Annotated in this window: 114 protein-coding genes and 2 pseudogenes (2 of these 116 only partly in view); 59 read left to right on the top strand and 57 right to left on the bottom strand. The window is 65.9% G+C overall.

Features of this window, described 5'->3' with window-relative positions; all coding sequences use genetic code 11:
* Positions 1–142, top strand: a pseudogene (locus QTI05_RS27910) (FAD-dependent oxidoreductase); its annotated part reaches 5 nt to the left of the window's first position; the annotation flags it as partial.
* 53 nt (positions 143–195) lie between these two features.
* Here the strand turns inward: QTI05_RS27910 and QTI05_RS02915 are convergent.
* From QTI05_RS02915 to QTI05_RS02880, 8 genes are all read right to left on the bottom strand, one after another.
* The gene (locus tag QTI05_RS02915) at positions 196–1,374 is read right to left on the bottom strand and encodes a M20 aminoacylase family protein (protein ID WP_286622845.1); all 1,179 of its coding nucleotides are present in this window, start codon (positions 1,372–1,374) and stop codon (positions 196–198) included.
* Entirely contained in the window at positions 1,371–2,069 is a 699-nt protein-coding gene (locus QTI05_RS02910; protein ID WP_286622844.1) for an HAD-IA family hydrolase, read from the bottom strand. Before QTI05_RS02910 ends, QTI05_RS02915 begins: the two co-directional genes overlap by 4 nt.
* A gap of 158 nt (positions 2,070–2,227) precedes the next feature.
* The gene (locus QTI05_RS02905) at positions 2,228–3,682 is read right to left on the bottom strand and encodes an aldehyde dehydrogenase (RefSeq protein ID WP_286622843.1); all 1,455 of its coding nucleotides are present in this window, start codon (positions 3,680–3,682) and stop codon (positions 2,228–2,230) included.
* A gap of 33 nt (positions 3,683–3,715) precedes the next feature.
* Entirely contained in the window at positions 3,716–4,426 is a 711-nt protein-coding gene (locus QTI05_RS02900; RefSeq protein WP_286622842.1) for an ABC transporter ATP-binding protein, read from the bottom strand.
* The gene (locus QTI05_RS02895) at positions 4,423–5,178 is read right to left on the bottom strand and encodes an ABC transporter ATP-binding protein (RefSeq protein ID WP_286622841.1); all 756 of its coding nucleotides are present in this window, start codon (positions 5,176–5,178) and stop codon (positions 4,423–4,425) included. Before QTI05_RS02895 ends, QTI05_RS02900 begins: the two co-directional genes overlap by 4 nt.
* A complete protein-coding gene (locus QTI05_RS02890) occupies positions 5,171–6,106 on the bottom strand; it encodes a branched-chain amino acid ABC transporter permease (RefSeq protein ID WP_286622840.1) in 936 nt (311 codons plus the stop codon). Before QTI05_RS02890 ends, QTI05_RS02895 begins: the two co-directional genes overlap by 8 nt.
* A complete protein-coding gene (locus QTI05_RS02885; protein ID WP_286622839.1) occupies positions 6,103–6,978 on the bottom strand; it encodes a branched-chain amino acid ABC transporter permease in 876 nt (291 codons plus the stop codon). The genes QTI05_RS02890 and QTI05_RS02885 overlap by 4 nt, the downstream gene beginning before the upstream one ends.
* A gap of 4 nt (positions 6,979–6,982) precedes the next feature.
* Positions 6,983–8,173: an amino acid ABC transporter substrate-binding protein gene (locus QTI05_RS02880; RefSeq protein WP_286622838.1), complete on the bottom strand. Its 1,191-nt coding sequence runs from the start codon at positions 8,171–8,173 to the stop codon at positions 6,983–6,985.
* A gap of 183 nt (positions 8,174–8,356) precedes the next feature.
* Here QTI05_RS02880 and QTI05_RS02875 point away from each other — a divergent pair, with 183 nt between their 5' ends.
* From QTI05_RS02875 to QTI05_RS02865, 3 genes are all read left to right on the top strand, one after another.
* On the top strand, positions 8,357–9,313 hold the full coding sequence (locus QTI05_RS02875; RefSeq protein WP_286622837.1) for a helix-turn-helix domain-containing protein: 957 nt from the start codon (positions 8,357–8,359) through the stop codon (positions 9,311–9,313).
* Positions 9,314–9,420: 107 nt separating this feature from the next.
* Entirely contained in the window at positions 9,421–10,878 is a 1,458-nt protein-coding gene (locus QTI05_RS02870; RefSeq protein ID WP_286622836.1) for a sensor domain-containing diguanylate cyclase, read from the top strand.
* 16 nt (positions 10,879–10,894) lie between these two features.
* Positions 10,895–12,274: a GGDEF domain-containing protein gene (locus tag QTI05_RS02865; protein ID WP_286622835.1), complete on the top strand. Its 1,380-nt coding sequence runs from the start codon at positions 10,895–10,897 to the stop codon at positions 12,272–12,274.
* Positions 12,275–12,287: 13 nt separating this feature from the next.
* Here the strand turns inward: QTI05_RS02865 and QTI05_RS02860 are convergent, their stop codons facing one another.
* From QTI05_RS02860 to QTI05_RS02840, 5 genes are all read right to left on the bottom strand, one after another.
* Entirely contained in the window at positions 12,288–12,770 is a 483-nt protein-coding gene (locus tag QTI05_RS02860; protein ID WP_286542119.1) for a nucleoside deaminase, read from the bottom strand.
* Between the two features lie 115 nt (positions 12,771–12,885).
* The gene (locus tag QTI05_RS02855) at positions 12,886–13,656 is read right to left on the bottom strand and encodes an ABC transporter permease (RefSeq protein WP_286622834.1); all 771 of its coding nucleotides are present in this window, start codon (positions 13,654–13,656) and stop codon (positions 12,886–12,888) included.
* Positions 13,657–13,729: 73 nt separating this feature from the next.
* Positions 13,730–14,578: an ABC transporter ATP-binding protein gene (locus tag QTI05_RS02850; protein ID WP_286542121.1), complete on the bottom strand. Its 849-nt coding sequence runs from the start codon at positions 14,576–14,578 to the stop codon at positions 13,730–13,732.
* Complete coding sequence (locus tag QTI05_RS02845) at positions 14,578–15,603, bottom strand: ABC transporter substrate-binding protein (protein WP_286542122.1); 1,026 nt, start codon at positions 15,601–15,603, stop codon at positions 14,578–14,580. Before QTI05_RS02845 ends, QTI05_RS02850 begins: the two co-directional genes overlap by 1 nt.
* Before the next feature lie 100 nt (positions 15,604–15,703).
* A complete protein-coding gene (locus QTI05_RS02840; RefSeq protein ID WP_286622833.1) occupies positions 15,704–18,004 on the bottom strand; it encodes an NADP-dependent malic enzyme in 2,301 nt (766 codons plus the stop codon).
* A 168-nt stretch (positions 18,005–18,172) separates the two neighbouring features.
* Between QTI05_RS02840 and QTI05_RS02835 the strand changes: the two genes are divergently transcribed.
* A complete protein-coding gene (locus tag QTI05_RS02835) occupies positions 18,173–19,540 on the top strand; it encodes an NAD(P)/FAD-dependent oxidoreductase (RefSeq protein WP_286622832.1) in 1,368 nt (455 codons plus the stop codon).
* A 117-nt stretch (positions 19,541–19,657) separates the two neighbouring features.
* Here QTI05_RS02835 and QTI05_RS02830 read toward each other — a convergent pair whose 3' ends face one another.
* From QTI05_RS02830 to gcl, 3 genes are read right to left on the bottom strand one after another with little or no spacing between them, the layout of a single operon-like run.
* The gene (locus QTI05_RS02830) at positions 19,658–20,554 is read right to left on the bottom strand and encodes a 2-hydroxy-3-oxopropionate reductase (protein WP_286622831.1); all 897 of its coding nucleotides are present in this window, start codon (positions 20,552–20,554) and stop codon (positions 19,658–19,660) included.
* 22 nt (positions 20,555–20,576) lie between these two features.
* Complete coding sequence (hyi, locus tag QTI05_RS02825) at positions 20,577–21,356, bottom strand: hydroxypyruvate isomerase (RefSeq protein ID WP_286622830.1); 780 nt, start codon at positions 21,354–21,356, stop codon at positions 20,577–20,579.
* A gap of 9 nt (positions 21,357–21,365) precedes the next feature.
* On the bottom strand, positions 21,366–23,162 hold the full coding sequence (gcl, locus tag QTI05_RS02820; RefSeq protein ID WP_286622829.1) for a glyoxylate carboligase: 1,797 nt from the start codon (positions 23,160–23,162) through the stop codon (positions 21,366–21,368).
* A gap of 119 nt (positions 23,163–23,281) precedes the next feature.
* Here gcl and QTI05_RS02815 point away from each other — a divergent pair, with 119 nt between their 5' ends.
* Positions 23,282–24,196 (top strand): LysR family transcriptional regulator, encoded by a 915-nt coding sequence (locus QTI05_RS02815; RefSeq protein ID WP_286542128.1) that lies wholly within the window; start codon positions 23,282–23,284, stop codon positions 24,194–24,196.
* A 45-nt stretch (positions 24,197–24,241) separates the two neighbouring features.
* The gene (locus QTI05_RS02810; protein WP_286622828.1) at positions 24,242–24,793 is read left to right on the top strand and encodes a 2'-5' RNA ligase family protein; all 552 of its coding nucleotides are present in this window, start codon (positions 24,242–24,244) and stop codon (positions 24,791–24,793) included.
* 54 nt (positions 24,794–24,847) lie between these two features.
* Here QTI05_RS02810 and QTI05_RS02805 read toward each other — a convergent pair whose 3' ends face one another.
* Positions 24,848–25,258 carry a hypothetical protein gene (locus QTI05_RS02805; protein WP_286622827.1) on the bottom strand — a complete coding sequence of 137 codons (411 nt, stop codon included), beginning with the start codon at positions 25,256–25,258 and terminating at the stop codon, positions 24,848–24,850.
* A gap of 128 nt (positions 25,259–25,386) precedes the next feature.
* On the opposite strand from QTI05_RS02805, the gene QTI05_RS02800 reads away from it, so the two are divergent.
* Positions 25,387–25,887: a DMP19 family protein gene (locus QTI05_RS02800; protein WP_286622826.1), complete on the top strand. Its 501-nt coding sequence runs from the start codon at positions 25,387–25,389 to the stop codon at positions 25,885–25,887.
* A gap of 47 nt (positions 25,888–25,934) precedes the next feature.
* Here QTI05_RS02800 and QTI05_RS02795 read toward each other — a convergent pair whose 3' ends face one another.
* Together QTI05_RS02795 and QTI05_RS02790 are read right to left on the bottom strand one after the other, a co-directional pair.
* Entirely contained in the window at positions 25,935–26,675 is a 741-nt protein-coding gene (locus QTI05_RS02795; RefSeq protein WP_286622825.1) for an SDR family NAD(P)-dependent oxidoreductase, read from the bottom strand.
* Between the two features lie 35 nt (positions 26,676–26,710).
* Positions 26,711–27,100, bottom strand: coding sequence for a DoxX family protein (locus QTI05_RS02790; protein WP_286622824.1), 390 nt, complete (start codon positions 27,098–27,100; stop codon positions 26,711–26,713).
* Between the two features lie 156 nt (positions 27,101–27,256).
* Between QTI05_RS02790 and QTI05_RS02785 the strand changes: the two genes are divergently transcribed.
* Positions 27,257–27,640 carry a winged helix-turn-helix transcriptional regulator gene (locus QTI05_RS02785; protein ID WP_286622823.1) on the top strand — a complete coding sequence of 128 codons (384 nt, stop codon included), beginning with the start codon at positions 27,257–27,259 and terminating at the stop codon, positions 27,638–27,640.
* Positions 27,641–27,682: 42 nt separating this feature from the next.
* Here the strand turns inward: QTI05_RS02785 and QTI05_RS02780 are convergent, their stop codons facing one another.
* Positions 27,683–28,096, bottom strand: coding sequence for a nuclear transport factor 2 family protein (locus QTI05_RS02780; RefSeq protein ID WP_286657783.1), 414 nt, complete (start codon positions 28,094–28,096; stop codon positions 27,683–27,685).
* A 124-nt stretch (positions 28,097–28,220) separates the two neighbouring features.
* Here QTI05_RS02780 and QTI05_RS02775 point away from each other — a divergent pair, with 124 nt between their 5' ends.
* Positions 28,221–28,511 (top strand): DUF1330 domain-containing protein, encoded by a 291-nt coding sequence (locus QTI05_RS02775; RefSeq protein WP_286542134.1) that lies wholly within the window; start codon positions 28,221–28,223, stop codon positions 28,509–28,511.
* Between the two features lie 59 nt (positions 28,512–28,570).
* Here QTI05_RS02775 and QTI05_RS02770 read toward each other — a convergent pair whose 3' ends face one another.
* Complete coding sequence (locus QTI05_RS02770; RefSeq protein ID WP_286622821.1) at positions 28,571–29,383, bottom strand: class I SAM-dependent methyltransferase; 813 nt, start codon at positions 29,381–29,383, stop codon at positions 28,571–28,573.
* A gap of 314 nt (positions 29,384–29,697) precedes the next feature.
* Between QTI05_RS02770 and QTI05_RS02765 the strand changes: the two genes are divergently transcribed.
* From QTI05_RS02765 to QTI05_RS02740, 6 genes are all read left to right on the top strand, one after another.
* Entirely contained in the window at positions 29,698–30,051 is a 354-nt protein-coding gene (locus QTI05_RS02765) for a cupin domain-containing protein (RefSeq protein WP_286542136.1), read from the top strand.
* 58 nt (positions 30,052–30,109) lie between these two features.
* Complete coding sequence (locus QTI05_RS02760; protein ID WP_286622820.1) at positions 30,110–31,549, top strand: aldehyde dehydrogenase family protein; 1,440 nt, start codon at positions 30,110–30,112, stop codon at positions 31,547–31,549.
* A 77-nt stretch (positions 31,550–31,626) separates the two neighbouring features.
* Positions 31,627–32,952, top strand: a complete 1,326-nt coding sequence (locus tag QTI05_RS02755) for an NAD(P)/FAD-dependent oxidoreductase (RefSeq protein WP_286622819.1) — start codon at positions 31,627–31,629, stop codon at positions 32,950–32,952.
* 109 nt (positions 32,953–33,061) lie between these two features.
* Complete coding sequence (locus QTI05_RS02750; RefSeq protein WP_286622818.1) at positions 33,062–33,796, top strand: ubiquitin family protein; 735 nt, start codon at positions 33,062–33,064, stop codon at positions 33,794–33,796.
* 20 nt (positions 33,797–33,816) lie between these two features.
* Positions 33,817–34,689, top strand: coding sequence for a fatty acid desaturase family protein (locus QTI05_RS02745; protein WP_286622817.1), 873 nt, complete (start codon positions 33,817–33,819; stop codon positions 34,687–34,689).
* Positions 34,686–35,420, top strand: coding sequence for a metal-dependent hydrolase (locus QTI05_RS02740; protein ID WP_286622816.1), 735 nt, complete (start codon positions 34,686–34,688; stop codon positions 35,418–35,420). The genes QTI05_RS02745 and QTI05_RS02740 overlap by 4 nt, the downstream gene beginning before the upstream one ends.
* On the opposite strand, the gene QTI05_RS02735 is transcribed toward QTI05_RS02740, so the two are convergent.
* Both QTI05_RS02735 and QTI05_RS02730 read right to left on the bottom strand, forming a co-directional pair.
* Positions 35,394–36,458: a DnaJ C-terminal domain-containing protein gene (locus QTI05_RS02735; RefSeq protein WP_286622815.1), complete on the bottom strand. Its 1,065-nt coding sequence runs from the start codon at positions 36,456–36,458 to the stop codon at positions 35,394–35,396. The genes QTI05_RS02740 and QTI05_RS02735 overlap by 27 nt on opposite strands.
* Before the next feature lie 139 nt (positions 36,459–36,597).
* Positions 36,598–36,993 carry a RidA family protein gene (locus tag QTI05_RS02730; RefSeq protein ID WP_286622814.1) on the bottom strand — a complete coding sequence of 132 codons (396 nt, stop codon included), beginning with the start codon at positions 36,991–36,993 and terminating at the stop codon, positions 36,598–36,600.
* A 160-nt stretch (positions 36,994–37,153) separates the two neighbouring features.
* Between QTI05_RS02730 and QTI05_RS02725 the strand changes: the two genes are divergently transcribed.
* Positions 37,154–38,068: a LysR substrate-binding domain-containing protein gene (locus tag QTI05_RS02725; protein WP_286623341.1), complete on the top strand. Its 915-nt coding sequence runs from the start codon at positions 37,154–37,156 to the stop codon at positions 38,066–38,068.
* Between the two features lie 85 nt (positions 38,069–38,153).
* On the opposite strand, the gene QTI05_RS02720 is transcribed toward QTI05_RS02725, so the two are convergent.
* Positions 38,154–38,903: an SDR family NAD(P)-dependent oxidoreductase gene (locus QTI05_RS02720; protein WP_286622813.1), complete on the bottom strand. Its 750-nt coding sequence runs from the start codon at positions 38,901–38,903 to the stop codon at positions 38,154–38,156.
* 84 nt (positions 38,904–38,987) lie between these two features.
* Positions 38,988–39,455: an Ohr family peroxiredoxin gene (locus tag QTI05_RS02715; protein ID WP_286623339.1), complete on the bottom strand. Its 468-nt coding sequence runs from the start codon at positions 39,453–39,455 to the stop codon at positions 38,988–38,990.
* Between the two features lie 206 nt (positions 39,456–39,661).
* Between QTI05_RS02715 and QTI05_RS02710 the strand changes: the two genes are divergently transcribed.
* Positions 39,662–40,576 (top strand): LysR family transcriptional regulator, encoded by a 915-nt coding sequence (locus QTI05_RS02710; RefSeq protein WP_286622812.1) that lies wholly within the window; start codon positions 39,662–39,664, stop codon positions 40,574–40,576.
* A 43-nt stretch (positions 40,577–40,619) separates the two neighbouring features.
* Here the strand turns inward: QTI05_RS02710 and pdxR are convergent, their stop codons facing one another.
* The gene (gene pdxR / locus QTI05_RS02705) at positions 40,620–42,101 is read right to left on the bottom strand and encodes a MocR-like pyridoxine biosynthesis transcription factor PdxR (protein WP_286657782.1); all 1,482 of its coding nucleotides are present in this window, start codon (positions 42,099–42,101) and stop codon (positions 40,620–40,622) included.
* Positions 42,102–42,167: 66 nt separating this feature from the next.
* On the opposite strand from pdxR, the gene QTI05_RS02700 reads away from it, so the two are divergent.
* On the top strand, positions 42,168–42,626 hold the full coding sequence (locus QTI05_RS02700) for a cupin domain-containing protein (protein ID WP_286622810.1): 459 nt from the start codon (positions 42,168–42,170) through the stop codon (positions 42,624–42,626).
* Positions 42,627–42,682: 56 nt separating this feature from the next.
* Here the strand turns inward: QTI05_RS02700 and QTI05_RS02695 are convergent, their stop codons facing one another.
* Together QTI05_RS02695 and QTI05_RS02690 are read right to left on the bottom strand one after the other, a co-directional pair.
* Positions 42,683–43,129 (bottom strand): SRPBCC family protein, encoded by a 447-nt coding sequence (locus tag QTI05_RS02695; RefSeq protein WP_286622809.1) that lies wholly within the window; start codon positions 43,127–43,129, stop codon positions 42,683–42,685.
* Positions 43,130–43,139: 10 nt separating this feature from the next.
* Positions 43,140–43,253, bottom strand: a pseudogene (locus QTI05_RS02690) (LysR family transcriptional regulator); the annotation flags it as partial.
* Positions 43,254–43,300: 47 nt separating this feature from the next.
* Between QTI05_RS02690 and QTI05_RS02685 the strand changes: the two are divergent.
* From QTI05_RS02685 to QTI05_RS02670, 4 genes are all read left to right on the top strand, one after another.
* Complete coding sequence (locus QTI05_RS02685; RefSeq protein ID WP_286623338.1) at positions 43,301–44,212, top strand: LysR family transcriptional regulator; 912 nt, start codon at positions 43,301–43,303, stop codon at positions 44,210–44,212.
* A gap of 128 nt (positions 44,213–44,340) precedes the next feature.
* Positions 44,341–45,351, top strand: coding sequence for a Bug family tripartite tricarboxylate transporter substrate binding protein (locus QTI05_RS02680; protein WP_444812857.1), 1,011 nt, complete (start codon positions 44,341–44,343; stop codon positions 45,349–45,351).
* Between the two features lie 38 nt (positions 45,352–45,389).
* Positions 45,390–46,079, top strand: a complete 690-nt coding sequence (locus tag QTI05_RS02675; RefSeq protein ID WP_286542148.1) for an RraA family protein — start codon at positions 45,390–45,392, stop codon at positions 46,077–46,079.
* A complete protein-coding gene (locus QTI05_RS02670; RefSeq protein ID WP_286622808.1) occupies positions 46,076–47,002 on the top strand; it encodes an NAD(P)-dependent oxidoreductase in 927 nt (308 codons plus the stop codon). The genes QTI05_RS02675 and QTI05_RS02670 overlap by 4 nt, the downstream gene beginning before the upstream one ends.
* Positions 47,003–47,084: 82 nt before the next feature.
* Here QTI05_RS02670 and QTI05_RS02665 read toward each other — a convergent pair whose 3' ends face one another.
* Complete coding sequence (locus QTI05_RS02665) at positions 47,085–47,621, bottom strand: RBBP9/YdeN family alpha/beta hydrolase (protein WP_286622807.1); 537 nt, start codon at positions 47,619–47,621, stop codon at positions 47,085–47,087.
* Positions 47,622–47,756: 135 nt separating this feature from the next.
* Here QTI05_RS02665 and QTI05_RS02660 point away from each other — a divergent pair, with 135 nt between their 5' ends.
* Positions 47,757–48,206: an Lrp/AsnC family transcriptional regulator gene (locus QTI05_RS02660; RefSeq protein ID WP_286542151.1), complete on the top strand. Its 450-nt coding sequence runs from the start codon at positions 47,757–47,759 to the stop codon at positions 48,204–48,206.
* 46 nt (positions 48,207–48,252) lie between these two features.
* On the opposite strand, the gene QTI05_RS02655 is transcribed toward QTI05_RS02660, so the two are convergent.
* The 7 genes from QTI05_RS02655 to QTI05_RS02625 all read right to left on the bottom strand — a co-directional run bounded on the left by QTI05_RS02655 (position 48,253) and on the right by QTI05_RS02625 (position 55,162).
* Positions 48,253–49,146 (bottom strand): DUF72 domain-containing protein, encoded by an 894-nt coding sequence (locus tag QTI05_RS02655; protein WP_286622806.1) that lies wholly within the window; start codon positions 49,144–49,146, stop codon positions 48,253–48,255.
* Positions 49,147–49,177: 31 nt separating this feature from the next.
* Positions 49,178–49,408: a hypothetical protein gene (locus tag QTI05_RS02650; protein ID WP_286622805.1), complete on the bottom strand. Its 231-nt coding sequence runs from the start codon at positions 49,406–49,408 to the stop codon at positions 49,178–49,180.
* Positions 49,409–49,559: 151 nt separating this feature from the next.
* Entirely contained in the window at positions 49,560–51,734 is a 2,175-nt protein-coding gene (gene katG / locus QTI05_RS02645; RefSeq protein ID WP_286623335.1) for a catalase/peroxidase HPI, read from the bottom strand.
* A 256-nt stretch (positions 51,735–51,990) separates the two neighbouring features.
* The gene (locus tag QTI05_RS02640; protein WP_286622804.1) at positions 51,991–52,602 is read right to left on the bottom strand and encodes a DUF4337 domain-containing protein; all 612 of its coding nucleotides are present in this window, start codon (positions 52,600–52,602) and stop codon (positions 51,991–51,993) included.
* Positions 52,603–52,848: 246 nt separating this feature from the next.
* Positions 52,849–53,574 carry an SDR family NAD(P)-dependent oxidoreductase gene (locus QTI05_RS02635; protein WP_286622803.1) on the bottom strand — a complete coding sequence of 242 codons (726 nt, stop codon included), beginning with the start codon at positions 53,572–53,574 and terminating at the stop codon, positions 52,849–52,851.
* Complete coding sequence (locus QTI05_RS02630; RefSeq protein ID WP_286622802.1) at positions 53,571–54,629, bottom strand: 2,3-butanediol dehydrogenase; 1,059 nt, start codon at positions 54,627–54,629, stop codon at positions 53,571–53,573. Before QTI05_RS02630 ends, QTI05_RS02635 begins: the two co-directional genes overlap by 4 nt.
* A 5-nt stretch (positions 54,630–54,634) precedes the next feature.
* Positions 54,635–55,162: a 2,4'-dihydroxyacetophenone dioxygenase family protein gene (locus QTI05_RS02625; protein ID WP_286622801.1), complete on the bottom strand. Its 528-nt coding sequence runs from the start codon at positions 55,160–55,162 to the stop codon at positions 54,635–54,637.
* A 220-nt stretch (positions 55,163–55,382) separates the two neighbouring features.
* On the opposite strand from QTI05_RS02625, the gene QTI05_RS02620 reads away from it, so the two are divergent.
* Positions 55,383–56,393, top strand: a complete 1,011-nt coding sequence (locus tag QTI05_RS02620; RefSeq protein WP_286622800.1) for a helix-turn-helix domain-containing protein — start codon at positions 55,383–55,385, stop codon at positions 56,391–56,393.
* A 140-nt stretch (positions 56,394–56,533) separates the two neighbouring features.
* Here QTI05_RS02620 and acuI read toward each other — a convergent pair whose 3' ends face one another.
* Positions 56,534–57,520 (bottom strand): acrylyl-CoA reductase (NADPH), encoded by a 987-nt coding sequence (acuI, locus tag QTI05_RS02615; protein ID WP_286622799.1) that lies wholly within the window; start codon positions 57,518–57,520, stop codon positions 56,534–56,536.
* 262 nt (positions 57,521–57,782) lie between these two features.
* Between acuI and QTI05_RS02610 the strand changes: the two genes are divergently transcribed.
* From QTI05_RS02610 to QTI05_RS02600, 3 genes are read left to right on the top strand one after another with little or no spacing between them, the layout of a single operon-like run.
* Positions 57,783–58,364, top strand: coding sequence for a TetR/AcrR family transcriptional regulator (locus QTI05_RS02610; RefSeq protein ID WP_286622798.1), 582 nt, complete (start codon positions 57,783–57,785; stop codon positions 58,362–58,364).
* Between the two features lie 40 nt (positions 58,365–58,404).
* A complete protein-coding gene (locus QTI05_RS02605) occupies positions 58,405–59,217 on the top strand; it encodes an alpha/beta fold hydrolase (RefSeq protein WP_286657781.1) in 813 nt (270 codons plus the stop codon).
* 53 nt (positions 59,218–59,270) lie between these two features.
* Positions 59,271–59,621: a hypothetical protein gene (locus tag QTI05_RS02600; protein ID WP_286622796.1), complete on the top strand. Its 351-nt coding sequence runs from the start codon at positions 59,271–59,273 to the stop codon at positions 59,619–59,621.
* 52 nt (positions 59,622–59,673) lie between these two features.
* Here QTI05_RS02600 and QTI05_RS02595 read toward each other — a convergent pair whose 3' ends face one another.
* Together QTI05_RS02595 and QTI05_RS02590 are read right to left on the bottom strand one after the other, a co-directional pair.
* Entirely contained in the window at positions 59,674–61,281 is a 1,608-nt protein-coding gene (locus QTI05_RS02595; protein WP_286622795.1) for a phospholipase D-like domain-containing protein, read from the bottom strand.
* Between the two features lie 60 nt (positions 61,282–61,341).
* Positions 61,342–62,196, bottom strand: coding sequence for an SDR family NAD(P)-dependent oxidoreductase (locus tag QTI05_RS02590; protein WP_286542163.1), 855 nt, complete (start codon positions 62,194–62,196; stop codon positions 61,342–61,344).
* 277 nt (positions 62,197–62,473) lie between these two features.
* Between QTI05_RS02590 and QTI05_RS02585 the strand changes: the two genes are divergently transcribed.
* Entirely contained in the window at positions 62,474–63,025 is a 552-nt protein-coding gene (locus QTI05_RS02585) for a TetR/AcrR family transcriptional regulator (protein ID WP_286542164.1), read from the top strand.
* Positions 63,026–63,077: 52 nt separating this feature from the next.
* Here the strand turns inward: QTI05_RS02585 and QTI05_RS02580 are convergent, their stop codons facing one another.
* The 3 genes from QTI05_RS02580 to QTI05_RS02570 form a co-directional block, all read right to left on the bottom strand.
* Positions 63,078–63,359: a hypothetical protein gene (locus tag QTI05_RS02580; protein ID WP_286542165.1), complete on the bottom strand. Its 282-nt coding sequence runs from the start codon at positions 63,357–63,359 to the stop codon at positions 63,078–63,080.
* A 37-nt stretch (positions 63,360–63,396) separates the two neighbouring features.
* Positions 63,397–64,119, bottom strand: coding sequence for a sugar transferase (locus QTI05_RS02575; RefSeq protein WP_286542166.1), 723 nt, complete (start codon positions 64,117–64,119; stop codon positions 63,397–63,399).
* A gap of 226 nt (positions 64,120–64,345) precedes the next feature.
* A complete protein-coding gene (locus QTI05_RS02570) occupies positions 64,346–65,323 on the bottom strand; it encodes a ferritin-like domain-containing protein (RefSeq protein ID WP_286622794.1) in 978 nt (325 codons plus the stop codon).
* 235 nt (positions 65,324–65,558) lie between these two features.
* On the opposite strand from QTI05_RS02570, the gene QTI05_RS02565 reads away from it, so the two are divergent.
* From QTI05_RS02565 to QTI05_RS02545, 5 genes are all read left to right on the top strand, one after another.
* The gene (locus QTI05_RS02565; RefSeq protein WP_286542168.1) at positions 65,559–66,527 is read left to right on the top strand and encodes a LysR family transcriptional regulator; all 969 of its coding nucleotides are present in this window, start codon (positions 65,559–65,561) and stop codon (positions 66,525–66,527) included.
* Between the two features lie 119 nt (positions 66,528–66,646).
* Positions 66,647–67,525 (top strand): alpha/beta fold hydrolase, encoded by an 879-nt coding sequence (locus QTI05_RS02560; RefSeq protein WP_286622793.1) that lies wholly within the window; start codon positions 66,647–66,649, stop codon positions 67,523–67,525.
* 28 nt (positions 67,526–67,553) lie between these two features.
* Entirely contained in the window at positions 67,554–68,129 is a 576-nt protein-coding gene (locus QTI05_RS02555) for a carboxymuconolactone decarboxylase family protein (protein WP_286622792.1), read from the top strand.
* A complete protein-coding gene (locus QTI05_RS02550; protein WP_286622791.1) occupies positions 68,126–68,950 on the top strand; it encodes an amidohydrolase family protein in 825 nt (274 codons plus the stop codon). The genes QTI05_RS02555 and QTI05_RS02550 overlap by 4 nt, the downstream gene beginning before the upstream one ends.
* A complete protein-coding gene (locus QTI05_RS02545) occupies positions 68,947–70,668 on the top strand; it encodes a tannase/feruloyl esterase family alpha/beta hydrolase (RefSeq protein WP_286622790.1) in 1,722 nt (573 codons plus the stop codon). The genes QTI05_RS02550 and QTI05_RS02545 overlap by 4 nt, the downstream gene beginning before the upstream one ends.
* Before the next feature lie 181 nt (positions 70,669–70,849).
* Here the strand turns inward: QTI05_RS02545 and QTI05_RS02540 are convergent, their stop codons facing one another.
* Positions 70,850–71,752 (bottom strand): LysR substrate-binding domain-containing protein, encoded by a 903-nt coding sequence (locus QTI05_RS02540; RefSeq protein ID WP_286542173.1) that lies wholly within the window; start codon positions 71,750–71,752, stop codon positions 70,850–70,852.
* Between the two features lie 162 nt (positions 71,753–71,914).
* Between QTI05_RS02540 and QTI05_RS02535 the strand changes: the two genes are divergently transcribed.
* The 3 genes from QTI05_RS02535 to QTI05_RS02525 all read left to right on the top strand — a co-directional run bounded on the left by QTI05_RS02535 (position 71,915) and on the right by QTI05_RS02525 (position 75,282).
* Complete coding sequence (locus QTI05_RS02535) at positions 71,915–72,751, top strand: N-formylglutamate amidohydrolase (protein WP_286622789.1); 837 nt, start codon at positions 71,915–71,917, stop codon at positions 72,749–72,751.
* 21 nt (positions 72,752–72,772) lie between these two features.
* The gene (locus QTI05_RS02530) at positions 72,773–73,747 is read left to right on the top strand and encodes a Bug family tripartite tricarboxylate transporter substrate binding protein (RefSeq protein ID WP_286622788.1); all 975 of its coding nucleotides are present in this window, start codon (positions 72,773–72,775) and stop codon (positions 73,745–73,747) included.
* A gap of 110 nt (positions 73,748–73,857) precedes the next feature.
* Positions 73,858–75,282: an MmgE/PrpD family protein gene (locus QTI05_RS02525; protein ID WP_286622787.1), complete on the top strand. Its 1,425-nt coding sequence runs from the start codon at positions 73,858–73,860 to the stop codon at positions 75,280–75,282.
* A gap of 135 nt (positions 75,283–75,417) precedes the next feature.
* Here QTI05_RS02525 and QTI05_RS02520 read toward each other — a convergent pair whose 3' ends face one another.
* The 3 genes from QTI05_RS02520 to QTI05_RS02510 are packed head-to-tail and all read right to left on the bottom strand — an operon-like array spanning position 75,418 to position 78,241.
* On the bottom strand, positions 75,418–76,380 hold the full coding sequence (locus QTI05_RS02520) for a Bug family tripartite tricarboxylate transporter substrate binding protein (protein WP_286622786.1): 963 nt from the start codon (positions 76,378–76,380) through the stop codon (positions 75,418–75,420).
* Positions 76,381–76,394: 14 nt separating this feature from the next.
* Entirely contained in the window at positions 76,395–77,012 is a 618-nt protein-coding gene (locus QTI05_RS02515) for a glutathione S-transferase family protein (protein WP_286622785.1), read from the bottom strand.
* Positions 77,012–78,241, bottom strand: coding sequence for a CaiB/BaiF CoA transferase family protein (locus QTI05_RS02510; protein ID WP_286542179.1), 1,230 nt, complete (start codon positions 78,239–78,241; stop codon positions 77,012–77,014). Before QTI05_RS02510 ends, QTI05_RS02515 begins: the two co-directional genes overlap by 1 nt.
* 203 nt (positions 78,242–78,444) lie before the next feature.
* On the opposite strand from QTI05_RS02510, the gene QTI05_RS02505 reads away from it, so the two are divergent.
* Positions 78,445–79,416 carry a Bug family tripartite tricarboxylate transporter substrate binding protein gene (locus tag QTI05_RS02505; RefSeq protein ID WP_286622784.1) on the top strand — a complete coding sequence of 324 codons (972 nt, stop codon included), beginning with the start codon at positions 78,445–78,447 and terminating at the stop codon, positions 79,414–79,416.
* A gap of 34 nt (positions 79,417–79,450) precedes the next feature.
* On the opposite strand, the gene QTI05_RS02500 is transcribed toward QTI05_RS02505, so the two are convergent.
* Together QTI05_RS02500 and QTI05_RS02495 are read right to left on the bottom strand one after the other, a co-directional pair.
* A complete protein-coding gene (locus QTI05_RS02500; protein ID WP_286622783.1) occupies positions 79,451–80,683 on the bottom strand; it encodes an acyl-CoA dehydrogenase family protein in 1,233 nt (410 codons plus the stop codon).
* A gap of 193 nt (positions 80,684–80,876) precedes the next feature.
* Complete coding sequence (locus QTI05_RS02495; protein WP_286622782.1) at positions 80,877–81,653, bottom strand: enoyl-CoA hydratase/isomerase family protein; 777 nt, start codon at positions 81,651–81,653, stop codon at positions 80,877–80,879.
* A gap of 152 nt (positions 81,654–81,805) precedes the next feature.
* Between QTI05_RS02495 and QTI05_RS02490 the strand changes: the two genes are divergently transcribed.
* Positions 81,806–82,192: a hypothetical protein gene (locus tag QTI05_RS02490; protein WP_286622781.1), complete on the top strand. Its 387-nt coding sequence runs from the start codon at positions 81,806–81,808 to the stop codon at positions 82,190–82,192.
* 6 nt (positions 82,193–82,198) lie between these two features.
* On the opposite strand, the gene QTI05_RS02485 is transcribed toward QTI05_RS02490, so the two are convergent.
* The 5 genes from QTI05_RS02485 to QTI05_RS02465 form a co-directional block, all read right to left on the bottom strand.
* Complete coding sequence (locus QTI05_RS02485; RefSeq protein WP_286622780.1) at positions 82,199–83,272, bottom strand: AI-2E family transporter; 1,074 nt, start codon at positions 83,270–83,272, stop codon at positions 82,199–82,201.
* A 105-nt stretch (positions 83,273–83,377) separates the two neighbouring features.
* Positions 83,378–85,156 (bottom strand): hypothetical protein, encoded by a 1,779-nt coding sequence (locus tag QTI05_RS02480; RefSeq protein WP_286622779.1) that lies wholly within the window; start codon positions 85,154–85,156, stop codon positions 83,378–83,380.
* Positions 85,157–85,312: 156 nt separating this feature from the next.
* Positions 85,313–86,014 carry a GntR family transcriptional regulator gene (locus tag QTI05_RS02475; protein ID WP_286542191.1) on the bottom strand — a complete coding sequence of 234 codons (702 nt, stop codon included), beginning with the start codon at positions 86,012–86,014 and terminating at the stop codon, positions 85,313–85,315.
* A gap of 6 nt (positions 86,015–86,020) precedes the next feature.
* Positions 86,021–87,349, bottom strand: coding sequence for a C4-dicarboxylate transporter DctA (locus QTI05_RS02470; RefSeq protein ID WP_286542192.1), 1,329 nt, complete (start codon positions 87,347–87,349; stop codon positions 86,021–86,023).
* Positions 87,350–87,359: 10 nt separating this feature from the next.
* Positions 87,360–87,521 carry a hypothetical protein gene (locus tag QTI05_RS02465; RefSeq protein WP_286622778.1) on the bottom strand — a complete coding sequence of 54 codons (162 nt, stop codon included), beginning with the start codon at positions 87,519–87,521 and terminating at the stop codon, positions 87,360–87,362.
* A 72-nt stretch (positions 87,522–87,593) separates the two neighbouring features.
* On the opposite strand from QTI05_RS02465, the gene QTI05_RS02460 reads away from it, so the two are divergent.
* A complete protein-coding gene (locus QTI05_RS02460; protein ID WP_286622777.1) occupies positions 87,594–88,646 on the top strand; it encodes an alpha/beta hydrolase family protein in 1,053 nt (350 codons plus the stop codon).
* A gap of 81 nt (positions 88,647–88,727) precedes the next feature.
* Here QTI05_RS02460 and QTI05_RS02455 read toward each other — a convergent pair whose 3' ends face one another.
* Positions 88,728–89,522 (bottom strand): fumarylacetoacetate hydrolase family protein, encoded by a 795-nt coding sequence (locus tag QTI05_RS02455; RefSeq protein WP_286622776.1) that lies wholly within the window; start codon positions 89,520–89,522, stop codon positions 88,728–88,730.
* 231 nt (positions 89,523–89,753) lie between these two features.
* Between QTI05_RS02455 and QTI05_RS02450 the strand changes: the two genes are divergently transcribed.
* The 11 genes from QTI05_RS02450 (at position 89,754) to QTI05_RS02400 (ending at position 100,628) form a co-directional block, all read left to right on the top strand.
* The gene (locus QTI05_RS02450; RefSeq protein ID WP_286542195.1) at positions 89,754–90,602 is read left to right on the top strand and encodes a branched-chain amino acid ABC transporter permease; all 849 of its coding nucleotides are present in this window, start codon (positions 89,754–89,756) and stop codon (positions 90,600–90,602) included.
* Positions 90,593–92,359, top strand: a complete 1,767-nt coding sequence (locus tag QTI05_RS02445; protein WP_286542196.1) for a branched-chain amino acid ABC transporter ATP-binding protein/permease — start codon at positions 90,593–90,595, stop codon at positions 92,357–92,359. Before QTI05_RS02450 ends, QTI05_RS02445 begins: the two co-directional genes overlap by 10 nt.
* A complete protein-coding gene (locus QTI05_RS02440; protein ID WP_286542197.1) occupies positions 92,349–93,056 on the top strand; it encodes an ABC transporter ATP-binding protein in 708 nt (235 codons plus the stop codon). Before QTI05_RS02445 ends, QTI05_RS02440 begins: the two co-directional genes overlap by 11 nt.
* Positions 93,046–93,657: a cupin domain-containing protein gene (locus QTI05_RS02435; RefSeq protein ID WP_286542198.1), complete on the top strand. Its 612-nt coding sequence runs from the start codon at positions 93,046–93,048 to the stop codon at positions 93,655–93,657. Before QTI05_RS02440 ends, QTI05_RS02435 begins: the two co-directional genes overlap by 11 nt.
* Entirely contained in the window at positions 93,650–95,002 is a 1,353-nt protein-coding gene (gene eno, locus QTI05_RS02430; RefSeq protein WP_286622775.1) for a phosphopyruvate hydratase, read from the top strand. The genes QTI05_RS02435 and eno overlap by 8 nt, the downstream gene beginning before the upstream one ends.
* Positions 94,999–95,592: an NADPH-dependent FMN reductase gene (locus QTI05_RS02425; protein ID WP_286622774.1), complete on the top strand. Its 594-nt coding sequence runs from the start codon at positions 94,999–95,001 to the stop codon at positions 95,590–95,592. Before eno ends, QTI05_RS02425 begins: the two co-directional genes overlap by 4 nt.
* 39 nt (positions 95,593–95,631) lie before the next feature.
* Positions 95,632–96,636 (top strand): VOC family protein, encoded by a 1,005-nt coding sequence (locus tag QTI05_RS02420; RefSeq protein ID WP_286622773.1) that lies wholly within the window; start codon positions 95,632–95,634, stop codon positions 96,634–96,636.
* Between the two features lie 24 nt (positions 96,637–96,660).
* Positions 96,661–97,191, top strand: a complete 531-nt coding sequence (locus QTI05_RS02415; protein WP_286622772.1) for a carboxymuconolactone decarboxylase family protein — start codon at positions 96,661–96,663, stop codon at positions 97,189–97,191.
* A gap of 63 nt (positions 97,192–97,254) precedes the next feature.
* A complete protein-coding gene (locus QTI05_RS02410) occupies positions 97,255–98,478 on the top strand; it encodes an amino acid ABC transporter substrate-binding protein (RefSeq protein WP_286622771.1) in 1,224 nt (407 codons plus the stop codon).
* Positions 98,479–98,499: 21 nt separating this feature from the next.
* Positions 98,500–99,627, top strand: coding sequence for an alcohol dehydrogenase catalytic domain-containing protein (locus QTI05_RS02405; RefSeq protein ID WP_286622770.1), 1,128 nt, complete (start codon positions 98,500–98,502; stop codon positions 99,625–99,627).
* Positions 99,624–100,628, top strand: coding sequence for a phosphotransferase family protein (locus QTI05_RS02400; RefSeq protein ID WP_286622769.1), 1,005 nt, complete (start codon positions 99,624–99,626; stop codon positions 100,626–100,628). The genes QTI05_RS02405 and QTI05_RS02400 overlap by 4 nt, the downstream gene beginning before the upstream one ends.
* A gap of 25 nt (positions 100,629–100,653) precedes the next feature.
* Here the strand turns inward: QTI05_RS02400 and QTI05_RS02395 are convergent, their stop codons facing one another.
* On the bottom strand, positions 100,654–101,619 hold the full coding sequence (locus tag QTI05_RS02395; protein ID WP_286622768.1) for a C-terminal binding protein: 966 nt from the start codon (positions 101,617–101,619) through the stop codon (positions 100,654–100,656).
* Positions 101,616–102,668, bottom strand: coding sequence for a LacI family DNA-binding transcriptional regulator (locus QTI05_RS02390; RefSeq protein ID WP_286542208.1), 1,053 nt, complete (start codon positions 102,666–102,668; stop codon positions 101,616–101,618). Before QTI05_RS02390 ends, QTI05_RS02395 begins: the two co-directional genes overlap by 4 nt.
* A 242-nt stretch (positions 102,669–102,910) precedes the next feature.
* Between QTI05_RS02390 and QTI05_RS02385 the strand changes: the two genes are divergently transcribed.
* Positions 102,911–104,167 (top strand): porin, encoded by a 1,257-nt coding sequence (locus QTI05_RS02385; protein WP_286622767.1) that lies wholly within the window; start codon positions 102,911–102,913, stop codon positions 104,165–104,167.
* Here the strand turns inward: QTI05_RS02385 and QTI05_RS02380 are convergent.
* Positions 104,164–105,057 carry a LysR family transcriptional regulator gene (locus tag QTI05_RS02380; RefSeq protein ID WP_286542210.1) on the bottom strand — a complete coding sequence of 298 codons (894 nt, stop codon included), beginning with the start codon at positions 105,055–105,057 and terminating at the stop codon, positions 104,164–104,166. The two genes, QTI05_RS02385 and QTI05_RS02380, sit on opposite strands and share 4 nt — an antisense overlap.
* Positions 105,058–105,144: 87 nt before the next feature.
* Between QTI05_RS02380 and QTI05_RS02375 the strand changes: the two genes are divergently transcribed.
* The 7 genes from QTI05_RS02375 to dmpG form a co-directional block, all read left to right on the top strand.
* On the top strand, positions 105,145–106,122 hold the full coding sequence (locus QTI05_RS02375) for a tripartite tricarboxylate transporter substrate binding protein (RefSeq protein ID WP_286622766.1): 978 nt from the start codon (positions 105,145–105,147) through the stop codon (positions 106,120–106,122).
* 31 nt (positions 106,123–106,153) lie between these two features.
* On the top strand, positions 106,154–106,678 hold the full coding sequence (locus QTI05_RS02370; protein ID WP_286622765.1) for a GlcG/HbpS family heme-binding protein: 525 nt from the start codon (positions 106,154–106,156) through the stop codon (positions 106,676–106,678).
* An 84-nt stretch (positions 106,679–106,762) separates the two neighbouring features.
* On the top strand, positions 106,763–107,581 hold the full coding sequence (gene mhpD / locus QTI05_RS02365) for a 2-keto-4-pentenoate hydratase (RefSeq protein ID WP_286622764.1): 819 nt from the start codon (positions 106,763–106,765) through the stop codon (positions 107,579–107,581).
* Positions 107,578–108,345 carry a 2-keto-4-pentenoate hydratase gene (locus QTI05_RS02360; protein ID WP_286622763.1) on the top strand — a complete coding sequence of 256 codons (768 nt, stop codon included), beginning with the start codon at positions 107,578–107,580 and terminating at the stop codon, positions 108,343–108,345. Before mhpD ends, QTI05_RS02360 begins: the two co-directional genes overlap by 4 nt.
* A gap of 15 nt (positions 108,346–108,360) precedes the next feature.
* Complete coding sequence (locus QTI05_RS02355) at positions 108,361–108,603, top strand: 4-oxalocrotonate tautomerase family protein (protein ID WP_286622762.1); 243 nt, start codon at positions 108,361–108,363, stop codon at positions 108,601–108,603.
* A 10-nt stretch (positions 108,604–108,613) separates the two neighbouring features.
* Complete coding sequence (locus QTI05_RS02350; RefSeq protein WP_286622761.1) at positions 108,614–109,573, top strand: acetaldehyde dehydrogenase (acetylating); 960 nt, start codon at positions 108,614–108,616, stop codon at positions 109,571–109,573.
* Positions 109,570–110,414: the 5' portion of a 4-hydroxy-2-oxovalerate aldolase gene (gene dmpG / locus QTI05_RS02345; protein WP_286622760.1), read on the top strand. The gene runs 223 nt beyond the window's last position; only the first 845 of its 1,068 coding nucleotides appear in the window; its start codon is at positions 109,570–109,572; its stop codon lies beyond the right edge, outside the window. The genes QTI05_RS02350 and dmpG overlap by 4 nt, the downstream gene beginning before the upstream one ends.

Raw genomic sequence — 110,414 nt, 5'->3', positions numbered from 1 at the left:
TTCGAGCGATGTGATCGTGATTGGCGGCGGCCTGGTGGGCACCGCAGTGGCCTACGGGCTTGGCCAGCTCGGCAAGCGCATCTCGGTCCTGGATGAAGGCGACGATGCGTTTCGCGCTTCCCGAGGAAACTTCGGCTTTATCAGAGCTGGCCGCTCTTTGATTCCATTGAGCAACCGAAGGGCTTCCATGATCCGTTACCGCAATGCGGTTTCGGCCACTTCGCAAAACCAGCGCACGCCCAGCGGCAACGCGTCGTCGTTGAAGTCGTAGCAGGGGTGGTGCAGCGCGTGCTCGCCGTCCGGCCCCGGATCGGCACGCCCCTGGCCCAGCCACAGGTAGGCGCCGGGTCGGCGCTGCAGCATGAAGGCGAAGTCTTCCGAGGTGAAGGCCGCACGCGGCGCCATGTCGGCCTGCAGGCCGATGGACAGGGCCGCATCGAGCGCGAGCGCGGCCTCGGCCGGCGTGTTGACGGTGGCAGGGTAGTAGCGCACGTAGCGCACTTCGGCCTGGGTACCGCTGGCCAGTGCCACGCCGTCGACGGTGGCACGTAGCGCGGCCTCGATGCGATCCTGCGACGCGGCATCGAAGCTGCGCACCGTGCCGGTGATCGACACTTCCGCCGGCAACACGTTGTGGCTGTGGCCGCCCTCGATACGTGTGACGGACAGCACCGCCGATTCGCCCGGGTCGATGCGGCGCGAGACGATGGTGTGCAGCTGCGCGACCAGCTGGCTCGCCGCAAGAATGGCGTCAGGCGTGTGGTGCGGTTGCGCGGCATGGCCGCCGCGCCCGCGCAGCACGATGTCGAAGCGGTCGGCCGCCGCCATGATGGGCCCCGCGCGGGTCTGCGCCCGGCCCAGCGGCAGATCCGGCCAGTTGTGCAATGCATAGACGCTGTCGCAGGGAAAGCGCTCGAACAGGCCGTCCTCGATCATGGCGCGCGCGCCGCCTTTGCCTTCTTCGGCCGGCTGGAAGATGAAGTGCACCGTGCCGTTGAAGCGGCGCGTGCGCGCCAGCTGGCGTGCCGCGCCGATCAGCATGCTGGTATGGCCGTCGTGTCCGCAGCCGTGGTGCACGCCGGGGGTGCGGCTCGCGTGCGCCGCGCGTCCGAGTTCGACCATCGGCAATGCGTCCATGTCGGCGCGCAGGCCGACACTGCGCTCGCCGTCGCCGCAGCGCAGCGTGCCGACCACGCCGGTGCCGCCCAGCCCTTCATGCACCTCCAGGCCGAGCAGGCGCAGCGCCTGTGCCACCACGCCGGCCGTGCGGCGCTCTTCGAACGCGAGTTCAGGATGTGCGTGCAGGTCGTGGCGCAGCGCGACCAGCTCCGGCAGCAGGTCGGCGACCGGCGCGGCAATCGCGCCGGGGCTCAACGCCCGGCCTCGACCGCGTCGGCCAGTTCGGCCAGCGTGTGGAAGTGGTAGTCGGGTTCGGTGCGTTCCGACTCGATCGTGCCGCCCGAGTCCTTCAGGCCATGGCGGCGCTCGATCCAGCAGGTGGTGATGCCCAGGCGCCTGGACACGCCGATGTCGTGGTACTGGCTCTGCGCGACGTGCAGGTTGTCGGCCTGCTTGTAGCCCCAGGCGCCCTCGAAGCGGCCGCGGGCATAGGCGAAGTAGCGCGGATCGGGCTTCTCGCACATCGCGTCGTCACAGCTCAGCAGCATGTCGAAGGGCTGCTCCAGCGTCTTCGCGAAATGGGCCAGCGCCCAGGTCTGGGCGTTGGTCATGGTGACCAGCTTGAAACGCTTGCGCAGACGCTTGAGCGCCTCCACCGAGTCCGGGAACGCCGGCCAGTTCGCGACCGAATCGCGCAGGCCCTGCGCAAGCGCATCGGTGTCGGGCAGGCCCAGGCCGGGCGCGATGACATGCCAGCAGCGCTCCAGATCGTCCGGGTACCAACCGGTGTTGCCGTCGGCGCGCGCCTTCCGGTAGGCCGCGAGAAATGCGTCGTCGGTCACCTGGGCGCCGGGCACGGCGGCACGCAGGTAGGCGAGCATGCCGCCCTCGAAATCGATCAGCGTGCCGACGACGTCGAACGTGAGAACCTTGAAATCCTGCAAAGACATGTGAGCGCTCCGGGGGTGGACAAAATGCAATCGCAGCGAAAGCTTATGTCCTGCCCACCGTGCGCGGAAACCGAACTGGTGCCGGGCCACGGCACAGGATTTCGTTGTCGGGGCCGCGTCGGCATCTTGTTCGGTTGCCTGCGCAACCACGCCCCGGCTCAGAAGGGGTAGTGGCGCGGCGTCGTCTGCACCGTGATCCATCGCAGCTCGGTGAATGCCTCCACGCCCGCCTTGCCGCCGAAGCGGCCGTAACCCGACGCCTTGACGCCGCCGAACGGCATCTGGGCCTCGTCGTGCACGGTCGGGCCGTTGACGTGGCAGATGCCCGATTCGATCCGGCGCGCCACGTTCCAGGCGCGCGCCACGTCGCGGCCGAAGACGGCCGAAGAGAGCCCGAACTCGTTGTCGTTGGCGGTGGCGACGGCCTGTTCCACGCCATCGACCCGCACGATCGCCTTCAACGGGCCGAACGATTCCTCGCGGTAGATGCGCATCGCGGGCGTGACGTGGTCGAGCACCGTGGCCGGCATCAGCGTGCTGTCGGCGCGGCCCCCGCACACCACCGTTGCGCCCTGGGCGACGGCGTCGTCCAGCAGTTCGTTGCAGCGCGTGACCGTGCCCATGTCCACCACCGAGCCCAGCACCACCGGGCCCTCGCGCGGATCGCCGAGCGGCAGGCTGCGGGCCTTGGCGGCGAAACTGGCGACGAACGCGTCGGCCACGGCGGCGTCGACCACGATGCGCTCGGTCGACATGCAGATCTGCCCCGAGTTGGCGAAGGCGCCGAAAGCGGCCGCATTCACGGCGGCATCGATGTCGGCATCGTCCAGGATCACCAGCGGCGCCTTGCCGCCCAGTTCGAGCACGACCGGCTTGAGATGGCGCGCGCAGGTCTGCGCAATGAGGCGCCCGACCCGGGTCGACCCGGTGAAGTTGACGCGGCGCACTGCCGGATGCGCCACCATGGCCTCGACCACCGCGCCGGCATCGTCCGGCGCGTTGGTCACGAAGTTCAGCACGCCCGGCGGCAGCCCGGCCTCGTTGAGCGCATCGACGATCAGCGCATGGGTCTGCGGGCACAGCTCCGAGCCTTTCAGCACCACGGTGTTGCCGCAGGCCAGCGGGGTGGCAATGGCGCGCACGCCGAGGATCACGGGCGCATTCCACGGGGCGATGCCGAGCACCACGCCGGCCGGCTGCCGCATCCCCATCGCCAGGCTGCCCGGCACGTCGGACGGAATGATCTCGCCGGTGACCTGCGTCGTCAGCGCGGCGGCCTCGGTCAGGATGCCTGCTGCAAGGTGCACGTTGAAGCCGGCCCACATGGCCGAGGCGCCGGTCTCGCGCGCCATGGCCTGCACGAAGGCGTCGGTGCGCGCTTCGAGCGCCTGCGCGGCCTTCAGCAGCAGTGCACGGCGCTCGCCGGGGCCGGCCTGCGACCAGGCGACGAAGGCGGCGGCTGCCGCGTCGACGGCGGCCACCGCATCCTGCGGCGTGGCCGCGGGCGCGCGGGTGGCGACACTGCCGTCCAGCGGGTTGCGGCGCTCGAACGTGGCGCCGGCCCCGGCCGTGCGCTGCTCGCCGTTGATGGACATGGAGATCGTGGTGGTCATGCGGAATTTCCTGCGGTTGGAAGTGGGGCGCGTTCAGGCCACGCCGAGGTAGGCCTGGCGGATCACGTCGGAGTGAAGCAGCGTGCGGGCATCTCCCGCCGCGACGATGCGCCCGCGTTCGAGCACATAGCCGCGGTCTGCCGTCTGCAGCGCCTTGCGCACGTTCTGCTCGACCATCAGCACCGTGACGCCCTGGCCCGCGATGCGGCGCACGATGGCCAGCAGTTCGTCGACCATCCGCGGTGCCAGGCCCAGCGAGGGTTCGTCGAGCATGAGAAAGCGCGGTCCGCTCATCATGGCGCGGGCCACCGCGACCATCTGCTGCTCGCCGCCGCTCATGGTGCCGGCCAGTTGCCCGGCGCGCTCCTTCAGGCGCGGAAAGTCGTCGAAGGCCCGCGCCAGCCGTTCGCCGCGCAGCCGCGCCGGCGCCAGCCAGGCGCCGAGTTCGAGGTTCTCGGTCACGCTCATCTGCGGGAACAGCTGGCGTCCCTCGGCGACGAGCGCGAGCCCGCTGCGCACGCAGGTGGTGGCTTGTCCGGACGGCAATGCCACGCCGTCGAGCGACGCCTCTCCCGCACGCGGCAGCAGCCCGGCGAGCGACTTGAGCAGCGTGGTCTTGCCGGCGCCGTTGGGCCCCAGCACGACCGTGATGCCCGGCAACACATCGAGGTCGAGGCCCTTGATCACCTCGAAGCCTTGGTAGCCGGCGGCCAGGCCGCGCACGCGCATCTGGCTGCCGCTCATGCCGTTGCCTCCATTTCGTCGCCGAGATAGGCCTCGACCACTTCCGGATTGCGCACGACGTCGGCCGGCGGCCCGTCGGCGATCTTGCGGCCCTGGTGCAGCACCAGCACGCGCTCCACATACCTGAGCAGCGTGGTCACGGCATGTTCGATCCAAACCACCGTGAGGCCGTGCTCGTCGCGCAGGCGGCGGATGCGCCGCGCCATCGCATCGACCTCGATCTCGGTCAAGCCGGCGGCCACCTCATCGAGCAGCAGCAGCCGCGGGCGGGTGCCGAGCGCCATGCCGATCTCCAGCAGGCGCTGTTGCGACGGCGTGACGTCGGCGGCGAGCTGGCCGGCCAGTGCGCCAAGCCCCAGCATGTCGAGGATCGCGCCTTCCGATTCGAGCCCGGCGATCGGTGTGCGACGGCGCCCCGCGAACTGCATGCCGAAGCGCACGTTGTCGGCGAGCGTCATCCCGGCCATGACGCGCGGCGTCTGAAAGGTGCGCGCGATGCCGTGCAGCGCGTAGTGGTGCGGGCCGCGCCCGGTCAGGTCGGTCGTGCCCTCCACCAGCAGCCGGCCAGCGGTCGGCGCGACCACGCCCGAGATCGCGTTGAAGAACGTGGTCTTGCCCGCGCCGTTGGGGCCGATGATGCCGACCAGCTCGCCCGCATGCAGGCGCATGCTTACCGCGTCGACCGCGGTGAGCCCGCCGAAGCGCACCGTGAGCTCGCGCGCCTCGAGCAGCGGCGTGGCGGCCTCATTCACGGCCGTGCTCCCGCGCCACGGCCGAGCGGCGCTGCCAGAGCGAGGCCAGCCCGTCCGGCAGGTACATCACGCACAGGATCAGCAGCAGCCCGAGCACCATCATGTAGCCATAGGGCAGCTGCAGCCGCAGCGTCTCGGCCAGCAGGCTGAACACGATCGCCGCCGCGATCGGCCCGCCGATGCTCGCCGCGCCGCCGATCAGCGCGATCAGCACCGTCTGGAAACCGATGAAGGGGCTGAACACCGCCGGCGGGTCGATGTAGGTCCAGCGCACTGCCATCGCCGCGCCGACCGCACCGGCAAAGGCGGCCGTGATCGCGAAGCCGGCGATCTTGACGCGGCGCGTGTCGACGCCCAGCGTTTGTGCGCGCTGCTCGTCCGCGCCGATGCCCGACAGGGCCAGCCCGAAGCGGCTGCGGCGCACGGCGATGGCGGCGGCGATCGAAACGCCGGCGATCGCCAGCACCGTGAGGTACACCGTTTCGTTCGACGGCACGACCGTGAGCACGCGGCCCACCGTGCCCGACACCTGCTTCTCGACGAAGGTCACCGCGTGGCGGATCAGTTCCGTCATGCCGAAGGTGAGTACCGCGAAATAGGTGCCACGCAGATGCAGCACTGCGGCGCCCATGACCACCGCGACAACGCTGGCCAGCGCGGCGCCGCACAGGATGACGAGCGGCCAGGGCAACACGCCGAGCAGCGTGGCGCAGGTGTAGGCACCCAGGCCGAAAAAGGCGGAGGTCGCGAGCGACAGGTAGCGCGTGGCACCGCAGAACAGCGACCAGCTGGTGGCGAGCGCCACGTACATGAGGCAGCTCAGCGCGACCGAGCTCGCGAATTCCGACGCCACCCAGGGCACGGCGGCCGCGAGCAGCAGGCCGAGGCCCAGCCAGAGCCAGGGGCGGCGCATGAAGGAGGCGCTCATCGCGAGAACAATCCGTTGGGGCGCCAGATCAGCACGCCGATGAAGACCGAATAGGACAGCAGCATCTTGAGCGAGGGGCTCGTGAAGTGCGTGCCCAGCGCCTCGACCACGCCCAGCAGCAGGCCGCCGACCAGGCTGCCCGCGAGGCTGCCGAAGCCGCCGAGCGTGATGACGATCAGCGCCGTCACGGTATAGGGCTCGCCCATCGAGGGCGAGATCTCGTAGGTCATCGACAGCAGCGCACCCGCCACGCCCGACAGCCCGAGGCCGATGCCGAACATCAGGGGATGCAGTCGCCGGGTGTTGATGCCAACCAGTTGCGCGCCGACCGGCGATTGCATCAGCGCACGCACCGCCTTGCCCAGCAGCGTGAGCCTGAGCAGCGCGATCAGCGCCAGGCTCAGCGCCAGCGTGATACCGAACAGCACCAGCTTGTTGACCGTGAAGCGCATGTCCGCGAACTGCACCGGCTCGGCCAGGTAGTCGTAGCCGCGCAGGTCGCCGCCCCAGGCCAGCAGCGCGGTGTTCTGCACGAAGAACATGAGGCCGAAGCCGACCATGAGGCTGCGCGCCTCGAACACCTCGACATTGGGTGCGCGGGCCGCGACCTGCCGGAAGCAGAGCCAGTGCACCGCCATGCCGACCAGCATCAGCAGCACGAAGGCGGCCGGCAGGAACAGCAGCGGCGAGATGCCCCAGGCCGTGTGCGCCCACCAGGTCAGGAAGGCGCCGAGCATCAGGAACTCGCCGTGCGAGATGTTCATGATGCGCATCAGGCCGTACTGGAGGTTCAGCCCGATCGCCACCAGCGCATAGATGCTGCCCGTGATCAGGCCGCCGGCCAAAAGCTCGGCCCATCCGCTTGGCGACATGCCGCTACTTCCAGGCCGGTTTCGGTATCAGCGCGGCGGTGGCGCGGCCGCGCGGCCAGACCACCTCGAATTCGCCGGCCTGCCACTGGGCCACCGTACCGGGGATGGAGGCGTTTTCGCTGCCCTCGAAACGGATCGGCCCGAGGATGGTCTTGAACTCGTTCTTCGCGATCTGCTCGCGCAGCGCCTTGCGGTCGAGGCCGACCCGGGCCACGGCCTGCTGGAGGATCTCCAGGCCGGCCCAGGCATGGCCGCTGGCCCAGCGATCGGGTTCCTTGCCGAACTTCTTGGTGTGCGCCTCGAAGTAGGCCCGGGCTTCGGCGCTGGTCTTGACGTTCCAGGAGCCCATGCCGATCACGCCTTCGGCGTTGGCGGCCATCACGTTCCTGTACAGCTGGAACGCAGTGCCGACCGAAGCGTAGAAGAATTTCGGGTTGAAGCCCACCTCGCGCGCCTGCCGGCTGGCGAGGATGGTGTCCGGCGGGTAGGTGATGCCGATGAAGGCATCCGGGTTCTGGTCCTTCATGGCGCGCAGCACCGGCGCCAGGTCTTTCACGCCGAGCGGATAGCTCTTGCGCTCGAGCACCTGGATGCTGGTCTTCTTGAGCGCGGTGTTGAGCGCGGCGAAGTTCTCGAGGCCGAACAGGTCGTCCATGTAGACGATGGCGATCGTCTTGACGTTGTTGGCCACCAGCATGTCGACCAGCGCGCCCATCATCTTGTCGGGTTGCTGCAGCAGCGAGAAGAAGTAGGGCAGCTGCATGTCGATCAGCTTGCGCGAGAGCGCCGTCGGCGCGAGCAGCGGGTAGCCGAAGCGGTTGGCAAGCGGCGCCACCGCGAAGTTGGCGCCCGAGCCCCAGGGCGGCAGCACGAGGTCGACCTTGTCGCTGCCCATCAGCTTCTCGAATGTGCGAACGCAGGTCTCGGTTTCGCTGCGGTCGTCGTAGCCGATCAGCTCGATCGGGCGCTTGACGCCCTTCACCGACAGCCCACCCCCGGCGTTGACCTGCTCGGCCCACAGGAGATAGTTGGGCTCCTGGCTCACCTGGGCCCCGGCCGCCCATGGGCCGGTGCGGGCGATGGCGTAGCCGATCTTCACGGGTGCGCTTTGTGCGAACAGGCGCGGCGCGACGGCCGCTGCGCCCACGACGGTGCCGGCTTGCTGGATCCAGCGGCGGCGGTTGGCTTGAAGCATGAGGGTCTCCTTGCGGGCGTGTGGCTGTGCCCGATGCCGTCATGCTAGTCATGGGATGCGTCCGCCGCTGTGCCGGCTGCGCACAAACGGCTTGACGCTGCGCGCACGCCGCTAATGGTTAACCCCCAAGCTTGCGGCGGGAAAACGAGCCGGAAAATGGAGCCCTCCCAACGTGCCCGATCTATGACAGCGTCCATGGTTCTGTCGACCGACCAAGTTCCCTCGCGCGAGCGCGCGCCGATCTGGCGCGAGTGGGTGTGGCGCCACTTCGGGGGCCTGGAATCCGACCTGTACGGCGACACCGAATTCGACGGCCACCTCGCCGCGTCGCATGCGGGCGAAGTGATCCTGACCCGGCTGGAAGCCAATCGCCACCGCGTGCTGCGCACGCCGCAGATGGCGCGCAGCAGCGAAATCCCCTACCTGAAGATCGTGGCGCCATGGCAGGGCTCGGCGGAGGTCGCCCAGCGCGGGCGCGAAGCGTCGGTGCGCGCGGGAGGCTGGACGCTCTACGACACGACGGCCGACTACACGGTGGCCAACCCGGAGCGCAGCGACCACCTGATCGTGATGCTGCCCAAGGAGCAACTGGCCTCGCCGGGGCTTCCCCTCGGCGACCTGGTGGCGCGCCGCGTGGGCGGCAGCAGCGGCATCTCGCGCGTGGCGCTCGAGACGATGCGCAACACGTACCTGGAGTTGCCCTACATGAGCGAGGCCGCTGCGCGCGGCGCCGGCGACCTCATCATCCAGCTGGTGCGGCTGTCGCTCATGGAAATGGCCGGACAGGAGACCCCGCGTACCCAGCGCGAGGCGCTGAAGGACCGGATCTGCCAGCACGTGGCCCAGCATCTGCGCGACAGCGCGCTGTCGATCGACGGCATTGCACATGCATTGCGATGCAGCAAACGCCACTTGCACAATGCGTTCGCCGGTGACGACGAGTCGCTCGCCAGCTACATCCTCCACCAGCGCCTGGCATGCGCCATCCGCGACCTGGTCGACCCCGCCAATGCGGCCCGCCCGATCACCGACATCGCGCTCGCGGCTGGTTTTGGAAATCTTTCGCATTTCAGCCGCGTCTTCCGGGATCACACCGGCGGCAGCCCGAGCGAGTTCAGGCGCAAGGCGAGCGCGCGTTGACGCCCGGGTTGTGGCGGTCGCGTCCGTTTGGCCCTGCCAAACCTACCAAACGGTAGACAATGGGTTCACCGAACGTCGCTCTTGAACCCCTTCCCTCCCGATTCTTGATGAACGTCACAGCCGCTCCGCCCTCCACAGACCTCGAGTCCATGTTCGACCTGGCGCCGGTATCGCTCTGGCTGGAGGACTACAGCGAGCTGAAGCAGCTGTTCGACCAGTGGCGCGAAGAGGGGGTCACTGACCTGGCAGCGTATCTCGATGGCGACATGGAGCGGGTTCGCCAGTGCATGGCCCGCCTCAAGGTTCTGCAGGTCAACCAGCACACGCTCGCGCTTTTCGCCGCCGAAAGCCAGGCCGTCCTGCTGGCCGGGCTGGGCACCGTCTTTCGCGACGACATGGGGGTGTCGGTCAAGTACGAGCTGTCGCAGTTGTGGCAGGGGCAGCTCAGCTTTTCCAACGAGACGGTCAATTACACCCTCGACGGGCGACGGCTCGACGTGCAGGTGCGGGTGCGCGTCCTGCCAGGGCACGAATCGACGTGGGATCGCGTGCTGGTGTCGCTGCAAGACGTCAGCGAACGGAAGGCCGCGGACCGCGAGCGGGCGGAGAGCGAGCGCTATGCACGCGGCCTGTTCGACAACTCGCCCGTCTCGCTGTGGGTCGAAGACTTCAGCGCTGTCAAACGCCTGCTGGACGAGGTTCGGCGTCGCGGCATCACCGATTTCGCGACCTTCATCAAGGTGCATTCGGAGTTCGTCACGCGGTGCATGCAGGAAATCCGCGTGATCGATGTCAACCAGGAAACGCTCAAGATGTTCGGCGCGGCCAGCAAGCCCGAACTGCTGCGCAACATCCAGAAGGTGTTTCGCGACGAGATGCACGACTCGTTTGCCGAGCAGCTGCAGGATCTGTGGAACGGGAAGACCTTCCAGCAGCGGGAGGTGGTCAACTACACGCTGGGCGGTGAGCTGGTCAACATCCACATGCAGTTCACGGTGCTCGAAGAGCACCTGGCCACCTGGGATCTGGTGCTGGTCTCGCTGGTCGACATCACGGCGCGCAAGAAGGCCGAGGCCTACCTGGAGTATCTCGGCAAGCACGACGTGCTCACCCAGCTGTGCAACCGCACCTTCTATACCGAGGAGCTCAACCGTCTTGCGCGCAAGGGGCCATGGCCGGTTTCCGTCCTCTCGATCGACGTGAACGGTCTCAAGCGTGTCAATGACGACGATGGCCATGCCGCCGGCGACGCCTTGCTGCGGCGAGCGGGCGAAGTGCTGTCCAAGGCGGTCGACGCGCCCGGGTGGCCCGCGCGCGTGGGAGGCGACGAGTTCGCGGTCCTGCTGCCGACCACGGACGAGCGCGGCGCCGAAGCGATGCGCGACCGGATCCTCTCGCTGCTCGAACTCAACAACCAGTTCTATGCCGGCCCGAGCGGGCACAACCTCAGCCTCTCGATCGGGCTGGCAACCTGCGGCGCGGGCGGATCGCTGGACGAGGCCCTGCTGCACGCGGACCGGTCGATGTACGACGACAAGGCGCGGCATTACGCCACGCTCCGCTGAAGGTTCAAGAAAAAAGATGCGCCAAATCCGCCTGTGCTGGAACGAACATGTGCAGCATGCCGATCATGAGATCCATGCCCACCACGACTGGACAACCGCCTCGCCCGAGGTGCGGCACGACCTGGCCATCATCGCCAAGACCGCCAACGAGCTCTACGGGCCACGCTCGCACTGGGTCGAGGAGCGGGAGGTTCGCCAGCCGAGCGCCGATCCGCGCCTGCGGTTCGACCAGCGCGTGCTGCAGGACGACGCTGCCGCCGGCCCTTATGCCCGGCACCTGGCGACCGGTGTCGGATCGCTCCGGTTCCAGCCCGATCTGGAGCAGGAGTACATGGAGCACCTGCGGGATGTCCAGCGGCGACCCGCTTCGACCTGCGTAACGGTGGCCCTGTTCGGTTGGATCGTTTTCGGCCAGGCGGGGCTGATCGCGCTCTCGACCGGATCGCTGTCGGCGGACGGCATTGCTTCGTTGGTTCAGTGGGCCATGGTGCTGGTGCTCTGTGCGGGCCTGTTGCTGTTGATGGCGCGTGGCCGGGCCGCCCGCACCGATGTCGTGTCGGCAACCGTTCTGGTGTTGGCGGCCGCCACCCTCGGCCTGCTGGCGGTTCGCGCCGGCACGGACGCGAGGCCGCAAGTTCTACTGGCAGCGCTCGGGTTGATGGTGGTGGTATTTTTTCCGCTCGGGCTGGTGTTCCGCCACGCCCTCGTACTGGGGCTTGCGATGGCCGTCGGCGGCACCGTGCTGGTGTTCGGCCTGTCTCCGCCGGCCCTGCGCACCGATGGCTATCTCGCGTTGACGGCTCTTTGGGGCGCGTTCGGCTTGTCTGCTGTCGGCGGCTACTTGGTCGAACGCCTGTACCGCGAGCAGTTCCTGCTGCATGGCCTGCTCTCGCGGCAGGCTTTCGTCGATCCGCTGACCGGCCTCTACACCCGCCGTGGCACGCACAAGCTGACCCAGATCGCACGCCTGCAGGCGGTGAGGGATGGCGTGAACCTGTGCTTCGTGCTGGCCGATGTCGACCGTTTCCGCGCCTACAACGAACGCTACGGTCGGGAGGCGGGCGACCGGGCCCTGATCGACATCACCCAGGTCGTCGCTACCTTTGCGCGCCGCCCCCTCGATCTGGCGAGCCGCGAAGGCGGCAAGCGCTTCGGCCTGCTGCTTTACGACTGCAATCTCGAGCAGGCCCGGCTGCATGCCGAGCACTTGCGCGAGCGGCTGCGTGATGTCGGCATGGCGCACGCAAAGTCGAACGACCCGGCGGCCCAGCTGACCGTGAGCATTGGTGCAATACAGGTGCTGCCGGAAGAAACGGCGGAGGTCTTCATGCAGCGCGTCGAAGCCATGCTGCAGCGTTCGAAGGATGCAGGGCGCGACCGGGTAACGACTCCCTAGATGTGCCGGGCGCTCAGCCGCCGCGTTGTTCCCAGAACCCGCGGTGAGTCGCGATCATCTCTTCGGCCAGCGCCGGCACGGGTCCGATCACTTCGACCGCCTTCTGTCCGCGTGCGAAGACTTCGCGGCAGGGCAGGCTCAGCGTCGGGTTCTCCGGGTGGTCGCCGGTCAGCGCGAGCAGCGCCGACTCTTCGGCGCCATAGACCACGCGCCCGATGTTCGCCCAGTAGCTGGTGCCGGCGCACATCGCGCAGGGCTCGAAGGTCGTGACCAGCGTGCACTGCCACAAATAGTCGGCCGGCCAGTTGCCGGCCGCGTGCCGCGCCAGCGTGGCCTCGGCGTGGTTCACCGTGTCGATGTTGCCCTGCTCGGCCAGCACCGTATCGCCATCGGGCGCGATGAGCACCGCGCCGAACGGGTGCCGGCCCATCGCCATGGCGCGGCGGGCCACCTCGTTCGCACGACGGAGGGCCTTGATCGCTTGCACCGGCGTCATGCTCCGCGGCCCCTTCGGGAAACACCGCGGAACCGGCTTTGCCGGGCCGCAGGTGTTGCCCCCGGCGAGGGGGTTGGCGAAGCGACATGAAGTGCGCGAAGACTGGGGGCGAGCCTCATGCCTGGGATCCGCGGTGGGCCCAGCCAGTGGTGTGCTTCTCGATCACGCTGAAGAGTTCGTACATCGCCATCGCCATCGCACCCACCACCATCAGCCCGGCAAAGGCCAGGCCCATCTGCATGGCCGAGCCGGCGGAGATCAGCAGGTAGCCGATGCCCTCGTTGGCGGCAGTCATCTCGCTCACCGTGGTTCCGACGAAGGCCAGCGTGATCGCGACCTTGAGCGAGGCGTAGAAATACGGCATCGAGCGCGGCAAGCCGATCTTGATCAGCACGTCCCAGCGCTTGGCACCGAGCACGCGCAGCACGTCTTCCAGCTCGGGCTCCAGCGTGGCCAGGCCGGTCGCGATGTTGACCATGATGGGGAAGAAGCTGATCAGGAAGGCCGTGAGAATCGCCGGCCCCACGCCGATGCCGAACCACACCACGAGGATCGGCACGAAGGCCGCCTTGGGCAGCGCGTTGAAGGCCGTCATGAGCGGGTACATCGCCGCGTAGGCGAGGCGCGAACTACCGATCACGAAGCCGAGCAGCACCCCCACGACGATCGCCAGGCCAAAGCCGGCCATCGTGACCCAGAAGGTGCGCCACGCATGGCCCGCGATGATTTCCTTGAACTCCCAGAACTGCGTCCAGATGCGTGAAGGGCTGGGGAAGATGAAGTCCGAAACGCCGAAGCCGCGGCAGACGATCTCCCACAGCAGCAGCACCGCGACCAGCAGGATCCACGGCGACCAGGTTTCGATCTGCCTCGAGTTCTTCGTCATTTGTACACCCTTGGCGCTGCGCGCCTTCCCGCCGAGCGGGAGCGAGCTTGCTTGGGGCGGCCCGGCGCGGCGCTCATGACGCCACCGCCGCTGCGGTTGCCGCGGCGCTGATGCCGGTGTTTCGGATCGCGCCGATGTGGCCGCGCAGTTCCAGCACGATGTCGGTGAACTCCTTGGTGTAGGTGAGTTCGAGTTCGCGCGGGCGCGGCAGCGCGATCTCGCGCTTGACCACGAAGCGGCCCGGGCTCTTGCTCATCACGTACACCGTGTCGGCCAGGAACACCGATTCGCGCAGGTCGTGGGTGACCAGGATCACATTGAATTTCTGTTCGGTCCAGAGGTCGCGCAGGATGCACCAGAGCTCCTCGCGCGTGAACGCATCGAGCGCGCCGAAGGGCTCGTCGAGCAGCAGCATCTTGGGTTCGTGGATCAGCGCACGGCAGATGCTGGCGCGCTGCTGCATGCCGCCCGAGAGTTGCCACGGGAACTTGTCTTCGTAGCCGGCCAGGCCGACCTTCTGCAGCAACTTGCGCGCACGCTCGACGTATTCCTTCCTCCTGGCCTTGAAGCTGGAGCGGTAGGGCTCGACGATCTCGAGCGGCAGCAGCACGTTGTCGACGGTGGTGCGCCAGGGCAACAGCGAGGGCGCCTGGAAGGCCATGCCCGAGATCTTGAGCGGGCCGGTCACGGGCTGCCCGTCGATGCGGATCTTGCCCATCGAAGGCATCTTGAGCCCGGTCGTGAGCTTCATGAAGGTCGACTTGCCACAGCCCGACGGCCCGACGATGGCGATGAACTCGCCGCGCTGGACCTGCAGATCGATCGCCTCGACGGCGAAGTGGTTCTGCGCGAGCAGCTCTTCGTTGTACGCGAGCCAGACGTCCTGGAAATCGACGAAGGGCGCCGCGCCGGTGGCCGCCATCACTTGCGCAGGATCGCGAGTTCGGCCGCGGGCGGCAGCAGCGTGCCGTTCCACACCGCGTCGGGGCTCACCCGGGTCTTGGTGTTGAAGGCGTCGGAAACCTGCGAGGCCATCAGCGCGAGCCGGCCGGCGTTCACGGTGCCGAAGCCTTCGGCGCGCGCGTCGGGGCTGTTGATCACGGTGTCGATGGCCAGTTGCAGGCGACGGGTTTCGAGCTTGCTGTCGATGATGCCGTCGCGCGCCTTGACCGATTCGATCGCCACCGGCGGGTTAGCGATGACTTCCTTGGCACCCTTGGCGAAGGCCGAGAGGAATTTCTTCACCGCTTCCGGGTTCTCCTTGATGAGCTTGGGCGACGCGATGATCACGTTGCCGTAGAGCTTCACGCCGTAGTCGGGGTAGGGCAGCACCACGATGTCGGCGGCCTTGGCGCCGCGCGCCTCCAGGTTCAGCAGCGATGTGAAGGTGAAGCCGGTGATGGCGTCGATGTCACCGCGGATCAGCATGGTTTCGCGCAGCGTCGGGTCCATGGCGGTCCAGTTGACTGCGCCGATGTTGTTGGCCTTGGCGAAGATCGGGAACGCGCGGCGGCCGGCGTCGAAGACCGGCGCGCCGAGCTTCTTGCCGGCGAGGTCGGCGGGCTTGGCGATGCCGCTTTTCTTGAGTGCCATCACCGAGGCCGGCGTGTTGTTGTAGACCATCATTACCGCAACCGGCTTGTTCGGGCTGTCGGGGTTGTTGGCGTGGAATTCCATCAGCGCGGCCAGGTCGGCAAAGCCCATTTCGTAGGCGCCCGACGCCACGCGGGTGACAGTGCCGCCCGAGCCGTTGCCGGCGTCAATGGTCACGTCCAGGCCCGCGTTCTTGAAATAGCCCTTGGCGGCCGGGTGCAGGAACAGCGCGGCCGGGCCTTCGAAGCGCCAGTCGAGCTGGAACTTGATTGGCGTGGTCTGGGCCTGCGCGACCAGTCCGAAGCTGAGTGCCGATGCGGCGAGGAAGGACTGGAGCAACTGGCGCTTGTTCATTCTTGATTCCGGTGTGAGTGCAATGCACGGGATTCAAGCAAAAAAGGTGCCCGCACGCGATTGGTGCGAACCCTTCGGTGCCGGCGAAGCCGCAGACGCACTATTTGTGGATGCCGGCGTTGGCGACGGCCAGCGCTGTCATGTTGACCACGCGCCGCACCGTGGCCGAAGCGGTCAGGATGTGGGCCGAGCCCGCGGCGCCGAGCAGGATCGGGCCGACCGTGACGCCGTTGCCGCCGGTCATCTTCAGCACGTTGAACAGGATGTTCGCGGCATCGAGGTTCGGGCAGATCAGCAGGTTGGCTTCGCCGGTGAGCGTGCTGTCGGGCAGCGCCTTGCGCCGCACTTCTTCCGACAGGGCCGCGTCGCCGTGCATCTCGCCATCGCATTCGACGTCGGGCGCCATGCGCGAGAACAGGTCGCGCGCGAGCCGCATCTTGCGGGCCGACGGGCGATCCGACGAGCCGAAGTTGGAGTGCGAAAGAAACGCCACCCTGGGCGGGAGGCCGAAGCGGCGCACTTCCTCTGCCGCCATCACCGCGATGCTGGCCAGCGTTTCGGCGCTCGGGTCTTCATGCACGTTGGTGTCGGCCACGAACAGCGTGTACTTCTCGAGCGTCAGCGCGTTCAGCGTGGCGAAGCCCGGCGCACCGCGCTTCACGCCCAGCACTTCGCGCAGGATCTTCAGGTGGCTGTCGAAGCGGCCGACCAGCCCGCACAGCATCGCGTCGGCATCGCCCAGGTGCACCATCAGCGAAGCGATGGTGGTGTTGGAGCGCCGCACCATCGCCTTCGAGGCTTCCGGTGTGATGCCGCGGCGGCCCATGAGCTTGTGATACGCGTCCCAGTAGGTGCGAAAGCGCGGGTCGTTCTCGGGGTCGACGACTTCGACGTCGGTGCCCAGGCGCAGGTGCAGGCCGGCCTTCTTCACGCGGGCCTCGATCACGGCCGGGCGGCCGATCAGGATCGGCTTGGCCAGGCCTTCGTCGACCGCGAGCTGGGCCGCACGCAGCACGCGGTCGTCCTCGCCCTCGGCGTAGGCCACGCGCTTGGCGGTGGCAATCTTGGCCGCGTTGAACACCGGGCGCATGAACATGCCGGTCTGGTAGACGAAACGGGTCAGGTGCTGGCGATAGGCCTCGAGGTCTTCGATCGGCCGTGCCGCCACGCCCGAGGCCGCCGCGGCACGGGCCACGGCCGGCGCGATGCGCAGGATCAGGCGCGAGTCGAACGGCTTCGGAATGATGTAGTCGGGGCCGAAGGCGAGCTCCTGGCCTTCGTAGGCAGTCGCCACTTCTTCGCTGATGTCGGCCTTGGTGAGGTCGGCAATCTCGCGCACGCAGGCCAGCTTCATTTCTTCCGTGATCTTGCTGGCGCCGCAATCGAGCGCGCCGCGGAAGATGTAGGGGAAGCACAGCACGTTGTTGACCTGGTTCGGGTAGTCCGAGCGGCCGGTGGCAATGATGCAGTCGGGCCGCACGGCCTTGGCCAGCTCCGGCCGGATCTCGGGCTCGGGGTTGGCCAGCGCCAGGATGATCGGCTGCGAGCCCATGGTCTTGACCATGTCGGCCGTCAGCACGCCGGGCGCCGAGCAGCCGAGGAACACGTCGGCACCGTCCACCACGTCGGCCAGCGTGCGGGCGCCCGTGTCCTTTTGCGAGAAGCGCGCCTTCGATTCGTCGAAGCCGCCGGCGCGGCCTTCGTAGATCAGGCCCTTGGAATCGACCGCGTAGATGTTCTTCGGCTGGGCGCCCAGGCCCACCATCACGTCGAGGCAGGCCAGCGCCGCGGCACCGGCGCCCGACACGGCGATCTTGACGTCTTCGATCTTCTTGCCGACCAGCTCGAGGCCGTTGAGGAGCGCCGCGGCCGAGATGATGGCCGTGCCGTGCTGGTCGTCGTGGAACACCGGGATGTTCATGCGCTCGCGCAGCTTCTTCTCGATGTAGAAGCACTCGGGCGCCTTGATGTCCTCGAGGTTGATGCCGCCCAGCGTGGGCTCGAGCGCCGCGATGATGTCGACCAGCTTGTCGGGGTCGTTCTCGGCCAGTTCGATGTCGAACACATCGATGCCGGCGAACTTCTTGAACAGGCAGCCCTTGCCCTCCATCACCGGCTTGCTGGCGAGCGGGCCGATGTTGCCAAGGCCCAGCACCGCCGTGCCATTGGTGACCACGCCGACCAGGTTGCCGCGCGAGGTGTACTCGGCCGCGAGCGAAGGGTCGCGCTCGATGTCGAGGCAGGGGTAGGCGACGCCGGGCGAGTAGGCCAGCGACAGGTCGCGCTGGTTCATCAGCGGTTTGGTCGGCGTGATGGAAATCTTGCCGCGAACGGGGCTGCGGTGGTATTCGCGTGCGGCTTCGCGCAGCGCTTCTTCTGCCGGTGACAGGGGGGCGGCCATGAAAATCTCCTTTTTCTAACGACCAAAGAGGCTACTCCAAAAGCGCAAGCCGCCCCCGTAGTGACAACCACGATGGCGCAACCCGGGAGGCCTCGCGCCGGGTCGCTAAACTCTGCCCCGCGGCAGTTTCAGCCGGATACAAGACAACCCCGGAGGGCCTGCGGGTCAATGGCACTTCAAGAATTCACAGGATCGAGCCCGGACGTCGTGGTCATCGGTGGCGGACCCGCCGGCTCCACGGTTGCCGCGCTGCTCGCGGACAAGGGCCACGACGTGGTGCTGATCGAGAAGGCGCAGCACCCGCGCTTTCACATCGGCGAATCGCTGCTGCCGATGAACATGCCGCTGTTCGACCGGCTGGGCATCCGCACCGAGGTCGAGGCCATCGGCATCGCCAAGTACGGCGCCGAGTTCGTCTCGCCCTGGCACGACCACACCAGCCATTTCTTCTTCGGCGAGGCGATGGACAAGTCGTTTCCCTATGCCGTGCACGTGCGCCGCGCCGAGCTCGACGAGCTGCTGTTCCGCCTGGCCGCCAAGCGCGGTGCGCGCACCTTCGAAGGCCACAAGGTGACCGAGGTCGACACCGAGGCTGGCAAGGGCGGCGACGAGCGCGCGCTGGTCAAGGTCAAGGCCGGCGATGGCACGGAAACCAGCTGGCGCCCGCGTTTCGTGATCGACGCCAGCGGCCGTGACACGCTGCTGTCGAACCAGTTCGATGCCAAGCAGCGCAGCCGCAAGCATGCCAGCGCGGCGCTGTACGGCCACTTCGCCGGCGCGCAGCGCAATCCGGGGCGCTACGAGGGCAACATCACGCTGTTCTGGTTCGACCACGGCTGGTTCTGGTTCATTCCGCTGCGCGACGGCACCACCAGCGTCGGCGCCGTGGCGTCGCCGGCCTACTTCAAGCAGCGCAAGGGCAGCCTGACCGAGTTCCTGATGGAAACCATCGCGCTCGCGCCCAAGCTGGCCGAGCGGCTCAAGGACGCGACGCTGCTCGAGGGCGCCACCTCGACCGGCAACTACGCCTACGACTCGAAGTTCTGCCGCGGCGACCGCTTCATGATGATCGGCGACGCCTACGCCTTCGTCGATCCGATGTTCTCGTCGGGTGTGTTCCTGGCGATGAACAGCGCCTTCGAAAGCGCGACCGCGGTGAACCACTGGCTGAAGGGCGAAGAGAAGGAGGCCGAGAAGGCTTTCCGCCGTTTCGAGAAGGTCATGAAGCACGGGCCGAAGATGTTCTCGTGGTTCATCTACCGCATCACGTCGCCGGCGATCCGCAGGATCTTCATGCAGCCGCAGAACGTGTGGCGCATGCAGGAGGCGCTGCTGTCGATCCTGGCGGGCGACCTGTTCCGCGATACGCCGGTGGGGCCGCGCTTCCTGGGCTTCAAGCTGGTCTACTACGTGTCGTGCATCACTATCATGCCGCAGGCGTTCAAGACCTGGGCCTGGCGTCGCAAGAACCTCAAGGAGTCGCTGGAAGCCTCCGGGCCATTGCCGGTTCGCGAAAGTGTGAGCGTCAAGGGCTGACGTTTCGGGGTGGGCCGCTGGCGGCGGGTGGCCCCTTCCGCGAATGTGCCCCGCCGCCCTGATCCCACCCCGGAACCGCAGCGCTCAGATCAACGCAGGACTCCGTGCAAGGCCGCATCAGTCCGGCTGCACCGGATGCTGCGCCAACGCTTCGAGCGCCCTGACCAGCGCAGAGTGATCGGCCTGCCCGTGGCCCAGCGCGGCGCAGGCGTTCATGAGCTGCGCTGCGCCGGCCGTCTGCGGCAGCGCGACGCCGAGTGCGCGCGCGCTCTGCAGTGCCAGGTTCAAGTCCTTCTGGTGCAAGGCAATGCGAAAACCCGGCGCAAAGGTGCGCTTGATCATCCGCTCGCCATGCACTTCCAGGATGCGCGACGACGCGAAGCCGCCCATCAGCGCCTGCCGCACCCGGGCCGGGTCGGCGCCGGCCTTCGATGCGAACACCAGCGCTTCGGAAACCGCTGCGATGTTCAGCGCCACGATGATCTGGTTGGCAACCTTGGTGATCTGCCCCGCGCCGACATCGCCCACAAGCGTGAGGTTCTTGCCCATCTTCTCGAGCAGCGGCTTCACGCGGTCGAAGTCGGCCTCTGCGCCGCCACACATGATCGTGAGGCTCGCGGCCTTCGCGCCCACCTCGCCGCCGGAAACGGGTGCATCGACATAGCCGCAGCCGAGACCGGCGATGCGTTGCGCAAATGCCTGGGTGGCAATCGGGTCGATCGAGCTGCAATCGACCACCAGCTTGCCCTTGCCGAGACCGGCCGCAACGCCGCCTTCGCCGAACAGCACCTTCTCCACGTCGGGCGTGTCCGGCACCATGAGGAAGACGATGTCGGCCTTCTGTGCCACCTCGGTGGCAGAGGCGCACACCGTGGCGCGCGAGGCGAAGGGCTCGGGTGCGGTGCTGCGCGTGTGGACGAAGAGCGCGTGGCCGGCGTCAAGCAGATGCCCCGCCATGGGTGCGCCCATGATGCCGAGGCCGATGAAGCCGATCTTCTGCGATGCGTTGGACATGTCGTTGCGGTTCCTTACTTGCTTAGTGTGTGAGCGCGGTGCGCCAGCCGAGGCCTGTGGCGGTGTCGGTGCGCGGCCGGTACTCGCAGCCGATCCAGCCCGTGTAGCCGATCGCGTCGATGTGCCTGAACAGCCACGGGTAGTTGATCTCGCCGGTGCCGGGTTCGCCGCGGCCCGGGTTGTCGGCGAGCTGGATGTGGCCAATGCGCGCGAGGTGGTTGCCCAGCGTGGCGCCGAGCTCGCCTTCCATGCGCTGCGCGTGGTAGATGTCGTATTGCAGCTTCAGATTGGGTGACCCCACCTCGTCCATCAGGGCGAGCGCCTGGTCGGTGCGCGTGAGCATGAAGCCCGGAATGTCGAAGCTGTTGATCGGCTCGATCAGCAGGCGGATGCCGGCGGCCTGCAGCTCGCGCGCTGCAAAGCGCAGGTTCTCCACCAGCGTGGGCTGCACCTGGTGCAGGGCCGCGCCCACGGGCATCTTTCCGGCCAGACAGTTGACCTGCGGGCAGCCCAGCGCGGTGGCGTAGTCGATGGCGCGCGCCACGCCTTCGCGGAATTCGGCAACGCGATCCGGATGGCAGGCGATGCCGCGCTCGCCGGCTTCCCAGTTGCCGGCCGGCAGGTTGTGCAGCACCTGTTCCAGTGCGTTGTCGCGCAGCGCGGCGACCAGTTCCTTCTTCGGCACCGCATAGGGAAACAGGTATTCGACCGCATCGAAGCCGGCCCTGGCGGCAGCCTCGAAGCGCTGCATGAATGGCAGCTCGGTGAAGAGCATCGTGAGGTTGGCGGCAAAGCGCGGCATCGTGCGTCCTCAGTCGAGCATTGCCATGGCGGCGATGGAAGTGGGCGCGTCCTCGCTGCGCTCGGCCAGGGGCTCGAACTCGTTGATGGCGTCGATCTCGGTGCCCATCGCGATGTTGGTAACACGCTCCAGCATCACCTCGATCACCACCGGCACGCCGAACTCGGCCATCAGCGCCTCTGCGCGCTGGATCGCGGGTGTCATCTCCTCCTGCTTGCGCACGCGGATGCCCTTGCAGCCGAGCCCTTCGACCACCTTCATGTGATCGACGCCGTAGCCGGCCTCGATGCCGGCGTCCGGCGCTGCGTTGATGTTGTCGAACGCGAGCTGCACGCAGTAGTCCATCTCGAAGCCGCGCTGGCTCTGGCGGATCAGGCCCAGGTAGCTGTTGTTCACCACGATGTGGATGTAGGGCAGCTTGAACTGCGCGCCCACGGCGAGTTCCTCGATCATGAATTGGAAGTCGTAGTCGCCCGAGAGCGCGACGATCTTGCGGCTCGGGTCGGCTGCGCGCACACCGAGCGCGGCCGGGATCGTCCAGCCCAGCGGGCCGGCCTGGCCGCAGTTGATCCAGTGGCGCGGGTTGTAGACGTGCAGGAACTGCGCGGCTGCGATCTGCGACAGGCCGATGGTGCTCACGTAGCAGGTGTCGTGGCTGAAGTTGTTGTTCATGCACTGGTACACGCGCTGCGGCTTCATCGGCACATCTGCAAAGTTGGTCTTGCGCAGCAGGGTCTTCTTGCGGTCGCGGCATTCGCCGGCCCACTTCGCGCGGTCGGGCAGGCGGCCCTCGGCCTTCATCTGCTCGGCCACCGCAACGAACTGCTCGAGTGCGAGCTTCGCGTCCGACACGATGCCGAAGTCGGGCGTGAACACACGGCCGATCTGGGTCGGCTCGATGTCGACGTGCACGAAGGTGCGGCCCTTGGTGTAGACCTCGACCGAACCGGTGTGGCGATTGGCCCATCGGTTGCCGATGCCCAGCACGAAGTCGCTCGCCAGCATCGTGGCGTTGCCGTAGCGGTGGCTGGTTTGCAGGCCGCACATGCCGGCCATCAACGGATGGTCGTCGGGGATCGCGCCCCAGGCCATCAGGGTCGGGATCACCGGCACGCCGGTCGCCTCGGCAAAGCGCACGAGCAGGTCGGCCGCATCGGCGTTGATGATGCCGCCGCCCGCCACGATCAACGGCCGCTCGGCCGCGTTGAGCATCGCGAGGGCCTTCTCGATCTGGGCGCGCGTGGCTGCGGGCTTGTACGGCACCAGCGGCTGGTAGGTGTCGATGTCGAACTCGATCTGCGCCATCTGCACGTCGAAGGGCAGGTCGATCAGCACCGGGCCCGGGCGCCCCGAGCGCATCAGATGAAAAGCCTGCTGGAACACCTGCGGCACCTGCCCGGGCTCGCGCACCGTGACCGACCACTTGGTGACCGGCTTGGAGATCGACTCGATGTCGACCGCCTGGAAGTCTTCCTTGTAGAGCCGCGCACGCGGCGCCTGGCCGGTGATGCAGAGGATCGGAATCGAGTCGGCCCAGGCCGAGTAGAGGCCGGTGATCATGTCGGTGCCGGCCGGCCCCGAGGTGCCGATGCACACGCCGATGTTGCCGGCCACGGCCCGTGTGTAGCCCTCGGCCATGTGCGAGGCGCCCTCGACGTGGCGCGCGAGGATGTGCGCGATGCTGCCCTGCTTGCGCAGCGCCGCGTAGAGCGGGTTGATGGCGGCGCCGGGCACGCCGAAGGCTTGTGTCACGCCTTCCTTTTCCATCACGAGCACGGCAGCCTGCGCTGCGGTCATCTTGGCCATGGGGTGGTCTCCTTGATCTGCTGAACTGATCCGACTGTAGGAAGCCGGGCCGTTCGGAAGAAGAGGGCGCCGAACCATAAAACCTATTCCGGAATGGAATAACTGGCTACCATCCGGGCATGGACCGACTGTTGGCAATGGAGATGTTCGTGCGTGTGGTCGAGACCGGCAGCTTCTCGAAAGCCGCGCGCGAGTTCAACACCACACAGCCCACCGTGACCAAGCAGATCGCGGCCGCCGAGGCGCGGCTCAAGGTGCGCCTGCTCAACCGCAACACCCGCGGCGTGAGCCTCACGGAGTCGGGCGCGCTCTACTACGAGAAGTGCAAGACCATCGTGCGCGATGCCGGTGAAGCCGACAGCATCGTGCAGCTGAAACAGGGCCAGGCGCAGGGGCTGCTGCGCATCGGCACCTCGGTGGCCTTCGGGCGCCGCGTGGTCGTGCCGCTGGCGCTGGAGTACATGCGCCGCCATCCGCAGGTGCAGCTCGACCTGAGCTTCGAAGACCGGTACGTCGACCTGATCGCGCAGGGCATCGATGTCGCCATCCGCATGGGCAAGCTGGCCGATTCGTCGCTCGGCGCGCGCTTCCTGGGCATGAACCCATGGGTCATGGTGGCGTCGCCGGCCTACCTCAAGAAGCACGGCGTGCCCAAGCGCGCGCAGGACTTGAGCGCGCACGTTGCGCTCATCTACAGCAGCGTGGTGGGCGACGAGGTCTGGCGCATGCGCACGCCGAAGGGCGAGGCGGTCAACGTGGCGGTGTCGGGGCGCTTTCGCTCGAACAATGTGTCTGCGGTGCTGGCAGCGGCGCGCGACGGGCTCGGCATTGCGATGATGCCGCGCTATGTCGCCAGCGATTCGCTGCTGCTCGGCAAGGTGCTCGAAGTGCTGGCCGATCACACGCTGGCCGAGCAGGAGATCCACGCGGTGTTTCCGTCGCCGAAGCTGGTGCCGGGCAAGGTGTCGGCATTCGTCGCTTTCCTGCAGGGGCGCTTTGCCGAAGGCTGGTGGCAGGCGCCTTCCGGCAAGTGAGCCTGGCATCTTCAAGTCGGCCGCTGATGAATATCATCCTGGCCCATGCCGATATCCGCCTTTGCCGTCCGGGTGCCCTCCGCCGAGCTGCTTGTGGGCGACCTGCGCCAGCGTTTCGATGCGACCGCAAAGCAGGGCGTCCCGGCGCACATCACCCTGCTGGTCCCTTTCATGGATCCGCAGCAGATCACGCCTGCAGTCCTCGACCGGGCGCAGCGCGCACTTGCGCGAGTCACTGCGTTCCGTTTCTCGCTGGAAGAAGTGGCCCGCTTCCCCGAGACGACCTATCTCGCGCCTGAACCTCCAGCGCCGTTCGTCGCAATGACCATGGCCCTTGTAGACGCTTTTCCGGATTTCCAGCCGTACGAGGGGGCGCACCAAGGGATCGTTCCACACCTTACCGTTGCACACGGCGACGCATCCGAAGCCGATGAAGCCGCGGCTGAGTTGCAAATCAGGCTCGAAGCATCCGGCGCCATCGGTGCGGAGTGCAACTCGGTCGTGTTGCTTGAGAATTCAACAGGCCGGTGGAAGGAGTTGCACCTCTTCCACCTGCCAACTGCCAACGCGCAAGCTGTTGCCCGGCCCTTGCCATAGGACAGACCGCGGCCAGGGGCGGACGGCTCCTCAAGGAGCGTGACCTCGTCGCCTTCAAGTCGAAAGGAACAGCGCATGTTGCCGGTGCATGTGCGCCCGGTCGAGCAGCCATCGTCTCAGCGCGAACTTTCCCAGTCTGTCTGCGGCCAGCGCACATTGCGCAAATGCCTGGGCCAGGAGCTCGTAGTTGGCGCCCGGGGAACCTTCACAAGGTGACCCCCAGGCGGGAAGCGCCCCTCCTTGAATGGGGCACACACCCATGTCCTGCAACTCCAGGATCAGCCTTCGCCGCTCAAGCAGCAGGCGTTGGTGCGCGTTGGCCCGCCGGTGCGGCCCCAGGGCGCGGAAGATCCGCTGAGCTTCCGCGCCGCTGACCGACATCAGGGTGACATCGATACGGGCAAACAGGTGCAGCCACGGCTCAATGTCTTTTTCTTCAATCAGCGTCGGCTCGTTCGCTTTCATGAATTGTCTCCACGGCCGGGCATGATCTGCCGCGACTCGTTTATTCTTCTCAGGATATCAGGGCATCACGCGTGCCGGTGCACTTGGCTAGCCCCACCAAACTCGCATACCGATCAAGAAAGGCACACATGACCCGCATCATTCCAGCGCTGGTTCTGCGGATGGTCGACGAGGCCTCCAGTTCAGCTGGCTCAGATGTTTCTCCCTTCTGGCAGTCAGATGGCGAGGGAATCCCGGAGGAAGGGATGTACCGGTTGGCGTCGGAATTGGACGTCCGCGACCCCGACCATCTTCTTGATCAACTCCCACCCGGCTACAGGATCGTGTACTCGATCTTCGAGTGGGAGCAGAGCCGGGCGGGCGAGGGATTCACGACGGGCCTGCACAACTCGGGCCAAACGCTGGTCCATGTCGCGGCCGCGAGTTATGCCGAAGTCGGGATGTCAGAGGAAGCCATGGCGCTTCGGCACATGCTCGAGCAGCACGCCAAGACGCCGCTCGACTACGATCGAACCGAGGCGGCGTACAACGCCGTGGACAATCCCTACAAGGACGACTGGGATCGAATTCCTCACCTGGTCAGGCATCTCTGCGAGAACGCAGACCGCTATTTCTATGTTGAAGCCTAGACCTTTCTTCGCCGCTTGATTGAGCGCCTCGCGCCGCGCGCCACGCGTCAGCGCGCGCTATCGATGATCATCCCGCCATCGGGAGTGATGCTGTAGCCCGTCAGGAACTGCGCATCTTTGCTCGCGAGGAACAGGACAACGGGCGCGATGTCCTCTTCAGGCGATCCATGCCGCGCGAGCGGGTTGGTCGGCGCGGGAACATCGTCCGTGCCCCAGGTGTTCGCGATGGGAAGAACGTTGTTCACGGTGATCTTGTCGCGGCCCCACTCGCGCGCCGCGACCCTGGTCAATGCCCTTACCGCTTCTTTTGCCATGGCATATGGGCCATAACTCTCCATGCCCAGAACACCAGCGCAAGAAGCGAAGTTGATCACCCGCCCGTCCCCACTCGTCTGCAAGTACGGGTGGCATGCCTGCATCATCTGCAAGTAGGCGATGGGTCCCGTATCGAAATTGCGTTGCAGTTGTTCAACGGAGAGATCGATGATCGAGGAGGCAACCGAGGACGGATCGAAGGCGTTGTTCACGAGGATGTCGATCCGCCCGAAGGCCGCGACCACTTGATCCACCGATGCCTTGATCTGAGCCGGATCGGTGACATCGCAGACGAGGCCAAGCGCGCTCCCGCCAGCCGCCTCGATGTCGGCCACAACGCGGTCGACATTGCCAGGAGTGCGCGAGAGAACCGCCACTCTGGCGCCTTCCGCTGCAAACAGCCTGGCCACTGCCCGCCCGATGCCGCGGCCGGCGCCCGTGACAACAGCTACTTTTCCAATGAGTCGATTCATCTTTTTTCCGTATGGAGTTGGGTGAGGTTTTCATATCAGCCCACCGCTATCGGCGGATAAGGCGATTGCTTTGCGCGAGCGCTGTTCTGGGTAAGGAAAGAGGCGATCAACAGGCCCAATCCGATCACCGCAGGTACGGAGCCAGCGCCATCACCCACATTGATATGCGCAGAGAAGGAGAGCAGCAGGTGATAGAACATGCCTGCATAGGCGAGATTGCTGAGTGCCACGTTGACGCGCGACAGAATCGCCACCACGCCGAGAACCTTTGCGACCATCAGGACCGGCACGAGATAGCCGGGGTAACCGAGCGAAGCAAGTGCCTGGCGGATCGTGTCTGCCTGCGTTGCGTACAAAGTGGCTGAAGCCAGATAGAGCAGCGACAGGAATGCAGTGCTGATCCAGTAGGTGTACTTGCGGGGCATGAGGAAATCCTGGTCAATATCTTTGGTGCAAGGGTTGCTGAATCAACTTTTCAGGGTCGGATTGCAGCTCGCCTTCGTTCGCGCCGTTCAAGGTATGCACGAATGATGTGGCCTAACATCGATACCAACAAGTAGGATGAAAAAGTGGCGCTAAGTATGAAAAACCAGACCAATGACCTCGATAAGGTCAACATGCACGAGGAAATGCGCCGGGCATTTGCGCTGCTTTCGGGCAAATGGAAACTGGAAATTCTTTGGTTGCTCAATCAGCGGATACACCGCTTCGGTGAGCTACGGCGCGCGATTCCGGGAATCACTCAACACATGTTGACGGCGCAACTTCGTGAGCTGGAAGCGGACGGCCTGGTGTCGCGCACGGTCTTCGCCGAAGTCCCACCCCGAGTCGACTACGAAATCACGCTGAAGGCCCGAGGTCTTGGTCCGACGATGGAAGCACTGACCCAATGGTGGCAAGAATACGGAGCTACCGTGCCGCCCAAGAAGTCGATCTCGCAGGGGCGAAAAGCCAAAGCTGGCTAGCAGGTTTCAGTGCTGGCGACCTTCTGATGGCGGCGGTGCTGCTCAGGTCGAATGCCGAGTTGACTCCGCCGGGGCCGAACGGTTTTTTCGGTAGGAGTTCTTCAGGAGAATCTTGCCGGCTCGAAAAGTAAACAGATCACAACCTTGAACCTCGACGCGAGTTCCGTCCGTGCGTGTTCCCGTGAACGTCCATTCCGATACTCCCCGGTCTCCGTGGACAAAATGGCGCGCGTTCCCCCAATGGGCATCAGGAAAGACTGCCCAGACCTCCGCGAAACCAGCTCGCACGGCCTTGCCGCCGACGCATCGGGTGCCGCAGACGTCCGCGCCGGCAGACGCTTCGAAGACGCAATCGTCTGCCATGAACGACATGAGTGCATCGATATCGTGGCGATTCCACGCGTCGGCAAATGCTTGCAACACGTCAGTGGTCATTTCAGGAATTGCCGTTTGCATGATCGGGCACCTCTCTAGAGCCTTCGTGCCGGTGTTCAGTGTACTGACTTCAGCTTGGTCGCAGGGCGTCAGACATGCGTCCTGGCAAGCTATATTGTTCACTCAGCAACAGAGAGAAATCATCATGGCAAAAGCCTATTGGGTCAGTGCGTACCGTGCCGTCAAAGACGCCGACAAACTTGCGGCCTACGCGAAGCTGGCCGGCCCGGCGATCACTGCCGGCGGCGGGCGCTTTCTCGCGCGCGGCCTGCCCGTCAAGGTCTACGAATACGGTTTGGCCCAACGCACCGTGTTGATCGAGTTCGACAGCGTCGAGCAGGCTAAAGCCGTGCATGACAGCCCCGACTACCAGGCCGCGCTCGCCGCGCTGGGCGACGGGGCCGAACGGGATCTGCGGATCGTCGAAGGGGTCTGAGCAACCCTGGGTCAGGCTTGTGCGAAAGCGGCCGACGCCTGAACCAGGCCGGGACTCCGCTATCCCGCCGCCACGATCACATGCGCCTGAATCTTGCCGGCCACGGGGCCTGCGCCATGGCGGCTGGCGATCGCTTCCGTCGCGCGGTCCGTAGCGAGTTGGAGCAGGCTGGCGTCGCGCGCCTCGATTTCGTTGCGCAGCGGCGTTCCCTGGCAATAGGCGGTGGCGACGTCGTGTGCAGATGACGCGCGACTCACCTTCTCGCGCGTATCGATCTCGATGTCGGCGAACCCTGCGCGGCTCAATTCCGCTCGGATCAGTGCGACATCGTGATAGCCGTGCGGCGTGCGGGCGAGGAATCGCGGGGGGTCGTGCGAAAACACCGCGGCGACGGCGTTGGTGACGTCGTCGGCAAAGGCGTTCTCTTCGATGCGGTCCCAAACATTGAAGACAAAGCGCCCGCCTGGCCTCAACACGCGACGCGCCTCGGCGAAGCCCGCGACCCGGTCCGGGAAAAACATCGCGCCGAACTGGCAGCAAACGACGTCGAACGAGGCATCTTCGAACGGCAGGGCCAGCGCGTCCGCCTGCCGCCATTCGATACGGCCGTCGGACGCCTGCCGCGTGACGGCATAGTCGAGCATGGCCTGGTTGAGGTCGGTCACCACGTAGCGCGCGTCGGCGCGGAGCTTCGGCGCAAGCGCCCGCGTGACCACGCCGCTGCCGGCTGCCGTTTCAAGCACCGAGCCGGGCGATGAGGCAGCGACAAGCGCCGCCAGGTCGGCGGCATAGGCCTGGAAGATCAGGGGAACCATCAGCGTGTCGTAGAACTTCGGGATCGAGCCCGCGAACACCTTGTCGCTCTCAGCCATGAGATCTCCTTGAAAGCTCTGGACGGCGCCGTGGACCCCCTTCCAGAGCGGTCCAGGCCTCTCCAGGGAGGCTGCCCGGTCGGGCATGGGCGATGTGCACCATGGTGGCCGCGCATGCCGCCCTCGTCAACGTCGTCCTGCTGGCACCTGCGCGGGGCGGTGCCCCGTGACCTTGGCGGTCGCTGCGGCACGATCCACCAATGGAAGGTGGCAATCACACATTTCTCACTTTTCCGGGGACCTCGTTCGGCATCGGCGCAGCCGTGCTCTCTTTAGCATTGGCCCACCATCCAGCAATGCGAACAGGTCTCCACATGTCCAAGCTTCTTGTCCCCTTCAACTTCGACCAACTTGGCGAGCCGCGTGAATACCGGCCACCAGCGGAACGCGTCATCGAGGGGGATGTGGTGTGCCGCAGCTGGGACATCGACAGTGCGAAGGACGGCAAAGTCAATGCGGGGGTGTTCGAGTCGACGGTGGGCGTCAACCACTCCATCAAAGGAGACACGTGGGAGTTTTGCCTGATCCTTTCTGGCGTGGTGGAAATCACGGAGCAAGGCCAGCCTCCGTCGACCTACAAGGCTGGCGACTGCTTCATCATGAAGCCGGGCTACATCGGGACGTGGCGAACCATCGAAACCGTGCGCAAGGTTTGGGTTACCGCCTGACCTCAGCATTGCTTGTCGACAGCTGAATCACCCGAAGACTGAAAGCGAAAGCCTGATCATGGCAGTTAACAACCGCAGCGGGGACGACTCCCGGTTCTACATCGATGGGTGCTGGCACGACCGCGCCCATGCAGCAAGCATTGCGGTCGTCAATCCATATTCCGAAGAGATCATCGGGCATGTCGCAGCCGGTTCATCGATCGATGTCGACCTTGCCGTTGCTGCGGCCCGACGCGCTTTTGAAACATTCTCACGAAGCACACTCGACGAGCGGCTTGCGCTGCTGGGCCGGATCCTGGCGTTGCTGGAGGAACGTGCGGAGCTTTTCGCGCAAGCCATCGCGGCGGAGATGGGCGCTCCCATCGGATTCGCCAGAGCCGCCCACGTGCCTTTTGCGCTCGCGCATGTTCGCGCCCAGATGGAAGTGCTGCAACGCTACCGATTTCTTTCCGTCGAGGACGGCATCGCCATTGCGAAAGAGCCGATCGGCGTATGCGCGCTGATCACGCCGTGGAATTGGCCGCTGTATCAGATCACCGCCAAGGTCGCACCGGCGATCGCTGCCGGCTGCACGATCGTCCTGAAGCCCAGCGAACTGTCACCCTACAGCGCGCAGCTCTTCGCGCAAGTGATGCACGATGCCGGCGCGCCAGCCGGCGTGTTCAACCTGGTCGGTGGCACGGGTGAGGTCGTCGGCGCCGCGTTGGCGGCGCACCCCGATGTCGACATGATCTCCATCACCGGATCGACGCGAGCCGGCGTACTCGTGGCGCAGGCGGCCGCAGTGACGGTCAAGCGCGTCGTGCAGGAACTGGGCGGCAAGTCGCCGAACCTGTTTCTCGACGACGCTGATTTCGAGCAGGGTGTAGCGAAGGGCCTGTTGGCAGGGATGCGCAACGCAGGCCAGTCGTGCAGCGCACCGACGCGGATGCTGGTGCCCGCATCGCGCCTGGCCGAGGTGGAGGCATTGGCAGCGACAGCAGCGGCCGGTATCACTGTGGGTGATCCGCGCGACGAGAAGACGTCGATGGGTCCGATTGCAAACGCCGCGCAATACGCAAGGGTGCAGGCGATGATCGCCAGCGGAATGGAAGAGGGCGCCAGGCTGGTCTGCGGCGGTCCGGGCAGGCCTGCGGGTTTGGCGCAAGGCTACTTCGTGCGCCCGACTGTGTTCTCCGATGTGACGCCGGACATGAGGGTGGCGCGGGAAGAAATATTCGGGCCCGTGCTGGTCATCATGCCCTACCGGGATGAGGCCGAGGCCATCGCGATGGCGAACGATACGGTCTATGGCCTCAGTGCAAGCGTGCAGTCTGGCGACCCGGAGCGGGCACGGCGCGTGGCGGCGCAACTGCGCGCCGGCCAGGTGCACATCAACTACCCGGCATGGACCAGCCATGCGCCGTTCGGCGGCTACAAGCGGTCCGGCAACGGCCGCGAATACGGCGTCCACGGACTCGAGGAATATCTCGAGACCAAGGCAGTTCTTGGCTACTGATCTCATCTCCAAGATCTGCCGACAAGAAAGCACACATGCTTTCGCGTTTTCTCTGACCCTTGACGGACATCCCGAGCATGCCTGCACCCCTGTTTCCCGTTGAGTCCAGCCCGGATCTGCCGACGCACGCCGACGTCGTCGTGATTGGTGGCGGCATCATCGGAGTGTTTGCTGCGTACTACATGGCAAAGCGCGGGATGAAGGTCGCGATTGTGGAAAAGGGGCGCGTCGGCGCCGAACAATCGAGCCGGAACTGGGGTTGGTGCCGGCAGCAGAACCGGGATGCACGCGAATTGCCGATGGCCACGAAGAGCCTGGCGCTGTGGGAGCAATTCACGCCGGAGACCGGTGAGGAGACGGGCTTCCAGAGATGCGGTCTGCTCTACCTCAGCAACAGCGAGAAGGAGTTGGCCGGCTGGGCTCGCTGGGGGGAGTTCGCGCGCACCGTTGACGTGAAGACCCAGATGCTGACCGCGGAACAAGCGGCGCAACGCGGGCGGGCCACCGGCAAGCCCTGGAAGGGCGGTGTCTTCGCGCCTACCGACGGCACTGCGGACCCGTCGCGTGCTGCGCCGGCCGTGGCGCGCGCCTTTCTGAAACTTGGCGGCACAGTGCACCAGGGCTGCGCGGCGCGGGGCGTGGAGACCGAGGGCGGGCGGCTCTCGGCAGTAGTCACCGAGAACGGCACGATCCGCACCAAGGTCGCGGTGCTTGCCGGAGGCGCCTGGGCCTCCTCGTTCTGCCGCCAATATGGCATTCGGTTTCCCCAGGCCTCCATCCGGCAGACGGTGCTGTCGGTTGCCACGGACGGCAAGGAGATACCGGCTGCGCTCCACACGACCGGCGTCTCCATGACGCGGCGTGTGGACGGCGGATATACCCTGGCCATCAGCGGTCGGGGACGCGTGGACCCTACGCCGCAGCTTCTGCGTTTTGCACCGCAGTTCCTGCCCATGTTCCAACGCAGATGGCGCAATCTCGCGCCCGGCGGACTCGAAGGCGTGCGCTCCGGCCACGAAGGCTGGTCGCGCTGGCGGCTTGACAAGCCGACGCCGATGGAGCGAATGCGCATTCTCGATCCGAAGGTCGACGCATCGGTTGTTGACCTCACGTACAAGCGTGCGGTAGCGCTGGTGCCGACGCTGAAGGAGAGCTCGGTCACGGCAGCCTGGGCGGGCTATGTGGACAGCACGCCCGACGGCGTCCCTGGAATCGGCGAGATGTCGAACCTGCGCGGGCTCGTGCTGGCGGCCGGGTTCAGTGGCCATGGCTTCGGCATCGGCCCCGGGGCCGGGCATTTGATTGCCGACATCGTCAGTGGCGCCGAACCCCTCGTCGATCCCCGCCCGTATCACCCGGACAGATTCCTGTCGTCGGCGTGGGGCAAGGTCGCGGACTTCTAGAGACGGCCGCCTCTATCCGCCCTGGATCCCCGGACCCGCAGTCACTGCGACGTCATGTGCCACAAGCGTAATCGGCATCCCGATCCGGGACCCGCACTCTCACGCCACTGTGTCACGCTCCTCTTTCGTTTTTCCTTCGGACTCGCCGTCGCACACACGGACCGCCCCTCTCACTCATGCCCGGTTCCTGACCCGCCGCGACCTGCCGGCCCTGCTCACGCTCGAGGGCGAAAAGTGGGACGCCATCCAGGCCGCATCGTCGGACGATCTCCTGCAGCGCCTCGAGGACTATCCGAGCCTTTCGACAGGCGCGTTCTGCAAGAGCACGGGTACGCTGCTCGCATCGCTGTTCATGCGTCCTGTCCACGCGGATTTCTGGTGTCATGCCGCGTCGTGGGTCGACTGCGTCGACTCGCCCCGGCCGGCGCGCAGCCATTCGCTGTTCGGCATCAGCCTCAGCAGCAGCCACCCAAGCGGCGTCGAAGCACTGCTTGAGTTCTTCTGGCCACACGCGCTCAAGAGCGGCTGGCGCCACATCTACCTCGGCTCGCCGATCCCCGGCTTCGAAGGCTGGCTGCGGTCCCATCGCGATCGGTCGGTGCAAGACTACATCGCACTGCAACGCGCCGGCGTACCGGTCGATCCGCAACTGCGCTACTACCATGGCCGCGGCTTCAAGGACATCGTCTGCGTGAAACCCGACTACTTTCCTCACGCACGCTCGCTGGACAACGGCGTGATCCTGCGCGGCACCGTGCCGCTGTCGCTGCTCAAGCCCATCTGGAAGATGATGCCGCTGACATCTACGCAGCGCGTCACCCGCCACCTGGTGACGATGCTGTGAGCTCGGGTCGCACGACAGCGATGGCCCCGGCGACGGGCCAGCGACTCGCCTGCGACCTGGCTGGCGGGCTGTTCCTGCTCGCCGTCGTCGTCAACACCACCCTGCTGGCGACGATCCGCTCGGTGTGGATCGTCGCGCCACTGGCTGTCGTTCAGGCCTTGCTTCTGCTGGGCTGCCAGGAGGTCAAGCACCTTGCAGCGCATCGAAGCTTCCTGAGCCATCGGGGCCTGAACGACTTGGCCGGCAATGCCTGTGCGTCCTTGATCGGCGAGAACTTCACCGCATTCCGCTACTTCCATTTCAAGCACCACCTCGCGACCTGCAACGACGACGACCCGGAAGGCAGCTTGTACGCGTTGAGTTGGCGCACGCGCTGGATCTGGGCACTGGCTCCGCTGGAGGTATTCTGGGTCGCGTTCCATCTCAACCGCGTGGGCGGCGGCCTTGTGCCGGCGGACCGTCGAGCGGCGCATGGCCTGTCGACGGTCTCGTGGCTGCTGTGTGCGACCGCGATCGCGCTGGCCTGCTGGCTTGCACCGCACGCTTTTTTCTGGGCCTATGCGATCCCGCTGTGCATATCGGGGTGGATCGACTTTCCGCTGACGCAGGCCGAGCACTACGGCACCTCAGTGGCGCCGTCCGGCACGCGGCGCGCTGCGGGCGAGTTGGCTCATGACGTCACGCTCCCGTTCGGACTGGGATGGATCATGCTGCATCGGTCGCTGCACAGCGTGCACCATCGCCAGCCCAATGCAGCGTGGATCGCCGCCCCGGACCGCCTGCGTGACGACGCATCCGCCGCGCCGCTCGCCTATGCAGATTTCGCGCGGCGCTGGCTGCGCGAAGGGCCGCGCCTGTGGTCGACCTCGACCGTCGCAAAGGCCGGCTCATGACGGCGCGAACCCCCGGCGAGGCAGTCATCTGGAACCGCACGATTCCCCGCAGTCGCCTGTTCGACGCGCTGTCGCTGATCTTGCCAACCGGTGAATCCTTCGTCATCGCGACGATCGAGGAATGGCAGCGCGGCGCTGGCGGCTGCGCGAGCGATGCGTTGCATGCTGAAGTCAGCCGGTTGATTCGCGAAGAACGCGCGCATCAGCGTGCCCATGATCGCTACAACGCTGCGCTGATCAAAGCCACTCCCGGTGCGGCGCCGGCAGCCGAGCGCGCGAAGCGCGTCACCGACGAGATCGCAAAGTGCAGCTTGACGATGCGATTGGCGCTGGTCGTGGCCTTCGAGCACCTGACGATCGTGCTGTCACGCGAGATCCTGGCGCATCCCGACCTGCTGCCGGACGATGACTCCGCTCACTCCCGCATGTGGCGTTGGCACGCGCGCGAGGAAATCGCGCACGGCCACGTCGCGGCCGACGTGGCGGCGCACCATGGGATTGGGCGCGCGCGCAACTCGCTCGCGCTCGGCTTGGCTGCGACCTTCCTCTCGCTCGACGTGCTGCGCTGCTGGTGGGCGCTGTGCCGCTGCGACCTCCGCTCAGGCTTTTCCGGTTGGCGCCTCGCGCGCGACACTGGCGCCTTCCTCGTGCAAGGTCTGCCGTCATTCGTGCGAATGACGGCGGGAGTGCTGGGCCACCGCCCTCTAAAGGCCTCGTTCCCAGGCGCGTAGCCCCCGATTCCATGCGCGAAGGCGGTCGTCCAATGCTTCGCCGCCAGCGCCCGAACTGGTGGCCGAGAGCTGGTCGAGCAGGATCTGCTGGTCGGTGCTGAGCTGTTGCGGAAATATGGGCACCAACGTGACCAGATGGTCGCCACGCGGGCCGCGGCGCTGCACCGGGAAGCCCTGGCCCTTCAAGCGGTAAGACAGCTGGTCGCGGCTCAGCTGCAGCGCTTGCAAGCCGGTGACGGTCGGCACCTTGACCTGCCGATTGGCGATCCATGCGAATCCGTCGACCGGCATCTCGCACCGAATGGTGCCGTCGTCGTCGAGCTTGAAGAATGCGTGCTCCGATACCTCGACGCGAATCTCGACATCGGCGGGAGGGCCTTCGGCGCGCACGCGCCGTCCGTCGACATGGAGCAAATCGCCATCGCGCACGCCGTGCGGAATGCGCACGTTCATCTTGTAGCCGCGCGGCGCCATCTTGCCGACTCCGCCGCACGTCGCGCACGGCTGCCTCGCGATGCCGCCGCCCAAGCAGGCCTCGCACTCGGTCACACCGGCGGGCCATCCGAAAAAGGAGCGCTTCGGGATCGCGCCTGACCCCCCGCACCGAGCGCAATTCCCGCCCAGCACCTGGTGCCCGGCGCCCGCGCAGGTGGCGCAGATGTCGGTGACCTTGCCCCGCAGCACCTTGATGCATCCGACGGCCGCTTCCTCCAGCGTCATCCTGACCTTGCGGTGCAGCGGCCGGCGCTGCCGTTGCGTGTCGGCCGCGCGGGATGCCGTCGTAGCCTGGTCGGCGTCGAATCCATCGGGGGTGTTGTTGTCGGGTGCGCCGGGCGTGTCGACATCGGCGTTCGCCCGGGCACCGAATCCGGCGCGGCGGATCTCCTCGATTGCCTGGTTGATGCGCTGCATCTTGGCAACAGCACCGGCGCTGTCATTGCGATCCGGATGCCAATGCGAGGCGAGCCGGCGCCATGCCGCCTTCACCTCGTGCTCGGTCGCATCGGGTGCCAACCCCAGTTCGGCGAAAGCGCTCACGGTGTCCAAATTCAAAGACCTTGTCCAGGGAAGCCGTCCACGATGGAAGCCCATGGAGGCGGCGGCCCGATTGCGTGAATGTTATCCGAGGGAGCTGCACGCAAGCGCTGTGCCATGCGCGGCGAGACCTCGGGAGCAGTCATCGCCCCTTCGGCTGACGCACAGCGGCGACCGCCTCGATCTCGATCATTGCGCGGGGGTCGTAGAGCGCCTTGATCTCGGCGATCGTGTCGGCCGGGTAGGGGGGCGAGAAGAACCGGCGACGCAGGGCCACCACATCCTCGAAATGCGCCATGTCGGTCACGAAGATCGTGACCTTGATCACGTCATTCAGGCTCGAGCCGCCGGCTTCCAGTGCGCGTCGCAGATTGGCGAAGGCCTGCTCGCCTTGCGCGAGGAAGCCGCCCGCGACGATCTTGCCGTCATCGGCGGCGCCTGCCTGGCCGGAGATGAACAGCAAATTGCCGAACCGGATGCCCTGCGAGAGCAGGAAGGGTTCGTAGTTGTCGGGGCGGGTGATGACGCGTTCCAGCATGGTGCGAATTCCTTCATTCATGAAGGGCCAAGGGTTGAAGGGCGGGAGGTTGGCGAATGGCCGATCTGTGCTCTCACGATAGGGATTCGCGCAGCGCGCGACAAAGGTTCATTTGTCAGCTATAAGATGAGTAGATCTCATCTATCTGTCCATGCCGCTTCTGCAACGTCGATCGCTTCCGCTCTCCGCGCTTCGCGCGTTCGAGGCCGCCGCGCGCCTGGGCAGCTTCAAGGCCGCCGCCGAGGAGCTGGCTGTCACGCCGACCGCCATCAGCCACCAGATCCGCGCGCTGGAGGCGCAGACAGGGCTGGCGCTGTTCGATCGACAGGTACGCAAAGTCGCGCTCACCGATGCGGGCGGGCAGCTCTACCCCGTGCTGCGCGACGGCTTTGATGCGTTCGAGTCGACGCTGGTGCGCCTGACGCAGCAACGGATGCGGGCGCAGGTGAGCATCTCCGCCACCAGTGCCTTCACCGTGAAGTGGCTGGTGCCGCGCATGGCCGACTTCCGGCACCGGCATCCCGATATCGACTTGCAGCTGCAGGCGACCGACGACGTCGTCGACCTGCGATCGACCGAGATCGACATCGCGATTCGCTATGGCCGCGGGCCTTATCCCGGTCTCGCGATCGAGCCCCTGTTCACCGACCGGTTCGCGCCAGTGGCGAATCCGCGGCTGGGCGTGCTGTCGCCGGACGACCTGGCTCGCGTGCCGCTGATCCGTTTCGACTGGAAGCACGTCCAGCCGGAAAATCCCACGTGGGAGCGCTGGTTCGCGGCGGCGCGACGCCGCCGGCCGTCACAAGTGGGTCAGCTTCGCTTCTCCGACGAGGGCCACGCGATACAGGCTGCCGTTGCCGGCCACGGTATCGCGCTGGTCAGCCTCGCGCTGGTCGCCGAGGAACTGGAAGCCGGCCATCTTGTGCAGCCATTCGGCCCCGTGATCGACGGGCATACCTATCACCTGGCCATGTACGCCGACAGGCCGACCTCGGCGCCGGTGCGAGCGGTGGCCGAGTGGTTGCGCGCACAGGCTCGACCCGATTCGAGGAGCGGGGCGGGAGCCAGGGGCTAGGCTATCTGTGCGGCGATCCCGAGAAGCCATGTTTGCTATTCCGACAGACTTTGAGTTTCACCCCTGCCATGGCCGAGTTTGGCGATCACGCCGCAGCTCCTCCGTCGACGTCGAGTGAAATGCCCGTGACGAAGCTGGCGTCGGGGCCTGCGAGGAAAGCTACCGCGGCCGCGATCTCTTCGGGCCGGCCATAGCGGCCAAGCGGAATGGCTGCCTTCTGCACGGCGGCGAAGTCGCCGTCCTGCGGGTTCATCTCTGTGTCGATCGAGCCTGGCTGCACGGTGTTGACGGTGATGCCGCGCGGGGCGAGGTCGCGCGCCCAGCCGCGGGTGTAGGCGGACACTGCTGACTTCGTCGCCGAATAGTCGGCCACACCGGGCCAGGGCGTGCGATCGGCGGCGCCGGAGCCAATCGAGATGATGCGACCGTGGTCGCTGATGAGCGGCACTGCAGCACGCACGGCAGCGGCCACGCCGCCGACGTTGATGGCGAACTGGCGTTCCAGGGCGGCGACGTCGCTGTCGGGCGCGCCGACCTGGCCGACCACGAATACGCCGGCGTTGTTGACGAGGATGTCGAGCTTGCCGAAACGGCGAGCGGTGTTGTTTACCAGCGCTTCGACCTGCAGTGGGTCGGCTTGGTCGGCCTGAAAGGCTGCGGCGCGGGCGCCCAGATCCTTCAGTTCCTTGACCAGCGTCTCTGCGCGGTCGGCGGAGGCCGAATAGCTGATGGCGACATCGGCGCCGTCGTGCGCCAAGCGGCGCGCGATGGCGGCACCGATGCCGCGTGAACCGCCAGTGACGAGGGCGACCTTGTTGGCGAGGGGTTTGGACATGCTGTTCTCCGAGAAGGTGAGTGGTTTGTTGCACTCGCTGTCGAGTCGACAGCGAGGTTCGGTTCCTTTTATTAGGCCGAGGTATTACGCTGCCAGCGCTTCCGCGGCAACGACGTTCGTAACGACGTCGATGTTGCCGTGAACCGCCTTCGAATAAGGGCACATCTGATGCGCTGCATGCGCGATGGCTTCTGCCACGTCGTGTGCAACGCCGGGCATGCGCACATCGATCCGGGCCTGGATGAAGTACGCGCCGCCGGTCTGGCCGAGATCCACTTCGATGTCGACCGACATGTCGGAGGGCAGCGCCACCTTCTTCGCCTTGGCTGCGACGCCCAGTGCGCCGGTGTAGCAGGCGGACCAGGCTCCAGCGAACAACTGCTCCGCGGTCGGATGCAACTGGATCGCTTTGAGCACGATTTCGTTGCCGGCCTTGCCAGGCGTTGACATCTGGATGTCGACGCGCTCATCGCCGCGCGGGGCGCCCTCATGGCGGCTGGCCGTCGTATGGGTCTTGCCCGTCATCAGCACGGTTTGGATTTTGGTGGTCATTTCGATTTCCTTTTCGGTTTGGTTGGCCCTGTCATCGGAGTGCAGACGCTTGTGTGCGTCGTGCGCCATTGGCATCGCGATAGGGCGTGGATCGCTTGCCGGGAACGGGAGGTGAGTGGCGATGGCATGAAGTGTCGGGTCGGACCCTGCGGCGACCAAGATGGTGTGCGGGACATGTTTATTTCCAGTTGGCCAATAATCCGGCGATGGACCAGATCGCAGCCATGCGCGTGTTCGCCCGGGTCGTCGAAGCCGGCACCTTCACGCGGGCGGCGGATTTGCTGCAGATGCCGAAGCCCAGCGTGACCAAGCTGGTTCAGCAACTCGAGAGCCACTTGCGTGTGAAGCTGCTGCAGCGGACAACGCGCCGTGTCACGGTGACGCCGGAAGGCGCGGCCTACTACGAGCGCATCTCGCGGGTGCTGGCCGAGATCGACGACATAGAGGCCGATGTCACGAATGCACAGACCCGTCCCAAAGGCCGTCTGCGTGTGGACATCGGCTCCTCGCTGGCCAACCGAATCCTCATTCCCAGGCTGCCGGCGTTCCACGCGCGCTACCCCGACATCCTGCTCGAGCTCGGCGTGGGCGACCGGTCGGTCCACCTGATCGGCGAAGGGGTGGATTGCGTGCTCCGCGGGGGCGTGCTGAGCGACCCGTCGCTGGTGGCGCGCCGCGTCGCGCAGATGCCCTACATGACCTGCGCAACGCCCGACTACCTGAAGCGCCACGGAGTGCCCGGGACGCCTGCCGACTTGCTCGACGGGCACCGGGTGGTGAGCTATTTCTCGTCGCGTACGGGGCGCTACATTCCGCCGCGCTACGAGCGCGGCGACGAGCGCTTCGAGATCAATGGGCATGCCACCATCGCGGTCAACGAAAGCACGGCCCATCTGACGGCGCTGCTGACCGGGCTCGGCGTGGCGCAGACCTTTGCCTTCATGGCGCAGTCGCACGTCGAGAGCGGGGCGCTGGTCGAGTTGCTGGCCGACTGGGAACCGCCGCCGATGCCCGTGTCGGTAGCCTACCCGTCCAGCCGGCACCCGAGCGCCAAGCTGCGCGCCTTTGTCGACTGGACGGTGGAAGTGTTCGCGCCATACGGTTCCGCCCGTCGCCGGTGAGAGGATAGGCTGAGCTCGTTCAACTATCTGGCTTTGCCTTCGGTCAACGAGGCGGCAGCTTCGCGAACAACGATCGCAATCGATCCAAACCAGTATGGATGCGTGCTGCCTCGAGCGCACCGAAGCCGAACAAGAGCCCGCGCGGCAGTGTCAAGCCCGCGCCGTAGTCGGCGATCGAAGACACGCCGACCCCTATCTGGCGCGCCTGTCGGACCAAGTGCTCGACATCAAGGTCCCGCTTCGCACGCGCTGCAAGGTGCAGACCCGCCGTTCCCGGCAGCGGCTCGAGCCACGGTTCGAAGTCGCGAGCCAACTGCGCCAGCAGGAGACCGCGCCGCTGTGCATACAGCCCACGCATCTGCCGCACATGGCGCGCAAGATGGCCTTCGGCGATGAAGGCGGCGAGCGTCTCTTGCGCCAGCAAGTTGCAGTGCGAGTCGGCGCGCTCTTTCGCCACCACCAGCGGCAGCATGGCCCAGGCAGGGGCGACGACGAAACCCAGGCGCAGGGCCGGGAACAGGCTCTTGGAAAAGGTGCCGACGAAGAACACCGACCCGCTTTGATCCAGCGTTTGCAATGCGTCGAGCGCGCGGCTGTCGTAGCGAAACTCGCCGTCATAGTCGTCCTCGACGATCACCGCCCCGTGGCGTTCGGCAAACGCCAGCAACTCGACGCGGCGGCGCGGAGAGAGCGCGCAACCAAGCGGAAACTGGTGCGAAGGCGTCACGCAGATCACGCGCGTCTCTCGCGGCAGCTTGTCGACCACCAGGCCTTCTTCGTCCACCGGCACCCTTGCGATCCGGGCCCCGGCCGCCTCGAAGGCGATGCGGGTGGGTGGGTAGCCGGGGTGCTCGACCGCGACGACCGACTTCCCCGGTGTGACCAGCACGCGCGCCAGCAGGTCGAACGCCTGCTGCGCACCGGCAGTGACCAGCACATCGTCTGCATGGCAGGCCACGGCGCGTGTCAGCGACACATGGGCAGCAATCGCTTCGCGCAGTGACGGCTGTCCGCGCGGCGGCCCGTAGCCTACCTCGCGCCGGCCGAGCGAACGCAGGTTGCGCGCCGACAACCGGCGCCAAACGTCGAAATGCACGGAGGTCTTCTCCGGCACGCCGAGCCGGAAGTCATATGGCAACGCACCATCCTGCTCACGATCCGCGCTGCCAACGAGGCCGCGGTATGCCGGGGCCAGGCGCTGCTGCAGCATCGGCTCCGTCGCGGTGCGGCGCAACGCCGTGGTGGCTGTGCGCCGAGCAACCAGCGCAGCCACCCGATGGCCGGAGCCCGGCACGGCCTCGACGTAGCCCTCGCCCAGCAACAGGTCATAGGCGGCAACGACCGTGTTGCGCCCGACGCCAAGCGATAAGGCGAGTGCGCGGGTGGCAGGCAGCCGCAGTCCCGCCGCCAGTCGACCGCTGAGGATTGCGGCCCTCAACTGCCGATGGAGTTCGCGCACCCGCGTGCGCGAACCCGGCGCGGGGATGCACAGCTGGATCGACAAAAGTGGTTCTGTAGATTCCATGAAAAGTGGATCTTGTACGGTCCATCGGCGTCGCTATCCTAGCGTTACCAAAGCAAGGAGCCATGCATGAGCCAGACCAAGCAGTTCGTCTTTCCCTTCGCCTCACTGGACGACGAGGCGACATGGATTCCCGAAGGCGACGGGAAGTGGTCGCGGCCGCTTCGTTTCCTCGACGCAGACCGGGGTTGGGTCGAACTGATGCGCCTCCGCCCCGGTGTCAAACTGGGACCGCACCGCCACACGGGCGAGGTGCACGCGTACAACATCGAAGGCCAACGCCGTCTGTGCACTGGCGAACTGGTCGGCCCGGGCGACTACGTGCATGAATCCGCCGGGAGCGTCGATTGGTGGGAGGCCGTCGGCGACCGCCCCCTGATCGTGCTCGTCGTGGTGATGGGAGCCGTCGAGTATCTCGGCCCGCATGGCGTGGTCGAGCGCCGCATCACGACCGCCGATCGTCGGGAGGACTATCGCCGGTGGTGCCGAACCAGCGGTACCGAGTCGCGTACGCTCGTCGAATCCTGAGTGTCGACGATCGCAGGCGATGGCCCGATCAGAGAAGCTGTCGTCTGGCCGTCAGCTTAGCCCGGAATATCCGGCTCGACCAACTGGGCCAGCGCAACAAGCGACTCCTGCCAGCCCAGATAGCACATCTCGGCAGGAATCACATCGGGGACGCCTTCCTGCACGACGGACATTTCGGTGCCACAGGACACCGGGGTCAGCGTCACGGTGGTCTTCATGGTGCCCGGCAGGTTCGGGTCGTCGAACGTGGCGTCGTATGCAACGCGTTGACCCGGGACAAGCTCCAGGTACTTCCCGCCGAACGAGTGGCTGTGGCCGGTGCCAAAGTTGGTGAAGGACATGCGCCAGGCGCCCCCGACCACTGGCTCCATGCCATGGACCTGGCCGGTAAATCCGAATGGCGGCAGCCAGCGCTCGAAAGCCCTGGGTTCGACGAAGGCGCGGTAGAGCCGGTCCGGCGAGGTGCGCAGCACGCGGTGCAGACGGATGGTGTTGGTAGCCATGGTGGTGTTCTCCTGAGATCAACTGCAACCGAAGCAGAACTGGCAAGCGCGGCAAGTCGGGAAGCCCAAGCTTACGCCCTACATCAGCTGCGCCAAGTGGCAGCATACGCGGAGCAGGGCACGCGGCATCGCGCTGTTGCCTTAAAGTCTTGAGCCAGTGTTTTGACCATTGTGGAGTTCATCCTGGATCTGCGCGATCTCCAGTACTTTGAAGTTATTGCCGAGCTCGAGCACATGGGGCGCGCGGCCGAACGGCTGCACCGGACGCAACCCGCGTTGACAAGCTGCGTACGGCGGCTGGAAGAGGCGTGCGGCGCCTTGCTCTTCGAGAAAGCAGGCCGCGGTATCCGCTTGACCAGCGCGGGGAAGGCGCTTCTCAAGTGGGCCCAGCGCACACGCTTCGATGTCGAAAGCGCACGCCGAGAAATCGGCGACATCGGCCGAGGCCTGACTGGAAATATCAAGATCGGCATTGTGCCGACTGCCGCGCAGTTCCTTTTGCCGCCGGCCGCGCGGGATCTGATGCGCGAAGCACCCGACATCACATTGAGAACCACCGTGGCGCTGGTCGACATCCTGAAGCCGCTGCTGCGCGCTGGCGATATCGATCTGATGGTCGGCTCAGAGGGCTCCACCGAGCCGGGCTTTGCTTCGCAGTACCTGGCCGAGGATCTGATCGTGGTCGCGGCCCCCGACACGCACGCGATCTTCGACAAGCCCAAGCCGGCGCTGAAGGATCTGACGGGCTATCGATGGGTGCTTCAGCCCCCTGGGGCACCGACGCGGGACTGGCTCGACCAGACCTTTGATCGCAATCGACTTCCTCGGCCTGTGGTGCAGGTCGAAAGCACGATGTTGCTGATGCTCCCGACGCTGATCGGCGAGACCGGCCTGCTGAGCTTCATCTCGCGTCTTCACCTCCAGGCGGGGCGCTCTGGCGCAGCGTTGCGCGAAGTGAAGCTGCCGGCCACGACGATGCGACGCCGCATGGTCGTGACGTATCGCGACAGCGGGTACATCTCCCCGGCAGCACAGCGGCTGATCGATCTGTTGGCCAAATACGCTGACTCACCGACACATTGATACCCAAAGTCCAATCTATCGATCTTCAAAAAGTATCGATTGGACTGAATAGACCCCAAGTCGAATACTTGCCTCCACTGACGCACCGCCCGCAATCGAGCAAGGCGGGCCAAACTGGAGACAAGTACATGCAACATCGCGCCCTCACCCGCGCGGCTTCGTGCCGCCTCGCCGGCATCGCCGCCACCACGCTGCTTGCCGGGGCGGCACTCATGGCCCAAGCACCGGCATCCGCACAGGCGTATCCGTCGCGCCCGATCAAGCTGATCGTTCCCTTCCCCGCCGGCGGCGGTACCGATCTGATTGCGCGTGAGGTTGCGAACAAGGTGGCCGTCAGCAACGGCTGGTCAATCATCATCGACAACAAGCCCGGCTCCGGTGGCAACCTCGGAGTGGATGCCGCGGCCAAGGCGCCCGCCGACGGCTACACGCTGGTGCTGGGCCAGACCAGCAACCTGGCGATCAACCCCACGCTCTACGCAAAGCTGCCATACGACCCGCAGAAGGATCTGACGCCGGTTGTCGAGGTTGCAAGTGCGCCGCTCGTCCTCGTGGTCGCGGCAGACTCGCCGTACAAGACGCTCGCCGACGTGGTGGCCGCTGCCAAGGCCAAGCCCGAGTCGCTGAACTACGCCAGTTCCGGCAGCGGTACGGTCGCGCACCTTGCGACCGAGCTGTTTCAAAAGACGGCAGCAGTCAAGTTCACGCATGTTCCCTACAAGGGCGCAGCGCAAGGTTCGACCGACCTGATCGGCGGGCAGATCCAGATGTACATGTCGTCGGTGCCCACGCTGATCGGCTACATCAGGAGCGGGAAGATGCGCGCCATCACCGTGACCTCGCCCAAGCGCACGGCTGACCTGCCGTCCATCCCTACCGTTTCGGAATCCGGCTTCAAGGGCTTTGAAGCCGTCACCTGGTTCGGAGTCGCCGGGCCGGCGGGCCTGCCGAAGGACGTGGTCACCAAGCTGAACGGCGCATTCAACAAGGCGCTGCAGGATCCGGAAGTCAGGAAGAAGCTGGCCAGCCAGGGTGCCGATGCGCTCGGTGGAACGCCCGAGCAATTCGCCAAGCTGATTCGCGATGACATCGGCCGTTGGGGCCCGATCGTCAAAGAGTCCGGCGCCAAGGTCGACTGACCGGCTTCCGTTCCTCCTCTCACATCCGAAAGAACGCCATGTCTTCCAACCGTCCCGACATCATTCGCGACTTCGAGCGCGTGCCTGCGCACATCGTGGCGCAGGCCGCGCAATTGCAGCCCGCCATCCTGGCCGACGTGGCCGGCCGCCGCGGCGCCGTGGATGGCCGCATCAAGGCGCTGCGGCCGCGCATGAAGCTCGCCGGCACCGCTTTGACCGTCGAAGTGAGGCCGGGCGACAACCTGATGATCCACGCCGCCATTGCAATGGCCAAGCCAGGTGACGTTCTCGTCATCGACGGCAAGGGCGACCAGACCTCGGCGCTGATGGGCACCATCATGATGACGGCCTGCAAGCAACTGGGCATTGCCGGTGTGGTGATGGATGGCGCCTGTCGCGACAGCATCGAGATCGATGAAATGGACTACCCGGTGTTCAGCGTCGGCACCAACCCGAACGGGCCTACTAAGAACATCGGCGGCCGCATCGGCCACCCGGTTTCCATCGGCGGTGTGACCGTGCACGCTGGCGACTTCGTGATCGCCGACGGCGATGGCGTCGTGGTGGTCGAGCGCGAGAAGATCGAAGAGCTGCTGCCGCTCGCGGCCAAGAAGGTGAAGGATGAAGCCGCACGTATCGCGGCGATAAAGACCGGCGATACCGCTGCGAAATGGCTCGACGCCGCCCTCCGGACGGCCGGTGTCCTCAAGGAAGGGGAAACGCTGTGAGCGCGATCCTCGTCACGGGCGCCGACCTCGCGCCGCAGGCGCTCGCGCTGCTGGTGGGTCACGATGTCATCTATGCCGGCAAGACGCCGACAGAAGACGACCTGGTGGCGCTTTGCCATGCACATGATCCAGCGGCCATCATCGTGCGCTACGGCAAGGTCGGCAGCGCCGTGATGGACGCAGCGCCGTCGCTGCGCGTGATCTCCAAGCACGGCAGCGGCACCGATACCATCGACAAGGTGGCGGCGCAGGCGCGCGGCATCGACGTGGTGGCGGCAGCCGGCGCCAATGCCGCGGCAGTGGCCGAGCAGGCGCTGGCACTCCTGCTGGCGTGCGCCAAGTCGGTCGTGGCCCTGGATGCGCGAATGCACGCCGGTCATTGGGACAAGGCCACGCACAAGAGCCTTGAACTCGGGGGGCGCACCATCGGTTTGGTCGGCCTGGGCGCGATCGGACTGCGGTTTGCGCGCATGGCCGATGCGCTCGGCATGCGCGTGATCGGGTTCGATCCGTTCGCGAAAAACTTGCCGACGTACGTGGAACGCGTCGACTTGCCGACGATCTGGCACGAGTCCGATGCGATCTCGCTGCACTGCCCGCTGACGGACGACAACCGCGGGCTGCTCAATGCAGCCACGCTGGCTCAGTGCAAGCGTGGCGTCGTCATCGTCAACACGGCGCGCGGCGGGCTGATCGATGAAGCCGCGCTGCTGAGCGCAGTACGTTCAGGCCAGGTTGCAATGGCTGGGCTCGACAGCTTCGCGGTCGAGCCGATGACGGCCGGCCATCCGTTCCAGGGTGAAAAGAACTTCGTACTGAGTCCCCACATCGGTGGCGTGACCAGCGATGCCTACGTGAACATGGGCATCGGCGCCGCCAGGAATCTGCTGCAGGTGCTGGCGCGCCAGCCAGCCACGACCTGATGGCCCGGTGATGCAGAACAAGAAGGAGACATCCATGAAACGATACTTCTCGCCGTGTACCGGGCCCTCGCCGCGTGCATGGCTAGCGCGACAGGAGCTCCGAAAGCAGCGCCTGTCCCTGCACCCATGCCCCAAGTCCGCTGCCCGCATTGATGTGCCCGGCCGCACCGATCTCGACGAGCCGGCTTCCCCAGGCGCCGGCGCAGCGGCGCGTGTGGTCGATGCTGCCGTAGGGGTCGTTGCTGCTGGCGACGACGATGCTCGGAAAGGCGAAGCGCCCGAGCGGCAGGGGTGAGAAGCCGATCGCTTCGGGCGGAAAGGCGTCGCCTTCGGGGTCCGGGACGGCCACCAGCAAGGCGCCTCGAATGCGGCAGCGCGTCGACGCGGCCCAATGCGCCAACTGGAGACACGCCAGGCTGTGCGCCACCAGTACGACGTGCGGCTCGCTGCTGCGCACCGCGGCTTCGAGCGCTGCGACCCACACGCCGCACACGGGATGGTTCCAGTCCTGCTGCTCCACCCGCCGGGTGTGGGGAAGCAGTTCCTGCCAGCGGGTCTGCCAGTGCCCGCGGCCCGAATTGCCGATGCCCGGCAGGATGAGAATCGACTCTTTCGTCATGGGGCTTGTACTTTGGTGAAGGAGCAGGTGACGATAGGCAAGGACGCCCTGCCGCTGAAGGGCAAGGCATCGGAAAACGCGCCATAAAACCTTTGGATCATCGGTTTCATGGCCACACGACACGAGGGAGGGTGCGTGGAACTGGACAAGAAAGACAGGCTCATCCTGGAGGCGCTGCAAGCCGATGCACGGCAGAGCCTGGCGGCGCTCGGCAAGCGCATCGGGCTGTCGCAGCCGGCGATGAGCGAGCGCGTTCGCAAACTGGAGGAGGGCGGCGTGATCGAGGGCTATGGTGCGAGGATCAACCTGCGCTCGCTCGGCCTGGCATTGCAGGCCATCGTCCGCGTGCGCACCACGCACGAGCACATCAAGAGCTACATCAGGCTCTTCGAGAAGATGCCCGAAGTGCTGGAAGCCGATCGTGTGACCGGGGAAGACTGCTTCATCGTGCGCTGCGCCTTCGCCGAACCGCAGGATCTGGAGCGCGTGGTGGATGCGCTTGCCGCACACGGCTCGGTGAGCACGTCGCTCGTGCTCTCCAGTGCGGTGCGCAAGCGCGTCCCGTTGCAGCCGCGGAGCCCTTGAAGGTCTCGTCCGCTACCTGCAATCGTGGCGCAAGCGACGGAGTTCGTCATCCGTGCGCCAGCAGCATCTTCATGAACGTTATGCCATTGCGCTGGCCCTTGTCTTCGTCGCAGTTGTTGAAGACGATGTGCGTGTTGCGTGCCTTGCTGGCGAGCCGCACTACCTCCATCATGATCTCGCGCAGCTCCTGGTCGGGATAGTCGTAGTCGAATCGCTCGGCCGCTGACTCCGCGCCCTTGATGTTGTAGGTGTCGACATTGCGCCCATGCAGGCGCACCAGCGCGAAGTCGGGGTTCGTTGCCTCCGCCAGCAGCGGCACGCTGTTGGCGAAGCCTTGCGGGCCGTCGACGATGGTGTGCACGGCACCGAGCCTGCGCAGGAACTCGATCGTGCCGGCGCGATGCGCTTCGTCCAGCCATGACCGGTGCCGGAACTCGATGCTGACCGTGTGACCCGTCATCTGCTCGACGCAATGCGCCACATGCGCATGTCCCTCGCGGTTGCAGACGAGCCACGGCGGATACTGGAAGTGCACCAGCCCGAGCTTGCCCGCCTGCCTGAGCGGCGCGATGGCCTCGCGAAAGCGCCGCCACAGCTCGACGCTGATCTCGGGCGGCGTGTCGCGGTAGTAGAGGGTCTTGGGGGTGGCCAGGGTCTGCTGGATGTCCCTGTGCAGCACCTTGGGATCGGTCTGGTGGCCGGTGAACAGCCGGAAGGCCTTCACATTGAAGGTGAAAGCCTCGGGCGTGCGCTCGGCCCAGAGCTTTGCGTTGGCTGGTGCTGGAATGCCGTAGAAGCTCGAGTCGACTTCGACCAGGCGGAAGATCGATGCGTAGTAGCGCAGGCGCGCCTCGGAGGTCTTCGCCTCCTTCGGGTAGAAGCGACCGCACGCCATCAGCGTCTTGTCAGTCCAGGAAGCCGTGCCAACGAGGATGCTCATCGGCGCAGGTTACCCGGTTTGTCCCGGGCGTCTAGATCAATGCCCGCAATCGGCGCTGGGCGCGGTCAAGTCCGACAACCAAGCGGTTCTCGATACTTTCCGCTTCCGTGATTCGCTCGTCGAGCCATGCTGCATCCAGGCATCCGACTTGGGACATCTTCTGCATCATGACGCCGACGAGGGCGTTTTGATCGGCGATCAACCCGTCCCAGAGGTCAATATCCGCCTGGGCGCTTTGTATTTGTACGTAGCTGGCCGTCATCGTTGTCTCCTGCGCGCTTGGCTGCATAGGCGTAGCGGCGTCAATTGGTTGGCGAAGGCCCGACGCCACGGCATTGCATGCAGTGGCGTCGCCAAGCGCTCGCAACGCCGACTGCCTGGAGCTACATCGAATCGGCCTCCACGAGGATTGCCTAGACCCTGTCGAACCGACCAAGGTTCATTACCTTGGTCCATGCCGCGATGAAGTCCTTCACGAACTTCTCCTGCGCGTCCGAACTGCCGTAGACCTCGGCCAGAGCGCGCAGCACTGAATTGGAGCCGATAGACAGGTCCACGCGTGTCGCGCTGCCCTTGCGCTCGCCCGTCGTGCGGTCGACACCCTCGTACAGGTTGTTCTCGCCGGGCGCAGCCTTCCAGGTGGTGTCCAGGTCGAGCAGGCGCACGAAGAACTCGTTGGTCAGCGCGTGCTCCTTCTGGCTGAAAATGCCGTGCTTGGTGGCACCGACGTTGGCGCCCAGCGCGCGCATGCCGCCCACCAGCACCGTCATCTCGGGCGCTGTCAGCGTCAGCAGTTGGGCCTTGTCGATCAGCAGCGCGTCGGCGGGAATCGCATAGTCCTTCTTCAGGTAGTTGCGGAACCCGTCGGCCACGGGCTCGAGCACCTTCATGGCCTCCACGTCGGTTTGCGCCTGCGACGCATCCATGCGGCCGGGGGTGAAGGGCACCGTCGCGCCATGACCTGCGTTCTTGGCGCCCTGTTCGACGCCGGCGCAGCCGGCCAGCACGATCAGGTCGGCCATCGAGATCTTCTTTCCACCCGATTGCGCCTTGTTGAACTCGCCCTGGATGCCTTCCAGCGCCTGGAGCACCTTGGCGAGCCTGGCCGGCTCGTTGACTTCCCAGTCCTTCTGTGGCGCCAGGCGGATGCGGGCGCCGTCGGCGCCGCCGCGCATGTCGGAGCCGCGGTAAGTGGAGGCCGACGCCCAGGCCACCAGTACCAGGTCGGTGACCGACAGGCCCGAGCCCAGGATCTTGGCCTTGAGCGCCGCGGCATCCTTGTCGTCGATCAGGGGATGATCGACCTTCGGGATCGGGTCCTGCCAGATCAGCTCTTCCTTCGGCACTTCCGGGCCGAGGTAGCGCGAGCGCGGACCCATGTCGCGATGCGTCAGCTTGAACCAGGCGCGCGCGAAGGCGTCGGCGAACTGCTCGGGGTGCTCGAGGAAGCGCCGGGAGATCTTTTCGTAGGCTGGATCGAAGCGCAGCGAGAGGTCGGTGGTCAGCATGGTCGGCACGCGCTTCTTTGACGAATCGTGCGCATGCGGAATGTCCGCCGGTGCGCCCTTGGCCTGCCACTGTCCAGCACCGGCCGGGCTCTTGGTCGGCTCCCATTCGAACTTGAACAGGTTCTCGAAGAAGAGGTTGGTCCACTTCGTCGGCTGCTGGGTCCAGGTGACTTCCAGGCCGCTGCCGATGGCGTCGCCGGCGATGCCGCTGCCATGGGTGCTCTTCCAGCCCATGCCCATTTCTTCCAGGTCATTTGCTTCAGGCGCCGAGCCAACGAGGGTTGCTGGACCCGCGCCGTGGGTCTTGCCAAAGGTGTGACCGCCGGCGATCAGGGCGACGGTTTCCTCGTCGTTCATCGCCATGCGGGCGAAAGTCTCGCGGATGTCCCGCGCCGCCGAGACCGGGTCGCCGTTGGCGTTCGGACCTTCGGGGTTGACATAGATCAGACCCATCTGAACAGCCCCGAGAGGGTTCTCCAGCTCGCGGTCGCCGGTGTACCTCTTGTCTTCGAGCCAGGTTGTCTCGTTGCCCCAGTAGACGTCCTGGTCGGGTTCCCACGTGTCCGGGCGGCCGCCGCCGAAGCCGAAGGTCTTGAAGCCCATCGACTCCAGGGCTACATTGCCGGTCAGGATCATCAGGTCGGCCCACGAGATCTTGCGGCCGTACTTCTGTTTGATCGGCCACAACAGGCGCCGGGCCTTGTCGAGGTTGACGTTGTCGGGCCAGCTGTTGAGCGGCGCAAAGCGTTGCTGGCCCCGGCCGCCGCCGCCACGCCCGTCGCCGGTACGGTAGGTACCTGCGCTGTGCCAGGCCATGCGGATGAAAAGAGGCCCGTAGTGGCCAAAATCGGCCGGCCACCAGTCCTTGGAGTCCGTCATCAGCGCCCGAAGATCCTTCTTCAGCGACTCGTAGTCGAGGCTCTCGAACTCCTTCGCGTAGTCGAAGTCCTTGCCCATCGGATCGGACTTGGAGGAATGCTGGTGAAGCAGGTCGACCCGCAACTGGTTGGGCCACCAGTGGTGATTGGCTGTGCCGCGACCCACTGCATGGTGGACGGGGCATTTGGCTTCCGCTTGAATCTCGGTCATGGGAATCTCCAGATCTTTTGATTGAGAGCCGTGCATTCTGGCGCTGCGTGGACGAATAGGGCAAACGCTTTATCTATGACGGCCATAGTGCTTTGCCACGTCCACATCGAAAGGCACCAGGGCGCCTTTTCTCGGTGCAGCTGTGCTTACTTGTCGCTCCAGTCGTAGCTTCCTGCGCAATGGTCAGCGGCTGTCCGCTCGCCGACTGCGGCAGCTCGTCGCAACCAGCTAATACGAGCTCGCGCGGTCAGATGTGCAGCGCTGCAAGAGCGCCAACGACCAAGCCGACGCCAGCTACCGCGAGCATGCCCCACTCCAACCACTTTTTTCTTGTCAGCAACGCCATGGCAGCCAAGGCGATGGAGACCTGCAACGCCGTGGTCGCCTGCGCCCAGCGGTGATGCTGGTGCATTTGCACCTCCGATTTTTGATCCCAATCGTTAGCCTCCACCTCCAGCTTTTGCGCGACCAACAGGATTTCAGCTTTCTCTTGCTCGTACCGCGACACCTTCGCCTGCCAGCCTTGCCTGCGGTCATCGGGCGATGTGTCGCGCGCGAACTCGGCGAGCGCCTGCTTGGTACTTTTCGACTGAAAGTAGTTCCACTGGTTGGACGCCTCGGTCTTCTTCATGCCGGCGTTGTTCTTGTAGAGGCCCGCATTGGCTTGGGTGAGGCCGCCCATGTACGCGAAGATCGCGCCCACTGTGGCAATGACAGCGGTGCAAACCGCGATCTGGCTGGTCATGCTCTTGCGGCCCGAGTCCGTGGAATGGGGGGGCGAATCAGCGTCGCCGTGCGCACCAGCGTGCTCGAGTTCGTGGTCGTGCGGGCCGTGCACGTGAAAACCGCCTGCTGACATGGATTTCCTTCTTGTCGTGAGGAGGCAAGTATGACGCGGCCGGGCAAGCCCACTCTCTCTATCGCATCACGCGCACCAGCTCCAGTGCCCTCCAGCCTGAAGGCTCTGGCGTCGGCAATGTGCTCTGTGTTTCTGTCTGGTCATTCACCCTTGCTCTTACCTATGGAGCCTTGAAGGGACATCGAGGGACAGCGCGAGGGCCTTCCGTTCAACTTTCGGCGCCACGATTCCGATGCACCTCTTCGTTCAGACGGTCAGGTATCCGCCGTCCACGGGCAGGGTGACGCCGGTGATGTACCGGGCAGCGGGCGAGCAAAGAAAGACGATGGCGTCGGCCACGTCGGACGGCTCTCCCCAATGGCCGAGCGGCGTCCGATCCAGAATTCGCCGGCTGGCGTCCTCGTCGCGACCAAGTGCCTCGGACAACGGTGTCGCGATCCAGCCCGGCGCAACAGCATTCACTCGAACCTTCGCGGGGGCATAGCTTTGGGCCAATGACTTGGTCAGTTGGACCACGCCGCCCTTGCTTGCCGCGTAGGCAGGGCGATCCGCGCTGCCGAAGGTGCTGAACATCGAGGCGACATTGACGACGCAGCCGCGGGAACGGATCAGCGCGGGCACGGCGGCATTGCAGGCGCGCATGATCGACGTGAGGTTGACATCCAGCACGTGCTCAAACACATCCAACTCATATTCCGCCCGGTCGCGGCTGATGCCGGCACAGTTGACCAGAATGTCGATCGAGCCCTCCTTCGACAGCATGGCATGCAGTGCCGGCCCATCGGTCACATCGAGTTCGACGCAGCGGACCCGGTCGTGCATCGGTGCGTGCTCCCCATCGGCCCTCAAGCCGGCGGCCAGGACGGTCGCCCCGAGGTCCGCCAGGCGCAGCGCAGTGCCAGCGCCAATACCCGAAGTCCCGCCTATGACGAGCGCGCAGCGCCCTTCGAAAAGCGTCGGTGCAAAAGTCATCTCACATCCTCTCCATTTGGGGCAACCAGGACTTTCACTTGGTCCTTGTCGGAAATCAGGGCCTCGAATCCCTGGGGTACGGCCTGCGTGAGCGTCACTTTCCGGGTCACGATCACGGACGGATCGATGAGGCCTTTGGCCGTCCATGCAATCAACGGCGGGAAGACGTCCCTGTAGCCAACGCTTGTCGTCAGCCGCAACTCTCGATTGACGATGTCGAAGATGTCGATCTGAGCCTTGCCCATCAGGCCGACGAGCACCGCCTCTCCACCTTTTCGGAGACACGCGAGCGTTGAGTCGATCGTGGCCTGCAAGCCCGCAACTTCGAACGCGATGGCAGCCCCTTTGCCCGAGGTCGCCCCGAAGACCGCACTGGCGCTGTCCTCGCGCGAAGCGTCCACGATCTTGCTGGCACCCATCGCGCCGGCAAGGCCCAGCCGTCCCGCTTGAACATCCACCGCGATGATCTCGCCCGCGCCGCACTGGCGCAGCATGGCAACGGTCAGAAGGCCTACCGGCCCCATGCCGAATACCGCGCAGGCATCGCCCGGCCGCAGCCCACTTGTCCGTACAGCGTGCAGCGCAACGGCGGCCGGCTCGAGTACAGCGGCCTGATCAAAGCGCACTTCGTCGGGAAGGTCATGGACGGTGTACGCCGGCACCACGACCGTCTCGGCGAGCGCTCCATCGCCCATGAGGCCGACGAATCCCATGGAGATGCAGCGGTTGTACTGTCCTTGGCGACAGTAGTCGCACGTGCCGCAGCGGTATTCGGGCTCGATGGCGACGCGCGCGCCGACCCGAATCTCCAGGGCAGCCGATTCGACCACCGTGCCGCAGAATTCGTGCCCTAGCGTCAGCGGTGCGCGTCGACCCGAGATGGGATGTGCGCAGTCGACGGGAATTGCATGAGGTCCATCGACGTACTCATGCAGATCGCTCCCGCAGATGCCGCAGTAGGCAACTCGGACGCGCACCTCGCCAGGCTGCAACGCGGAGTCCACCAGGTCTACCAGTCGCAGATCGCGGGGTCCGTGCCAACGCAGTGCCTTCATGGCGCTCAGCGGAACAGGGTGTCCACGTACCCGGCGCCGATGCCGACCTTTTCATAGTGCTCGCGGCACATCTGAATGTAGTCATGCACGTCGAAGTGGCCGGTGGACCCGCCCTTCTCGTCGAGCCAGATCAGAGGTCCCTTCACGATGAAGAACACCCGCATTGGATCGGGATGTTCATACGAGACCAGCGTATGTCCTTCACCCGGCGTCTCGTACACGAAGTCACCGGCCGTCGCGATCCAGTCGTGTTCGAGATAACCCCATTTGCCCGAAATCGTGTACGCGAAGACCTCGTGCGGATGGTAGTGGCGGTTCACCAGGCCCGGCTTGTCGGAGCGCAGCACATCGGCCCATTTGTTCTCGCTGGGTGAGATCCACAGCGGGCGGGAAGACACGGTTTCGCTGAAGGGCACGTAGTAGCGCAGGTCGTCCGTCGCCGCGTTGGGGATGTGCACCTCCGGCTTGGCGTCCGGCTTGAAAACATCAGCGATCGGGGGAATGCCCCGCCAGAACTCGGTTTCCGCAATCATCGTCGTCTCCGTACAAACAGGTGTGGGGAGCACGACTTTGTCTGCAAACGAACGCGGGCGCTGTTCCAGGCAGGACGGGCTGTTTGCCTGATCAGGACAATCAGCATGCCCTCAGGGATTCCCCTGATCGGGCAGCCACGCGTTGCAGCCGCTCGAAAGATAAGATTGATTCGAGAACCTCTGTACGCTCCTGTACTGCAGTCGACTTACCGTCAGCATCATGCAATCCATCGCCGCTGGGAAGGGGCGTTGCGTTCCCTTCAGGGAAGGCGCAACGGAGTTCGCACCGGCAGGAGAGCGCCTGCGCTATTGGGAGTCGTATACCGCGTCCGAACTGGTCGGCCTGCGCTGTTCTTCCTATGCCGAAGAAGGTCTCAACGCGCGGCAGCGAAATTTCGACCTTGGCGCACTCCGCATTGCAGACATCGTCGGGAACGAACACGTTGTGGAACGCACGATGCCCATCGTGCGTCGCTACCCGAAGAATTCGCTCTTTGCCTGTCTGCTGTTGGAAGGCGAGGCGTTCTTTTACCAATCTGGCCGCTGTGACCTTGTCCACAGCGGAGACCTCATCATCTACAGCACGGAGAAGCCGTACCTGTACGGGTTCACGCGTCCGATGCGCCAGTTGATGATCGACATCAAGGCAGACGAACTGTTCGAGTCCGGCGACGACATTTCGCGCGCTTCGTTCCTCAAGATCGATGGCAGCCTTCGTGCAGGACAGTTGCTCACACAGCCATTGCGAGACAGGATCATTGGTTTCATAGACCGCCCGCTTGCCGACACCGCTCCAGCCTTGCATGAGGAGATTCGCGCAAGGTTGCGGATGCTGCTTCGCCCGTCGGCACATGACACGCCTCGAGGCGATGATGTCAACGCTCTGCGACTCTTAAGGGCCGAGCGATTCATCGCCGAACACCTGGGGAATCGCGAACTCGACGCCGAAGCCGTTGCAAAGCACGTGGCAATGTCGTTGCGAAATCTGAACCGAATGTTCGAGAAGTACGAGCGCAGCGTTACGCAGTGGATCTGGCAGGAGCGCCTTGCCTTGGCGCAACGGAAGCTCGCCGACGCCGCTCACGCCTCCACGTCGATCGGCGACATCGCATTGGACTGCGGCTTCTCCACGCAAGCGCACTTCGCTCGCGAGTTCAAGCAGCGTTACGGGTCGACTCCAACACAGTATCGCGAGAGCCCAGCCAGCGCGAACGGCTTGCCGAGCACTTGAGTCGCCACCCGCGACGCGAACCGCGGCGTCAAGGACCCGAGCGGCACGCCACTGCGCGGCCCCAGGTCGCGGTACGCGAATGCAGTCCCGTCGACATCGATCGATCGGGTGGAGGTGTCGAAGTAGGGCATGCGCGGCGGTCAGGCGTTCACGTCGACGATGGTGCGCCCCTGAATCTTCCCTGCGAGTACTTGGCTGGCGACTTCAGGAACCTCTGCCAGGCCAATCACCTTGGTGGTCCGTGCAAGCTTGTCCAGATCCAGGTCGCTGGCCAGGCGCGACCACGCCTGCAGCCGCACAGGCTGCGGCGCATTGACCGAGTCGATACCGGCGAGGGTGACGTTGCGCAGGATGAAGGGCAGGACGGATGCCGGCAGATCCGCGCCCTGTGCGAGGCCGAAGGCTGCGACCACGCCGCGATACCGGGTCTGCGCCAGGACGTTCGCCAGCGTATGGCTGCCGACCGAATCGATGGCTCCGGCCCATCGCTCCTTGGCGATCGGTGCGCCCGCCTGGGACAGGGTGTTGCGGTCGATGATGTCCGCCGCGCCCAGCGCACGCAGGTAGGCGGCTTCCTCGAGGCGACCGGTCGATGCGATCACGCGAAAGCCCAGGCCCGACAGCAGCGCGATCGCCACGGAACCGGAGCCTCCATTGGCGCCGGTCACCAGAATGTCGCCATGCGCGGGCGTCAGGCCGCCATGTTCCAGCGCCAGCACGGACAACATGGCGGTGTACCCGGCGGTGCCGATGGCCATGGCATCCCGGGTCGAAAAGACTTCCGGGACCTTGACCAGCCAATCACCGCTCACCCGCGCCTTCTGCGCGAAGCCGCCGTGGTGCGTCTGACTCAGTCCCCAGCCGTTCGCCAGCACACGGTCGCCAGCGACGAGGCCGGGATAGGTCGACGACTCGACGACACCGGCAAAGTCGATGCCCGGAATCAGCGGAAACTGGCGAATGACCGGTGACCGGCCACTGAGCGCCATCGCGTCCTTGTAGTTCACCGTCGAGTACTCGACCGCGACGGTGACGTCGCCCGGCATCAGCTCCTCGTCCTTGAAGTCGACCAGGCTGGTTGAAATGGTGTCGCCGGTCTTGCTGGCGAGCAGTGCCTTGAACGTCATGTGCTGTCCTTTCCGTTGTGGAGTCTTTTGCCGTTTGAGGCGGGGGGTCGATAGCGCTATGCCATATGCGCCTGCCGCACCTCCCAGCGCGCGAAGCCAATCGCTAGCCGGCCATATGATATTCATCATATATTACGATCAACATCTAGACCCGTCAAAGATTCTTTCAAGGATCATTTGCGCTCGCCCTCACCAGCAGGCGCTCAGATTGCGTAGCTTGCTGAAAGTGGATATGATGAATATCATAAAACAGCATTCAGCCATGAAACGAGCCATACCTGGTCGCAAGGAAGCGACGCACGAACGCATCGTCGAGGCGGCCGCCCGTGCCATTCGGCGCAGCGGCTATAGCGGAACCGGTGTCGCCGACATCATGAAGGCTGCTGGCCTGACTCACGGCGGCTTCTATGCCCACTTCGCGTCGCGCGAGGCGATGCTTGCCGAGGCGGCGGATCGCGCCGGCGCCGAAGCTGTCGCTACATCGGCGCGCATCGCTGCCGGTGCGCCACCGCAGCATGCGCTGGAGTCGCTGCTGCGCGCGTATCTCTCAAAGGAGCATCTCGAAGGCATCGAGAGGGGTTGTCCAGCTGCCGCACTCGGCTCGGAGATGCCGCGGCAGGCGCCCGAGGTGCGGCGAGCCGCCACTCGCCGTATCAAGGAGATGATCGATCTCGTCGGCCGCCAGGCGCCCGACTGGGGTGAGCCGGGTGCCCACGAGCGCGCACTCGTCACGGTGGCCACGATGGTCGGCGCCCTGTCGCTGGCGCGCGCGGTCGATGACCCGCGCCTTTCCGACGGGCTGCGCGAGGCCGCGCTGCGCCACCTCGTCCCAGCTAGCGAGTGACGTCCTGCGAGCCATGGCGGCGCGCAGCTTGACCAAAAATATGATGAATATCATGCAAATGGGTACGATGATTGATGCCAATGTTGTGCGCCCGCATCCCGAACAGGTCGCTCGCGCCTTTCTGACGCCGCGGCGGCCGGCGCAGCGCGAGCCGCTAACGCTCGAAAGCGGTGAGGCGCTGCGCATCGCGACGCCGGAGGGCGAGGTTGCACTGCAGCGCGCCGGTAGTGGCCCTGCGGTGCTGCTTCTTCACGGCTGGGAAGGGCAGGCTTCCGATTTGGCTGCCTTCGCCCCCCCGCTGCTCGACGCAGGCTTCAGCGTGCTTGCAATGGATCTTCCGGCACACGGTGACTCTGCAGGACGGCAAACGTCGATCCCACAATGCGCCCGCGCGTTGCGCGCGGTGGGCGAGGCGATCGGACCGCTGCACGCGGTGATCGCGCACTCGATCGGCTCGGCGGTGTTGGCGGAAGCGCTGCACGCGGGGCTGGTGGCGCAGCGTGCTGTGCTGGTTTCGGCACCAGCCCACTATGAACGCCATGCACGCAGCTTTGCTGCCGCGGCGGGCCTGGACGGCGAGGCCACTGAAGCCATGCTGGCGTCGATAAGCAGTGCAGTTGGGGCAGATGTGCGAGAGATCTCACTGCCGCGCCGCGCGCCGCAACTTCGCCAGCGGGCGCTCTTCATTCATTCCGCCGACGACCGCGTCGTTGCAATCGAAGAGAGCCTGGATTCCGCCAGCGTGTGGCCCGGCGCTCGGCATATGCGCGTGGAGGGACTGGGGCATCGGCGCCTCCTGGGCAACCCGGCAGTCATCGCAGCGGCGATTGATTTTGTCGCCATCAACCACTGAACGCCACGCTCGCGCAGCCGACGTGCCACTGAACACGACGACCCGAGATTCCCATGAGGCTGACCTCTTCGCAGAATTCCCTGATCCAGCACGTTCTGGACGCTATCGACCAACTCCTTGCCGAGGTCGAGACTCCTACAGAGCCGGCAAGCAGGTTCGATCTCGAGGAGGTCTGGTACCGCGCACGACCCGAACAAACGGCAGCGCTTTCGAGCCTGGCCGCCGCGGGTGCCTTGATGCGCGTGACGCACCTGCTCCTGAGCCGCCCGGTATCACCTTCCCCGGAAAAGCGCTTGCAAGAGTGGAACGATCTGAGTGAACTCACCAAGGAAGCGGGCCGATCTGCGTATCGCGCGGCGTTGATTCTGGCCGATCCCGAGTGCGCCGTGCCGTCCGGTTGCTGAGCCAAACAGGAGCGAGTGAGTCAGCTTCCTATGGCCGGGAACGGTCGGCTCGTCAAAGATCCCGTTCATCCACCAGCAGCGACAGCAGCCACAGCTTCAGGCGCAGCCACAGACCGCTGTCCGGCTCGTCGATGGTGGCGCTGATCTGGTCCTGCTCGTCGAAGTGGATCCATTCGATGGTCTGGCCGTCAGGCTTCAAGCGAAGCTTGTAGACGCTGGCGAAGTTATCGCCGTCGATCCCGCTGGCGAACACGTCGGCCAGCACCGGACTGTCGATGACGACGCTCAGCTCAGTATTACCGACCGCCGAGCGGGCATCGAGATTGGCGGATCCGACCAGCAGGCGTTGTCGGTCGACGATCGCCACCTTGGCATGCAGGCGCGGAAGCGACCGCCCGAAGTCGCCGAAGCGCCGCAGGCGCCGCGTTTGCGTGGGACTGACCTCGTACAGTTCCACGCCCAGGCGCAACATCTCCACGCGGTAGGCCGCGTAGCGATCGTGCACGAGCGGCTCGTCTGTGGATCCCAATGAATTCGTGAACAGCATGATCCGAATGCCGTTCTCACGGGCCTTTCGTATCAGCGGCATGCCGACCTCGCCGGGCACGAAATAGGGCGACACCATCACGACTTCCTGCCGCGCAGCGGTGAGTGCGGCCAGCAGCCCGCTCACCGCTTGCGCCGGTTCCGTGGCGAACGTCGTGTCGCTGGCCTTCTCGGGCGGGTCGGCATGCACCTGCGCGGCGGCATAGGACAGCATCAGCCGGCCTTCGTGCAACTGGGCCCCGACCGTGGATTGGCCGAATGGATCGGTCGGAACCTGCGGCGCAGCGACGCGGGCATTGTCCACCTCGCGGTCGAAGTGCAAGCGGGCCGCCGCTGCGTCGGTGGGCTTGCCCAGGAGCGTCTGCACGGGCCACGCGAGTTCGCTGTTCCAGTAGCGATCGAACGCAGCCGACAAGTCGGTCACCACGCGACCGGTGGAGAGGACATCCGAGTCGATGAAGTTGGCCTCGCGGTTCTTCATGAAGTATTCGTCGGCGATGTTGCGGCCGCCGTAGATGGCCATCGCGTTGTCGGCCACGAACAGCTTGTTGTGCATGCGATGGTTGTAGAGCTGGAAATCGCCCGGCGACAGCACGAGTCGGAACACCGGCGCACCGCGGCGCAACGGCATCGGGTTGAACAGTCGCACCTCGACGTTCGCGAAGGACGCCAGCCCGATCAACAAGTCATCGATCTGTGCAGCGTAGAAGTCGTCTACCAGCAGGCGCACGCGGACGCCGCGCTGGGCGGCGTCGCGGAGTTCTCGCAGCAGGGTGCGTCCGGCTTCGTCGCGATGAATGTAGTAGTACTGAAGATCCAACGACCGCTCGGCCTGACGCGACAGGGCCACGCGTGCGTCGAAGGCGAACTCGCCAAGCGGGAGCAGCCGAAAGCCCGAAGGCTGGGCCTCACCCGGCGGTCGGCTGGAAGCCGCCACTCGCGCCAGCGAGGTGTCTGCGGTGTCAGCAAGGGCCAGTGAAGAGGAGACCTCGCCGCGCGGCGGCAGCGAGACGCACGCTGTCAGCAGTGAAACAAGCGCCAGGACGAGGAGGCGCCATACCAGGCGCGTCGATGAAATGCCGCTCGAAGGAATGCGCAAGGCTGGGCTGTTCATTGGTTTTCCGATCCGCAGATGCCCGCGATATCAAGCGCCAAGGAAGGTTGCCCGCTTCTCTCAAGTCATTCTTCGCGCCGGCAATGCCAACCGCGGCTTGCCGAGCACTTGAGTCGCCACCCGCGACGCGAACCGCCGCGTCAAGAAGCGCACGCCGAAGCACGACAGCTTGTTGAACAGCCCGGGCACAACTGTGCGCTTGCCGCGCAGCATCGCGCGGATCGCGGCGTGCGCCACGAACTCCGCGCTTTTCGTCGATGCGTTCGCGATCCACGAGTAGTCGCCACCGCCGGACGCGGCGTGAAACGCCGTTTCGGTGCCGCCAGGGCAGATGCAGGTCACCGACAGCGGCGTGCCGCGGTGCTCGTCATGCAGACCCTCGCTGAAGTTGCGCACGAACGCCTTCGACGCGGCGTACAGCGCCATGTTCGGCACGGACTGGTACGCGCCGGTCGACGAGATGTTCAACATGTGCGCGGGTGCGGTGCTTGCCTTGCGCGCGTCAACGAAGCACCGCGCGAGCGCCACGAGCGATGTCATGTTGAGTTGGATGAGCTCCGCGTCGCGCGCCCAGTCGACCTCGTCGAACCGGCGGAAGTAGCCGAACCCGGCGTTGTTGATCAGGATGTCGATCGGGCCGCCAGCGGTGGCGGCGGCCCATAGCTCGCGCGCAGCATCGGGCTTTCCGAGATCTGCGGTGACGATCTCGACCTTCACGCCCTTGCAGGTCGCTGCGACCGCGTCGAGTGCGTCGCGGCGCCGCGCCGTCAGCACGAGATCAACGCCGAGCGCCGCGAGCTCACGCGCGATTGCCGCGCCGATGCCGCTGGATGCGCCGGTCACCAGCGCGCGCTTGCCAATGCTGACGGCTGTGGATGTACTCAAATCATTCTCCTTGTCGTGTGGAGCGGCCAAGGAACTCCAAGGCCAGCGAGGATTGCGCGCCACTCCCCTCGGGTAGAAATATATCGACGCTATGGAAATAGTATAGCGATGATATAGAAATCAACCAAGGGAATGCCCTGGGTTTGAGGGCTCGGGGCGGACTCGCTGCAGCACGCGGCAGAAGCAACATGCTGCGTACGTAAAATGGATCGAACCCCAGCGACAGTTACTTGGCGCGAGTGCGGCCCCAATGAGCAGAGCCGACTTTCCTGTCTCAGAACTCCTTCATACGCTTCCGAACTCATCTGTGGCATCCGACACCGAGACCGCAATATTTCAGGCCGCCGCGGCCCTGCTGGAGGCGCGCGGGCCGGCTGGTTTGACGACCCGTGCCGTTTGTGCCGCTGTCGGCATCACGGCGCCCACGCTCTACCATCACTTTGGCGGCATGGACTCCCTTGCGATGGCGCTTATCAGGCAGGGTCGGGCCGAGTTCATGTCACGAAGGCGCGCGCCCAAGGCGTCTGAGGACCTGATGAAGCAGTTGAGGACGCAATGGGATGATGCTGTGGACTTCACGTTCAAGCGCCCCCACCTTTACGCCCTGCTCGTGGAGCAAGCTCAGAACCATCCAGAGCTGCTCAATGAGACATTCGCCGAAATGCGAGCGCTTGTTCAACGCCTCGTGGATTCGGGTCGCTTTCGGGTCTCGCTGGAAGAAGCGGCGCGTGCCATCTTGGCCGCGTTCAACGGCGTCCTGTCCTTGCGTCAATGGGGTACGACGTCAGCCAGGGAGGTCGCGGCGACGAGCGACTTGGTGTTCACCGCTCTGATCGCCGAGTTGAGCAGGAAGCGCTGATCTGCAAGCCCTGGCGGCCACGGGCCTTGCCATCGCACTGTTCGATCGACTCCTAGAAGGATTCACCTCGCAGAAGGCTCTTCTTGCCATTGAAGTTAAGTTCGCGGCGCTCCTTGAAGTCCAGCATCCTTGTCTTTTGCCCGGCGGCCAGGTTGCCCAGATAGCTCACCGCGTCTCTCTGATGGGACCAGGTCGCCGCGACCAGCTTCGGCGGACTCGATTCCAGATCGATGGCTACATAGCGACCGGGGGCGTGCCGGTGAAACCCGATGGGAACTTCGATGCCGACGTCCTTGCAGTAGGCCTCGATTTGCGCTCTGTACCGTTCAAACATGGTGCAGTCTCCTTGAAGCAAGGCAAGAGCGCGCCCGTCACGACGATCCGTCGCCGCTCAGAACAACCCAGACGGTGCGCGCGAGAATCTTCACGTCGAGCCACAGCGACCACTCCGCCGCATAGCGGGCGTCAAGGGCGACGCGGTCAGCATAGGGGAGGTGGTTTCGACCGCTCACCTGCCAGAGGCCGGTGATACCGGGACGCATGTGGCAGTAGTGTTCCCAGCTGCGGCCGTACAGGCTGCGTTGTCGAACCATGCAGGGACGAGGCCCGACCAGGCTCATGTCGCCCTTCAACACGTTGAAGAACTGCGGTAGTTCGTCGAGGCTCAGCTTTCTGAGGACCCGCCCGAGGGGCGTGATGCGCGGATCGTTTTCAAGTTTCTGGAACCTTTTCCACTGCGCCCGCGCCGCGGCGTCGCGCTCCAGATGTCGCGCCAGGATTTCGTCCGAGCTGTTGACCATCGAGCGGAACTTGTAGAAACGAAAGGCGCGGCCGCCCTGACCAAGGCGGGTCTGCCCGTAGTACACCGGCCCGCCCAAGCCGATCAGGACAGCCAACGCAACCCCCAGATACAGCGGCCCGAAGAGCACGAAAAAGGCCAACGCTCCGACGATGTCCATTGCACGTTTGAGCGCACGCTGGACGGGCGTGAGGCAGTACGGTGCGCCAGGAACGACCGGGTCGGCGCCGCCCGGGTAGGACCAGCCGGGCAAGTGGGGCTGCACGGCGAAAGGCAAGAGATGATCCGGGCGCATGATGGGTCTCAGAAGGATTGAGGGAGGGATGTGAAATATTCCCATTTGCATGCTTTTTCTCGCATCGGGTCGAGCCTCGGTGTAAGACAAAAGCTCGCGCCGATGAAGTTATCGCCTCTGGTCGCACATTTCGCGGACGCTCTTCGCCACACGTGACGCGGGGGCTTCCTCCGCATTGTTCCGACCATGAGCAAAGGCCCCGAAGGGCCCTTGTTCGATCAGCGCGTCAGCGGCGCTCTCGCGCTGCATTCCTCAGGTCGCGGATCTGGTCGTGGTTGCGCTGGGCGCCGTCGGCCTGCCTTTGCACCACCGCCCGAACGTCCGCGGGAAGGCTTTGCTTGAGCGCCTTGCGGTAGCGCGCGATGGCGGCATCCTCGCCGCGCTCGCACGACTCCAGGATGGAAAGCTCGCTGTCGGCGCCGACGCTGCCCTTGAGCTGCACCCAGCCGCGATGCAGCGCGCCGGCGGTCGTGCCACCCGATGCCGGCTCGCCGCCGTAGCTCTCGACCAGTGCTTCCAGCTCGCCGGCGGCCTGTCGGCAGCCCTCGGCACGGCTTGCGAACAGCTGCTTTGCGCCTGCGGTTTTCACCTGCTCGGCGCAGGCGCGAAAACCGTACTCGCCGTCCCGGGCGTTCTCGAGCAGGTCGTTGAGGACATCCGCCACATCGTCGTCCGACAGGTCTTCGTGGTTCACGATGTCGCTGCCGTTGGCCTGCTTGTCGTAGTAGGTGTCATCGGCGCGTTCCCAGGCTGCCTGCGTGGCTGGCCTTGCAGCACCCCAATCCAGGCCGGAGGCGCCACGTCGGCTTTCCCATTCGGCCGCCAAGGCGGGCTCGACCTCGTCGAAATCGGCACCGTGCCGCGCGCGGCCCGACCAGCCCATCTCGTAGGCAGGCCGGTAGTCGTCGTAGCTGCGGCGGGCGTCGTAGTAGCTTTCCTTGGCGTGGTTCTCGCGCCAGTAGGCATCTTCGGCCGTCGGGTTCACGCCCTCGGCTGCGGCCTTGCCGCCCAGGCCGCCGGCCACGGCGCCGGCCACCAAGCCCACGACGGTGCCGACCGGGCCCGCCAGGGAGCCTGCTGCGGCACCGGCGAGTGCACCACCGGTGGCACCGAGGCCGGTGCCGATCGGGTGTGCACCGGGGGTGCCGGTGATGGGGTCGCGGTTGGGTTCGCCGTTGCCGAGTTGTCCGTCATCTGTTGCCATGTTGATGTCTCCTGAAGTGTGCGTGCGGTGAGGATCCTGGATACCTCTTCGTCAGAGGCTGGCTGGCACTATGGGCAGCCCAGGGCGGGCCCCGAGTCATCGCGGTTGCATCAGTCTTGTAGGCGTTCGCCGGGTGCGGCTCCGACGATTGGGGCGCCGCCCCATCTGCTGCAAACCCGCTATCGAGGAAGGAGACGGTCAATACAGAATCGGTATCCACCATGTGGTGCCCGATATGCAGCCCACCAAAGCCACCAACCTCCAACTCGATCTCACCTCCGACCTTCAGAAATGGCGGGCCTTTCTGGCCATCGCGGAACTTGGCAGCCTGACGCGCGCGGCCCTCTTTCTCGACAGCAACCAGTCGTTGTTGAGCCGCCATCTGAATGCCCTCGAGCGCGAATGCAATGCGCGCCTCTTTAACCGCACCGGTCGCGGCGTGGCGCTGTCCGATGTCGGGCAGAGAATCTTTCCGCACGTCAAGGCGCTGCTGGCCGACGCCGAACAACTGGAGCTTGAAATCCGGGGCGAGGCACGCGAGCCGATGGGGCGCGTCACCATCGGCTCGTTGCCTTCGATCACCAATCCGATCGTCGGACGCCTCTTCAAGCAGCTGCGTGCGCGCCACCCCGGCGTCCATCTCAAGATCCTTGAAGGCTCGAGCGGGCAGGTCGAGGAGTGGCTGGCTGACGAGCGCGTGGACATCGCCATCCTCTACCGCTACGGAAACTCTCAGCCCGAGCGGGAGCAAGCGCTGGCCACGGTCGACAGCTACCTGATCGGCGCCGCCGGCGACCGCCTGACCGCCGCCGCCGAGGTACCTTTCAGCGCCCTGCACGAGCTGCCCTTCATCCTGCCGGGCGCACCCAACGGCTTGCGCACGGCGCTCGATGCCATCGCGCGGCAGGAGCGCATCACGCTGGTGCCGGCGATCGAGGCCGATTCGCTGCCGCTGATGCGCTCCACCGTGGCCGAGGCGCGGCTGTACACGGTGCTGCCGATCCACGCCGTCTGGACCGAGGTGCAGGAAGGCCGGCTTCAGGCCGCGAAGATCGTCTCACCTGGCGTGCAGCGCATCGTCTCGATGGCGCTGGCGCGCGCCAAGGGCCCGGCCAAGGCAGTGTCGACGGTGGCGGCGGAGATCGTCGACATCGTCAACGACAACGCCCGCAGCGGCATGTGGCGTCCGATCGAGCCGGCTTAGCCTTGCGGCCCGCTGCATAGCAGCGTTGCGCCGTGCGGACAGTCGCGGCGCGTTTCCCGCGCCTATGCTCACCCGCACCGAGTGGCCTATCGTCGAGGCCACCGGTGCTGGAGACATGCATGCCCCTACGTTGGTTCGATCGACAGCTTTGCGCGGCAGCCGTCGGCGTGCTCGCGTTGTCGCTGCCGGCCTGCACCAGCCTCGCCCCGCTGCGCGACCCCGCGCGCCAGCGCGTGCTGTTGACGGAGGGTCCGGTGCGCATCGACGTGATCGTCGAAGGCCGAGGCCCGGCAGTGGTGCTGCTGCCCTCGTCGCAGCGCGATTCGGAAGACTTCGACGACGTGGCGGCGCGCATCGCCGCCGCCGGCTTCAAGGTGCTGCGTCCGCAGCCGCGCGGCATGGGTGGCTCGAGCGGCCCGATGCAGGCACTGAGCCTGCACGTGCTGGCCGCCGACGTGGCAGCCACGGTGCGGCAACTGGGTGACGGGCGCGCCGTGCTGGTGGGCCATGCCTTCGGACATTTCGTGGCGCGCGTGGCCGACCTCGACCATCCGCAGCAGGTTCGTGGCGTGGTGGTCGCGGGTGGGGCGGCGCGCACCTTCCCGGCCGGCATGGCCGAATCACTGCGCATCGCCTCCGACCCCACGCAGCCACGGGAGGCGCGCCTGCGCGGTTTGCGCCACGCGTTCTTCGCCCCCGGCCACGATCCCGAGCCCTGGCTCGTCGGCTGGCATCCGGCGCTGGGCGAAGCCTACCGGCGGGCCGGCGCGGTGCCGGCCAAGGATCAGTGGTGGCCGGTGAGCCATGCGCCCCTGCTCGACCTGCAGGGCGCCGACGACCCGTGGCGCCCGCCCGCTTCGCGCAACGAGCTGAAAGACGTGCTCGGCGACAAGGTCACGGTGCAAGTCATCCCGAATGCCAGCCATGCGCTGTTTCCCGAACAACCCGCGGCTGTGGCGCAGGCCATCGTGGCCTGGATCAACACACTGCCACCCTGAATCCGGACATCTTCAAACAACACACCCCATGCCACGCATCTCGATATTCCCGACGGACACCATGAGCCCGGAGCAGCGCGTCGTCTACGACAAGATCGTCTCTGGCCCGCGCGGCAGGATTCAGGGGCCGCTGCGGGCCGCCCTGCACAACCCGGAACTGGCCGACAAATGGCAGGCGTTGGGCGCGCTGCTGCGCTACGGAACGACGCTGCCGCCACGGCTGTCGGAGCTCGCCATCCTGGTCACGGGCCGCGCCTGCAACTCGCCTTTCGAGTGGTATGCGCACCGCGCAGAGGCCGAGAAGGCGGGCATCGAACAGCCCATCATCGAAGCCATCCTGGCCGGCACCGAACCGCCCGGCCTGTCGGCGGACGATGCCGCCATCTACCACTACGCCATCGAACTCAACCGCCACAACTCGGTCTCCGACGCCATCTACGGCGTGGCGCAGGCACGCTTCGGCGAACGCACCGTGGTCGAGCTGACGGCGCTGATCGGCTACTACACCATGGTCGCGATGACGCTCAATTGCCACGAGATCCCCTTGCCTGAAGGGGTGGCACCGGCCTTTGCGCTGCCACAGCACACGGAAATGAAACCGTGAGCGCCGCGTCGGACACTGCCGCGGGATGGGACTGCCATGCCCACCTGTTCGGGCCCTACGACCGCTTTCCGCTGGCCCCCGAGCGCAGCTACACCCCGCCCGAGGCCGTCGTGTCGCAATACCTGGCACTGCTGGCACGGCTGGGCCTGGCGAACGGCGTGCTGGTGCATCCCAGTGCCTATGGTGAAGACCATTCGCTGCTGCTGCATGCACTGGCGGCGCAACCCGGCCTGCGTGGCGTGGTCGTCGTGCAGCCAGGCGGCCGACTGCCGCTGGCCGGGCTGCACGGGCAGGGCGTGCGCGGCGCGCGCTTCAGCCACCGCAGCGGCGCCAGCACCAACTTTGCGGGCAGCGCCTCCTTCGATGACCTGCGTGCGCTGGCCCCGGCGCTGGCCGACGCCGGCCTGCACGCCGAACTGTGGACCGACTGCCAGGCCTTGGCCGGCATCGCGGCCGAACTGAAGGCACTGCCGGTGCCGGTCGTGATCGACCACATGGGCGGCTTCGATGTCGGCGCAGGTGTCGACGACCCCGGTTTTCGCGTGCTGCTTGACCTGCTGGCCTCGGGCCGGGTGTGGGTCAAGCTGTGCGCCTATCGCAACCTGCTGAACGCGCCCGACTGGCAAGCCGGCCAGCCGTTCCAGCAGAAGATGATCGAAGCCAATCCCGAGCGGCTGGTCTGGGGCAGCGACTGGCCCCATCTGCGCGTGACACCGGTGCCCGACGCGGCGCAACTGCTCGCGCTGTTCAAGCGCTGGGCAGACAGCGAGGCCACGGTGCGGCGCGTGCTCGTCACCAACCCCGAGGCGCTGTACCGGTGAATCGCGCCAGTTCCATCGGTTCGATCGCTGGCGCCATGGCGGCCGCGTTGGCGCTGGGCGCCTGCGGCAACCGCGCCGAGGTGGTGCCCAGCGCGATGGCCAACCGGCCGCAGGCTTGCGCGGCGCTGACCGACATCTCGCACCTTGGGGCCGCACTGCCGGCCCACACGCAGATCCGCAGCGCCGTGTTCGAAGCAGCAGCCGATGCGCTGCCGGCACACTGCCGGATCGACGGCGACATCAATGCCCGCACCGGCGTGGACGGCCAGCCCTACGCCATCCGCTTCCGGTTGCGCCTTCCGCAAGACTGGAACCGGCGCTTCTACATGAGGGGCGGCGGCGGCATCAACGGCACGCTGGTCGACCCGGTCGACGTCATGAAGCAGGGCTACGCCACGATCGGCACCGATTCCGGACACGACAACGCGCGCAACAGCCGCGCCGACGCCGGCGCGACCGCGGCCTTTGGGCTCGACCCGCAGGCGCGCGTCGACTTCGCCTACGGCGCCTACGACCAGGTCACGCGCGCCGGCAAGGCGCTGGCGCAGGCCTACTACGGCCAGCCGCAGCGCTACGCCTATTTCGAGGGCTGCTCCGAAGGCGGGCGCGAGGCACTGCTCATGTCGCAACGCTTTCCGCAGCACTACGACGGTATCGTCGCCGGCGCCCCTACGCTGCACCTGCCGCTCGGGCCGATGGCCGGCATCCATACCACGCAACTGTTTGCCGGGCTCGCCGCACGAAGCGGCCAGCGGCTGCCCGACGGCCAGCCGGCCATCGGCCGCAGCTTCAGCGACCCCGATCTGCTGCTGGTGCGCAACGCCGTGCTGAAAGCCTGCGATGCGCTCGATGGCCTGGCGGATGGCATCGTCGACAACCTGCCCGCCTGCACCACGCCACGCGTGCGGGCCGAGTTGCGGGCGGCGCAATGCAGCGGCGCCAAGACGCCCGGTTGCCTGTCGGGCGATCAGATCGGCACACTGGAAAAAGCCTACGCCGGCGCCACCGACTCGCGCGGCCACCCGCTCTATTCCGACTGGCCCTGGGATCCCGGCCTGGGCGGTCAATCGTCAGCGACCGAGTACAACCCGGGCTGGCGTTCCTGGTGGATCGGATCGGCCACGGCGCCGACCAACAATGCGATCAAGCTGAATTTCGTCGCGGCGATCGCGGTGCTCTACTCCTCGGCGCCGGTGCAGCCCTTCACGGCCGCCGATGCGCTGCCTTTCTCGCTGGCCTACAACTTCGATACCGAGGTGGCGAAGATCTACGGCACCAGCCCGACCTTCACGCAGTCGGCAGCATCGATGTACTTCACGGACAGCACCGACCTGGCGCCCTTCAAAGGGCGCAATGGCAAGCTGATGGTTTATCACGGCGGCGCTGATTCATCGATTTCGCTCAACGACACGCTGCGCTGGTACGACGGCATGAACGCCCGGATGGGCGGCAGCGCGCAGGACTTCGCGCGCATGTACGTGGTGCCGGGCATGAACCATTGCCGCGGCGGCCCAGCCACCGACAGCTTCGACATGCTGGCGCCGCTGGTGCAGTGGGTCGAGGAAGGCAAGGCACCCGACAGCGTGACCGCCAAGGCCAGTACGCCTTCGTACTTCAATGTCGCGGCACGCAGCCGGCCCTTGTGCCCGCATCCGAAACAGGCGCGCTACCGGGGCACGGGAGACATCAACGACGCGGCAAGCTTCCGCTGCGAATAGAACCCGGGGGCGCCACCGCATGCGGCTTCCGTCGACGGGTTCCGCCGCTCGGAAGGAAGGAGGGTCAGCAAGGGTGCGAACCAGGCGGCGCACCGGGGCGCACTCGACCTTTTGCTTATGCACGGGGTAAGCCCAGTGGCAGTATCGAGCCGAGCCGCTGCGACATGCCTGGCGCTGAGAATCAAAGCCGGCGCGATGTGGTGACGAAGCGGTCTGTACTGGCTTTTGACTCGTCCAGCAGCCAGCGCGTGAACTGCTCCACCGCCTCGTTTTCGGCCAGTGCTGCGCGGCTGCCGAGGTAATAGCCGCGGTCCGTGACAACGGCCGGGCTGAACGGCAGCACAAGCTGGCCCGATGCCAGTTCGGCTTCGATCAGCACGGGGTGAATCACGATCGCGCCCATGCCAGCACAGGCCGCAACGATCAGGTTGTTGCCCAAATCAAAACCTGGACCCAGCTTGGGGGGTGTCTCAACGTGGCCGGCTTTGTTCAGCCACAGCGCCCAGTTGCCAGGGTAGTTGATGTGCTGCAGCAGAGTTAGCTTGAGAAGGTCTCGCGGCTGGCGAAGGCCGGCCGCGAGCGCCGGTGTACAGGCGGGCAAGATCTCGCGCCCCAGCAGGTACTGCGCACGGATGCCGCGCGGCCAGGCCCGCGCTGGGCGCTTCAAGTGGATCCACAGATCCACATCGTCGCGCGTAAAGTTTTCGTCGTGATGGAACGGCCGAAGCTCGATTTCGATGTCCGGGTGCAAGGCCCGAAACTGTCCGAGCCGTGGCACCAGCCAGCGCGTACCCAGCGTGGGCAACACGCTCACGCGCAGCTTGCGCGGCGCGGCGCGCGCACCGAATTGGCCGATGGCGATTTCCAGTCCCGCCACGTGCACTTCCACCAGTGCCTGAAATTCGCGGCCGCGCACCGTCGGCTGTACCCGCGGGCCCGAACGGTCTAGCAGCGTGCATTCCAGACGCTGCTCCAGCCGCTGCACCGCGCGGCTCACGGCCGCCTGCGTTACGCAGAGCACGTCGGCCGCCCGGCGAAAGCTGCCCAGTTGACACACCGTCAGGAACGCATGCAACTCGGGCAATGAAGGAGATTTGAACCGCATGCCCTGATTACATCAGGTTATCAGCATGGATCAAATTGTCGTTCGCCTTCAAGGCCCAGGCTGTCTACGCTTCGCTCGTCTTCCATCAATTGAGAAACCGCGATGCCACCCGAAGCCTCCCGACCTGCTTTACCCGTCCTGGTGTTGCCTCCAGCCGCGCCAGCCATTGCCCTGGTGTGCGACTCGCCGCACAGCGGCACCGACTACCCGGCCGACTTCGACTACGCCGTGGAAGCCACCGAGCTGCGCAAACTCGAGGACACGCACGTGCAGTGGCTGTGGGACGCCGTGCCGCGCGTGGGCGGCACCCTGGTGCACGCCACGTTCCCGCGCAGCTACATCGATCCGAATCGCCATGAGCATGACATCGATGTCGCCATGCTGGCTGACACCTGGCCTGGCGGGGCGGCACCTGCAGCCCGCACCCTGGCGTTGGGCAACGGGCTGGTGTCCAGCCTTACGCCTGCGCGCCAGCCCATCTACGCACGCCGCCTGGCGGCGCGGGAGATTACGCACCGCATTGAGCATTACTGGCGACCTTACCGACGCGCGCTGGCGCAGGCGCTGGAGGCAGCGGCCCCTCAAGGCCCGCGCTGGCACCTGAATCTGCACTCGATGCCAAGCAACGCCTACGAGCGGCTTGGCCGTGTGGCACCCGGGCCGCTGGCTGACGTGGTGCTGGGCAACCTGAACACCCAGAGCTGCAGCGCAGCCTTTACCGAAGTGGTGGCCGGGGCATTTCGCCAACTGGGCTATAGCGTCGCCATCAACGACCCGTATGCGGGCCAGGACCTGCTGCGCGAATTCGGCGTACCAGCACGCGGACATCAAAGCCTGCAGATTGAACTGAACCGTGCGATCTACCTGAACGAAAAGACGCGCGAACTGCTGCCGCGCGCCAACGCTGTGCGCGAGGACATCGCCGAAGCTCTTTGCGAGATCGCCACTCACATTCACACCGTCACCGCTGTCCGCTAGAAAAAAACCTTGGAGTTGCAAATGCCGAAATTTCAAACATTCATTGCGCTGCTGCTGGCTGCGGCCGCGCTGGCCAACAACGCCCTGGCGGCGGACTGGCCCGCCGCCCAGCCCATCAAGCTGATCGTGCCCTCGGCCGCTGGCGGCACGCCCGACCAGACCAGCCGCAAACTCGCCTACTACCTGCAGGACAAACTCAAGCAATCGGTGATCGTCGAGAACCGCCCCGGCGCGGCAGGCACCATTGCAATGCAGGCAGTGGCCACAGCCAAACCCGATGGCTACACGCTGGGCTTCGGCAACATCGTGACCATGGCGATCAACCGCGGCCTGATCGCCAAGATGCCCTACGACCCCGACAAGGACCTGGCGCCCGTGGCCGTGCTCTCGCAGGTGCCCAATGTGCTGGTGGTCCGCCAGGGCCTGCCCGCCGCCTCGGTGCGCGAACTGGTCATCTACGCCAAAAGCCACCCGGACCGCTTGAGCATGGGCTCGGGCGGCAACGGCACCACCAGCCACCTCAGCGGCGAAATCCTCAAGGGGAAGGCCGGCATCAGCTTCAACCACATCCCCTACCGCGGCGCCCCGCAGGCACAGACCGACCTGATCGGCGGGCAGATCGACTTCATGTTCGACAACCTGCCGTCCATGGTGGGCGCCATCAAGTCAGGCAAGGTGCGCCCGCTCGCAGTTACCAGTAAACGGCGCTCGGCGCTGCTGCCCGATGTACCTACGATGGAGGAGGCGGGCATTGCCGGGTTCGAGGTGGAGGCCTGGGGGGGCATTGTGGCGCCTGCCGGCACGCCCCAGCCTGTGGTCCTGCGCCTGAACCGCGAGATCAACAACTGGTTGCAGGCACCTGCGACCAAAGCCGAATTCGCGCAAGTGGGACAGGTGGCGCTGGGCGGGACGCCCGAGTTTTTCAAGACGCATATCGACAGCGAGGCCAAGAAATGGGGCGCTGTGATCCGCAACGCCGGAGTGAAGCTCGACTGAGCTTGCCTTGCCTTCTCGCGTAGACCTGCTGCTGCGTGTCTGCCATTTGCTCCACACCCGGCTGCGCTGATAGGCGCAGCCACATACCAAAACACGCCCCAAGGACAAGCATGCTCAGTTCCCCCGTCCCCGCTACCCAGGTTCTCGCGCACTGGGCTGCCACGGTCCCCAATCAATGGGGTGCATCCACCCTGCGCACGGCGGAGCACTCCCTGGAGGACACCATCGCCGCCATGGTGGCAGGCGCTGGGGACCCGGTTTGCGCCTCAGTACGGGCGGGATTGCGCGCCACGGGTCCGGTCCCGGTGGTGGGCAGCAGCACCGGGTCTTGTGCCGCCTTCAGTGCACTGGCCAATGGCACGGCCGCCCATGCGCGGGAGCTGGATGAGATGTTTTTCGTCGCCGGCGGTCATTTTGGCTGCGCTGTGATCCCAGCCATCCTGGCGCAAGCCCACGAGATCGACGCCACGCTGGATGCGGTGCTGGACGCGCTGATAGTCGGGAGCGAGGTGATGGCCCGCGTCGGGATGGCGATGGACCGGTCTCATGCCGAAAAAGGCTGGCACGGCACCCAAACCATTGGAGTGATCGCTGCTGCAGTAGCTTGCGGCAGGCTGCTTGGGCTTGACGCGGCCAGGATGACGCATGCCCTGAGCCTGGCCGTTTCCATGGCAGCTGGACCCAAGGTCCAGTTCGGCACCGACACGAAACCCGTACATGCCGGACTGGCGGCTCAAGGCGGTGTCCTGGCCGCATCGCTTGCAGCGTCGGGCGTCACGGGCAGCGATAAAGCCCTGGAAGGCCCGCATGGGTTTGGCGTACTTTATGCCGGGGACTCGGCGGCCGACTGGCGGTCCGTGGCTGTGGTCGACGACGGCCCGCTGGCGATCGACAGCCACGGCCTGGCGTTCAAGCTGTATCCCAACTGCGCGTCCACACACCGCTGCCTGGACGCGTTACAAGCCCTCGCCACCGAACACCGATTCGGCATGGAGGACGTGGAGCGTGTCGAAACACTGGTCGGGCGCGTCAACCTGGTGAACCTCAAATACCCAGAACCCCGGGATCCGCGCGAGGCCATGTTCTCGATGCCCTACGCGGTGGCAACGATGCTCCGTTACGGCACAGTCACGTTGGCCGACTTCACGCCGCAAGCGGTGCAGGACGATGCGACGCGACGCCTCATGCCACGCGTCGAAATGCGCCTGGATTCGACACGCGTAGAAACCGCAACACAGCTGCTCCCCCACACCACCGCCGTGACCTTGAAGAACGGACGGCGCTTGGTGCGCTCAGTTCACAACGCCAAAGGGTCATTTCTGAATCCGTTTTCGGCGTTGGAGCGGCAGGTCAAATTCGAACAATGCACCAGGGGCATCCTTCCGGAAGAGCGCTTGGTACCACTTCGCGACAACCTGGCTCGACCGCAAGGCGTCAAGGTTCGCCAACTGTTGGCACTGCTCCAGTTCGAAACTCAGGTAGATGACGGCACGCGTTTCGGCCGACTGAGAGGCGGGTCGGGCACTCCGCCTTGACCCCATCGAATTCAGCCCCTGCTCAGGGCAGGCCAGAACCTGACCGGAGGACGGCAGCAAGACAGTGGTTCCAGCAGTCTCCGGCCTGCCGCGGTTGGCGAGCAGCTCGAAGCGCTCGCGTGGTTCAAAGGCACCCTATTCCACGGATGCGCCTGACTTCTTGACGATCTCGGCCCACTTCGGCAATTCGGCGCGGATCAGCGCGGCAAACTCCTCGGGCGTGCCGAAGGTGGGCTCGATGCCAAGAGCCACCAACTGCTTCTTGAGCTCGGGGGCGGCCATCGCGCGGCCGAGTGCCGAGTGGATCTTGATCAACACGTCTTTCGGCGTGCCGGCGGGTGCGAACAGCCCCAGCCAGTTGGACACGTCGTAGCCCTTGACGCCTGCCTCGGCGATCGTTGGCACCTGCGGCAGCGCACCCATCCGCGTTGTCGACGTGACGCCCAGTGCTCTTACCTTTCCATTCTTGATGTGCTGCTCGTAAACGGCGTACGAGTCAAACGTCAGGTCCACCCGGCCCGCAAGCAGGTCCACCAGGAGCGGTGAGCTTCCCTTGTAGGGGACGTGGAGCATTTTCACGCCAGTGAGCGCTTCGAACAGTGCGCCCGCCAGGTGACTTGAGCTGCCGCTGCCGGCAGAGCCGTAGGTGAGGGTGCCCTTCTTTGCCAATGCGATCAGTTCCGCGATGCTTTTCGCCGGAACCGAGGGTCCGACCACCAGCACGCGAGGCGTGGTGTGCGTGAGGCTGATCGGCGCGAAGTCCTTCAGCGGGTCGTAGCGCAGCTTCGCATAGAGCGCGGGGTTGATCGCGTGCGTGCCCATCGTGCCGAAGAACAGCGTGTAGCCGTCGGCCGGGGACTTGGCCGCGCCTTCGGCGGCCGTTGTGCCACCGGCGCCACCGCGGTTGTCGATGACGATGGGTTGGCCCAGCTCGGCGCCGAGGCGCTGGGCCATGCCGCGCGCCATGACGTCGGCTGCGCCACCGGCCGGGAAGGGAACGATCAGGCGCACCGGCCTGTCCGGAAACGCAGCGGTGGCGAGCCCGGAGCAGGCCAGCAGCGCGGCACAGAAAGCGGCTTTGAATCGAGTGAGTGTCATGGCTCAGTGTGCTTTCAGCCGTCGATGGCCTCTGTGTTCTGGAAGGAGGGGCGTGCCTGCAGCGTGGCGTACCAGGCCGCCAGGCGCGGCGCCTGCTCCCGCCAGCCAAAGGCCTCGAAGCGGTAGTCGAGATAACCGAGCGCGCAGCCCATCGTGATCGAGCCGATCGTCAGCGGCGCCTGTCCGAGCGCTTGCGCTTCCTCGTCGAGCAGTTTCAGGCAGGCCCGCGTCTTCAGCTCGAAAGCATCCACCAGCGGCTGCAGCGGCGCTTCGCGTTCGCGCTCGTTGCGCCAAAGGATCAGCGCGTCCAGCAGCCCGTCACCCAAAGCGTGCCAGCGCAGTGCCTGCCATTTCGCGGCGCCTTCGCGGGGAAAGAGCTGGCCACCGGCAATGTCGTTCAGGTACTCGCAGATCACAACCGAATCGAACAACGTGCCGCCGTCTTCGCGCACAAGGGTCGGAATCTTGGACAGTGGGTTGTCCGCCATGATGGCCGGGTTGGGCTTGAGCATCGCGGCGACTGAGCGCACCAGCTCCAGCCGGGGCGTCAGTCCCAGCTCGTAAGCGCAAACCATCACTTTGCGCACATACGGCGACTTCGGCGACCAGTGCAACTTCATCGTGGCGGCCATCAGATCGCTCCGGCGCTGCGCAGGCTCTCGATGTCACCGGCGCCGTAACCCAATTCAGCGAGGATGGCATCGCTGTGCTGGCCCAGCAGTGGCGGCGCGGCCTGCGTCTGCAGCGGCGCGTCGGCAAACCGCATCGGGCTGCGCACTTGCGGTACATCGACGCCGCTCGGATGCGGCACGTGGCCAAGCATGCCGCGCGCCTTGACCTGCGAGTCCTCGAACACGTCAGCCACTGTGTTGATGGGGCCACAGGGCACACCGGCCTTGTCGAGCGCGACGATCAGCTTTTCCCGCTCCCATGCCGCGAACGCGTCGCGCAGCAGGGCCGACAACTCGCCGATGTTGCGCACGCGCTGGGCGTTGGTGGCAAAGCGCTGGTCGGTGGCCCAGTCCGGCTGGCCGAAAACCTGACACAGCTTGGCGAACTGGCCGTCGTTGCCGACCACCAGGATCACGTCGCCGTCGGCGCAGGCATAGACATCCTGCGGCTGGATGTTGGGATGGGCATTCCCGTTGCGGCGCGGCAGATTGCCCGATACCAGGTAGTTCATCGCCTGGTTGGACAACGTGGCGACCTGCACATCGAGCATGGCGATGTCGATGCTGTCGCCGACACCGGTTTCGTTGCGGCGCGCCAGCGCGGCCAGCACCGAGACGGCGGCGTACATGCCGGTCATCAGATCGACGATCGGAATGCCGACCTTCTGCGGCCCGCCACCAGGGCGGTCGTCCCGCTCGCCGGTGACGCTCATCAGGCCGCCCATGGCCTGGATCAGAAAGTCGTAGGCCGGCTGGTCGCGCCGCGGGCCGGTCTGGCCGAAGCCGGTGACGGAGCAATAGATCAGGCGCGGATTGATCTTGCGCAGCGACGCTTCGTCAAGGCCGTAGCGCGCCAGCGTGCCGGCCTTGTAGTTCTCGAGCACGATGTCGGCGCTTGCGGCGAGTTCCTTGACGATCTTCTGGCCCTCCGGCTTTTCCAGGCTGACGGTGATCGAGCGCTTGCCGCGATTGACGGCCAGGTAGTAGCCGGCTTCCTTCGTGTCCTTGCCTTCGGCATCTTTCAGGAACGGGGGGCCCCACGTGCGTGTGTCGTCGCCGGCGCCGGGCCGCTCGACCTTGATCACTTCGGCGCCGAGGTCGGCGAGGATCTGGCTGGCCCAGGGTGCGGCGAGGATGCGGCTCAGGTCCAGCACCTTGACGTGCGACAGCGGGCCCTTTTGGGTGGTCATTCGAAGTCTCCGTGTGTTGGGCTGAATTCTGGAAGCGGGATCCGTCCGGGGCTACCGGCGAGACCGCAAGACTGTGATGCGCCGGGGCGCATACCGGCGGGCCCCTGGCGGCCGCGTCGCATAGCAGCTATGCGCGCGGCAGCGGTGGCACGCGGCGCGCCCGTCCCTAAAGTTCATCCAGGACAAAAACGGAGACATCAATCATGAACGGACTTTTCTTCAAATCCGCGGCCGCACTCACGCTTGCGCTGGCCGCCGCCTCGGGATGGGCGCAGGCCTATCCGACCAAGCCGATCCGCGTGGTCGTGCCTTTTCCTGCGGGTGGGCCGGTGGACCAGACCGCCCGCGCGCTCGGTGCCAAGCTGAGTACCTCGCTCGGCCAGTCCATCGTCATCGACAACAAGGGGGGCGCGGGCGGCCTGCTCGGTGCCGACGCGGTGGCCAAGTCGCCCGCCGACGGCTACACGCTTCTGTTCTCGTCGGCGGGCGCGCTGGCCATCGTGCCGCACCTCGTGCCGTCGATGCCCTACAACCCGCAAAAGGATCTGGTGGCCGTGACCCAGGCCCTGAAGGTTCCGGCGGTGCTGGTGGTGGCGGCCAACTCGAAGTACAAGTCCTTTGCCGATCTGAAGGCTGCCGCCACCGGCGACGCCAGCAAAGTCAACTACGCCTCGGCCGGCAGCGGCACCACGCCGCACCTGCAGGCAGAACTCCTCAAGCGGGAAGCGAAGCTGAGCATGAGCCACATCCCCTACCGCGGCGCGGCACCGGCGCTGACCGACCTGATGGGCGGGCAGGTCGACATGATGATGGCCGACATTCCCGTGGTGCTGCCATTCATTCAATCGGGCAAGCTGCGCGCGCTGGCGGTGACCAACGCCAGGCGCATTCCGGTTCTCAAGGACGTGCCCACGGTGGCCGAGCTCGGCCTGTCCAAGGCCGAGGCCTACAACTGGTACGGCATGCTCGCTCCGGCACACACGCCGCCCGAGGTCATCAACAAGCTGCACGGTGCCGTCGGGGCCGCGCTGCGCTCGCCCGAACTGAAGCAACAGTTCGAGCAGCAGGGGGTCGAGGTCGTCGGCAGCAAGCCCGAAGAGTTCGCCTCGTTCATCTTCGCGGAGTCGGAGCGATGGGGCGCGCTGGCCAAGGCCGTGGGCGCCAAGCTGGATTGATCACCAGCGGCCGCCCGGTGCGGCGGCCCTGGATTCAAACGGGTACCGGCTGCTTGCGCTTTGCCAATTCCAGCTTGGCGATGGCGTTGCGATGCACTTCGTCAGGCCCGTCGACGATGCGCACCGTGCGCTGATGCGCATAGGCCTCGGCCAGCCAGAAGTCCTGGCTCACGCCGGCGGCGCCATGGGCCTGAATGGCCCAGTCGACCACCTTGCACGACATGTTGGGGGCGACCACCTTGATCATCGCGATCTCGGCACGCGCCTCCTTGTTGCCCACCGTGTCCATCTTGTAGGCGGCATTGAGCGTGAGCAGGCGCGCCTGGTCAATCAGGCAGCGCGACTCGGCAATGCGCTCGTGCCATACCGACTGTTCCGCCAGCGGCTTGCCGAAGGCCACGCGTGCGCGCAGCCGGTCGCACATCATCTCGAGCGCGCGCTCGGCGGCGCCGATGGAGCGCATGCAGTGGTGGATCCGTCCGGGGCCGAGGCGGCCCTGCGCGATCTCGAAGCCGCGGCCTTCGCCCAGCAGGATGTTGGCCACCGGCACGCGCACGTTCTCCAGCAGCACTTCCATGTGCCCGTGCGGCGCGTCGTCGTAGCCGAACACCGAGAGATGGCGCAGCACCGTCACGCCAGCCGTGTCGCGCGGCACCAGCACCATCGATTGCTGTGCGTGGCGCGGCGCGTCGGCATCGGTCTTGCCCATCACGATGAAGATCTTGCAGCGCGGGCTGCCTGCACCCGAGGAAAACCACTTGCGGCCGTTGATCACGTACTCGTCGCCTTCGCGACTGATCGTGCACTGGATGTTGGTGGCGTCCGACGAGGCAACCGCGGGCTCGGTCATCAGGAAGCCCGAGCGGATCTCTCCGGCGAGCAGCGGCGTCAGCCACTGGTCCTTATGCGCCTCGGTGCCGTAGCGCTCGATGGTTTCCATGTTGCCGGTGTCGGGTGCCGAACAATTGAACACCTCGCCCGACCACGAGACGCGGCCCATCACTTCGCACAGGGGCGCGTAGTCGAGATTGGAGATGGCCGGCACGTCGCGATGCGCATGCGGCAGGAACATGTTCCAGAGGCCCGCCGCGCGCGCCAGCGGCTTGAGCTCCTCGATCAATGGCGAAACCTGCCAGGCGTTGCCCTGGCGGCGAAACGCGTCCATCTCTTCGTAGTAGCGCGCCTCGTTGGGATAGATGTGCTGGTCGAAGAACTGCTGCAGCCGCTGCAGCAGCTCGAATGTCTTGGGAGAAGGGTCGGCAAACATGGCGTGTCCTTTGCTGTGGGAGAACCGCGCGGGGGTCAGCGCGTGCTGGGACGGATTAGAACGCCCGCGCAGCACAATGACTGTCCCGCTGGTTACGACCTACAGCAAGTTGTTGCTCGATCGAGCCGTACACCCGGCGCGCTTGACGGCCTCGGCCCGCCTGGCCGAGTCCGGGCGGATCAGGGCTGCAGACTCAGCGCCCCGTGAAGACCGGCGGGCGCTTCTCGGCGAACGCGCGCTGGGCTTCCTTCGCGTCGTCGGTCTTCGCGATCTGCGCTGTCATGTCCTGCTCGTAGCGGTAGCCGTCACGCAGGCTCATGTCCTCGATCACGTTGAGCGTGTGCTTTCCCATCCGGGTGGACACAGGGCTCTTGGATGCGATGGTGGCGGCGAGTTCGAGCGCGGTGGTCATCAGGTCCTCGGGGGCGGTGCAGGCCTCCACGATGCCGAGCCGATACAGCTCGGCGCCCGTCACGCGCATGCCGGTCAGCATCATGCGGCGCAGGCGCGAATGGCTGAACAGGCGCATGGCGTGGCGGCAGCCGCCGAGCAGGCCGACGTCGACCTCGGGCAGCCCGAGCGAGGCTTTTTCCGAAGCGATCAGGATGTCGCTCGAAGCGGCCATCGCGAGGCCGGAGCCGAGCGCGGCACCATTGATGGCGCAGATCACGGGCTTGGCGCATTCGCGAATCGCGTGGAAGCATTCGCGCGTGCGGCGCGAATGGGCCACCAGGTCGCCCGGCCCCTTGATCATCTCGGCCCGCCCCTTCAGATCCGCGCCGGCGCAGAACACCTTGCCTTCCCCCGTGAGCACGACGACACGGACTTCGTCCATCTCGGAGATTTGATCCAGCGCGGAAGTGAGTTCGTCGTTCAGCACCCGCGTCAGCGCATTGACGGGCGGCGCGTTCAGCGTCAGCGTGGCCACGTGGTTGGCAATGACCACTTTGAGTTGAGAGAAGTTGTCCATGGTGTCTCCTGATGCCGTTTGGCCGGCACCTCGAGGGCAAGTCTACGAGCCGCTGGTTCGGGCGACGAGCAGCAGCGCCGCACACCAGCTATGCCTCGGGCGACATAGCGCGAGGAGGGCGCCGGCCTCTTGTGTTCCGCTAACCTGCGGCAATGGCAAACCTTGCATCACGCAGCGTTCGGTGCGCGGGCCGCGCCGCCTTGGTCGCGGCGCTTCTGGTGGCCACCGCCTCGGCAGCGGCAGCGCCCGTTTGTGCTGTCCGCGAGGGCGATCTCCTTGGCAGCTGGCAATCGGGGAATGGCCCCTTCGAGCAAATGGCGTTCTCGATGGACAACGGACGGCCCCTGTTCAATTCCTGGCTGCATGACCGGCCCGAAGTTTCCGGCGGCAGCTGGCAATTGACCGGCTGTGCATTGCGAATCTCGTCAAGTCAGGGCGATGCGCAATGGAACCTCGAGGTTGCAACCTTGAGCGCGAAGCGGTTGACGGTGCGTGAACGCGGCCAGCGCAAGTTGACGACCTATCGGCGGATTCCCTGACCGCACTCAGACCCCGGGCGCGTTGTCGTCGTCCTGCTCGTTCGAAATCGCAAACAGATCCCACGCCGCCATGAACAGCGCGGCAATCACCGGCCCGACCACGAAGCCGTTGATGCCGAAGATCGCCATGCCGCCGATGGTCGACATCAGCACGATGTAGTCGGGCATCTGCGTGTCCTTGCCGACCAGCACCGGGCGCAGGATGTTGTCGACCAGGCCGATCACGAACACGCCGACGAAGATCAGCACGCCGCCCTGCCAGAAGTGGCTCGTGGCCAGGAAGTAGATGGCCACTGGCCCCCAGATCAGCGCCGCACCCACCGCCGGCAGCAGCGACAGGAAGGCCATCAGCACCGCCCACAGCAACGCGCCCTGCACACCCAAAAACCAGAAGGCAAGGCCACCGATGGTGCCCTGCGCGATGGCGACGGCCACGTTGCCCTTGACGGTGGCCCGGATCACGGTGGTGAACTTGTTCAGCAGGTAGTGCGTGTGCGGCTTGGCCATCGGCAGTGCGTCGCGCATCGTCTTCGAGAGCGCGGCGCCGTCGCGCAGCAGGAAATACAGCAAGTACAGCATCACGAAGAAGCTGACGACGAAGTCGAAGGTGTTTTGCCCGATGGTCAGTGCCTGGCTGGCCACCACCTGGCTGCCCTGCGCTGCGCCTTCGGAGATGCGTTTTTGCCAGGCCGCCATGTCGCCGAGGTTGAAGCGCTCGAGCAGGCCCAGCACCCAGCGCGGCGTGGCATCCAGGATCTGCTGGAAGTACGCCGCGAAATTGATCTGGCCCGAGCGGATGTTCTGCGTGACCAGCGCCACCTCCTGCACCAGCGAGACGCCGATCATCGCGAGCGGAAGAATCACGATCACCAGGCAGATCGTCAGCGTGGCGAGCGCCGCGGCATTGCGCCGGCCCGGCATCTTCTTGAGCAGCCGCTTGTAGAGCGGCGTGAACAGGATCGCGAATGCCACGCCCCAGAGCACGGCGCCGAAGAACGGCAGCAGCACCCAGATGAAAGCGGCCGTGACGGCGGCCAGAAGGGCAAGGAAGACGCCGCGTTGGAGTTGGGGGGAGTTCATGGTTGGATCGGACTTTAGCCGAGGCCGATCCTGCCCCTGTCGGCGGGCGCACCGCTGGCAAGCCATTGGGTGGCGGCCGGCGCTGCGCCCTGGTGTTTACGTTGTTCAGGGCGCGACAACGAAGGTGCCCAGGTAGTCAACCGGCATGGTGCTGCCGTCGAGGGTGTAAAGCAGCTTGATCCGAAAGGCGTAGTTGCCCGCCGGCAGGCAGTTGTTGATTGGCAGCCCCGCGGATGTGTATTCGAACGTCCGAACACAGGCGGTGTGGCCGAGTTGGAACAATGTGGTGCTCGGGTTCGGCTGGTAGTCGCGTCGCGAGGCCTCGATGAAGCGGGTGCGCTTGTTCACCGGTATGGCGGTTTGCTGTTCGGGCGTGTAGAGGATTTCCTCCGCACCCGGCGCCGCCAGTGCCAATGTGCCGCGCGCCGCCGTGGCAGAGAAGCCACCGTATTGGTAGTAGACCTCGTGCGCCAGCAGCGAAGTCAGAGTGGCAGTGGCCGGCGCGAGCACGTAGGGCTCGGTGGACTGGGCTACCTCCAGTTTCACGGTCAGCTGCGTTGATGGTACCCAGGCTGCCGAACCCTTGCTCCAGAAGAAATAGTCCAAGTTATAGTTGCCGGCCGGCGTCCCACCCGGGATGCTCAAGCGCAGCGACCCCTTGCCGTCGCCGTCGTCGGTGAGCACGGCGGCAAGGTTTGGCGGCGCGGCGCCGGTTGTCAGATACCAAGCCCCCATCGCCGTGCCCTCGGCCGGGTTGAGCTTGAGCGCGACCTGCTGCGTTGCTGCGCCGAACGGCACGCCTACATTGATCGTTTTGCTGCCGTTGGCGTCGAAGCGCACGTTACGCTTGACTACTACGTCGTAGGGCATCGACAGCGGCACATTGCCGAGCCGCACCGAGCAGTTGAAGTCAAGACAGGCGTAAATTTTGAAGTTGCCACGATAAGTGCCTGGCTCCTTGGCATTTGGCTTCATTTGCACGAAGAGTCCGCCTTGGCCATTGTTGTAGAACGGCAGGGCATTCTGCACGGAATAGAGGCCATCGGGATCGTCGATGTAGACGAACAACGGCTTGCCTGCGAGCACGCCGAAATCGCCTTGCGCAGAGAAGGTCCAGAAGGTGTCGGTTGGTACCCCCATACTCTCGTAGCTCTGCGACTGGATGGCCGCCGGCGTCGTGCCGGTGAGGGTGAGATTGACGGTGGTGAAGGTCGGACTTAGCGGGATCGTGGGCTGCCCGTTGCCGTCAGCGCCCGGCCACGCGTAATAGCCGATTCCCTCGTTGCTGTAGTTCGGATGGTGCGCGATTACCTCGGCGCGCTCTGACGCCGAGACGGTATAGAAGTGTGTGCCGGTGGCGGTGTTGAAAAAGCGGTATATCGGCGCGGTGCCCGCGGCGGCGCTGGTGCTGGCATACCACGCCACCCCTTCGTAGCTGTACGTCTGCGCCAGCGTGGCTCGAACCTGATCACGTTCTGCCTGGCTGATGGTGTAGAAGTGCGAGCCCGTCCGGGTGTTGAAGAAGCGATAGACGGGCTGAAGTCCTGCTTGTTCGCCGTCGTAAGCGTAGTAGCCCACGCCCTCGAACTGGAACTGTCGGTAGTTCGCGATGACCTGGTCGCGCTCGATGGTGTTGCGCGTGTAGAAATGCGTTCCGGTGTTGGTGTTGAAAAAGCGGTAAAGCGGCACGCGAGCGGGGCCGGCCGCCTTTTCCAGTACCACATCGGCCTCGGCGATGGCCGCGGCTTCGCTCTGCCGGAAGGTGGTCGCGCTGACTTTGACGGTTGAGAGATCCACGACTGATGAGTCGCCACCACCGCCGCAGGCGCTCAGCATGGCGGCCAACGCGAGACCACTGGCCCAATAAAGCAGACTAGTTCTCATGATTCCCTTCTGACATGTGGCGCGCACGATAGCCGATGTCCGAGGGAATAAATTCGGCCAACGGGCCAAGCGTCGCTCCTTGCATGACAAAAGTCGCGCGGATGCTGGTATATCCGCGCACCAAGATACCGTGCTGGCGCCCGCCGGCCGCTATCCTCAGCGCGACGCACCTGACCGTGCCACCGGCATGAGGGTCGCGCGCAGGCGGGCCGGCGCATCGGGCGCGGCCACGCTTTCGACCTGGAGTGCTTCTTCGACATTGCCGATGTGGGCGATCATCAGCTCGCGCGCGCGGGCCGTGTTGCCGGCCTCCAGCGCGGCGACGATCGCGCCATGCTCGGCGCACGACTGCCCGGCTTCGTGCTTCGACTGGTAGAGCGTGGCGGCCAGGGTGGTGCGCGCAGTCAGGTCGCGCAGCACGTCGACCAGCAGCCGGTGCCCCATCTGCTGGGCCAGGCACACATGAAAATCCGCCAGCAGAAAGGCCCGCGTGGCGGCGTCGGCACCTTCGATCGCGCGCTGCTCTTCGACGATGTGGGCGCGCAGGGTCTTGATGACCTTCTGCAGGGGCTTGCCGGCCTCGGCCAGGATGCCGGCTTCGACGATGCGCCGCGCGGCGAAGGCATCACGAGCTTCTGCCGCAGAAGGCTGCACCACATACCAGCCGCGCTTGGACTGCACCTCGACGAAGCCGCGCGCCTGCAACTGCATCAGGGCCTCGCGCACCATGGTGCGGCTCACCCCGAAGTTGCCGGCCAGCGCCTGCTCGCCGAGCCGCTCGCCGGGTGCGAGCTTCTGCGCGAGGATGGCTTCGACCACGCGCTCGGCGATGGTGGTGGGGGTAACGGCGTCGGCCATGCGCTCTCAGTGTGCCGCAGCGGCTGCCGCTGCCACCGGCGAGCCGGGTTCGGCCAGAGGTTCGTCGTCCGGCGAATAGGTGCCGTCGAGCACGGCATGGGCGCGCTCGCGGTCGATGTCGCCTTCCCAGGCCGCGATCGCCACGGTGGCGACGCAGTTGCCGATCAGGTTGCCGAGCGCACGGGCAATGCCCATGAACCAGTCGACCGAGAGCACCAGCACCAGCCCGATGGCCGGAATCGCCGGGATCGCGTGCAGCGTGGCGGCCAGCACCACGATCGCCGAACCCGGCACGCCATGCGCGCCCTTGGACGTGACCAGCGCGATCGCCAGGATGGTCAGCAGGTCGGCCATCGAGATCGGCGTGTTGGTCGCCTGTGCGATGAACACGGCCGCCAGCGTGATGTAGATCGAGAACGCGTCGAGGTTGAACGAGTAGCCGGTGGGAATCACCAGGCCCACGGTCGAATCGCGGATGCCCATGCGGCGCAGCTTGGCCATGATCTGCGGCAGCACGCTGTCGGACGAGGTGGTCGCGAACACGATGGCGAGTTCCTCGCGCAGGTAGCGCAGCAGCTTGAACAGGCTGAAGCCCGACAGGCGCATCACGATCCCGAGCACGACGAACACGAAGACCAGCACCGCGCCGTAGAAGAGGGCGACCAGCATGCCGAGCTGCTTGAGCGAGCCGATGCCGTACCGGCCGACCGTGAAAGCGATGGCACCGAGCACGCCGAGCGGCGCCAGCTTGATGATGATGCCCATGATCTTGAACAGCACCAGCGAGAGCGAATCGACCACCACCGCGACCGGCTTGCCCAGGTCGCCCAGCAGCGCCAGCGCGCAGCCGAACAGCACCGCGAACAGCAGCACCTGCAGCACGTCGCCGGTGGCGAAGGCATTGACCACCGTGGTGGGGATCAGCTTCATCAGGAAGTCGACCGTGCCGCCGCTGGTGAGCTTGTCGGCATTCGATGCGTAGGCGCTCATCGCGGCGGCGTCGAGCGTGTTCGGGTCGACGTTCATGCCCACGCCGGGCTTGAACACGAACGCCAGCACGAGGCCCATCGCAAGGGCGATGGTGGTCAGCACCTCGAAGTAGATCAGCGACTTGACGCCAACCCGCCCGACGCGCTTGAGGTCGCCGGCGCCTGCGATGCCGTGCACCACGACGCAGAACACCAGCACCGGGATGATCATCTTGATCAGCTTGATGAAGCCGTCGCCCAGTGGCTTGAGCTTGATGGCGAAGTCGGGGAAGAAGAGGCCAGCCAGCACGCCGAGCACCAGCGCAATGACCACCTGACCGAAGAGCGATTTGGCGAAACGGGGCATGACCGGCCTTTCAAATGTTGAATGCAAGAAAGCGGATAACTTGCATACAAGAAATGTAGGCAAGATCATCGCCCGGGGTGAAGAGGGTATTCCCGAGCCACCCCCAAGCAAGCGGCATGCGCGTTTGGGTAGAGCGCATGCGCGTGTTGATGAGCGCATCCAATGGATTCATTTGCTTTCCTCGTTGGACTTGCCGGGTTCGCGCTTCTCTAATTCATGCGTCACTACAACGAGGAGACGCTCCATGCTTCACCTGTCCGGAAGGATTGCTGCCGCGGCCTGCGCACTTGTCGTCGGGTCCGGCGCGGGCATTGCGGCCGCCGCCTCGATCGGCGGCCCCCTGAATCTGGCCGACGAGGGAATGTTCTTCGTCAACGGGAAGCCCGCCACCTCCCGGCATCCGGGCGTTTCGCCGGCCGGCCCGGTGCCGCCCGGGACGGTGACCGTCAACCAGATGTATGTGCACTACCGCATCCCCGCCAACCGAACCAGCGCCATCCCCATCGTGCTGGTGCACGGTGGCGGTTTGAGCGGCATGAGCTACGAGACCACGCCCGACGGCCGGGAGGGCTGGGCGACCTACTTCGCGCGCAAGGGGCATGCCGTCTACGTGGTCGACACGCCCGGGCGTGGCCGCTCCGGCTTCAACGCGACAGCTATCAACGAGGCCAGGGCCGAGGGCAGCGTCTCCGGGCTGCCCGCCAGCGTGTTGATGGTGACGGCTGAACTGGCCTGGCCTCTCTTTCGCTTCGGGCCTTCACGCGGCACGGCATATTCCGACACCCAGTTTCCGGTCGAAGCCTTCCCTGCATTCGCGTCCCAGGGCGTGCCCTTTGCCGAGGCCATGCTCGAGGGCGGTGGCATGGGCACAGCACCGCAGGCGCTCGCCGCGCTGCTGGACGACATCGGGCCCGCGATCGTCATGGTGCACTCGCTGGCGGGGCCCTTTGCCGATGCCGTGGTCGGCCTGCGTCCCACGCTGGTCAAGGCGGTCGTCAACATCGAGGGCGCGCAGTCGGTCGTTCCCACAGATCCGCAGATCGCGGCCTACAAAGGTGTTCCCGTGCTGGAACTGTTCGGCGACCATCTTGACGCGCCCGTGTTCACCGGCCAGCCCCGCTACGAGGCTCGCAAAGCCGTGGTGGAGCGCATCAACCGACTCGAAGGAGGCAGGGCGAACCTGGTGCGGCTTCCCGACGTGGGCCTGAAGGGCAACTCGCACATGATGATGCAGGACAGGAACAACCTGCAGGTGGCCGACTTCATCCTGGGCTGGATCGCGGACAAGGTGCGCTGAGTCGTCCTCCGGTGCTGGTTGATGGGCATGGCAATGACGAAGCCGGAACCGCTCACGGCCGACCTCGAGGCCGGCCGTTCGTTACGGACGCGGCGCGTTGCCGCGATCCTCCGCCACGACATCGTTGCGCAGGATGCCGATGCCTTCGATCTCGACCTCGATGGCGTCGCCCACCTGGATCGGGCCGACGCCCGCGGGGGTGCCGGTCATGATCATGTCGCCCGGCAGCAGGGTCATGTACCGGCTGAGGTAAGCAATGATCGCCGGCACCGGGAAGAGCAGATCCGCGGTCGTGCCGTCCTGGCGCACCGCGCCGTTGACCCGCGTGATGACGCCGAGCCTGGAAGGGTCCAGCCCGGTGGCGATCACCGGTCCCATCGGCGCGAAGGTGTCATAGCCCTTGCCCGCCAGCAGGCAGCCGAATTCGCTTTCACGGCGCTGCAGCACCCGATCGCTCACGTCGTTGCCGCAGGTGTAGCCGAGCACATGGTCCAGCGCACTCGCCTCGGACACGTGGCGCGCCTTCTTGCCGATCACGACAGTGAGCTCGCCCTCGAAGTGGATGTTCTGTCCGTCGTCGGGGTAGACGATCGATTCGTTCGGGCCGATGACGGTCGTGCTCGGCTTCATGAACAGCACGGGCAACTGCGGCACCGCCTTCCCGGACTCCTTGGAATGCGCGACGTAGTTGTAGCCGAGCCCGAACACGCGAGGCCGCTCGATGGGTGCGAGCAGGCGCACGGCTGCGAGCGCATCGATCGCGCCGCTGCGCTTCAGGCCGTCAAGCGGCGAGCCCTCCAGTCGAACGATCGACGTCTCGTTCTCGATGATTCCGTAGTGGACGCGTTCGTCCAGCGCGTATCTGGCGATGTGCATGGGTGATTTCCGTTTTCTTCCGTTGTGGCCGATATCTGATGCTAACGTTAGCCTTCAGGATGCTGGTTGTCAACGAAGGCTATACACAAGCAATATCTTTTGAAAAGTCGTTGACAAGCCGAATGCTCGTTTGCAAGAATATGCGCGAACGTTAGCACAAACAAGGAGACATTCGATCATGAGCAAAGCTGGACACCTTCTGCGGTTCACATCCGCGAACGCGCGCGCACCATGGGCCTGACACTGCTCGCCCAATCGGCCATCGGCGGCTTGCTGCTCGGTGGCATCTACGGCTTGCTCGCGCTCGGACTCAGCCTGAGCTGGGGCTTGCTGCGCCTGGTGAACCTGAGCCACTTCGCCCTGGCCTTTCTGGGGGCCTACCTCACCTACCAACTGGGAACGCAATTCGGTATTGCGCCGTGGCTCTCGGCGCTGGTCGTGGTGCCTGCCTTCTTCGTCGCCGGCGTTGCCTTGCACGCCGTGTTCGTGCGGTTTCAGGTCAGCGAGTTCGCATCGATGCTGGTCACGTTCGGGATCACCATCCTGATCGAGTCGCTGATCCAGTGGCTCTGGTCTGCGGACTACCGCAAGTTCGAATCCGGCTATGCGCAGGCGTCGCTGCGCATCGGGCCCGTGTTCGTGCCTGTGCTCGAGCTTGCCGCCTTCGCTTGCGCGGCGCTCCTTGCGACCGCCGCGTGGGCCGGGCTGAACCGAACCCTGCTCGGCAAGGCGCTGCGCGCGGCCGCCCACGATGGCCCGATCGCGGCAGCCTTCGGCATCAATGCCAAGCGTCTTTCGTACCTGCTGGCCGGCCTGTGCGCCGCCTCGGCCGGCATCGCTGGTGTGTTCATCGCGTTGACCTCGACGCTCGCGCCCTCGCAGATAGAGGCCTGGATCGGCGTCGTCTTTGCGGTCGTGATCATCGGCGGGCTCGCCCGGCCGCTCGGCGCCCTGGCTGCCGGCTGCCTGATCGGCGTTTCAGAGTCGGTCACCATGGCGGCAGTCAATCCTGCCTGGGCACCGCTGGTTGCGTTCTCGATCCTGATCGTCCTTCTGCTGTGGAGGCCCAGATGGCTCTGACCTCGCAACACGCCCGTGCAGCGACCGTGGCGGCAGTGGCAGGCCTGATCGTGCTTCCCTATGCAGGCGTTGCCGACTTCTACCTGTCGTATCTCTATGTCGTTTTCTTCTGGATCGCGCTGGCCACCAGCTGGGGCATCCTGAGCGGCTACTCGGGCTACTGGAGCTTCGGCCACGCTGCGTTCTTCGGTGCCGGTTCCTACACGACGGCCACGCTGGCCGGCAAATGGGGCGTGCCATTTCTGCTGACCATTCCAGCGGCAGCGGCGATCGCGGCGGCGCTCGCGCTCGGAATCGGGTGGGTGGTGTTCCGCATCAACACCCTGCGGGCCGAGTTCTTCGCGCTGCTGACGCTCTCGGTGACCTACGTGCTGGCGGCCGTCATCTCCAATACGCCGCTCGACGGCGGTGGCGGGGTCTACCTGAGCAATGTCTCCATTCCGCAGCTCGGCACCACGGTGCCGGGGGCCATCTACCTGCTGGGCCTCGCGCTGGCGTTCACCGCGCTCGCGGTTTCGCGCCGGATACTCCGCTCGCGCCTCGGAGCGGGTCTGCTGGCCATCCATGACGACGAGGACGTGGCGGAGGTCAAGGGCGTGCCGACGCTGCACTACAAGCTCGTCGCCTTCGCCGTCTCTTCGGCGATCGCCGGCGCAGCGGGGGCGATCCAGGCCGCCTACGTGGGCTATGTCACCGTCGGGGAGACCTTCTCGATCACGGTGCCGCTGTACGTCGTGCTCATGAGCATCCTGGGCGGCGCCCGCCACTGGGCGGGGCCGGCCATCGGCGCCACCTTGATCACCGTCGCGTTGAGCCTCTTCGTCGGTGGCGGGCACGCCGAACTCGGCCGTGCCGGCGTGGCGCTTGCACTCGTGGTCGTGATCCTGGTCCTGCCCCAGGGGATCGCGCCCAGCCTGCTCGCCCGCCTGATCCGCCGCAAGGACGCTGCGCCTGCGCCTGTGGCGGCGAACGAGCCCCGCAACGTCGTCGCCATGAAGCCGCCTGCCATCCAGGCCGCGACCGGACGGCCCTTGCTGACATGCCGCGCGGTCGCGAAGTCCTTCGGCGGCATCCGGGCGCTGCAGGGCGTCGACCTGCAGGTCGAAGAGGGCGAGATCCTCGCGCTCGTCGGGCCGAACGGCTCCGGCAAGTCGACCTTGATCAACATGATCAGCGGGCACTTTCCGCTCAGCTCCGGCAGCATCGAACTGCAAGGCGCGTCCATCGATGGCCTGGCACCCCATGAGGTCGCGCGCCGCGGCATCGCGCGCACCTACCAGATCCCGCGCCTGTTCAATCACCTGACGGTGCTGGAGAACGTGCGGCTGTGCGCCTTCTTCGGCGGCGCGTCCGATGCGCAAGGCGAGAGCCCGGATGAACTGGCCCGTCGCTGGCTCGCGTTCACTGGTCTCGAAGCCAAGGCAGACGTCCTGCCGCCCGCACTCAATCTGCATGAACGCAAGTTCGTCGAACTCGCGCGCGCTTTGGCAGCCCGGCCGCGCCTGCTGCTGCTGGACGAGGTGCTTTGCGGATTGACCCCGACCGAAGTCGACCACGCCATCGCAATGATCCGCAAGATCAGGGCGGGCGGCACGACCATCGTCTTCGTCGAGCACCTGATGCGCGCCGTGGTCGCGCTCGCCGATCGCATCGCCGTGCTCGACCAGGGCACGCTGCTCGCCCTCGGACTCCCGCGCGAAACGATGCAGGATCCCCGCGTCGTGGGCGCTTACCTGGGGACGGCCCATGCTGCTTGAAGTACGAAACCTGCACGCCTCCTATGGCGACGCGCCTGCGCTCTGGGATGCGACGCTGGACGTTGCCGCGGGCCAGATCGTGGCCGTGGTCGGTCCCAATGGCGCAGGCAAGAGCACGCTGATCAACACCATCGCGGGCATCCTGCGCGCGCGCAAGGGCGAGATCCGGATCGACGGCGCGGACATCGCGAAGATCCAGAGCCATCGCGTGTGCGAGCACGGCATCGCCATCGTTCCGGAAGGGCGGCGGCTGTTCACGCACATGACTGTGCTCGAGAACCTCGAACTCGGTGGCTGGCGCGCCGACGCGCGCGCCTTGCGCGAGGGCTCGCTCGAAAAGGTGTTGTCGCTGTTTCCGATCCTCAAGGAGCGCCGCCATCAGATCGCAGGCTCGATGTCGGGCGGGCAGCAGCAGATGGTGGCGATCGGCCGCGCGCTGATGGCGCGTCCCCGGCTGTTGCTGATGGACGAGCCCTCGCTCGGCCTTTCGCCTGCCGTGGTCGACGACATGTTCCGGATCATCCGGACGATCAACGAGCGCGGCGTGGCCGTGCTGCTGGTCGAGCAGAACATCCACAAGGCGCTCGAGATGGCGCACCACGCCTATGTCATCGAGCAAGGCCGAATCGTGGCTTCGGGAAAACCGGACACGCTGCTCAGCAACCCTCGCATCCGGGAGGCCTATCTTGGCGTCTGATCTTTCATCGGGCGAGGGCGCACCGCTCGCCATCCGCCGCGTCGTCACCGGCCATGATCGAGTCGGCGCGTCCGAGGTGGCGCTCGACACCCGCGTCCCCCGTACCGATGCCTTCCAGCACATTCCGGGCATGGTGTCGCGCCTGGTGTGGGCCAGCGCGCCGGTGCCGGGCCTGCCCTTCGACGGTGTGGATCCGACGCCCGCCGTTGCCGACTTCGTTCCTGCAGCGGGTGCGACGCGCTTTCTGATCGTCACGTTCCCGCCCGACAGCGTGTTCGCGGCGCCGGACTTCGACCCCGCAGCCGCTGCCGCGGAAAACCTCGCCATCAGCCCGGGGCTGGCCGAGTGCTTCGAGCCCGACGGCATGCACGCGACCCCGACCATGGACTACGGCATCGTGCTCGATGGCGAGATCTGGCTCGAGCTCGACGAAGGGCGCTCGACACATCTGCAGCGCCACGACGTGGTGGTTCAGCACGGCACGCGCCACGCGTGGCGCAACAAGAGCGAGCGCCCGGCGACGCTCGCCTTCGTGCTGATCGGCGCCTCGGCCGCGGCACGGAACGACACGCCATTCGACACAGGAAATGCTCATGACTGATACAAGGATCACGCGACTGCACGGGCGGCGCGTGTGGGATTCACGCGGACGGCCGACGGTGGAGGCGGAGGTCACCCTGGCCTGCGGCACCGTGGCCCGCGCCATCGCGCCCGCCGGCGCCTCCACCGGCAGCGGCGAGGCGCTCGAGCTGCGCGACGGCGGCACCCGCTTCGGCGGGCTCGACGTGACGAAGGCGCTCGGCTCGATGCGCGAGATCGCGTCATCCCTCGTCGGGTTCGATGCACGCGACCAAGCGGGAATCGACGCGCGCCTGGTAGCACTCGACGGCACGCCGAACCGCAGCCGCCTGGGCGGCAACGCGATCGTGGCCACCTCGATGGCGGTGCTGCACGCCGCGGCTTCGGCGGCAGGGCAGCCCTTGTGGCGCTATCTCGCCGGCGGGCGGCCGGTGCGCATGCCACTGCCCGAAGTGCAGATCTTCGGCGGTGGCGCGCATGCGGCGCGGCGCGTCGATGTGCAGGACTTCATGGTGATGTGCCCGGCCGCCGGCAGCTTCAGCGAGGCGCTCGCATGGACTGCGGAGATCTACCTTGCCGCCGGCGCGCTGATGAAGAAGGCGGGCAAGCTTCAAGGGGTTGCCGACGAGGGCGGCTACTGGCCGGCCTTCGACTGCAACGAAGAGGCGCTGGACACGCTGATGCAGGCCATCGCCGATGCGGGCCTGCGCCCGGGCGAGCAGGTCGGCATCTCGCTCGACATCGCGGCCTCCGAGTTCGGCCGCGACGGGCGCTACACGCTGGCGCTGGACGACCGCAGCCTCGACACCGGCGAGATGATCGCGATGCTCGGCGGCTGGCTCGACGCCTACCCGATCCTGTCGATCGAAGATCCGCTCGCCGAAGACGACCCGGCCGGCTTCAGGCAGTTCACCGCAACCTATGGTGGCCGCTGCCAGGTCATCGGCGACGATTTTCTCGTGACCAACGCAGCGCGCGTGGCGGCCTCTGCCGCCGACGGCTGCACGAACGCGGTGCTGATCAAGCCCAACCAGGCCGGCACCATCAGCGAGACGCACGCCGCGCTCGAGGCCGGCAAGCAGGCGGGCTTCGCAACCATCGTTTCGGCACGCTCGGGCGAAACCGAGGACGTGACCATCGCGCACCTCTCCGTCGGCTGGGACGCGGGCCAGCTCAAGGTGGGTTCTTTCTCCCGCTCCGAGCGCATGGCGAAGTGGAACGAGGTGCTGCGCATCGAGGAATCGCTGGGCCGCGAGGCGGTGTTCAGCGGCTGGTCCGCATTGCCGTTCCGGCATCACCCCGGCCATCCAGGTTCTCTTGTCAACACGGCGCAGGCCACATCTCAACAAGGCAGTCACTCCCAATGAATACGACGATCCGGCTGGCAGGCATTTCGGGCAGCCTGCGGCAAGCTTCCGCCAACACGGCCATTCTCCAAACGCTCCAGGCGTCGCTGCCAGCGGGCGTGGAGATGACGCTGCTGCCGCTCGACGGCATACCCCTGTACAACCAGGACTTCGACGGGCCCCAGTCTCCCGACGCAGTGCGGCAGTTCAAGGCGGCGATCGATTCCAGCGACGGTGTCGTGCTGTGCTCCCCGGAGTACAACTTCGGGACATCGGGCGTCTTGAAGAACGCGCTCGACTGGGCATCGCGGCCGGCATTCGCTTCACCGCTCAAGGGCAAGCCGGTGCTGGTCATGACCAGCTCGCCGGCATTCACCGGCGGCGTGCGCGCACAAGCCCAGTTGCGCGAAACGCTGGGCGGCACCTTGTCGCGCGTCGTCGCGAGACCGCCGGTGGTGATCGGTGGCGTCAACGGAAAGATCCAGGACGGGCGCCTCACCGACGCAGCGAGCCTGACCTTCGCGCTCGAAGCCATCAACGACCTCGTCGCCGAGATCAGCCTGCTTCGTGCGGCACGGGCGCCGGTATCCCCGCCGGCCGAGCGCCGCTAGGCCAGACCCTTCCTCAACCACCCGTCCGCGAGGTACCTCATGCTTCCTGTCGTCAATCTTCGTCCGCCGTTCAACATCACGCGTGCCAGCCACGTCGTCCTCCATGTCGCCGATCTTGCAAGGAGCCGCGACTTCTACGTCAACATCGTCGGGCTCGTGGTCTCCGAGGAAGAAGACGGCGTTTGCTACCTGCGCGGCCTGGCCGAAGCCTGCCACCACAGCCTGGTGCTGGTGCAGTCGCGCGGCGAGCAGACCTGCAAGCGAATCGGCTTTCGCGTCTTCTTCGAGGAAGACCTCGACAGTGCCTACCAGTTCTTCAAAGCCGAGGGACTTGCTGCCGAATGGGTCGAGGTTCCGCACCAGGGGCGCACGCTCCACGTGGAGGATCCGATCGGCACCAAGATCGAGCTCTGCGCCCAGATGAAGACGCTGCCGCGGATGTACCTGAAGGTCGAGAGCTTCACCGGCGCGCATGCGCAGCGGCTCGACCACTATCAGTTGCTGGCGCCGGACACCTACGCGCTGTGCGAGTTCTACAGCAGGCTGGGCTTTCGCAACTCCGAGTACATCGCCCATGGGGACAAGCTGCTGGGTGCGTTCATGTACCGCAAGGGCACCTGCCTCGACCTGGCAATCGTGCAGGGCGCGGGGCCGCGCCTGCACCACTTCGCCTACACCGTCTCGGAGTCGCACAACATCTTTACCGCCTGCGACCTGGCGGGCAACTACGGCTATGCCGCTTCGGTAGAGCGGGGCCCTGGCCGCCATGGGCCGGGCGGGATGCTGTTCGTCTATCTGCGCGATCCGGATGGCCATCGCGTGGAGCTGTTCAACAGCCACTACCAGACCATCGACATCGAGATCGAACCAGTCAGGTGGGAGGCGGCTTCGCTGAGTACCAATGTGCGCTGGGGGATTCCTGCGCCGGCGCGCTGGTACTTCGAGGCGACCGCCTTCGCGGGCGCTGCCCTCATCGAACCGGCCGAAAAACCCAATCCCCAAACGCTGGAGAGCTATGCGTTGGCGCTCTCCGCCCAGAAATAAAGAAAGACGAGAAAGGTCACTGTCATGGCACGAGTCAAATATCTTCAACGTTCGGACACCGACGCCGACCAGGCCCTGTTCGACAGGCTGGAACGCGAGCGCAAGGTGCCCACCGCCAACATCTTCAGTGCGCTGGCGAACGCGCCGCAGGCGCTGGACGGGTTCATCTCCTATGCCAATTCGTTGCGCGGCTCCCAACTGAGCCCGAAGCTGCGCGAGTTGGCGATCCTCACCGTCGGCCATTGCACAGGGTCGGTGTACGAGATCGCACATCACCAGTCGCATGGCTTGAATGCGGGCATCAGTGCGCAACAGCTCCAGGCCGTGCCCGAATTCGAAAGTTCTCCGCTGTTCAATGAAGAGGAGCGCGCCGTCATGGCGTTGGCACGCGAGTCGACCCTGAAGGTCGATGTGAGCGAGCCCACCTGGCGCAAGGCCGCTGCCTTCCTGTCCGAGCGCGAGCAGGTGGAGCTGGTTCTCACGATCGGTTGGTACAACTCCGGCGTTCGCATCATGGGTGCTCTCGCCATCGAGCTCGAGGACGGATACCACTGACAGCCGCCGCACGCCGGGCCGGCGTCGTCCGAGCCGGTCATCCGAAATTCGAGGAGACAAACGATGAGCATTACCAAATTTCAAAGACAGCGTCGAACCCTTCTTGCCGCGGGAGGCACCCTGGTTCTGGCACATGGACTGCCCGTTCACGCGCAGGCGGGAGGCGGCGCAGAGCCGATCCGGGTGGGCGGCACGCTGCCCCTCACCGGGCCCCTTGCGCCGGTGGGCGGAATCCACAAGGTCGCGGCCGAGGTGTTCGTCGATGCGCTGAACAAGCGCGGCGGATTGCTGGGCCGCAAGGTGGAGCTCATGCTGCTGGACGACCAGTCACAGCCGGGCAACGCGCGCACCTTGTACGAACGCCTCATCACGCGGGAAAAGGTCGATCTGCTGATGGGGCCCTATGGCACCAGCTCGATCATCGCCGCGATGGGCGTGGCGCAGCGTTTCGGCAAGCTGTTCATCCAGAGCAGCCTTGGCGACCCGAGCCTGGCGCCCTACGACATGCAGTTTCCGGCGCTGCCGCTGGGGCCGGAGCCGCGGCTGGCCGATACCGAGGTGCTGCTCGACGCCTACGCCAGCACGGCCACACCGCCGAAGACCATCGCCTTCGTCACCAGCAAGTTTCCATCGGCCCTCGATCTCGCCAAGGGCGGGCAGGAGGTCGCGACCAAGCGGGGCCTGAAGACCGTGTTGTCGCTCGAGTACGAATTCGGAACGCGCGACTTCGGCGGCATTGCCGCGCGCATCAAGGACGCCGCGCCCGATCTGCTGTGGTCGGGCGCAGTCGGTCTCGAAGCGGCGCAGTTGCTCGATGCCATGAAGCGCATCGACTACCAGCCCGCGCGCCAGTTCCATCTGTTTCCCGCGCCGGGGCCGACCGTGTCGAATCCGCAGGCAGGCGGCCTGACCACACTCACCTGGTTCGAGGACCACGCGCCCTTCACGCAGAACGCGGGTGCCGCCGAGTTCATTGCGGCCTACAACGAGCGCGTGAAGGCAGCAGGCCTCGCCTGGCCGCACGTCGACTATCAGGCCGCAGCGGAGTTCGCGGCCTGGCAGATCCTGGAAGCCGCAACGACGGCCGTGGGCCGCCTTGACGACAAGGCCATGGCCGCATGGCTGCGGGCCAATCCGGTCAACACCGTGCTGGGGACACGCCGCTTCGACGGCAAGTTCAACAGCGGCGCGGCCGACACCAAGATCAAACAGGCCCAGAACGGCAAATGGGTCACCGTCTGGCCGCCCAAGTTTCGCCCTTCGGGCGCGGCATTCGTCGCCCCTTAAGTTTTTCAAGAAGAGGTTCCCATGAACAGAACAATGACCGCAGCCAGGCTGCACGCGCTCGGCACACCGATGTCGCTCGACACGATCCCGATTCCCCAACCCCGTCCCACCGACCTGCTGGTGAAGGTGATGGCGTGCGGCATCGTGCCCAACATGGCCAACGTCATCAACAACTGGCCGACCTGGTTTCCGCATCAGCCCCTGCCGCGTTTTCCGGCCATCTTCGGGCTGGACGCCGTCGGCGTCGTCGAAGAGGTTGGTGAAGCCGTGATCAATGCCAAGCCCGGGGATCGCGTCTACGTGAGTCCGCTGCGTTCCTGCGGCTCTTGCAGGGCGTGCCGCGCTGGCCAGCGCAGCCATTGCCGCTACTTCACCCTGAACGGCTACTTCAGCACGAGCCGGGACGGCCAGCGCATATTCGACCAGTATCCGTATGGTGGATTCAGCCAGTACATGACGGCGCCGGAGTACGCGATCGTCAACCTGCCGGACAACCTGAGCTTCGAGCAGGCCGGGCGCTTCGGCTATCTCGGTACCTCCTACGGCGCCTTGAAGAATGCCGGCGCCGGCCCGGGCCAGGTCGCGCTGATCGACGGCATCACGGGCACCCTGGGCGTCGCGGCCACGATGCTCGGGCTGGCCATGGGCCTGTCGCAGATCCTCGGCACCGGGCGCGACGAACGGCTGCTCGCCAGGATCAAGGCGCTGGCGCCCGATCGCATCCAGGTGATGACGCTCGGCGACGGCTCCACCGGCGATTGGGCCAAGTCGCTCACGGGCGGGGAGGGCGCCGACTTCGCCATCAGCGCACTGGGCGCGAAGGCGCCTGCAGCGACCATGCTCGACTCGATGAGGGGCGTGCGTCGCGGCGGCAAGGTGGTCAATGTGGGCGGCGTGGCGGAAGACCTGCCGATCGACGTGAAGTGGTTGATGGACGAGCAGATCCAGCTGATCGGATCTAACTGGTTCACGACGGCACAAGGCCAGGAGATGGCCGAGATGGTTCGCACCGGCACGCTCGACCTGTCGTACCTGGAGCATCGCGCCTTCCCGCTTACCCGCGTGAACGAGGCGATCTCCGGCCTGAAGGACCGCGACGGCGGCTTCAGCAACTACGTTGTGCTCCCTCAGGTTCTGGACGCGGCGTGAACAGTCCGGAATCTGCGTTCGGCGAATTCCTGGTCTCCCAGGGGCTTGCAAGTCCCCAGGAGCCGGCCTGCTGGCATTCGCTGGCGGGTGGCGTGTCGTCCGATATCTGGCGTGTCGAACTCCCGGGTCGATCGCTGTGCATCAAGCGCGCGCTCGCCCGGCTCAAGGTTTCCGCAGACTGGCAGGCCCCGGTGTCGCGCAATGCGTACGAATGGGCATGGCTGCAGTTTGCGGCGCGCCACGCGCCCGACAACGTGCCGCGTCCGCTCGCGCACGATCCCAAGGCGGGCGTCTTCGCGATGTCCTTTCTTGCACCTGAGGAACATCCGGTCTGGAAAGAGCAACTGATGGCCGGCGATGTCTCGACGCGCACGGCGCGTGCCGTAGGGAATGTTCTCGGAGAGCTGCATGCGGCAAGCGCCGGAAAGGGCGAGGTCGCAGCCGCGTTCGACACCACCGACAACTTTCGGGCGCTGCGTCTCGAGCCCTACTTCGTCGCGACGGCGCAGCGCCATCCGGCGCTGCGCGCCCCGCTGATGGATCTGGTGGAGCGCACGGCCGGGCTGCACATTGCACTGGTGCACGGCGACGTCAGCCCGAAGAACATCCTCGTCGGCCCGCGCGGGCCCGTGCTGCTCGACGCGGAGTGCGCCTGGTATGGAGACCCGGCCTTCGACCTGGCGTTCTGCCTGAACCACCTGCTGTTGAAGTGCCTTGCACGGCCGGACCGGCGCGAGGCGCTGCTCGCAGCCTTCGCGGCGCTGGTCGACGCCTACTTCGAGCAGGCCGGCTGGGAGCCGCGCGCGGAGCTCGAAGAACGTGCCGCCCGCTTGCTGCCGGCCCTACTGCTGGCCCGTATCGACGGCAAGTCGCCGGTCGAATATGTGAGCGAAGAAGCGCAGCGCGATGGGGTGCGCGCGTTCGCTGCCCCGCTGGTGCTGCGTCCCGCGAGCCGGCTCGCGCACATCGCAGGCGAGTGGGGCCGGGCAGCGGTTCGCTGAACCCGGCCACCGCCGGGCTGCAAGGCTATCTTTGCGGGCCGGCGTTGCGCGGCTGTTGCGGCGCCTCGCCGCGCAGCACTCTCACCACTTCCTCGGCCGCGCGCCGGCGCAGCTCGACCAGCGACGCGTCCGACGAGAAGGCGACATGGGGCGTGAGCATTGCGCCGGCGTGGGTTCGCAGCTCGGCCGGAACATCGGGTTCGGACTCGAGAACGTCCAGCGCGGCGGCGGACAGCTGGCCGCTGCCGAGTGCCTCGATCACGGCGTCCGTATCGACGACGCCGCCGCGGCTCACATTGATGAGAAGGCCACCAGGCGGCATTTGCGCGAGCCGCTCGCGGTTGACTAGGTGCCGCGTTGTTGCCGTCAGCGGCGCGTGCACGATCACGATGTCGCTCTGCGAGAACAGGGTGTCGAGTTCCACGCTCTGCACGCCATCGCCGTCGGCGGAAAGATGGGGATCGTGTGCCAGCACCCGGCAGCCGAAGGCGCCGAGCTTGCGCGCGGTCGCGCGGCCGATGCGCCCGAAGCCGACGATGCCGCAGGTGAGCGCGGCAAGGCGGCGCAGCCTGGCCGTCGCGGGGTCCCAGCGGCCGGCGCGCACGTCGCGGTCGAAGCAAACCAGCCCGCGCGTCCATGCGAGCGCGAAGCCGACCGCATGGTCCGACACTTCTTCCACGCAATAGTCCGGCACGTTGGTGACCCAGATGCCGCGTGCGGTCGCGGCGTCGACCGCGATGTTGTCGAGTCCCACGCCGAGCCTGGCAACGATCTTGAGTTCCGGCGCGGCAGTGATGGCGCTGGCCGATACAGGCGCCCAGCAGGTGAGGATGGCCGAAGGCTGGTGCTCGCGCGCCAGCGCTTCAATGGCGTCCGCGGGCAAGGGCGTGGCCGGGCCGCTCACGAGGCGCATGCCGGCGGCTTCCACGATGCCTCGCTCGATGCTGTCGTCGGGCCAGGCGTAGTCGGTGAGAAAAACGGTGTGGGTCATGGTGCGGGTTGGCGAAGACGTGGCTGGCTGCGGCCGGCATTGGCCGCCTCCAAGGCCCGGGTGCTGCCGCGCACGACGAGCGTGGGCGGCGAGACGGCGCTGTAGGGCGCTGCGTTGGCAGACTTCTGCTTCAGCTGGTGGATGAACCAGAGCCCGCAGGCGGTGGCCAGTTCGGAGACCGGCAGGCTCATGGTCGTGAGGCCAGGGCCCCACCATCTGAAGCCCAGCTCGTCGCCGAAGCCGACCACCGACAGTTGTTCGGGCACGCTGACGCCGCTGGCCAGAAGCTCTTCCAGCACGCCCTGCGTGTTCTGCACCGAGCCCAGCACCACCGCCGTGGGCGGGTTGCGCTGCGCGAGCAGGCGCCGGATCGCATCGCGGCCGAAGTCCGTCGACGCGGGCGCGCCGAGTTCCTCGCGCGCATGCGCGGCACCCTTGCTACCGGCCAGGGCGCTGTGAAAGCCTTGCAGCCGCGCGGCGCCGGTGGGCAGATCGGTGGTGCCGCCGATGTAGGCGATGCGCTGGTGGCCGAGCTCGACCAGGTGACGCGTCGCCTGGAACAGCGCCTGCGCGTCATCGATGCCGAACCAGTGCTCGCCCAGCGCCGCATGCCGGCGCAGCAACTGGATGCGCGGTGTCATCTTGAGCAGGCGCACCGACTCCGGATGCGGCCGCGCGGTCGGCACGATGATGATGCCGGCCACGTTGACGCTGGTGAGTTCGCGGATGTGGCGCAACTCGACCAGCCGGTCGTCGTCGGTCTCCGACAGTGTGAGCTGCAGATCCGCGCTCTCCAGGCATTTCGACAAGGCGTGCGCGATGGTCGAGTAGAAGCTGTTGCGGATGTCCGGAACGACCAGGCCCACCAGGTTGCTGGAGGCCCCGCGCATCATGCGCGCCGCGCGGTTGGCGACATAGCCCAACTCGTTCGCGACCTCGCCCACCTTCTGCTTCATGGCGGAACTGATGCGCGGGTCGTCGGACAGGGCCCGGCCCACGGTGGAAGCGGAGACCTCGAGGCGCCGGGCAATGTCTTTGATCGTGACCATGGGTAGGGTGCGTGCAGGAATGCACTAACGATAGCACGACAGATTCAGATTGCCAACACAACGCGTTGACTTTCCCATGGCGATCCTTTTAGAATTTATGCTAACGATAGCATAAAAATAAGAAGCATGCCGCATCCCGACGCCGGATCGGACTGATCCACCACCCGGCAGCCTTGCCTGGATCACAACGAAAACAGGAGACAAACGTGAAGCACAAACCTTGTGTACGTCATGGAGATAAATTGAAGAATGCATTGCTTGGCATGCTTGCCATCGGCTCGACCGGCATGGCCTGCGCCCAGTCGTCGGTCACGCTGTTCGGCGTCGTCGACGCCTCGATCAGCCACTACAGCAGCAAGTCGGAGGATCGCAACGGCGCAACGCCAGCGTCGCCGCTCTACGTCAACCAGGGCTCGCGCACTGTCAGCAGTACCGTGCTTGCGAACTCGGCCTACAACAACAGCCGCCTGGGCTTCCGGGGCACGGAGGATCTTGGCGGAGGGCTCGCAGCCGGTTTCTGGCTCGAAAGCCCTCTGACCAACGACGATGGCGTGACCGGCCTTGCGAACTTCGGCCGGCGTTCCACGGTGAGCCTCATGGGCGGATTCGGCGAGATTCGTCTGGGGCGCGACTTCGCGCCGACCTTCTGGGCCGACACGATCTACGACCCTTTTGGTGCGGTGGGCGTCGGCGCCAACCTGATCTCTTCTGCCAGCCTCTTCAATACCACCGGCGGTGCCGGCGGATTCGGCGGCAACGCCAACTACCTGCGCGTCAGCAACTCCATCGGCTATTTCCTGCCGCCTTCGCTCGGGGGCTTCTATGGCCAGTTCATGTATGCGCTGCACGAGAACCGAAGCTACGACCCCGGCACCACGACACCGCCGGGGGTGAACCCCCTCACCGGACAGGTGAACCCCGGCACCGTTGCAAGCACCCGCGCTGGACGCTATGTGGGAGGCCGCATCGGCTATGCCAACGGCCCCTTCGACATTGCGCTCGCCTATGGCAGCAGCACGGTGGGTGACGACTATTTCGCGGGCACCACCGACAGTGTGAAGGCGGCCAATCTGGGCGCGTCGTACGACTTCGGCCCCGTCAAGCTTTTCGGCGAACTGTCCCGCGTCAGCAAGACGCGCGACTATGCGGCCACGCCGTTGCTTCCATTGCCCGACACCGACCTCACGGGCTGGCTGATCGGCGCGACCGTCCCGGTCGGGCCAGGCCTGATCCGCGCCTCCTATGCACGCGTCAAGTACGACCTGAATTCGGTGGCCACCGCCACCGCGCCGGCGGTGCCCGACCCGAAAGCCGGCAAGCTCAGCCTCGGCTACGTGCACAACCTTTCCAAGCGCACGGCGCTGTATGCAACCGTCGCCCGCATCAGCAACAAGAACGGGGCGGCGCTGACGGTGGGCGGGTCGGCCTTCATCAGCACCAGTGTGTTCACGCCGAAGACTTCAACCGGCTACGACTTCGGCATCCGCCACGCGTTCTAGCGCGCTGCCGGCGGCGCGACGATGAAGTCGACGAAGCCTTGTGCCGCGTGGGAGAGCGAAACGCCTGCGCGTTGCACGAGCGAGACCTCGCGGTCGATCAGGGGGTTCTCCACCCGGCGCCAACCGATCCGCGCAGGATCCGCGAGCTTCACTGCATAGCCGGGGAGGATGGCGACGCCGAGCCCGGCGTCCACCATCCCGATGAGCGAGCCCGCATAGTTGGCCTCCCTGGCGGGCTTCAGCATCAGCCCGGCGGCCGCGAAGCCTGCTTCGGTGAGGTCGCGGAACACGCTGCCGCGGCGCAATGCAAGCACCGGCTCCTGTGCGATGTCCGTCCAGGTCAGTTTCTTAAGGCGGCTGAATGCATGCCCAGCCGGGAATGCGGCGGCCATGGCTTCCGAAAAGAGCAGGGTGCGCTGGATGTCGACTTCATCCGACGCGAAGGTGCCGATGCCGACGTCGGCCGCACCGCTGCGCACCAGTGGCAGTACCTGGTTGGGCAGCGTGTCCTGCAGCACGACCTCGATGCCAGGGTACAGCGCGCAGAAGGCCGCCAGGATCGGCGGAAGGTAGGTGCTCGACAGAACCAGCGGAGCCGCCACCACGACGCGCCCGCGTTCCCGCGCCACGAGCTTGTCCACGCCCGCGATCGCCGACTCGAGCTCGGCCAGGATCCGTTCCGCGCGGGGGAAGAAGTCGCTGCCCGCCGCCGTCAGGGCCACGGTTCGCGTGGTGCGGTCGAACAGCCGGCTCTCGATGGCGCTTTCAAGTTCGCGCACCAGCAGGCTGAGGGCCGATTGCGTGACGTACATGGCCTGTGCGGCACGGGTGAAGCTGCCAAGCCGTGCGACCAGCACGAAAGCCCGCAACTGGCGGAGAGTCACATTCATGAGCGGAGCCAATCATTCGATTGGAAAGTCTCGATTGAATCATAGGCACGCGCGTCTTCTAATCACTCCAACAGAAAGACCAGAGACATGAAACGCCGTGAACTCCTCCTCGCCTCCGTGCCAGCGCTCGCTGCCGCCGCCTTGCCGTCATGGAGTGCTGCGCAGCCTGCTTATCCGGGCTCGCCCGTCAAGGTGCTGGTGGGCTTTCCGCCTGGCACGGCAACAGACATAGGGGTGCGCGCCGTCGTGGACCAGATGGCCAGGCGCCTGGGCCAACCCTTCATCGTGGACAACCGGCCCGGCGCCGGCAGCAACATCGCCGCCAAGGCCGTGGCCACGGCGCCGCCCGATGGCTACACCGTCTTCGCGATCACGATCGCCAACATCATCAACGCCGCGTTCCCGGTCCCCAATGCAGTCGATCCGCTGAAAGACTTCAAGCCGATCACGCTGATCGGCAACGTGCCCAATGTCCTGGTGGTTCATCCCTCGCTGAAGGTGACGACCGTTGCCGAACTCATTGCGCTCGCCAAGGCCAAGCCGGGCTCGCTGGCCTTTGCCTCGTCGGGCGTCGGCACCTCGCCCCATCTGTCGGGTGAATTGTTCGCACGGATGGCCGACGTCAAGATGGTTCACGTCCCGTACAAGGGAAGCACGCCCGCGGTGACGGACTTGCTCGGCGGCCAGGTGCAGCTCATGTTCTCGCCGGCCTCGACCGTGCTGCCGCATGTGCGTGCGAACAAGCTGGTGGCGCTGGCCGTCACCAGCCCTCGCAGAACCTCGAGCGCGCCGGAGCTGCACACGCTTGACGAATCGGGGTTGAAGGGCTTCGACACCTCGGTGTGGATGGGGCTGATGGCACCGGCCCAGACGCCAGCCAGCGTGATCGGCACGCTGCGCACCGCGGCCCACGCGGCGCTCGATTCGAGCGAGCTTCAGGCGATCTACAAGGCGCAGGCCATCGACGTTCTCAAGACCAGCGACGAGGAGCTGCCCCGCTTCCTGCAGAGCGAGGGCGCGCGGTGGTCGAAGTTCATTCAGCAGACGGGCATCAAGCCCGAGTGAGAACAGCATTTTTTAAAGAAGGAATACCGAAATGTCCAAACTGCGTGCCACGGAATGCCGCGAATTCATCGATGCGGTCACCGCGAAAGCGGCCGAGATGGGGGTGCCCATCTCCGTTGCCATCGTCGGGCCGGAAGGGCATCTGATCGCGCTCGAGCGCATGGACGAGGCGGGCTTCATCACCCCGGACACGGCCCGTGCCAAGGCCTTCACCGTCACCGCTTTCCGCTCGATGAGCCCGCGTTTCAGCGACGGCCTGGTCATTCAACAATGGTTCAGGGAGCGCAACCCGCAGATGATGATCAACGCGTCGGTCTTCACCAACGGCCAGATCGTCGCCTCCGGTGGCTGTGCGCCCGTGTTCAAGGGCAACGAGATGGTCGGCGCCTACGGCATCAGCGGTGCAACGAGCGACCAGGACGAAGAGATCGGCCAGTACGCCCGCGCGAAGGTGGGGTGGGCGCACATGCCAGCCGAAGACACGACGCCTGAAAGCGTGAAGAAGCACGTGAACGAGATCTACAGCAAGGTCGGCCTGCAAGGCCGCGCCCTCTGAACGCCGTGCCCGGCAGCTGAGCCTGCCCGCCGACCCTTCCTCGAACTTTCAATATGCCCGCCGTGCGCGGGCAACGGAGAACCCATGCCTTCCCAACCAGCCGTGCTGGCTGAAGCAGCCGATGCCCTGTGGGGCGCGGCCAAGACCGGCCACTACATCCCGCCGTTGAGGGCCACTTACCCCGGCCTGGATGCGGCCGATGCCTACGCCATCCAGCGCAGGAACACCGAGCGCCGACTGGCCGCAGGCCGGCGCGTGGTCGGATGCAAGATCGGCCTGACGGCACGCGCCGTCCAGGCGCAGCTCGGTGTGGACCAGCCCGATTTCGGCGTGCTGTTCGATGACATGAGCTTTGGCGACGCGGAGCCGATCTCGATGCAGCGCCTTCATCAACCGAAGGTCGAGGCGGAGATCGCCTTCGTGCTCGGTCGGGATCTCGACATGAGCAACCCCGGGCACGCGGACGTGGTCAAGGCCGTGGACCACGTCCTTCCGGCGATCGAAATCGTGGGCAGCCGCATCGCGGGCTGGGACATCCGTTTCGTCGACACGGTCGCGGACAACGCATCCTCCGGCGCCTTCGTACTGGGTGGATCGCCAAGGCTTCTCAGGGAGGTCGACCTCCGGCTGTGCGGCATGGTCATGAACCGCCGCGGCGAGCCGGTGTCGGTCGGCGCGGGCGCGGCTTGCCTTGGCAACCCGATCAATGCAGTGGTCTGGCTGGCCCGCACCATGGCCGCGCTCGGCCAACCGTTGCGCGCCGGCGACCTGGTGCTGTCGGGCGCACTCGGCCCGATGGTGCCGGTGGCACCCGGCGACGTCTTCGAAACCCACATCAACGGCCTCGGCAGCGTCAAGGCCGTGTTCGAAGCCGCTGCTGCCGTTGCCAAGGAGTCGACATGAGCCACATCCTCGAATTCGCGCAACTGCTGGACGATGCGGCCCGCGATGCAAGGGCAGTGCCGCAGATCGACCCGAAGGGTGAGCTCTCGCTGCCCGATGCCTACGCGATCCAGTTCGCCTCGATCCGGCGACGCGTTGTGCGCGGCGAGCGCCGCGTCGGCGTGAAGATGGGCTTCACGAGCCGCGCCAAGATGGTTCAGATGGGCATCGACGACGTCATCTGGGGGCGCCTGTCGAGCAGCATGCAGGTGGAGGAGGGCACTTCCGTGAAGTTCGCGCGCTTCGTGCATCCGCGCGTCGAGCCGGAACTGGCCTTCGTGCTGAAGAAGCCGCTGGCCGGCGACGCCACGTTGGTCGAGGCGCTTGCCGCGGTCGAAGCCGTGGCGCCGGCGCTCGAGATCATCGACTCGCGCTACCAGGACTTCAAGTTCAGCCTGCCCGACGTGATCGCGGACAACGCCTCGTCGAGCGGCTTCGTGGTGGGTGCCTGGAGCGACCCGCACCAGGACTTCAGCAATCTGGGCCTGACGATGAGCATCGACGGACGCGTGGTCCAAGTGGGTTCCACTGCCGCCATCCTGGGCCATCCACTGCGCTCGCTGGTTGCCGCGGCGCGCCTCTCGGCGGCGGCCGGCGAGCCGCTGCAGGCCGGCTGGGTAGTGATGGCGGGCGGCGCCACGCCGGCCGAATGGATCAAGCCGGGCCAGTACGTCTCGATCGAGATGGAGCGCCTCGGAACCGCAGGCTTCCACGTCGAGGAGTGAACCGTGCCCGTTGCCTTGATCAAGATCATCGAGGGGCGCAGCCCCGAAAGAAAGCGCCAGCTGATAGAGAGCGTTTCGCAGGCCATGGCGGACAGCCTCGAGATGCCGCTCGATGCCGTGCGGGTTCTTCTCCACGAATACCCGGCAGGCCATTGGGGACGCGGCGGCCGCCTGGTGTCCGACATCCTTGACAGGGCGCCCCCCGAACCACCCGGCGCCCAAGTGGCCGACGCGACGGCCAAGCTGCTCGCGAACTGAAAGAAGCAACATGGCGAACAAACTGAAGGTCGCGATCATCGGCCCCGGCAACATCGGCACCGACCTGATGATCAAGGTCATGCGCAACGGCAAGCACCTCGAGATGGGTGCGATGGTCGGGGTCGATCCGAAATCCGATGGCCTGGCCCGCGCCGAGCGCTTCGGCATCGCCACCACGGCAGATGGCATCGAAGGGCTGGTGCAGCTCGGTGTGTTCAGCGACATCGACATCGTGTTCGATGCCACCTCGGCCGGCGCCCACAAGCGCCACAACGAGGTGCTGCAGGCCCATGGCGTGCAGGTCATCGACCTGACGCCCGCGGCGATCGGCCCCTATGTGATCCCGGCGATCAACCTCGATGCGGAAAACGCCAGCAACATGAACATGGTGACCTGCGGCGGGCAGGCGACCATCCCCATGGTGGCCGCCGTGTCGCGCGTTGCCAGGGTGCACTATGCCGAGATCGTCGCTTCGATCTCGAGCAAGAGCGCCGGCCCCGGAACGCGCGCCAACATCGACGAGTTCACCGAAACCACCCGCGCCGCGATCGAGAAGCTCGGCGGCGCAGCGCGCGGCAAGGCGATCATCGTGCTGAACCCGGCGGAGCCGCCGCTGATCATGCGCGACACGGTGTTCGTGCTGTCCGAGGCGGCCGACCAGGCAGCGGTGGAAGCCAGCATCGCGCAGATGGTGGCGAGCGTGCAGGCCTACGTGCCAGGCTACCGCCTGAAGCAGCGTGTGCAGTTCGACGTGATCCCGGCCGACCGGCCGCTCAACGTGCCCGGGCTCGGCCTGCGGCACGGGCTCAAGACCTCGGTGTACCTCGAGGTCGAAGGTGCCGCGCACTACCTGCCGGCCTATGCCGGAAACCTCGACATCATGACCTCGGCCGCGCTCGCGTGCGCCGAGTTGATGGCGCAACGGCGCATCGCCAGCGGCATCGCCCGCGGCCTGAAGGAGTTGGCATGAAGCCAGGCAACAAGCTCTACATCAGCGATGTCACCCTGCGTGACGGCAGCCATGCCATTCGGCACCAGTACAGCATCGCCAACGTAAAGGCTATCGCTGCGGCACTCGATGCAGCCGGCGTCGATAGCATCGAGGTCGCGCATGGGGACGGGCTGGAAGGCTCCAGCTTCAACTACGGCTTCGGTGCGCACACCGATGTCGAATGGATCGCGGCAGTGGCCGAAACGGTGAAAACCGCCAAGGTCGCAACCTTGCTGCTGCCCGGCATCGGCACCACGCACGACCTGCGCAACGCCTACGACGCAGGCGCGCGCATCGTGCGCGTCGCAACACATTGCACCGAGGCCGACGTGTCGCGCCAGCATCTGGAATACGCACGCGAACTCGGCATGGAGCCGGTGGGCTTTCTGATGATGAGCCACATGACCACGCCGAAGAAGCTGGCCGAGCAGGCGCTGCTGATGGAAAGCTATGGCGCCAGCTGCGTCTACGTGGTCGACTCTGGCGGCGCTCTCGGCATGGACGACGTGCGCGACCGGTTCCGCGCGTTCAAGGAGGTGCTGAGAGCCGATACGCAGACCGGCATCCACGCGCACCACAACCTGAGCCTTGGCGTGGCGAACTCCATCGTTGCGGTGGAAGAGGGCTGCGACCGCATCGACGCCAGCCTGGCCGGCATGGGCGCCGGTGCCGGCAACGCGCCGCTCGAGGTGTTCATCGCGGCGGCCGAGCGCCAGGGCTGGCGTCACGGCACCGATCTCTACAAGCTGATGGACGCGGCCGACGACCTGGTGCGCCCGCTGCAGGACCGTCCGGTGCGCGTCGACCGCGAGACGCTGGC

It is taken from the genome of Variovorax fucosicus, from assembly GCF_030316825.1.
Lineage (GTDB): Bacteria > Pseudomonadota > Gammaproteobacteria > Burkholderiales > Burkholderiaceae_C > Variovorax > Variovorax fucosicus.
The sequence above is the reverse complement of the archived record's forward strand: the minus strand, read 5'-3'. Positions and strand labels throughout refer to the sequence as shown.

Bases quoted from the DNA above. Each gene is read 5' to 3' on its own strand.
- QTI05_RS02910 (WP_286622844.1), bottom strand. From the start codon at position 2,069: ATGTCTTTGCAGGATTTCAAGGTTCTCACGTTCGACGTCGTCGGCACG.
- QTI05_RS02905 (WP_286622843.1), bottom strand. From the start codon at position 3,682: ATGACCACCACGATCTCCATGTCCATCAACGGCGAGCAGCGCACGGCC.
- QTI05_RS02900 (WP_286622842.1), bottom strand. From the start codon at position 4,426: ATGAGCGGCAGCCAGATGCGCGTGCGCGGCCTGGCCGCCGGCTACCAA.
- QTI05_RS02890 (WP_286622840.1), bottom strand. From the start codon at position 6,106: ATGAGCGCCTCCTTCATGCGCCGCCCCTGGCTCTGGCTGGGCCTCGGC.
- QTI05_RS02885 (WP_286622839.1), bottom strand. From the start codon at position 6,978: ATGTCGCCAAGCGGATGGGCCGAGCTTTTGGCCGGCGGCCTGATCACG.
- QTI05_RS02880 (WP_286622838.1), bottom strand. From the start codon at position 8,173: ATGCTTCAAGCCAACCGCCGCCGCTGGATCCAGCAAGCCGGCACCGTC.
- QTI05_RS02875 (WP_286622837.1), top strand. From the start codon at position 8,357: ATGACAGCGTCCATGGTTCTGTCGACCGACCAAGTTCCCTCGCGCGAG.
- QTI05_RS02870 (WP_286622836.1), top strand. From the start codon at position 9,421: ATGAACGTCACAGCCGCTCCGCCCTCCACAGACCTCGAGTCCATGTTC.
- QTI05_RS02865 (WP_286622835.1), top strand. From the start codon at position 10,895: ATGCGCCAAATCCGCCTGTGCTGGAACGAACATGTGCAGCATGCCGAT.
- QTI05_RS02860 (WP_286542119.1), bottom strand. From the start codon at position 12,770: ATGACGCCGGTGCAAGCGATCAAGGCCCTCCGTCGTGCGAACGAGGTG.
- QTI05_RS02855 (WP_286622834.1), bottom strand. From the start codon at position 13,656: ATGACGAAGAACTCGAGGCAGATCGAAACCTGGTCGCCGTGGATCCTG.
- QTI05_RS02850 (WP_286542121.1), bottom strand. From the start codon at position 14,578: ATGGCGGCCACCGGCGCGGCGCCCTTCGTCGATTTCCAGGACGTCTGG.
- QTI05_RS02845 (WP_286542122.1), bottom strand. From the start codon at position 15,603: ATGAACAAGCGCCAGTTGCTCCAGTCCTTCCTCGCCGCATCGGCACTC.
- QTI05_RS02840 (WP_286622833.1), bottom strand. From the start codon at position 18,004: ATGGCCGCCCCCCTGTCACCGGCAGAAGAAGCGCTGCGCGAAGCCGCA.
- QTI05_RS02835 (WP_286622832.1), top strand. From the start codon at position 18,173: ATGGCACTTCAAGAATTCACAGGATCGAGCCCGGACGTCGTGGTCATC.
- QTI05_RS02830 (WP_286622831.1), bottom strand. From the start codon at position 20,554: ATGTCCAACGCATCGCAGAAGATCGGCTTCATCGGCCTCGGCATCATG.
- hyi (WP_286622830.1), bottom strand. From the start codon at position 21,356: ATGCCGCGCTTTGCCGCCAACCTCACGATGCTCTTCACCGAGCTGCCA.
- gcl (WP_286622829.1), bottom strand. From the start codon at position 23,162: ATGGCCAAGATGACCGCAGCGCAGGCTGCCGTGCTCGTGATGGAAAAG.
- QTI05_RS02815 (WP_286542128.1), top strand. From the start codon at position 23,282: ATGGACCGACTGTTGGCAATGGAGATGTTCGTGCGTGTGGTCGAGACC.
- QTI05_RS02810 (WP_286622828.1), top strand. From the start codon at position 24,242: ATGCCGATATCCGCCTTTGCCGTCCGGGTGCCCTCCGCCGAGCTGCTT.
- QTI05_RS02805 (WP_286622827.1), bottom strand. From the start codon at position 25,258: ATGAAAGCGAACGAGCCGACGCTGATTGAAGAAAAAGACATTGAGCCG.
- QTI05_RS02800 (WP_286622826.1), top strand. From the start codon at position 25,387: ATGACCCGCATCATTCCAGCGCTGGTTCTGCGGATGGTCGACGAGGCC.
- QTI05_RS02795 (WP_286622825.1), bottom strand. From the start codon at position 26,675: ATGAATCGACTCATTGGAAAAGTAGCTGTTGTCACGGGCGCCGGCCGC.
- QTI05_RS02790 (WP_286622824.1), bottom strand. From the start codon at position 27,100: ATGCCCCGCAAGTACACCTACTGGATCAGCACTGCATTCCTGTCGCTG.
- QTI05_RS02785 (WP_286622823.1), top strand. From the start codon at position 27,257: ATGAAAAACCAGACCAATGACCTCGATAAGGTCAACATGCACGAGGAA.
- QTI05_RS02780 (WP_286657783.1), bottom strand. From the start codon at position 28,096: ATGCAAACGGCAATTCCTGAAATGACCACTGACGTGTTGCAAGCATTT.
- QTI05_RS02775 (WP_286542134.1), top strand. From the start codon at position 28,221: ATGGCAAAAGCCTATTGGGTCAGTGCGTACCGTGCCGTCAAAGACGCC.
- QTI05_RS02770 (WP_286622821.1), bottom strand. From the start codon at position 29,383: ATGGCTGAGAGCGACAAGGTGTTCGCGGGCTCGATCCCGAAGTTCTAC.
- QTI05_RS02765 (WP_286542136.1), top strand. From the start codon at position 29,698: ATGTCCAAGCTTCTTGTCCCCTTCAACTTCGACCAACTTGGCGAGCCG.
- QTI05_RS02760 (WP_286622820.1), top strand. From the start codon at position 30,110: ATGGCAGTTAACAACCGCAGCGGGGACGACTCCCGGTTCTACATCGAT.
- QTI05_RS02755 (WP_286622819.1), top strand. From the start codon at position 31,627: ATGCCTGCACCCCTGTTTCCCGTTGAGTCCAGCCCGGATCTGCCGACG.
- QTI05_RS02745 (WP_286622817.1), top strand. From the start codon at position 33,817: ATGGCCCCGGCGACGGGCCAGCGACTCGCCTGCGACCTGGCTGGCGGG.
- QTI05_RS02740 (WP_286622816.1), top strand. From the start codon at position 34,686: ATGACGGCGCGAACCCCCGGCGAGGCAGTCATCTGGAACCGCACGATT.
- QTI05_RS02730 (WP_286622814.1), bottom strand. From the start codon at position 36,993: ATGCTGGAACGCGTCATCACCCGCCCCGACAACTACGAACCCTTCCTG.
- QTI05_RS02720 (WP_286622813.1), bottom strand. From the start codon at position 38,903: ATGTCCAAACCCCTCGCCAACAAGGTCGCCCTCGTCACTGGCGGTTCA.
- QTI05_RS02715 (WP_286623339.1), bottom strand. From the start codon at position 39,455: ATGACCACCAAAATCCAAACCGTGCTGATGACGGGCAAGACCCATACG.
- QTI05_RS02710 (WP_286622812.1), top strand. From the start codon at position 39,662: ATGGACCAGATCGCAGCCATGCGCGTGTTCGCCCGGGTCGTCGAAGCC.
- pdxR (WP_286657782.1), bottom strand. From the start codon at position 42,101: ATGGAATCTACAGAACCACTTTTGTCGATCCAGCTGTGCATCCCCGCG.
- QTI05_RS02700 (WP_286622810.1), top strand. From the start codon at position 42,168: ATGAGCCAGACCAAGCAGTTCGTCTTTCCCTTCGCCTCACTGGACGAC.
- QTI05_RS02695 (WP_286622809.1), bottom strand. From the start codon at position 43,129: ATGGCTACCAACACCATCCGTCTGCACCGCGTGCTGCGCACCTCGCCG.
- QTI05_RS02680 (WP_444812857.1), top strand. From the start codon at position 44,341: ATGCAACATCGCGCCCTCACCCGCGCGGCTTCGTGCCGCCTCGCCGGC.
- QTI05_RS02675 (WP_286542148.1), top strand. From the start codon at position 45,390: ATGTCTTCCAACCGTCCCGACATCATTCGCGACTTCGAGCGCGTGCCT.
- QTI05_RS02665 (WP_286622807.1), bottom strand. From the start codon at position 47,621: ATGACGAAAGAGTCGATTCTCATCCTGCCGGGCATCGGCAATTCGGGC.
- QTI05_RS02655 (WP_286622806.1), bottom strand. From the start codon at position 49,146: ATGAGCATCCTCGTTGGCACGGCTTCCTGGACTGACAAGACGCTGATG.
- QTI05_RS02650 (WP_286622805.1), bottom strand. From the start codon at position 49,408: ATGACGGCCAGCTACGTACAAATACAAAGCGCCCAGGCGGATATTGAC.
- QTI05_RS02640 (WP_286622804.1), bottom strand. From the start codon at position 52,602: ATGTCAGCAGGCGGTTTTCACGTGCACGGCCCGCACGACCACGAACTC.
- QTI05_RS02635 (WP_286622803.1), bottom strand. From the start codon at position 53,574: ATGACTTTTGCACCGACGCTTTTCGAAGGGCGCTGCGCGCTCGTCATA.
- QTI05_RS02630 (WP_286622802.1), bottom strand. From the start codon at position 54,629: ATGAAGGCACTGCGTTGGCACGGACCCCGCGATCTGCGACTGGTAGAC.
- QTI05_RS02625 (WP_286622801.1), bottom strand. From the start codon at position 55,162: ATGATTGCGGAAACCGAGTTCTGGCGGGGCATTCCCCCGATCGCTGAT.
- QTI05_RS02620 (WP_286622800.1), top strand. From the start codon at position 55,383: ATGCAATCCATCGCCGCTGGGAAGGGGCGTTGCGTTCCCTTCAGGGAA.
- acuI (WP_286622799.1), bottom strand. From the start codon at position 57,520: ATGACGTTCAAGGCACTGCTCGCCAGCAAGACCGGCGACACCATTTCA.
- QTI05_RS02610 (WP_286622798.1), top strand. From the start codon at position 57,783: ATGAAACGAGCCATACCTGGTCGCAAGGAAGCGACGCACGAACGCATC.
- QTI05_RS02605 (WP_286657781.1), top strand. From the start codon at position 58,405: ATGATGAATATCATGCAAATGGGTACGATGATTGATGCCAATGTTGTG.
- QTI05_RS02600 (WP_286622796.1), top strand. From the start codon at position 59,271: ATGAGGCTGACCTCTTCGCAGAATTCCCTGATCCAGCACGTTCTGGAC.
- QTI05_RS02595 (WP_286622795.1), bottom strand. From the start codon at position 61,281: ATGAACAGCCCAGCCTTGCGCATTCCTTCGAGCGGCATTTCATCGACG.
- QTI05_RS02580 (WP_286542165.1), bottom strand. From the start codon at position 63,359: ATGTTTGAACGGTACAGAGCGCAAATCGAGGCCTACTGCAAGGACGTC.
- QTI05_RS02575 (WP_286542166.1), bottom strand. From the start codon at position 64,119: ATGCGCCCGGATCATCTCTTGCCTTTCGCCGTGCAGCCCCACTTGCCC.
- QTI05_RS02570 (WP_286622794.1), bottom strand. From the start codon at position 65,323: ATGGCAACAGATGACGGACAACTCGGCAACGGCGAACCCAACCGCGAC.
- QTI05_RS02565 (WP_286542168.1), top strand. From the start codon at position 65,559: ATGCAGCCCACCAAAGCCACCAACCTCCAACTCGATCTCACCTCCGAC.
- QTI05_RS02560 (WP_286622793.1), top strand. From the start codon at position 66,647: ATGCCCCTACGTTGGTTCGATCGACAGCTTTGCGCGGCAGCCGTCGGC.
- QTI05_RS02555 (WP_286622792.1), top strand. From the start codon at position 67,554: ATGCCACGCATCTCGATATTCCCGACGGACACCATGAGCCCGGAGCAG.
- QTI05_RS02530 (WP_286622788.1), top strand. From the start codon at position 72,773: ATGCCGAAATTTCAAACATTCATTGCGCTGCTGCTGGCTGCGGCCGCG.
- QTI05_RS02525 (WP_286622787.1), top strand. From the start codon at position 73,858: ATGCTCAGTTCCCCCGTCCCCGCTACCCAGGTTCTCGCGCACTGGGCT.
- QTI05_RS02520 (WP_286622786.1), bottom strand. From the start codon at position 76,380: ATGACACTCACTCGATTCAAAGCCGCTTTCTGTGCCGCGCTGCTGGCC.
- QTI05_RS02515 (WP_286622785.1), bottom strand. From the start codon at position 77,012: ATGGCCGCCACGATGAAGTTGCACTGGTCGCCGAAGTCGCCGTATGTG.
- QTI05_RS02510 (WP_286542179.1), bottom strand. From the start codon at position 78,241: ATGACCACCCAAAAGGGCCCGCTGTCGCACGTCAAGGTGCTGGACCTG.
- QTI05_RS02505 (WP_286622784.1), top strand. From the start codon at position 78,445: ATGAACGGACTTTTCTTCAAATCCGCGGCCGCACTCACGCTTGCGCTG.
- QTI05_RS02500 (WP_286622783.1), bottom strand. From the start codon at position 80,683: ATGTTTGCCGACCCTTCTCCCAAGACATTCGAGCTGCTGCAGCGGCTG.
- QTI05_RS02495 (WP_286622782.1), bottom strand. From the start codon at position 81,653: ATGGACAACTTCTCTCAACTCAAAGTGGTCATTGCCAACCACGTGGCC.
- QTI05_RS02490 (WP_286622781.1), top strand. From the start codon at position 81,806: ATGGCAAACCTTGCATCACGCAGCGTTCGGTGCGCGGGCCGCGCCGCC.
- QTI05_RS02485 (WP_286622780.1), bottom strand. From the start codon at position 83,272: ATGAACTCCCCCCAACTCCAACGCGGCGTCTTCCTTGCCCTTCTGGCC.
- QTI05_RS02480 (WP_286622779.1), bottom strand. From the start codon at position 85,156: ATGAGAACTAGTCTGCTTTATTGGGCCAGTGGTCTCGCGTTGGCCGCC.
- QTI05_RS02475 (WP_286542191.1), bottom strand. From the start codon at position 86,014: ATGGCCGACGCCGTTACCCCCACCACCATCGCCGAGCGCGTGGTCGAA.
- QTI05_RS02470 (WP_286542192.1), bottom strand. From the start codon at position 87,349: ATGCCCCGTTTCGCCAAATCGCTCTTCGGTCAGGTGGTCATTGCGCTG.
- QTI05_RS02465 (WP_286622778.1), bottom strand. From the start codon at position 87,521: ATGAATCCATTGGATGCGCTCATCAACACGCGCATGCGCTCTACCCAA.
- QTI05_RS02460 (WP_286622777.1), top strand. From the start codon at position 87,594: ATGCTTCACCTGTCCGGAAGGATTGCTGCCGCGGCCTGCGCACTTGTC.
- QTI05_RS02455 (WP_286622776.1), bottom strand. From the start codon at position 89,522: ATGCACATCGCCAGATACGCGCTGGACGAACGCGTCCACTACGGAATC.
- QTI05_RS02450 (WP_286542195.1), top strand. From the start codon at position 89,754: ATGGGCCTGACACTGCTCGCCCAATCGGCCATCGGCGGCTTGCTGCTC.
- QTI05_RS02445 (WP_286542196.1), top strand. From the start codon at position 90,593: ATGGCTCTGACCTCGCAACACGCCCGTGCAGCGACCGTGGCGGCAGTG.
- QTI05_RS02440 (WP_286542197.1), top strand. From the start codon at position 92,349: ATGCTGCTTGAAGTACGAAACCTGCACGCCTCCTATGGCGACGCGCCT.
- eno (WP_286622775.1), top strand. From the start codon at position 93,650: ATGACTGATACAAGGATCACGCGACTGCACGGGCGGCGCGTGTGGGAT.
- QTI05_RS02425 (WP_286622774.1), top strand. From the start codon at position 94,999: ATGAATACGACGATCCGGCTGGCAGGCATTTCGGGCAGCCTGCGGCAA.
- QTI05_RS02420 (WP_286622773.1), top strand. From the start codon at position 95,632: ATGCTTCCTGTCGTCAATCTTCGTCCGCCGTTCAACATCACGCGTGCC.
- QTI05_RS02415 (WP_286622772.1), top strand. From the start codon at position 96,661: ATGGCACGAGTCAAATATCTTCAACGTTCGGACACCGACGCCGACCAG.
- QTI05_RS02410 (WP_286622771.1), top strand. From the start codon at position 97,255: ATGAGCATTACCAAATTTCAAAGACAGCGTCGAACCCTTCTTGCCGCG.
- QTI05_RS02405 (WP_286622770.1), top strand. From the start codon at position 98,500: ATGAACAGAACAATGACCGCAGCCAGGCTGCACGCGCTCGGCACACCG.
- QTI05_RS02395 (WP_286622768.1), bottom strand. From the start codon at position 101,619: ATGACCCACACCGTTTTTCTCACCGACTACGCCTGGCCCGACGACAGC.
- QTI05_RS02390 (WP_286542208.1), bottom strand. From the start codon at position 102,668: ATGGTCACGATCAAAGACATTGCCCGGCGCCTCGAGGTCTCCGCTTCC.
- QTI05_RS02380 (WP_286542210.1), bottom strand. From the start codon at position 105,057: ATGAATGTGACTCTCCGCCAGTTGCGGGCTTTCGTGCTGGTCGCACGG.
- QTI05_RS02375 (WP_286622766.1), top strand. From the start codon at position 105,145: ATGAAACGCCGTGAACTCCTCCTCGCCTCCGTGCCAGCGCTCGCTGCC.
- QTI05_RS02370 (WP_286622765.1), top strand. From the start codon at position 106,154: ATGTCCAAACTGCGTGCCACGGAATGCCGCGAATTCATCGATGCGGTC.
- mhpD (WP_286622764.1), top strand. From the start codon at position 106,763: ATGCCTTCCCAACCAGCCGTGCTGGCTGAAGCAGCCGATGCCCTGTGG.
- QTI05_RS02360 (WP_286622763.1), top strand. From the start codon at position 107,578: ATGAGCCACATCCTCGAATTCGCGCAACTGCTGGACGATGCGGCCCGC.
- QTI05_RS02350 (WP_286622761.1), top strand. From the start codon at position 108,614: ATGGCGAACAAACTGAAGGTCGCGATCATCGGCCCCGGCAACATCGGC.